92 protein-coding genes and 9 pseudogenes (2 of these 101 cut by a window edge) are annotated in these 115,063 nt (G+C 73.1%); 49 read left to right on the top strand and 52 right to left on the bottom strand.

Going from position 1 to position 115,063, the window contains the following annotated elements; genetic code table 11:
- From BX285_RS17680 to BX285_RS17665, 4 genes are all read right to left on the bottom strand, one after another.
- Positions 1 to 21: the start of an asparaginase gene (locus BX285_RS17680; RefSeq protein ID WP_121175637.1), read on the bottom strand. 996 nt of this gene lie to the left of the window's left edge; the window shows 21 of its 1,017 coding nt (coding positions 1-21); the start codon lies at positions 19 to 21; its stop codon lies beyond the left edge, outside the window.
- Positions 22 to 122: 101 nt separating this feature from the next.
- Positions 123 to 1,562: an amino acid permease gene (locus BX285_RS17675; protein WP_121175636.1), complete on the bottom strand. Its 1,440-nt coding sequence runs from the start codon at positions 1,560 to 1,562 to the stop codon at positions 123 to 125.
- Positions 1,559 to 2,236, bottom strand: a complete 678-nt coding sequence (locus BX285_RS17670) for a FadR/GntR family transcriptional regulator (RefSeq protein ID WP_097238863.1) — start codon at positions 2,234 to 2,236, stop codon at positions 1,559 to 1,561. Before BX285_RS17670 ends, BX285_RS17675 begins: the two co-directional genes overlap by 4 nt.
- An 85-nt stretch (positions 2,237 to 2,321) precedes the next feature.
- Positions 2,322 to 3,116, bottom strand: coding sequence for a gamma-glutamyl-gamma-aminobutyrate hydrolase family protein (locus BX285_RS17665; RefSeq protein WP_121175635.1), 795 nt, complete (start codon positions 3,114 to 3,116; stop codon positions 2,322 to 2,324).
- 258 nt (positions 3,117 to 3,374) lie between these two features.
- On the opposite strand from BX285_RS17665, the gene BX285_RS17660 reads away from it, so the two are divergent.
- Positions 3,375 to 4,283, top strand: coding sequence for a LysR substrate-binding domain-containing protein (locus BX285_RS17660; RefSeq protein WP_179852939.1), 909 nt, complete (start codon positions 3,375 to 3,377; stop codon positions 4,281 to 4,283).
- A gap of 69 nt (positions 4,284 to 4,352) precedes the next feature.
- Here BX285_RS17660 and BX285_RS17655 read toward each other — a convergent pair whose 3' ends face one another.
- The 3 genes from BX285_RS17655 to BX285_RS17645 all read right to left on the bottom strand — a co-directional run bounded on the left by BX285_RS17655 (position 4,353) and on the right by BX285_RS17645 (position 8,630).
- Positions 4,353 to 5,615 carry a hypothetical protein gene (locus BX285_RS17655; protein WP_147465181.1) on the bottom strand — a complete coding sequence of 421 codons (1,263 nt, stop codon included), beginning with the start codon at positions 5,613 to 5,615 and terminating at the stop codon, positions 4,353 to 4,355.
- Between the two features lie 362 nt (positions 5,616 to 5,977).
- The gene (locus tag BX285_RS17650) at positions 5,978 to 7,831 is read right to left on the bottom strand and encodes an RICIN domain-containing protein (protein WP_121175633.1); all 1,854 of its coding nucleotides are present in this window, start codon (positions 7,829 to 7,831) and stop codon (positions 5,978 to 5,980) included.
- A 76-nt stretch (positions 7,832 to 7,907) separates the two neighbouring features.
- Positions 7,908 to 8,630, bottom strand: a complete 723-nt coding sequence (locus tag BX285_RS17645; RefSeq protein WP_097238858.1) for a hypothetical protein — start codon at positions 8,628 to 8,630, stop codon at positions 7,908 to 7,910.
- 294 nt (positions 8,631 to 8,924) lie between these two features.
- Between BX285_RS17645 and BX285_RS17640 the strand changes: the two genes are divergently transcribed.
- Together BX285_RS17640 and BX285_RS17635 are read left to right on the top strand one after the other, a co-directional pair.
- Positions 8,925 to 10,070, top strand: a complete 1,146-nt coding sequence (locus BX285_RS17640) for a hypothetical protein (RefSeq protein WP_121175632.1) — start codon at positions 8,925 to 8,927, stop codon at positions 10,068 to 10,070.
- A 62-nt stretch (positions 10,071 to 10,132) separates the two neighbouring features.
- Complete coding sequence (locus tag BX285_RS17635) at positions 10,133 to 10,699, top strand: hypothetical protein (RefSeq protein ID WP_097238856.1); 567 nt, start codon at positions 10,133 to 10,135, stop codon at positions 10,697 to 10,699.
- A 68-nt stretch (positions 10,700 to 10,767) separates the two neighbouring features.
- Here BX285_RS17635 and BX285_RS17630 read toward each other — a convergent pair whose 3' ends face one another.
- From BX285_RS17630 to BX285_RS17620, 3 genes are all read right to left on the bottom strand, one after another.
- The gene (locus BX285_RS17630; RefSeq protein ID WP_121175631.1) at positions 10,768 to 12,282 is read right to left on the bottom strand and encodes an RICIN domain-containing protein; all 1,515 of its coding nucleotides are present in this window, start codon (positions 12,280 to 12,282) and stop codon (positions 10,768 to 10,770) included.
- A gap of 28 nt (positions 12,283 to 12,310) precedes the next feature.
- Positions 12,311 to 13,849, bottom strand: a complete 1,539-nt coding sequence (locus BX285_RS17625) for an RICIN domain-containing protein (protein ID WP_121177603.1) — start codon at positions 13,847 to 13,849, stop codon at positions 12,311 to 12,313.
- Positions 13,850 to 14,195: 346 nt separating this feature from the next.
- Positions 14,196 to 15,131 carry an alpha/beta hydrolase gene (locus BX285_RS17620; protein ID WP_121175630.1) on the bottom strand — a complete coding sequence of 312 codons (936 nt, stop codon included), beginning with the start codon at positions 15,129 to 15,131 and terminating at the stop codon, positions 14,196 to 14,198.
- A gap of 724 nt (positions 15,132 to 15,855) precedes the next feature.
- Between BX285_RS17620 and BX285_RS17615 the strand changes: the two genes are divergently transcribed.
- On the top strand, positions 15,856 to 16,653 hold the full coding sequence (locus tag BX285_RS17615) for an AAA family ATPase (protein WP_220783914.1): 798 nt from the start codon (positions 15,856 to 15,858) through the stop codon (positions 16,651 to 16,653).
- Positions 16,654 to 16,661: 8 nt separating this feature from the next.
- The gene (locus BX285_RS17610; RefSeq protein ID WP_259470560.1) at positions 16,662 to 19,457 is read left to right on the top strand and encodes a helix-turn-helix transcriptional regulator; all 2,796 of its coding nucleotides are present in this window, start codon (positions 16,662 to 16,664) and stop codon (positions 19,455 to 19,457) included.
- A 9-nt stretch (positions 19,458 to 19,466) separates the two neighbouring features.
- Here BX285_RS17610 and BX285_RS17605 read toward each other — a convergent pair whose 3' ends face one another.
- Positions 19,467 to 20,282, bottom strand: coding sequence for an alpha/beta hydrolase (locus BX285_RS17605; RefSeq protein WP_097238851.1), 816 nt, complete (start codon positions 20,280 to 20,282; stop codon positions 19,467 to 19,469).
- Positions 20,283 to 20,513: 231 nt separating this feature from the next.
- Between BX285_RS17605 and BX285_RS17600 the strand changes: the two genes are divergently transcribed.
- The 3 genes from BX285_RS17600 (at position 20,514) to BX285_RS17590 (ending at position 22,866) form a co-directional block, all read left to right on the top strand.
- Positions 20,514 to 21,581 (top strand): alpha/beta fold hydrolase, encoded by a 1,068-nt coding sequence (locus BX285_RS17600; RefSeq protein ID WP_121175628.1) that lies wholly within the window; start codon positions 20,514 to 20,516, stop codon positions 21,579 to 21,581.
- Between the two features lie 34 nt (positions 21,582 to 21,615).
- Positions 21,616 to 21,816, top strand: a complete 201-nt coding sequence (locus tag BX285_RS17595) for a hypothetical protein (protein ID WP_121175627.1) — start codon at positions 21,616 to 21,618, stop codon at positions 21,814 to 21,816.
- 216 nt (positions 21,817 to 22,032) lie between these two features.
- Complete coding sequence (locus BX285_RS17590; protein ID WP_121175626.1) at positions 22,033 to 22,866, top strand: alpha/beta fold hydrolase; 834 nt, start codon at positions 22,033 to 22,035, stop codon at positions 22,864 to 22,866.
- Positions 22,867 to 22,886: 20 nt separating this feature from the next.
- Here BX285_RS17590 and BX285_RS17585 read toward each other — a convergent pair.
- Positions 22,887 to 23,144 (bottom strand): annotated as a pseudogene (locus BX285_RS17585) (helix-turn-helix transcriptional regulator); the annotation flags it as partial.
- Between the two features lie 114 nt (positions 23,145 to 23,258).
- Here BX285_RS17585 and BX285_RS17580 point away from each other — a divergent pair.
- From BX285_RS17580 to BX285_RS17570, 3 genes and pseudogenes are all read left to right on the top strand, one after another.
- A pseudogene (locus tag BX285_RS17580) lies at positions 23,259 to 23,420 on the top strand (ATP-binding cassette domain-containing protein); the annotation flags it as partial.
- A 302-nt stretch (positions 23,421 to 23,722) separates the two neighbouring features.
- Positions 23,723 to 24,331: a hypothetical protein gene (locus BX285_RS17575; RefSeq protein WP_121175625.1), complete on the top strand. Its 609-nt coding sequence runs from the start codon at positions 23,723 to 23,725 to the stop codon at positions 24,329 to 24,331.
- Positions 24,332 to 24,826: 495 nt separating this feature from the next.
- Entirely contained in the window at positions 24,827 to 26,092 is a 1,266-nt protein-coding gene (locus tag BX285_RS17570; RefSeq protein ID WP_121175624.1) for an FAD-dependent monooxygenase, read from the top strand.
- A gap of 15 nt (positions 26,093 to 26,107) precedes the next feature.
- Here the strand turns inward: BX285_RS17570 and BX285_RS38445 are convergent.
- Positions 26,108 to 26,243, bottom strand: a pseudogene (locus tag BX285_RS38445) (GNAT family N-acetyltransferase); the annotation flags it as partial.
- A gap of 24 nt (positions 26,244 to 26,267) precedes the next feature.
- On the opposite strand from BX285_RS38445, the pseudogene BX285_RS38440 reads away from it, so the two are divergent.
- From BX285_RS38440 to BX285_RS38435, 3 genes and pseudogenes are all read left to right on the top strand, one after another.
- A pseudogene (locus BX285_RS38440) lies at positions 26,268 to 26,384 on the top strand (N-acetyltransferase); the annotation flags it as partial.
- Between the two features lie 99 nt (positions 26,385 to 26,483).
- Positions 26,484 to 26,748, top strand: a pseudogene (locus BX285_RS37355) (VOC family protein); the annotation flags it as partial.
- Between the two features lie 66 nt (positions 26,749 to 26,814).
- A complete protein-coding gene (locus tag BX285_RS38435) occupies positions 26,815 to 28,284 on the top strand; it encodes a serine/threonine-protein kinase (protein WP_259470559.1) in 1,470 nt (489 codons plus the stop codon).
- 60 nt (positions 28,285 to 28,344) lie between these two features.
- On the opposite strand, the pseudogene BX285_RS17545 reads toward BX285_RS38435, so the two are convergent.
- Positions 28,345 to 28,566 (bottom strand): annotated as a pseudogene (locus BX285_RS17545) (MBL fold metallo-hydrolase); the annotation flags it as partial.
- A 389-nt stretch (positions 28,567 to 28,955) separates the two neighbouring features.
- Here BX285_RS17545 and BX285_RS39485 point away from each other — a divergent pair.
- Positions 28,956 to 29,125 (top strand): annotated as a pseudogene (locus tag BX285_RS39485) (response regulator transcription factor); the annotation flags it as partial.
- Between the two features lie 44 nt (positions 29,126 to 29,169).
- Here BX285_RS39485 and BX285_RS17535 read toward each other — a convergent pair.
- A complete protein-coding gene (locus tag BX285_RS17535) occupies positions 29,170 to 31,893 on the bottom strand; it encodes a LuxR family transcriptional regulator (protein WP_121175623.1) in 2,724 nt (907 codons plus the stop codon).
- A 471-nt stretch (positions 31,894 to 32,364) separates the two neighbouring features.
- Between BX285_RS17535 and BX285_RS17530 the strand changes: the two genes are divergently transcribed.
- The 5 genes from BX285_RS17530 to BX285_RS37340 all read left to right on the top strand — a co-directional run bounded on the left by BX285_RS17530 (position 32,365) and on the right by BX285_RS37340 (position 40,287).
- Positions 32,365 to 32,814: a peptidase inhibitor family I36 protein gene (locus BX285_RS17530; RefSeq protein WP_183107089.1), complete on the top strand. Its 450-nt coding sequence runs from the start codon at positions 32,365 to 32,367 to the stop codon at positions 32,812 to 32,814.
- A gap of 132 nt (positions 32,815 to 32,946) precedes the next feature.
- Entirely contained in the window at positions 32,947 to 36,636 is a 3,690-nt protein-coding gene (locus tag BX285_RS17525) for an endonuclease/exonuclease/phosphatase family protein (protein WP_121175621.1), read from the top strand.
- Positions 36,637 to 36,888: 252 nt separating this feature from the next.
- Entirely contained in the window at positions 36,889 to 37,728 is an 840-nt protein-coding gene (locus BX285_RS17520) for an oxidoreductase (RefSeq protein WP_121175620.1), read from the top strand.
- Positions 37,729 to 37,849: 121 nt separating this feature from the next.
- Positions 37,850 to 39,028 carry a hypothetical protein gene (locus BX285_RS37345; protein WP_183107088.1) on the top strand — a complete coding sequence of 393 codons (1,179 nt, stop codon included), beginning with the start codon at positions 37,850 to 37,852 and terminating at the stop codon, positions 39,026 to 39,028.
- Between the two features lie 11 nt (positions 39,029 to 39,039).
- The gene (locus BX285_RS37340; protein ID WP_179852935.1) at positions 39,040 to 40,287 is read left to right on the top strand and encodes an ATP-grasp domain-containing protein; all 1,248 of its coding nucleotides are present in this window, start codon (positions 39,040 to 39,042) and stop codon (positions 40,285 to 40,287) included.
- Positions 40,288 to 40,717: 430 nt separating this feature from the next.
- On the opposite strand, the gene BX285_RS17505 is transcribed toward BX285_RS37340, so the two are convergent.
- Positions 40,718 to 41,464, bottom strand: a complete 747-nt coding sequence (locus tag BX285_RS17505; RefSeq protein WP_097238839.1) for a hypothetical protein — start codon at positions 41,462 to 41,464, stop codon at positions 40,718 to 40,720.
- A 400-nt stretch (positions 41,465 to 41,864) separates the two neighbouring features.
- On the opposite strand from BX285_RS17505, the gene BX285_RS17500 reads away from it, so the two are divergent.
- Positions 41,865 to 42,266: a YccF domain-containing protein gene (locus tag BX285_RS17500; RefSeq protein ID WP_097238838.1), complete on the top strand. Its 402-nt coding sequence runs from the start codon at positions 41,865 to 41,867 to the stop codon at positions 42,264 to 42,266.
- Positions 42,267 to 42,332: 66 nt separating this feature from the next.
- Here the strand turns inward: BX285_RS17500 and BX285_RS17495 are convergent, their stop codons facing one another.
- From BX285_RS17495 to BX285_RS17460, 8 genes are all read right to left on the bottom strand, one after another.
- Entirely contained in the window at positions 42,333 to 43,589 is a 1,257-nt protein-coding gene (locus BX285_RS17495; RefSeq protein WP_218893120.1) for an APC family permease, read from the bottom strand.
- Positions 43,586 to 45,229, bottom strand: coding sequence for an AMP-binding protein (locus BX285_RS17490; protein ID WP_097238836.1), 1,644 nt, complete (start codon positions 45,227 to 45,229; stop codon positions 43,586 to 43,588). Before BX285_RS17490 ends, BX285_RS17495 begins: the two co-directional genes overlap by 4 nt.
- Positions 45,230 to 45,380: 151 nt before the next feature.
- Complete coding sequence (locus BX285_RS17485; RefSeq protein ID WP_097238835.1) at positions 45,381 to 45,620, bottom strand: chaplin; 240 nt, start codon at positions 45,618 to 45,620, stop codon at positions 45,381 to 45,383.
- A gap of 93 nt (positions 45,621 to 45,713) precedes the next feature.
- Entirely contained in the window at positions 45,714 to 46,031 is a 318-nt protein-coding gene (locus BX285_RS17480) for a hypothetical protein (protein ID WP_097238834.1), read from the bottom strand.
- Positions 46,028 to 48,598, bottom strand: a complete 2,571-nt coding sequence (locus BX285_RS17475; RefSeq protein ID WP_097238833.1) for an Hsp70 family protein — start codon at positions 48,596 to 48,598, stop codon at positions 46,028 to 46,030. The genes BX285_RS17480 and BX285_RS17475 overlap by 4 nt, the downstream gene beginning before the upstream one ends.
- Positions 48,599 to 48,629: 31 nt before the next feature.
- Positions 48,630 to 49,343 (bottom strand): nucleotide exchange factor GrpE, encoded by a 714-nt coding sequence (locus tag BX285_RS17470; RefSeq protein WP_097238832.1) that lies wholly within the window; start codon positions 49,341 to 49,343, stop codon positions 48,630 to 48,632.
- Entirely contained in the window at positions 49,340 to 49,765 is a 426-nt protein-coding gene (locus tag BX285_RS17465) for a hypothetical protein (RefSeq protein WP_097238831.1), read from the bottom strand. Before BX285_RS17465 ends, BX285_RS17470 begins: the two co-directional genes overlap by 4 nt.
- A 125-nt stretch (positions 49,766 to 49,890) precedes the next feature.
- Positions 49,891 to 54,141, bottom strand: coding sequence for a hypothetical protein (locus tag BX285_RS17460; RefSeq protein WP_143685833.1), 4,251 nt, complete (start codon positions 54,139 to 54,141; stop codon positions 49,891 to 49,893).
- Between the two features lie 232 nt (positions 54,142 to 54,373).
- On the opposite strand from BX285_RS17460, the gene BX285_RS17455 reads away from it, so the two are divergent.
- Complete coding sequence (locus tag BX285_RS17455; RefSeq protein ID WP_179852934.1) at positions 54,374 to 56,164, top strand: protein kinase domain-containing protein; 1,791 nt, start codon at positions 54,374 to 54,376, stop codon at positions 56,162 to 56,164.
- Between the two features lie 208 nt (positions 56,165 to 56,372).
- Positions 56,373 to 57,536, top strand: a pseudogene (locus BX285_RS17445) (serine hydrolase domain-containing protein).
- Positions 57,537 to 57,696: 160 nt separating this feature from the next.
- On the opposite strand, the gene BX285_RS17440 reads toward BX285_RS17445, so the two are convergent.
- Positions 57,697 to 59,946, bottom strand: a complete 2,250-nt coding sequence (locus tag BX285_RS17440; protein WP_121175615.1) for a cation-translocating P-type ATPase — start codon at positions 59,944 to 59,946, stop codon at positions 57,697 to 57,699.
- A gap of 222 nt (positions 59,947 to 60,168) precedes the next feature.
- Here BX285_RS17440 and BX285_RS17435 point away from each other — a divergent pair, with 222 nt between their 5' ends.
- On the top strand, positions 60,169 to 60,456 hold the full coding sequence (locus tag BX285_RS17435) for a metal-sensitive transcriptional regulator (protein ID WP_097238825.1): 288 nt from the start codon (positions 60,169 to 60,171) through the stop codon (positions 60,454 to 60,456).
- A gap of 46 nt (positions 60,457 to 60,502) precedes the next feature.
- Positions 60,503 to 61,384, top strand: coding sequence for a hypothetical protein (locus BX285_RS17430; protein WP_121175614.1), 882 nt, complete (start codon positions 60,503 to 60,505; stop codon positions 61,382 to 61,384).
- A gap of 56 nt (positions 61,385 to 61,440) precedes the next feature.
- On the opposite strand, the gene BX285_RS17425 is transcribed toward BX285_RS17430, so the two are convergent.
- The 3 genes from BX285_RS17425 to BX285_RS36845 are packed head-to-tail and all read right to left on the bottom strand — an operon-like array spanning position 61,441 to position 62,071.
- The gene (locus BX285_RS17425; RefSeq protein ID WP_147465180.1) at positions 61,441 to 61,644 is read right to left on the bottom strand and encodes a hypothetical protein; all 204 of its coding nucleotides are present in this window, start codon (positions 61,642 to 61,644) and stop codon (positions 61,441 to 61,443) included.
- Entirely contained in the window at positions 61,641 to 61,931 is a 291-nt protein-coding gene (locus BX285_RS17420; RefSeq protein WP_097238822.1) for a hypothetical protein, read from the bottom strand. Before BX285_RS17420 ends, BX285_RS17425 begins: the two co-directional genes overlap by 4 nt.
- Positions 61,928 to 62,071 carry an ATP-binding protein gene (locus BX285_RS36845; protein WP_147465179.1) on the bottom strand — a complete coding sequence of 48 codons (144 nt, stop codon included), beginning with the start codon at positions 62,069 to 62,071 and terminating at the stop codon, positions 61,928 to 61,930. Before BX285_RS36845 ends, BX285_RS17420 begins: the two co-directional genes overlap by 4 nt.
- Positions 62,072 to 62,134: 63 nt before the next feature.
- On the opposite strand from BX285_RS36845, the gene BX285_RS17415 reads away from it, so the two are divergent.
- On the top strand, positions 62,135 to 62,236 hold the full coding sequence (locus tag BX285_RS17415; protein WP_121177598.1) for a DUF397 domain-containing protein: 102 nt from the start codon (positions 62,135 to 62,137) through the stop codon (positions 62,234 to 62,236).
- Between the two features lie 64 nt (positions 62,237 to 62,300).
- Here the strand turns inward: BX285_RS17415 and BX285_RS17410 are convergent, their stop codons facing one another.
- From BX285_RS17410 to BX285_RS17400, 3 genes are all read right to left on the bottom strand, one after another.
- Positions 62,301 to 62,702, bottom strand: coding sequence for a hypothetical protein (locus BX285_RS17410; RefSeq protein ID WP_097238818.1), 402 nt, complete (start codon positions 62,700 to 62,702; stop codon positions 62,301 to 62,303).
- Positions 62,703 to 62,898: 196 nt separating this feature from the next.
- A complete protein-coding gene (locus BX285_RS17405; RefSeq protein WP_121175611.1) occupies positions 62,899 to 63,354 on the bottom strand; it encodes a MarR family winged helix-turn-helix transcriptional regulator in 456 nt (151 codons plus the stop codon).
- Positions 63,351 to 63,845 (bottom strand): MarR family winged helix-turn-helix transcriptional regulator, encoded by a 495-nt coding sequence (locus BX285_RS17400; protein ID WP_097238816.1) that lies wholly within the window; start codon positions 63,843 to 63,845, stop codon positions 63,351 to 63,353. The genes BX285_RS17405 and BX285_RS17400 overlap by 4 nt, the downstream gene beginning before the upstream one ends.
- Before the next feature lie 94 nt (positions 63,846 to 63,939).
- On the opposite strand from BX285_RS17400, the gene BX285_RS17395 reads away from it, so the two are divergent.
- Complete coding sequence (locus tag BX285_RS17395) at positions 63,940 to 64,344, top strand: nuclear transport factor 2 family protein (RefSeq protein WP_097240379.1); 405 nt, start codon at positions 63,940 to 63,942, stop codon at positions 64,342 to 64,344.
- A 64-nt stretch (positions 64,345 to 64,408) separates the two neighbouring features.
- Here BX285_RS17395 and BX285_RS17390 read toward each other — a convergent pair whose 3' ends face one another.
- Positions 64,409 to 64,822 (bottom strand): GNAT family N-acetyltransferase, encoded by a 414-nt coding sequence (locus BX285_RS17390; RefSeq protein ID WP_097238815.1) that lies wholly within the window; start codon positions 64,820 to 64,822, stop codon positions 64,409 to 64,411.
- Positions 64,823 to 65,044: 222 nt separating this feature from the next.
- Here BX285_RS17390 and BX285_RS17385 point away from each other — a divergent pair, with 222 nt between their 5' ends.
- Positions 65,045 to 65,647, top strand: a complete 603-nt coding sequence (locus BX285_RS17385; protein WP_097238814.1) for a hypothetical protein — start codon at positions 65,045 to 65,047, stop codon at positions 65,645 to 65,647.
- Positions 65,648 to 65,672: 25 nt separating this feature from the next.
- Here the strand turns inward: BX285_RS17385 and BX285_RS17380 are convergent, their stop codons facing one another.
- A complete protein-coding gene (locus BX285_RS17380) occupies positions 65,673 to 66,833 on the bottom strand; it encodes a permease (protein WP_121175610.1) in 1,161 nt (386 codons plus the stop codon).
- 219 nt (positions 66,834 to 67,052) lie between these two features.
- On the opposite strand from BX285_RS17380, the gene BX285_RS17375 reads away from it, so the two are divergent.
- Together BX285_RS17375 and BX285_RS17370 are read left to right on the top strand one after the other, a co-directional pair.
- The gene (locus BX285_RS17375) at positions 67,053 to 67,373 is read left to right on the top strand and encodes a heavy-metal-associated domain-containing protein (protein ID WP_121175609.1); all 321 of its coding nucleotides are present in this window, start codon (positions 67,053 to 67,055) and stop codon (positions 67,371 to 67,373) included.
- A 169-nt stretch (positions 67,374 to 67,542) separates the two neighbouring features.
- On the top strand, positions 67,543 to 67,824 hold the full coding sequence (locus BX285_RS17370; protein WP_121175608.1) for a hypothetical protein: 282 nt from the start codon (positions 67,543 to 67,545) through the stop codon (positions 67,822 to 67,824).
- Positions 67,825 to 67,838: 14 nt separating this feature from the next.
- Here the strand turns inward: BX285_RS17370 and BX285_RS17365 are convergent, their stop codons facing one another.
- Positions 67,839 to 68,492, bottom strand: coding sequence for a TetR/AcrR family transcriptional regulator (locus BX285_RS17365; RefSeq protein ID WP_121175607.1), 654 nt, complete (start codon positions 68,490 to 68,492; stop codon positions 67,839 to 67,841).
- A gap of 117 nt (positions 68,493 to 68,609) precedes the next feature.
- On the opposite strand from BX285_RS17365, the gene BX285_RS17360 reads away from it, so the two are divergent.
- Complete coding sequence (locus tag BX285_RS17360) at positions 68,610 to 70,232, top strand: FAD-dependent monooxygenase (protein WP_147465178.1); 1,623 nt, start codon at positions 68,610 to 68,612, stop codon at positions 70,230 to 70,232.
- A gap of 47 nt (positions 70,233 to 70,279) precedes the next feature.
- On the opposite strand, the pseudogene BX285_RS17355 reads toward BX285_RS17360, so the two are convergent.
- A pseudogene (locus BX285_RS17355) lies at positions 70,280 to 70,519 on the bottom strand (DUF4345 family protein); the annotation flags it as partial.
- Between the two features lie 134 nt (positions 70,520 to 70,653).
- Here BX285_RS17355 and BX285_RS17350 point away from each other — a divergent pair.
- Entirely contained in the window at positions 70,654 to 71,892 is a 1,239-nt protein-coding gene (locus BX285_RS17350; protein WP_121175604.1) for a cytochrome P450, read from the top strand.
- A gap of 55 nt (positions 71,893 to 71,947) precedes the next feature.
- Here the strand turns inward: BX285_RS17350 and BX285_RS17345 are convergent, their stop codons facing one another.
- Positions 71,948 to 72,790 (bottom strand): Dyp-type peroxidase, encoded by an 843-nt coding sequence (locus tag BX285_RS17345; protein ID WP_259470558.1) that lies wholly within the window; start codon positions 72,788 to 72,790, stop codon positions 71,948 to 71,950.
- Entirely contained in the window at positions 72,715 to 73,107 is a 393-nt protein-coding gene (locus BX285_RS38430) for a Dyp-type peroxidase (RefSeq protein WP_259470557.1), read from the bottom strand. Before BX285_RS38430 ends, BX285_RS17345 begins: the two co-directional genes overlap by 76 nt.
- A gap of 271 nt (positions 73,108 to 73,378) precedes the next feature.
- Here BX285_RS38430 and BX285_RS17340 point away from each other — a divergent pair, with 271 nt between their 5' ends.
- The 16 genes from BX285_RS17340 to dpgD all read left to right on the top strand — a co-directional run bounded on the left by BX285_RS17340 (position 73,379) and on the right by dpgD (position 92,042).
- On the top strand, positions 73,379 to 74,578 hold the full coding sequence (locus tag BX285_RS17340; protein WP_259470556.1) for a right-handed parallel beta-helix repeat-containing protein: 1,200 nt from the start codon (positions 73,379 to 73,381) through the stop codon (positions 74,576 to 74,578).
- Positions 74,579 to 74,896: 318 nt separating this feature from the next.
- A complete protein-coding gene (locus tag BX285_RS17335; protein WP_121175602.1) occupies positions 74,897 to 76,195 on the top strand; it encodes an MFS transporter in 1,299 nt (432 codons plus the stop codon).
- 64 nt (positions 76,196 to 76,259) lie between these two features.
- Entirely contained in the window at positions 76,260 to 77,039 is a 780-nt protein-coding gene (locus BX285_RS17330) for a maleylpyruvate isomerase family mycothiol-dependent enzyme (RefSeq protein ID WP_121175601.1), read from the top strand.
- A 303-nt stretch (positions 77,040 to 77,342) separates the two neighbouring features.
- Positions 77,343 to 78,035, top strand: coding sequence for a 2OG-Fe dioxygenase family protein (locus BX285_RS17325; RefSeq protein WP_183107087.1), 693 nt, complete (start codon positions 77,343 to 77,345; stop codon positions 78,033 to 78,035).
- 64 nt (positions 78,036 to 78,099) lie between these two features.
- The gene (locus BX285_RS17320) at positions 78,100 to 79,092 is read left to right on the top strand and encodes a diiron oxygenase (RefSeq protein ID WP_121175599.1); all 993 of its coding nucleotides are present in this window, start codon (positions 78,100 to 78,102) and stop codon (positions 79,090 to 79,092) included.
- Positions 79,089 to 80,507 (top strand): FAD-binding oxidoreductase, encoded by a 1,419-nt coding sequence (locus tag BX285_RS17315; protein WP_121175598.1) that lies wholly within the window; start codon positions 79,089 to 79,091, stop codon positions 80,505 to 80,507. The genes BX285_RS17320 and BX285_RS17315 overlap by 4 nt, the downstream gene beginning before the upstream one ends.
- A gap of 10 nt (positions 80,508 to 80,517) precedes the next feature.
- Positions 80,518 to 81,753 carry an ATP-grasp domain-containing protein gene (locus tag BX285_RS17310; protein WP_121175597.1) on the top strand — a complete coding sequence of 412 codons (1,236 nt, stop codon included), beginning with the start codon at positions 80,518 to 80,520 and terminating at the stop codon, positions 81,751 to 81,753.
- Between the two features lie 83 nt (positions 81,754 to 81,836).
- On the top strand, positions 81,837 to 83,171 hold the full coding sequence (locus tag BX285_RS17305; RefSeq protein ID WP_121175596.1) for a peptide ligase PGM1-related protein: 1,335 nt from the start codon (positions 81,837 to 81,839) through the stop codon (positions 83,169 to 83,171).
- 54 nt (positions 83,172 to 83,225) lie between these two features.
- The gene (locus BX285_RS17300) at positions 83,226 to 84,404 is read left to right on the top strand and encodes a glycine amidinotransferase (RefSeq protein WP_121175595.1); all 1,179 of its coding nucleotides are present in this window, start codon (positions 83,226 to 83,228) and stop codon (positions 84,402 to 84,404) included.
- Between the two features lie 5 nt (positions 84,405 to 84,409).
- Positions 84,410 to 85,471: a methyltransferase gene (locus BX285_RS17295; protein ID WP_183107086.1), complete on the top strand. Its 1,062-nt coding sequence runs from the start codon at positions 84,410 to 84,412 to the stop codon at positions 85,469 to 85,471.
- Positions 85,472 to 85,538: 67 nt separating this feature from the next.
- The gene (locus tag BX285_RS17290; RefSeq protein ID WP_121175593.1) at positions 85,539 to 86,450 is read left to right on the top strand and encodes an LLM class flavin-dependent oxidoreductase; all 912 of its coding nucleotides are present in this window, start codon (positions 85,539 to 85,541) and stop codon (positions 86,448 to 86,450) included.
- A 5-nt stretch (positions 86,451 to 86,455) separates the two neighbouring features.
- The gene (locus BX285_RS17285) at positions 86,456 to 87,772 is read left to right on the top strand and encodes a PLP-dependent aminotransferase family protein (RefSeq protein ID WP_398900472.1); all 1,317 of its coding nucleotides are present in this window, start codon (positions 86,456 to 86,458) and stop codon (positions 87,770 to 87,772) included.
- A 70-nt stretch (positions 87,773 to 87,842) separates the two neighbouring features.
- The gene (dpgA, locus tag BX285_RS17280) at positions 87,843 to 89,081 is read left to right on the top strand and encodes a 3,5-dihydroxyphenylacetyl-CoA synthase DpgA (RefSeq protein WP_097238796.1); all 1,239 of its coding nucleotides are present in this window, start codon (positions 87,843 to 87,845) and stop codon (positions 89,079 to 89,081) included.
- Between the two features lie 26 nt (positions 89,082 to 89,107).
- Complete coding sequence (gene dpgB, locus BX285_RS17275; RefSeq protein ID WP_097238795.1) at positions 89,108 to 89,818, top strand: enoyl-CoA-hydratase DpgB; 711 nt, start codon at positions 89,108 to 89,110, stop codon at positions 89,816 to 89,818.
- Between the two features lie 95 nt (positions 89,819 to 89,913).
- Positions 89,914 to 91,227, top strand: a complete 1,314-nt coding sequence (gene dpgC, locus BX285_RS17270; RefSeq protein WP_121177593.1) for a (3,5-dihydroxyphenyl)acetyl-CoA 1,2-dioxygenase DpgC — start codon at positions 89,914 to 89,916, stop codon at positions 91,225 to 91,227.
- Positions 91,224 to 92,042, top strand: coding sequence for an enoyl-CoA-hydratase DpgD (dpgD, locus tag BX285_RS17265; protein WP_097238794.1), 819 nt, complete (start codon positions 91,224 to 91,226; stop codon positions 92,040 to 92,042). Before dpgC ends, dpgD begins: the two co-directional genes overlap by 4 nt.
- A gap of 40 nt (positions 92,043 to 92,082) precedes the next feature.
- Here dpgD and BX285_RS17260 read toward each other — a convergent pair whose 3' ends face one another.
- From BX285_RS17260 to BX285_RS17250, 3 genes are all read right to left on the bottom strand, one after another.
- Positions 92,083 to 93,423, bottom strand: coding sequence for an MFS transporter (locus BX285_RS17260; protein ID WP_183107085.1), 1,341 nt, complete (start codon positions 93,421 to 93,423; stop codon positions 92,083 to 92,085).
- Positions 93,424 to 93,558: 135 nt separating this feature from the next.
- Positions 93,559 to 96,612, bottom strand: a complete 3,054-nt coding sequence (locus BX285_RS17255) for a helix-turn-helix transcriptional regulator (RefSeq protein ID WP_121175591.1) — start codon at positions 96,610 to 96,612, stop codon at positions 93,559 to 93,561.
- Between the two features lie 83 nt (positions 96,613 to 96,695).
- On the bottom strand, positions 96,696 to 97,703 hold the full coding sequence (locus BX285_RS17250; protein ID WP_183107084.1) for a helix-turn-helix transcriptional regulator: 1,008 nt from the start codon (positions 97,701 to 97,703) through the stop codon (positions 96,696 to 96,698).
- A 276-nt stretch (positions 97,704 to 97,979) separates the two neighbouring features.
- On the opposite strand from BX285_RS17250, the gene BX285_RS17245 reads away from it, so the two are divergent.
- Positions 97,980 to 98,366 carry a RidA family protein gene (locus BX285_RS17245; RefSeq protein WP_121175589.1) on the top strand — a complete coding sequence of 129 codons (387 nt, stop codon included), beginning with the start codon at positions 97,980 to 97,982 and terminating at the stop codon, positions 98,364 to 98,366.
- 35 nt (positions 98,367 to 98,401) lie between these two features.
- Here the strand turns inward: BX285_RS17245 and BX285_RS37335 are convergent, their stop codons facing one another.
- The 12 genes from BX285_RS37335 to BX285_RS17185 form a co-directional block, all read right to left on the bottom strand.
- The gene (locus tag BX285_RS37335) at positions 98,402 to 98,587 is read right to left on the bottom strand and encodes a hypothetical protein (RefSeq protein WP_183107083.1); all 186 of its coding nucleotides are present in this window, start codon (positions 98,585 to 98,587) and stop codon (positions 98,402 to 98,404) included.
- A 386-nt stretch (positions 98,588 to 98,973) separates the two neighbouring features.
- On the bottom strand, positions 98,974 to 100,302 hold the full coding sequence (gene ccrA / locus BX285_RS17235) for a crotonyl-CoA carboxylase/reductase (protein WP_097240375.1): 1,329 nt from the start codon (positions 100,300 to 100,302) through the stop codon (positions 98,974 to 98,976).
- Between the two features lie 67 nt (positions 100,303 to 100,369).
- Positions 100,370 to 101,605 (bottom strand): cytochrome P450, encoded by a 1,236-nt coding sequence (locus BX285_RS17230; protein ID WP_121175587.1) that lies wholly within the window; start codon positions 101,603 to 101,605, stop codon positions 100,370 to 100,372.
- On the bottom strand, positions 101,602 to 103,074 hold the full coding sequence (locus BX285_RS17225) for an MFS transporter (protein ID WP_121175586.1): 1,473 nt from the start codon (positions 103,072 to 103,074) through the stop codon (positions 101,602 to 101,604). Before BX285_RS17225 ends, BX285_RS17230 begins: the two co-directional genes overlap by 4 nt.
- Positions 103,075 to 103,110: 36 nt before the next feature.
- A complete protein-coding gene (locus BX285_RS17220; RefSeq protein WP_097238786.1) occupies positions 103,111 to 103,875 on the bottom strand; it encodes a TauD/TfdA family dioxygenase in 765 nt (254 codons plus the stop codon).
- 43 nt (positions 103,876 to 103,918) lie between these two features.
- A complete protein-coding gene (locus BX285_RS17215; protein WP_121177590.1) occupies positions 103,919 to 105,103 on the bottom strand; it encodes an acyl-CoA dehydrogenase family protein in 1,185 nt (394 codons plus the stop codon).
- Between the two features lie 8 nt (positions 105,104 to 105,111).
- Positions 105,112 to 105,405: an acyl carrier protein gene (locus BX285_RS17210; RefSeq protein ID WP_183107082.1), complete on the bottom strand. Its 294-nt coding sequence runs from the start codon at positions 105,403 to 105,405 to the stop codon at positions 105,112 to 105,114.
- A 38-nt stretch (positions 105,406 to 105,443) separates the two neighbouring features.
- On the bottom strand, positions 105,444 to 109,334 hold the full coding sequence (locus BX285_RS17205; protein WP_147465176.1) for a non-ribosomal peptide synthetase: 3,891 nt from the start codon (positions 109,332 to 109,334) through the stop codon (positions 105,444 to 105,446).
- Between the two features lie 37 nt (positions 109,335 to 109,371).
- On the bottom strand, positions 109,372 to 112,473 hold the full coding sequence (locus BX285_RS17200; RefSeq protein ID WP_121175583.1) for an AMP-binding protein: 3,102 nt from the start codon (positions 112,471 to 112,473) through the stop codon (positions 109,372 to 109,374).
- On the bottom strand, positions 112,470 to 113,975 hold the full coding sequence (locus BX285_RS17195) for a class I adenylate-forming enzyme family protein (protein WP_097238782.1): 1,506 nt from the start codon (positions 113,973 to 113,975) through the stop codon (positions 112,470 to 112,472). Before BX285_RS17195 ends, BX285_RS17200 begins: the two co-directional genes overlap by 4 nt.
- Positions 113,972 to 114,754 carry an enoyl-CoA hydratase/isomerase family protein gene (locus tag BX285_RS37330; RefSeq protein WP_179852927.1) on the bottom strand — a complete coding sequence of 261 codons (783 nt, stop codon included), beginning with the start codon at positions 114,752 to 114,754 and terminating at the stop codon, positions 113,972 to 113,974. Before BX285_RS37330 ends, BX285_RS17195 begins: the two co-directional genes overlap by 4 nt.
- Positions 114,755 to 114,771: 17 nt before the next feature.
- Positions 114,772 to 115,063, bottom strand: the final stretch of a protein-coding gene (locus BX285_RS17185; RefSeq protein ID WP_121175582.1) for an asparagine synthase-related protein. The gene runs 1,070 nt beyond the window's last position; only the last 292 of its 1,362 coding nucleotides appear in the window; its start codon lies off the right edge, out of view; it ends in the stop codon at positions 114,772 to 114,774.

Raw genomic sequence — 115,063 nt, 5'->3', positions numbered from 1 at the left:
CGCACGGGGGCTGGTGAACATGACTGCCTCGATCGTGATGACGTGGGGGGTGCGGACCTGCGGGCGGCGGGCGCGGGCGGATGCGCGGGTGTTCCGCGCATCCGCCCGGGCCGTCCGGTGTGTCAGTCGCCGGTTCCGGCGGCGACGCGCGCGATGCGCCCGCGGATCGCGTACCAGCCGGCGACGAGTGCGGCGGCGATGAGCGGTACGCACAGCACGGTGGTGCGTCCGGCGCCGCCGTCGGCGTACATGAGGACCAGGACGGTGGCGAGGAAGCCCAGCGTCAGGATTTCGGTCCAGGGCGAGCCGGGCAACCGGTAGGCGGGGCGGGCCAGTTCGCCGGCCTGGGTCTTCCGCCAGAACAGCAGGTGGCAGACCATGATCATGCCCCAGGTGGCGATGATGCCGATGGCGGCGAGGTTGAGCACGATCTCGAACGCGTCGGCGGGGACGACGAAGTTGAGGACGACACCGAGCACGCACATGCCGCTGGTGAGCAGGATGCCGCCGTAGGGCACCTGGCTGCGGCTCATCCGGGCGGTGAAGGCCGGGGCCGATCCGTTGACGGCCATGGAGCGCAGGATGCGGCCGGTCGAGTAGAGGCCGGAGTTGAGCGAGGACATCGCCGCGGTGAGGACGACCAGGTTCATCACGCTGCCCGCCGCCGGGACGCCGATGTGGGAGAGCACCGTCACGAAGGGGCTCTGGCCGGAGCTGTACGAGCTCCACGGCATCAGCATCGACAGCAGCACGACCGAGCCGACGTAGAACAGGCCCACGCGCCACATGATCGAGTTGATCGCCTTCGGCATGATCTTCTCGGGGTTCTCGGTCTCCCCGGCCGTCACACCGACCAGTTCGACGGAGGCGTAGGCGAAGACGACGCCCTGGATGATCAGCAGCATCGGCAGCAGGCCGTTGGGGAAGATCCCGCCGTTGTCGGTGATCAGGGACGGACCGGGCACGGTGCCGTCGACGGGGTGCTGGGTGACGAGCAGGAAGATCCCGATGCCCATGAAGACGACCAGGGCGCTGACCTTGACGATGGCGAACCAGAACTCCAGTTCGCCGAAGATCCGCACCGAGATGAGGTTCACGGTGAGGACCACGGCCAGGGCTATGAGCGCGATCACCCATTGCGGGACGTCGGAGAACAGGTGCCAGTAGTGGGTGTACGTGGCGACGGCGGTGATGTCGGCGATGCCGGTGGTCGCCCAGTTGAGGAAGTACATCCAGCCGGCGGTGTACGCGCCCTTCTCCCCCAGGAACTCCCGGGCGTACGACACGAAGGCGCCGGAGGACGGGCGGTACAGGACCAGCTCGCCGAGCGCTCGGACGACGAGGAACGCGAAGACGCCGCAGACGGCGTACGCGACGAACAGGGAGGGCCCGGCATCGGCGAGCCGTCCGCCCGCGCCGAGGAACAGCCCGGTCCCGATCGCGCCGCCGATGGCGATCATGTTGACGTGCCGGGGTTTCAGGGACTTGCTGTAGCCGGTGTCTCCGGCGTCGACGTGACGGGTCGTGGGGCGCTTCTCGTCTTTGAGGAACTGCTCGCTCACGCCTCGGCTCTGCCTTCTCTCGGGGTGTCCGCCCGCTGGGGGCGCACGATGTCGGTCAGGGTGGCCTCCACGCGGTGGAGGTGGTGGGACATCGCCTCGACGGCGTCGGACTCGGAACCGTCGATCAGGGCCTCGACGATCGCCCGGTGCTCGCAGTTGGACTGCTCGCGCCGACCGCCGAGTTCGTTGAGGAAGGTCGACTGACGCGCCAGTGCGTCACGGATCTCCTCGATGACCCGGCGGAACACCGGATTGCCGGAGGCCTCGGCCACCGCCAGGTGGAACACGGTGTCCAGCGCGACCCACGCCGTGGTGTCGGTCTCGCGCTCCATCCGGTCGAGCAGGTGGGCCAGGTGGTCCAGGTCCTCCGGGGTCCGGCGCAGCGCCGCGTACCCGGCGACCGGGATCTCGACGTGCCGGCGCACCTCCAGGAGGTCGCTGGCGGCGTAGTCGCCGAAGGTGGGGTCCTCGACGGTGTTCGCCACGACGAAGGTGCCCTTGCCGGTCTTCGAGACCGTCAGACCCATGGCCTGCAGGGCCCGCAGGGCCTCCCGCAGCACGGGCCTGCTGACCTCCAGGATCCGGCACAGCTCCGCCTCGGACGGAAGCTTGTCACCCACGGCGTACTCACCGCGCTCGATGGCGCTGCGCAGGTGGCCGAACACCGCTTCCATCGCGCTGACGCGCCGCGGGACCGATCCACCTGTCTTGCTGTCTGACAGGTTCACGGGCTGATCCTGGGCCCGGAGCTCCGCGGTGTCAAGACACCGCGGTCGTACCGGTGACTTCGGGTGCACTCCGCCGGACCCGGGCCCTCCGCTCTCCGGAGCGGCTCGGAGCGGGAGGCTCAGGCGGAGTCGACCTGGCCGCGGCCACCAGCGCGTGCACCACCGCCGAGTCGAAGGCCATCTCGGGGTGCCACTGCACGCCCACCACGAAGCGGTGCCGAGTGCTCTCGATCGCCTCGATGGTGCCGTCCGCCGTGCGCGCACCCACCGCCAGGCCGGCCCCGAGGGACTCCACCGCCTGGTGGTGGTGCGTGGCGACGTGGCGCGTCCCCGGGAGGAGCGCGGCGATCCGCGTCCCCGGCACCGTGGTGACGGCGTGCGGCGAGAAGTGCCCGCCGTGCAGGTTGTGCCCGTGGTGACCCACCGTTTCGGGCAGGTGCTGGATCAGCGTGCCGCCCGCGTGCACGTTCAGCAGCTGCATTCCGCGGCACACTCCGAGCACCGGCATGTCACGCGCCAGGGCCTCGGACAGCACGGCCCACTCCCACCGGTCGCGCTCGTGCACCGGCGGTCCCGTGCAGGGGTGCGGCTGCGCCCCGTACAGCGCGGGATCCACGTCCTCACCGCTGGTCAGGACGATCCCGTCCAGCCGCGCGACGACATCGGCCGCGGCCTCCGGAACGTCCGGCGGCAGGAGGACCACGCGGCCGCCCGCCGCCTGGACGCAGCTGTTGTACGCCGCGGGCAGCAGCGCGGCGGGCAACTCCCACTCCGCCCACTGGGCGTGGGCGAGGTACGTGGTGAGTCCGATGAGTGGCTTGGGCATACCACTTCCTTCCGGGGGTGGCGGGATTCGACCGTCGACGGCCGTCTCCCCCGCAACCCGACCGACGGAGGCGGTGGCGGGCGGGCTGCGGAGGAGGGGGTGCACGGCCCCGACGGGCGCGCGAACGCGCCCGACGACGGTGGGGGTGACCCGCGGACCCGGGCTTGCGCATCCGGGCCGCGAGCAAGAATCCTGCTGCCGTTCACGCTTAAGCACAAGAAAAGACATCTTCGCGACAGATAAGTGAGCGTTAACTCGGTGCAGAGACTCGACCCCCGGCTGCTCGCCACCCTCGAAGCCGTGGTCCGCCACGGCTCCTTCAACGTCGCCGCGCGCGAACTGGGCTACAGCGCGCCCGCCGTCTCCCAACAGATCGCCGAACTGGAACGCCGGGCCGGCCTCATCCTGATAGAGCGCCGCCCGGTGCGCGCCACCCCGGCCGGCATGGTCCTCCTCGACGCCGAACAGCGCGTCCGGAGCGCCCTGGCGGCGGCCTCCGTGGAACTCGACGCGATGCGCGCGGGCACGGCGGGACGGATCAGGCTCGGCGCCTTCGCCTCCTCCGCCGCCGGCATCGTCCCGCAGGCGCTGGCGGAGCTCCACGCGGCCTACCCCGACGTCCGGGTCAGCCTGTCCCAGGTGGAGCCCGAAGCCGGCTACAGCCGGCTCAAACGGGGCGACATGGACCTGGCCCTCACGTACGACTACGACTTCATCCCGGTGCCGCCGCCCCGGACGCTGCGCCGACTGCTGGTCGCCCGGGACCCGGTGGTGGCGGTCGTCCCGGCCGACCACCCCCTCGCCGACCGGGACGTCATCGCCCTGGCCGACCTCGCCTCGGAGACGTGGATCGCCGCCCCCGAGGCCGCCCTGCGCCTGGAACTGCTCGCCCAGATGGCCAGGACTCCCGGCTTCCAGGCCCGCCTGGACTACGACGGCGACGACTTCAACACCGTGCTCGGCTTCGTGGCCGCCGGCCTGTGCGTCGCCGTCATGCCCAGGCTGGCGCTGCCCCCGGGCAGCGCGCAGGTCGTGGCCCGCCCCCTCGCCGACCCGGAGCTGACGCGTTTCATCTACACCGTCCGCATCGACACCCGGCACGCCCCGTGTGCCCTCCTGGCCCTGGAACGGATGCTCGCCGCGCAGGCGCAGGCCGCCCTCTCCTGAGCGGGGGGCAACGCCGCACGGTTCGGAGCGTTGCCGGCCCGCCTGCGGGCCGGCCCTGCGGGCAGCCCCTCAGGCTTCCGTGTGGACGCTCCGGTCGGCGGTGAGCCGCTCGCGCCACTCGGCCACGGCGCCGGGGGACATCGCCGCGAGACCGGCGATCACCTCGTCGTCCCGCCCGTCGGTCCAGCTGAGGACCCGGGTCAGGACGGTGTTCCGGACCAGGCGGACCTCCTTCAGCAACTCCTCCAGGCGCTTCAGCTCCTCCCCGGTGGCGGCGAGCGTGTCGTCGATCGCCGCCCTTTCCTCGGCCCGCTGTTGCCGCAGGTGGGCCGGCAGGCCGGTGAGGACCACGCCGTCGTCGGCCGCGGCGCTGCGGAACGTCTCGGCGAGATGGTTCAACACGCAGTCGGGGGCGTCGGCGAGGCTCGCTCCCACGACCTTCGCGCCCTCCCAGCTGCTCCGTCCGGCATCGGTGGTCCGCAGCCAGATCCCGGCTTCGACCGGGGTCCGGTCGCCGCAGGCGGCCGCACGGTAGGCGTACAGGGCGGCCCGGTGGCCGTAGAAGGTGTAGCCCTCCTCGATCCGGACGCCCGCCGTAGCGCACATCAGGCCCGGAACGCCGCCGTATCCGGAATCGGCCTGGTAAGCGGCACAGCCGTCGAGCTCGGCGTCCGTGGCTGTCGCCCAGGCCGGGTCGCAGAGCTCGGGGTTGCGGGCGAGGAAGTCCTGCACTTCGATCCGCCATGCGGGAACCGGGCTCATGCGGGGTTCGGACCAGGTCACGGTTCCCGTCGCGTCGAGCGTGAACCGGCAGGCCTGTTCGAGATCGGTCCAGGCCGTGGCGGCTTCGGCGGACCATTCCGGATCCCCGCCCGGGCCCACGCGGTGCAGCGAGCCGATCACCCGCTGGACCAGGGGCAGTAGCCGCCGGACGAGCGCATGGAGTTCCTCGACACCGAAGAAGCGCCAGGTGTCGGCTCCCCGGTCGTCGACGGTCCGGTGGGTGAGCGGGATCACGAACACGGCCGGGGACGGCAGTGCGCCGTCGCCGACCGTGGCCCGGCGATGTCCCGGGAGCGAGTCGGCGACCTCCTCGTCCTGTGTCCGCCAGTCGGTGTCCCCGAACCAGATGGCGCCGGTGGCGACATCGACGGCGATCCACTGCTGGTAGCAGTTGCCCGGCCCGAACCGGTCCCGGCGGTGCTCGGCCTGCCGGTCGTGCCACACGTATTCCGCTGGAGGCGGACTGAACTGGACGGCGACGAAGCCGTCCTGCGGGGTGTATCCGACGACCACGTGTGCCGTTGGTTTGCTGTGCTCGGTCCCGGACATGCGGCTCCCTCCGTGCCGGACCGTGGCGGGTCCACCACTGTGCGGCACCGAGCCTGCCCTGTGAGAGCCGTACGATCAAATCCGATCAGTTGCGGACTTCTCGTCCTGCGACGAGCAGGAATCGGACCTTGACGCCGCGCGGTCGGGCGGCGCATGATCGAGCCGAGAACCTGTCAGACAGCAAGACGGGTAGCTTGGTTCAACGCTCACACCGAAGGAATCGGTTCCGCCCGCACGTGCGCCGACCATGGTTGTCCCCGTAACGGTCCGCGGTGTCGGGCTCGGAGTGACGAAAAGTATCAGACGATCACCCCGCTTTGAGAAGGGTGTAGCCGGATGATCTCCTGATGGCTCGTGGTGGGTCAGCGGGTCCTGAAGCGGCGGTAGAGGTTCCGGGCCACGAACACCCCCGGCCCGCCGAAGCCGACGAGGTCAACGCGCCCCTCACCGGTGATGTCGCCGACGAAGCGGGGGTGCCGGTCGACCCGCCAGGCGCCCGCGTCGTCGCTGTAGCCGAAGCCGCGGCACACCAACTGAGGCTGCCCGAACCGGCCGTCGCCGAGGCCTTGCGACGCCCAGACGCCCTCGTCACCGAAGCCGACGATGTCCGGGGTGCCGTCGCCGGTGACGTCGGCGAGGAACCGCAGGTGCTTCTTGGGCGTCCACCCCTGCGCCGTCCCGAAGTCGTTCAGGACCAGCTTGGCGGGCTCGAAGGTGCCGTCGCCGCGCCCGCGGGACACCGCGACGCCCTGCGGGCCGAACCCGACGATGTCCATGGGGCCGTCGGCGGTGGTCCTGACCAGGAAGCGGGGGTGTTTCGCGACCGACTTCCAGCCCTGGACGGTCCCGAAGTCGCCCAGGACGAGCGAGGGTTCGGTGAACGTGCCGTCGTCGCCCTGGAGGGAGACCCAGACGCCCTCGTCGTGGCAGCCGACGAGGGCGAGGCGGCCGTCGCCGGTGGTGTCGGCGAGGAAGCGGGGGTGCCTGTCGAGGAGCCAGCCGCCCGCCTTCTCGCCGTGGCCGAAGGCCCTGAGGGCCGGCTCACCCGGGAGATCGGCGAACGTGCCGTCGTCGGCCTGGAGGGAGATCCAGACGCCGTCCTCGTGGCAGCCGACGAGGTCGAGGCGGCCGTCGCCGGTGGTGTCGGCGAGGAAGCGGGGGTGCTGGTCGGCGAGCCAGCCACCGGCCTTCGGGTCGCTGCCGAACGCCTTGAGGACCAACTTGCCGGCGGCAGGGGCGAACTTGCCGCCGTCGCCCTGGAGTGACACCCGGACGCCGTCGGCGGCCAGCACCACGACATCGGGCTTGCCGCTGCCCGTGGTGTCGGCGAGGGTCCACAGGTCGGTGGGCGCCAGGGCGGGCGCGGACTTGTACAGGGCCTGCTCGTCGTCGAAGGTGCCGTCGCCCCGACTGGGCGCCGTCACGGCCCCCTTGGCGGGCCGAAGTGCCACGATGTCGTGCCGCCCCGCCCCCGTGCGGTCGGCGAGGAACCGCGCGCCGGCGCCGGCCCACCAACCCGGTTGACCAGGAACGCGGTTGGGCCCCTCGCCGGTCCACTCCCCGGCGGTCTTGTCGCTCCCGAACTGCTCCAGGACGAGCAGCATGTCGCTGAAGGAGGGGGTGGCGCCGGGGACCATCCGCAGCGCGGTCGAGCGGACCAGGGGCCAGGACCGGCGGCCGTTCCAGTGGTCGCGCTGGGCGAAGCGCAGCACCAGGTCGCTGGTGCGGGCGGGTTCGGCGGTGACGAAGCGCCAGCGCTGGCTCTTCGCGGCGTCGTCGTACCTGCGCAGGACGACACGGATCTCGGGCTCATCGGCGTCGTCCTCGTCACGGTCGGGGAGGTCGAGGACGGTGCCGTCGGTCACGCTCTCGATGAAGTAGAGGCCCGCCTCACCCTCGACAGGGACGACGTGCCACTGCTGGTCCTTCTTGCCCGCTGCGGCGGCCGACCGGCGGACGCCGCCGTCCTTGCTGATGGGTTCGAGCGCCTTGTTGTCGGCCGCGTTGCGGATCACATAGCCCTGGTCGTCCTGCTCGAACCCGCCGTTCGCGGTCTGCACGGGGGCGAGCTGCCACTGCTCCGGGCTCGGGCCGTCCCCGGGGAAGCCGCGGACGACCAGTGCCCCGTCCGAGTACGGCGTCGGCGGGGCGCCGAGGGTCTTCCCCGTGGCGGCGTTGACGATCTCCAGCTTCAGTTCTTGCGTGGGCACGGGCATCGTGGCGCCTCTTCCAACTCTTCAAGGCATTAGGGGATTTGGCTAGGGACGGTGGTGACGCGGCGACGGGCTCGGCTCACGTGAAGACGTGGTGGTACGGCACGTTCCACTCGTTGGGCAGCCGCGGGTAGAAGGTGTTGATGATCGTCCCGGTGAAGTCTCCGCCCCAGTTGTAGGTGGTGCGCACCTCGTTGTCGGGCGTCACCGCGTAGTCCTTGAAGCCGAGGATGGCGTCGGGGTGGGTGATCGGCACGAAGGTGATCCCGCCCCACGGTGTCACCGAGACGACGAAGAGCTGGGTGTCCTCGGGGGCGCCGTTCTTGCCGCGCCACTTGTCGCCGACCTTGCTGGGGAGGCCGACCTGCACGGTGTCGGCCGCCGTGGCCTTCGGGGCGTCCTGGTGGACGCTGATGCGGCGCCGCTGCGGCTTCGGGGTGCCGTCGTCGCCGCGCCCGGCGGCGGTGCCGGCCGGATCGATGGGCGCGGGCATCGTCTGGCCGGCGGCGCTCTCCAGGAAGTAGAGCGGTCGCTGCCCGAAGAAGCCGCCGGGCGTGATGTACCAGAGGTGGCCCTTCGCGTCCTTGGTGTCCGGGTCCAGCGTGGTGGCCAGCTTGACGCCCTTGTCGTGGACGGAGTCCTTGAGCTCGACGGGCCGCAAGTAGCCGCCGTTGAAGGCGTGCACGAGCATGACCGGGCGGTTCTCGATCAGCGCCGCCACGATCGCGTTGTCGTAGCTGTTCACCGCCACCGGGCCGCCGACCACCAAATTCGCCATCGCGGTGCGTTCTTGGGTGTACATCGCGGAAACCTCACCTGTTCGGGATGTGGGAGAACAATGCGTCGGACGCTCGGTTCAGGAGTGCATTGCACGGAAACTGCCAGCGGCGCCACGGTTCCATAATCACCAACTGGTGTGTAGAGCACGGAGGTTGCTTCACCCGAACGAGTGTCATGCGGGGACAGGTCGCTTCCGGCGATAAGGCCCGTGCTAGCTTCGGTCGCCGGAACGTGCGCACAATTCTGTTCCTATTTCACCGAGTTCACCGATCGCGGTTCGACCGGATCATTCGAGGACATCATCCGAGGACGGGGAATGCCTTCCAACGCATACAACCTGGATCGGGCCAAGCGCCAGCCGCTGACCAAGAAGAACCTGCGGGAACTGGGCATCGAGCAGACCTGGCAAGCCATCCTGGAGCACCCCAGCCTGGTCTACGTCGACGATTACGGCGTACAGCACAAACCCGTCGGCTTCTCCGTCAACAAGGCGAGCTTCGGCACCTTCCCCGGTACGGCCCACCAACTCGGCTGGCTCGCCTACATGAACCTCGGCGAGCCGCTGATCGAGGAGCGGCGCGACATCCAGCAGCCGCCGCCCGACATGTTCTCCTCGCGCAGCTACGTCAACCGCAGCCTGACGTCCGACATGAGCTTCACCGACACGGTCGACTTCACCGTCTCGAACGCCGTCACCTGGTCACTGCAGGGGTCGTCCCAGCTGACCTTCGGCGGCAACGTCAGCGCGCAACTCCAGCTGCAGTTGCAGAACCAGCTCCAACTGAGCCTCCAGGGACAGCTCCAGGGACAGCTCCAGGGACAGCTCAGCGCCCAGCTGCAGAACGCCATGGCCAACAAGTGCACCGCCACGGTGACCAACAAGAACAGCAAGGACAACGTCGGGTTGGACAACGCGAACGCCACCGAGAACGGCGTGACCAACACGATGTCCACTACGGCGCAGGCCTCCGCCACGGCCACCGCGACATCCTCGATCACGGACTCGGTGGCGTTCACGACCACGGGCAGCGCCACCGGGAGCGCGCAGCTCAACGCCGCGTTGATGCAGGGCATCACGGCCTCCGTCGGTGGCACCCTGACCACCAGCTGGAAGTCCACCTCGCAGATCTCCGGCAAGGTCCCGCCGACCACCCGGATGGCGACCATCGCCAGCCAGCGGCGCACCCGCAAGCAGTACTCCTACGAGATCCCGGTGACCTTCTCCGGGCTGCTCGCCGTGCAGTACGACGTGCCGGTGGCGGTTCTTTCGCCACCGCAGCCCGGGGACTACCCCGGCCTCGCCAAGGTGGTGGCCCGCGACATCGCCGACCTCGACCTGGCGGGCGGCGGCTTCCGGATGAAGGGGCTGGCCGAGGTGGTCTCCGCTCTGGAGGTCCACCACACGATGTTCGACGGCGAGAGCCTGACCGACAGCGAACGAGACCTTTTCAAACTGCCCTGACCGAGCTGTTCCAACAGCCGTGAACGGGCGCGGCGCCGCCACGACGACCAGAGGTGACAACCATGGTGTTCGGCAACATCTTCGAATCCGCGGGCACGGGCGCGGGGCTCTTCTCGGTGATCTCCGACGGCGACAAGCCGGAGCCCGGCGCGGACGTCGACTTCGAGGACTCCGACGACGAGACGTACGACGACACGACCACGAGCCTGTTCACCAGCGGGATCCACGGGGCCAACAACCGGGCAAAGATCGTGCAGGAGCAGTCGCCCGAAGCACGGGCCATCCTGGGTTTCCTCGGCTCCTTCGTCCAGACCACCCAGGCCTCGGCCGGCACGCAGGCGCAGTACGCCAAGGACCCCGGTTCGGTCTCCACGGCCGCGGCCGGCCGCATGCGGGCAGCCAGTCCGACGGTGACCCAGAACGACGATCTCCAGAAGGCCCCGGACTTGGTGAGCAGGCCGAAGAGGGACGACTACAAGAAGCCCCCCAAGCCGGAGAAGCCGACCGTGGAGGCCCCCGAGCCCCCCGCGACGCCCGAGGCCACCAAGCCGACCGCGGAGGCCCCCGAGCCCCCCGCCACGCCCAAGGCCACCAAGCCGACCGCGGCCGACCCGTCGAGCTCCCAGTAGCGGTCGACCGCGAAGGGGGTCAGGGGCGCTGCCGCCCCTGACCCCCTTCGCATGTGTCAGAGCTCGTGTCAGACGGGGAGCAGCTGCCACTGCCGGTTGCGGTGGTCGCCGTCCGCCTCGTACTGCTTGATCGCCGCCGGCCCCGTGGCGTCGACGCGCAGCACCAGACCGCTGTGCCGGTTGGCGATCTCGAACACCCGGGGGCTGTCGCTCGCGGGGCCGATGGGGATCAGCCGCCACTGCTGGTGGTGTGCGTCAGCGCCCTGGTAGGCGCCCTGCGCCGCCACCGCACCGGCGGCCTCCTCCGCTTCGAGGATCTCCAGGACCTTGCCGCTGCGCACGTTCTCGAACCTGTAGAGCACCTCGCCGTCCTGCTGGCCCGCCACCACCAAGCGCCACCGCTGGTGCTCCCGGGGGACGGCGAGGGACTGGTGGATCTCGGCCCCGTCCTCGGTGGACTCGCGCAGCACGCCCATCCGCAGCCTGCTGCGGACGTTGGCCCAGGAGACCACCGTGCCCGACGCGGGCAGACCGGCCATCAACGGCGAGGCGATCTTCCGGATCCGGTGACCGCCGTACTCGGCGATGTAGAGCGTGTCGACGCTGTCCAGGGCGAGCGCGGACGGGAGGCTCACCTGGGCCTTGTCGGCCGGGCCGTTGTCACCGGTGGAGGCGGCGGTGCCGGTGCCGGCGATGGTGGTGATCGTGCCGTCGGCCGCGACCTTCCTGATCCGGTGGTTGGCGTGGTCGGCGATGTAGAGCACGCCGGTGCTGTCCACCACCACCGCCAAAGGGCTGTTCAGTCGGGCCTTGGTGGCCGGGCCGTTGTCACCGGTGGAGCCGGCGGTGCCGGTGCCGGCGATGGTGGTGATCGTGCCGTCGGCCGCGACCTTCCTGATCCGGTGGTTGCTGCCGTCGGCGATGTAGAGGGCGCCCGCGCCGTCCACCGCCAGCCCGCGCGGGTAGTACAGCTGGGCCTTGTTGGCCGGGCCGTTGTCACCGCTGAAGCCCGCGACCCCGGTCCCCGCGACCGTGCTGATCCGGCCGTCCGCGGTGATCCTCCTGACCCGGTGGCCGTTGTAGTCGGAGACGTAGAGGATGCCGGTGCTGTCCACCGTCACCGCCAACGGGTAGTTCAGCTGGGCCTTGTTGGCCGGGCCGTTGTCACCGGTGGAGGCGGCGGAGCCGGTTCCGGCGATGGTGGTGATCGTGCCGTCGGCCGTGATCTTCCGGATCCGCTGGTTGGCGGCGTCGGCGATGTAGAGGGTGCCCGCGCGGTCCGCCGCCAGTCCGCGGGGCTGGTTCAACTGGGCCTTGTTGGCCGGGCCGTTGTCACCGCTGAAGCTCGCGGAAGCGGTGCCGGCGATGGTGCTGATCCGGCCGTCCGTGGTGACCTTCCGGATCCGGTTGTTGCTGTAGTCGGCGATGTAGAGGGTGCCCGTGCTGTCCACCGTCACCCCCAGCGGGTAGTTCAGCTGGGCCGAAGCGGCAGGGCCGCCGTCCCCGGCGAACCCTCCTGTACCCGTCCCCGCGGCCGTGGCGATCGGAGGGACGGACGGGTTGTTGGGAGTGCTCATCGTCATTCCTTCGGTCGTGGTGCCCGACATTCGGTCAGATGGGGAGCAGCTGCCACTGCCGGTTGCGGTGGTCGCCGTCGGCCCCTCGCTGCTGGACGGCCGCGGGGGTGGTGGCGTCGACGCGCAGCAGCAAGCCGCTGTGCCGGTTGGCGATCTCGAACACCCGGGGGCTGTCGGTCGCGGGGCCGATGGGGATCAGCCGCCACTGCTGGTGGTGTGCGTCAGCGCCCTGGTAGGCGCGCTGCGCGACCACCGTCCCGTGCACCTTCAGCCCGTCGGGGACCTCCAGGACCAAGCCGCTGCGCACGTTCTCGAAGGTGTAGAGCACCTCGCCGTCCTGCTGGCCCGCCACCACCAGGCGCCACCGCTGGTGCTCCCGGGGCGCGGCGATGACCTGGTGGATCTCGGCCCCGTCCTTGGTGGACTCGCGCAGGGCGCCCATCCGCAGCCTGCTGCGGACGTTGGCCCAGGAGACCACCGTGCCCGACTCGGGCAGGCCGGCCGTCGCGGGTGAGGTGACCTTCCGGATCCGGTGGCCGCCGTACTCGGAGATGTAGAGGGTGCCGACGCAGTCCAGAGCGAGCCCCAAGGGGTTGTTCAGCTCGGCCTCGTCAGCTGGGCCGCCGTCGCCGGTGGAGTCGGCGGTGCCGGTGCCGGCGATGGTGGTGATCGTGCCCTCGGCCGTGATCTTCCGGACTCGGTGGCTGTTGTATTCGGCGATGTAGAGGACGCCCGTGCTGTCCACCACCAGCCCGGTCGGACAGTTCAGTTGGGCCTCGTCGGCTGGGCCGCCGTCGCCGGTGGAGTCGGCGGTGCCGGTGCCGGCGATGGTGGTGATCGTGCCGTCGGCCGTGATCTTCCTGATGCGGTGGTTGTCGGCATCGGTGAAGTAGAGGGTGCCCGTGCCGTCCATCGCCAGCCCATGCGGGCGGTTCAGTTGGGCCTGGTCCGCAGGCCCGTTGTCGCCGCTGAACCCCGCGGCACCGGTGCCGGTGTCGGTGCCGGCGATGGTCGTGATCGTGCCGTCGGCCGTGATCTTCCTGATGCGGTGGTTGTCGCGGTCGATGAAGTGGAGGGTGCCGGTGCTGTCCACCACCAGCCCGGTCGGACAGTTCAGTTGGGCCTTGGCGGCCGGGCCGTTGTCGCCACTGAAGCCCGCGGTGCCGGTGCCGGCGATGGTGGTGATCGTGCCGTCGGCCGTGATCTTCCTGATGCGATGGTTGTCGCCGTCGGTGAGATAGAGAGTGCCCGCGCCGTCCACCGCCACCCCGCGGGGGTAGCTCAGTTGGGCCCTGGCGGCCGGGCCGTTGTCGCCACTGAAACCCGCGGTGCCGGTGCCCGCGACCGTTCCGATCCTCCCGTCGGTCGTGACCTTCCGAAGCCGGTGGTTGTCGCGGTCGACGAAGTAGAGGGTGCCGGTGCTGTCCACCGCGATCCCGAACGGGCGGTTCAGCTCTGCCCGGACCGCCGACCCGTTGTCCCCCTTGGGGCCCGGGACTCCGGTCCCCGCCACCGTGCTGATCACGGGGGCGGGGCTCTCGCTGCCTGTGGTTGCCTCAGGAGCAGTGCTCATCGTCATCCCTTCACCGTTCACTGGCCGCCTGTTGGTCTTTTGCAGGGGGCTGTCGGGTGATTCCAGAAAGTCATATGGACATGGGGATGGCAATTGCCCGTCCGAGTGCTACCTCGCGCAACAGGTTGACGTGCCTGGTGGATGGTCAACTTGTCGGAAGATCAGTGCATGAGTGAGATCCGGACACAAGGGAGCCGGCAGCGCTGGAGCCACTCGCGCACCAGCTCGACGTCCCGCCGGCCCGAATCAGCGACGCCGGGCACGAACCCTGCCCTCAGCAGCCCGAGGTGGCGCGGGCGCACCTGCGCCGGTCGGACAGGAAGGGCAGGGAGCCAAGGGTCGCGCTTCAGCTGCTCGACCCTCGAGCGTTCAGGTGCGTGGAAAAGAAAGCGGTCAGCTTGTCGACGGCCGCATCGATGTACTCCTTCTTGTCATACAGATCGACGTGACTGGCGCCTTCGATCCAGTACAGCTCGGCCGGGCCGGTGGCACGCTGATGTGCCTGGACGGCCATCCACGAGGTGACGGCACGGTCGCCGACGATCTGCAGCATCGGACGCGGGCCGATCAGCGGGACGGCGAAGAACGGGTCGTAGCCGGCCAGGCGGTCGATGCTTTCCCAGGCCAGGAACTTCGCGGACCGTTCGTGCTCGCCGCGCGTGGTGCAGTAGTACTCGAATCCTTCGACGCCGTGCTCGCCGCCCAGCGCGTGTGCCTGCTCGGCGCTCCGCGGGAACATCGTCATCACACCGGGGTCCTTGCCGCGGGCGGCTGCGGTACGGGCCCGGGCAGCCGCGTCCAGCAGGGACCGGAAGACGGCCGGGTTCTGCCCCCCGTCGGCTCCCAGCCGGAACTGGCGGGAGGGGTCGGCGGTGCACACGGCGGCCACCGCCCGCACCCGGCTGTCACTGCCGGTCGCGGACAAGGAGTACCCTCCGGACGCGCAGATGCCGAGCAGGCCGATTCGGTCCTCTGCGATGTCGTCACGCGCGATGAGGTAGGACACCGCGGCCTTGAAATCCTCCACACGCTGCGCCGGGTCCTCCAGGCCCCGCGGAAGACCGCCGGACTCGCCTTGGTGGGCGGCGTCGAAGGCGAGGGTCACGAACCCGCGCTCGGCGAGCCTTTGCGCGTACGTCCCGGAAGTCTGCTCTTTCACCCCTGTTCCAGGATGGCCTACCACCAGCGCGGAAAGAGGGCCCGCAGTGGGGGTGTCGGGAGTGTACAGGTGCGCGGCGATCTCGATGTCGGCACTGTCGAAACGGATGTCGGACCTGGCCATGCGGGCACTCCTTTGAGTCGGTCGGTTCGTGGGATTTCCGGCAGGTTCCGGACGCGTGAGGATGGGACTGTCCCTCCCGGGCCGGAGGCCCCTGCCCCGGTGCCGCGGGCTGGGCGTGCGGGCCGAGGCAGGAGCGGTGTCAGACCTGGTTCCAGTACTCGTCGAACTTGGTACCGATGACCCTGGTCGAACCACAGAGAAGGGCGAGCAGCGCACGGATCCGGGCGCGGTTGTTGTGGCCGTCCGCAGGAGTGTGTTGCGTCTCCTCCGGCCGCGCGCGGCGGTTGGGCGCGAGACGCCCGCCACACCTGCACGGGACGCGGATCCGATCCTGACGTGTCAGCACGGACCGACGCATCAGTCGTATGACTCAATACGGCCGATTTCGACGTCGAGGCGGATCAGGGTGCCCTCGACGGTGGGGAGTTGGCCCTGGTGGTCGCTCCAGGCGGAGCGTCGCCGGACGCGGGGGTGCAGGCGGTGCCAGGCGCGGACGCGGGCGGTGCTGCGGGAGGCGCAGGCCGTGTGGGAACGGGTCGTGATCGCCCGGGAGACGGTGGGCGAGGTCCTGGCGGAACCTCGCGGACGCGGGGAGGAGCCCACACTGGTCGCCCCCGGCCCGGGTACTGGCCAGGGTTCGACACTGGCTCGACGGGCCCGTGGTCCCGGGATCGTGATCGGTGGACGCCGACCGGCTTCCGTTGCGGCGAAGGAGTTGACGAGGGTGGAGCCTGGCGGCAAGGGCAGGCCGGACGGGACGGGGGATCCGTTGTCGCCGCAACTGCGCGGACGCGCCCGGGAACAGGAAGTACTCGATCGGCTGTTGCTCGACCTGCGCCGCGGACACAGCCGCGTACTGGTCCTGCGCGGGGAGTCCGGCATCGGCAAGACCGCGCTGCTCACCTATCTGGCCGGTCGCGCCCCGGCAGGCCGCGTCGTCCGCACGGTCGGGGTGGAAACCGAGTTCGAGATCGCGTACTCGGCTCTCCAGCAGATGTGCGCTCCGCTGCTGAGCCAGCTGGACCGGTTGCCGGCGGCGCAGCGAGCCGCTCTGGCGACGGCGCTGGGGCTGGAGCTGGGGCTGGGGCTGGAGCGCGGACCGAGCGATGGCGGATCGCCTGGCGGTCTGCTGACCGGACTGGCCGTGCTGGGCCTGTTCGCCGAGGCCGCCGCTGTCGAGCCGCTGGTCTGTGTCGTGGACGACGCGCAGTGGATCGACGGGATCTCCGCGGCCGTCCTCGCGTTCGTCGCCCGGCGGCTGGACGCCGAGTCCGTGGCCCTGGTCTTCGCCGTGTCCACCTCGGCGTCGGTCCGCACGCCGACCAGCGCCGGTCTCCTTGCCGGCCTGCCTGAACTACAGGTCGACGGGCTCCGCGACGACGACGCCCGGGCGTTGCTCGACTCGGTGCTGCCCGGTCCGGTGCACCCCCGCGTACGGGACGCGATCGTCGCCGAAGCACGCGGCAACCCGCTGGCGCTGATGGAGCTGCAGCGCGGTGAGAGCGAAATCAGGAAGAGGTAGGGGGACACATGACCGGGTTGCAGCGATGGGGCGTCACCACGGCGATGGTGGGCCGCGAGGACGAGCAGGCGGAGCTCGTGGCGTTCGTGACGTCCGCCACGGGCCAGGCTCTCGTCCTGCGAGGGGAGACGGGGGTCGGCAAAAGTTCGTTGTTGGGCCACGCCGCCGCGCTGGCGGAGCAGGAGGGCCACGTCGTCCTCCGGGCCGCCGGTGTCGAGGCGGAGTCCGAGCTGCCCTATGCCGGGCTGCACCAGTTCCTCCATCCGCTGCTCGCCGACGTCGCGCGGCTGGACGACGGGACCCGGGCGGTGTTCGACGCTGTGTTCGGCGGAGTGCAGGGCGATCCGCCGTCGGTCATGGCGCTCGGCATCGCCGTGCTCAGCCTGTTGTCGCTCTCCTCCGCACAGCGGCCGCTGTTGTTGGTCCTCGACGACGCGCAGTGGCTGGACGACTCCAGCGCCGACATCTGCGGGTTCGTGGGCCGACGCCTGGCCGGCAGCCCGGCGAGGATGCTGGTCGCGGTCCGCACCGACCTCACGTCCCGCTTCGACACCGCCGCACTGCCCGAACTGCCGATCACCGCCCTCACCGACGAGGACGCGGCCCGCCTGCTGGACCACCGGTACCCGGAGCTGAGCCGACGGGTCCGTCGAATCGTCCTGGAGCAGGCCCAGGGCAACCCCCTGGCCTTGGTGGAGCTGCCCGCCCACTTCGCCGGCCGGTCGAGCGACCTCCCGGTAGAAGATCTGATCGGTCAGCACGGCGTGCCGCTGCCCCGGCGGCTGCAACGGCTGTTCGGCACCCGCATCGCCGCCCTCGACGAGCGGGTGCGGACCCAGCTGCTGATGGGCGCGCTCGACGGCGCCGGGACCCCGAGCGGCACCGACGCCGGCCCCGGCACCCGCTACAGCATGCGCGACGCCGACACGGCGGTGGCCGCTGGTCTGCTGGACATCGACGTGGTCACCGCCGATCTCGTCTTCCGCCACCCGCTCGTGCGGTCCGCCGTCATGCGGATGGCCACTCCCAACCAGCGCCGCGCCGCGCACCTGGCGCTGGCGCAGTTTCATCGGGAGAACCTCGAACGCCGGGCGACGCACCTGGCAGCGGCAACGGTCGATCCGGACGAGGACGTCGCCGGCATTCTGGAGGCGGCGGCCGAGTCGGCGACCCGGCGCGGCGGCGCGCTGGCCGCCGTGACCTGGCTGACCCGGGCCGCCGAGCTCAGCGAGAACCACGCCGACCGGTCCCGGCGACTGACCAACGCGGCCTTCGTCGCCGGTCACGCCGCTCGCCTTGGTCAAGCGCACCGTCTGGTCCAGGCAGATCTCGCACCCGGCTCGACGGACTCGCCGGCCTCGGTGCTGGCGGCCGCCTACCGGGCGCTCTACCAGGACGGGGACGTCCGCTCCACGCACCGCCAGGTCTCGGCCGCGATCGAGAAGCTCCGGGACGCAGGGACAGCCATCGCCGGCGAGGCCGCCGAACCCGACGAGGTCCTCACCCGGCTGGTGATCCTGCTCCTGGCCATCAGTCAGTTCGGCGGGGACCGCGCGGCCTGGGAGAGCACGCGCGAACTCCTCGCCTCCATGGGCGACCTCGTCACCGAACACTCGCGCCTCTACAGCGACACGTGGAGCGATGTGACCAGGCACGGAGCAGGCTGGGCCGGGCCGGTGCGACAGGCCGCCGCGAACCTGTCCGAGCTGGAACCCTGGGCCGTCACGCGGCTCGGCGCGTCCGCGTACCACCTCGACGTCCTGAGCCACTACCGCCCCCACCTCCAGCGCGTCGTGGACCGCGAGCTGGAGACCGGAGCCGTGGCCACCGGCATGGTCATGCTGCACCAGATCATGCTCGACCAGATGACGGCCGGCGAATGGGCCCAGGCCGAGGACACCGGACAGCGCGGCCTGGACCTGGCCACCGAGCACGGCCACCACCTGTTCGCCGCCCAGAGCCGCGCGTACCTGGCCCAGCTGGCGGCGCTGCGCGGTCAGGTCGGGCGGGCGCGGGACCTCCAGGCCGAGGTGGACGCCTGGGCCCGCCCGCGCGGTCTGGGGTTCCTGGCCCAGGTCGCCGACTCCGCCGGCGCGACCGCCGCGCTGAGCTCCGGCGACTACGAGACCGCGTACCTCTACGCCATCGGCATCACACAGCCGGGGACGTTCCGGCCCTACGCGTACCAGGCCTCGCGCACCCTGCTCGATCTCGTCGAGGCCGCCCGGTACACCGGACGCGTCGAGCAGGCCCGGGCGCACGCACTCGCCGCGCGCGACACCGGTCTGCCGAAGGTGTCGCCCCGCCTGGCACTGATCACCTACGGCGCGCTGGCGATGACCGCCGAGGACGAGCGGGAGGCCGCCGAGATGTTCACGCGGGCCGAATCCCACCCGGACGCCGACCGCTTCCCGTTCGAGCTGGCCCGGATCCGGCTGGCGCACGGCATCCGGGTGCGCCACGTCCAGGGTCCGGAGGCGGCACGACAGTACGTGGTCCCGGCGGCCGAGGCGTTCGAGCAGCTGGGTGCGGCCGGCTGGACCGAACGGGCCCGGGCCGAACTGCGCTCCACCGGGGTTGCCCCCCGCGTCTCGACGCTCAACCTGGCCTCGCTGACCTGGCAGGAACGCCGCATCGCCGACCTGGCCGCCAGCGGCCTGACGAACAAGGAGATCGGCCAGCGGATGCACCTGTCGCCACGAACCGTCAGCTCACACCTGTACCGCATCTTCCCCAAGCTGGGCATCACGGCCCGGGCGGCGCTGCGCGACGCACTGAGCCGGACCGACGCGGCGCAGGTCTGATGCCCGCGCTCAGCCCCCCGCGACCACGGCCTCGACGCCGTTGGCGGCCAGCCAGACGAGGACGTGGTCGGCCACCGAACGCCAGCCGCTGTCGAACACCAGGGAGTGCCCTCGATCAGCGAACTGCTTCAGGTCCGTCACGGCGGAGGAGTCGCCGTAGAGCTTGTAGACCGAGCGGGTCACGGCGTCCGGGACGATCCGGTCCTCCTGGCCGGACACGAGCAGGAGCGGTCCGCGTGCCGAGTTGGCCGCGTTCACGACGGTGTCGGCCGGCCCGGCGGCGGTGCGGTCGAGTCCGAGGTCCGCGAGCAGCCGGAGCGGGGCCGGGACGGCGTACCGGTCGAAGAGCTTCTCGGCCTCCTCCTCTCCGACCGCGTTGACGACGAGGTGTCGGAACCGGGCGCGCGGCAGCAGCCCGAAGCCCGGGTTCCGGGTCGTGCCGGCCGACATCGGCGACCACGGCCGGGGCCGGCCGTCGTCCAGCGGCACACCGCCGGGCGGCAACGGAGCGAGGGCGACGGCGGCACGGCCGAGGCCGGCCGCGAGGAGGTGCTGGGCGATGAGGCCGCCGACCGAATGCCCGATGAGGACCGGCGGATTGTCCAAGGTACGCACCACCTCCTCGTAGTGGGCGGTGAGCGCGGCGAGCCCGAGGTCGCGCAGCGGGCCGGGGTCGCGGCGGGCCTGGTCGGCGGTGGGCGCTTCGCCGGGCCAGCCCGGGACGCACACCGCGTAACCGTGCGCGGTGAACCGTTCGGCCCAGCCCTCCCAGGAGGACATGTGGAACCACGCACCGTGGATGAGGACGACGGGGGTTTGCTTCACGGCCAGACCTTCCGATTGCGCACACGACGACCCGCCGGCATCGCGGCGCTCCTTCGAGGATCACCGAGCGCTAGGACGGCGGAAACAGTCGAATGACTGAATCTGGCGGCCCGGCAGACCCTTCGTGCGTCTGTGAGCCTCTTCGTGCGTCTCGACGTCATGTGACCGATGCGTCGGGCCGGTGACCGAAGAACAGTGGAGGCATCAGCAGGTCTCCAGGAAGGATCAGACATGATCAACAGGCGTACCTTCACCAAAGCGGTCGGTCTCGGCGTGGGCGCCACGGCCGTGTCGCTCGGCGCGGCATCGAACGCGCCTGCCGCCTTCGCGGGCGGTGCCGACCGGCCCGGCCGACCGGCCCCGGTCATCCCGGCCGTCGCCCCGGGCACCCACACCACGTTCAAAGACCTGAAGCGCATCCGGGCCGGCGTGCTCGACATCGGCTACGCCGAGGCCGGCCCGAAGCACGGGCCCGTGGTCATCTGCCTGCATGGCTGGCCCTTCGACATCCACAGCTATGTCGACGTGGCGCCGCTGCTGGCGGACGCCGGCTACCGGGTGATCGTGCCGTACCTGCGAGGCCACGGCACCACGAACTTCCTGTCCCCGACCACCGTCCGCACCGGGCAACAGGCCGCGATCGCCCTCGACGTCATCGCCCTGATGGATGCCCTGAAGATCCACAAGGCGGTGCTGGCCGGTTTCGATTGGGGCTCGCGCGCCGCCGGAACCGTCGCGGCGCTGTGGCCGGAGCGGGTCAAGGCCCTGGTGGCGGTGAGTGGTTACCTCATCGTCAACGTCCCGTCGCAGAAGAACCCGTTGCCGGCGAAGGCCGAGCACACCTGGTGGTACCAGTACTACTTCGCTACCGACCGCGGCCGCGTCGCCATGGAGACCAGGCAGAACCGGCACGACCTGTGCCGGCTGGTGTGGGAGGAGACATCCCCGACGTGGAACTTCGACGACGCCACCTTCGAGCGCACGGCCGCGGCGTTCGAGAACCCTGACTACGCCGCCATCGTGATCCACAACTACCGCTGGCGCCTGGGCCTGGCCGACGGCGAGCGCTGCTACGACCGCTACGAGCAGCTGCTCGCGGCCCGACCGCCCGTCACGGTACCGACCATCGCCGTGGACCCTGCCCTCGACCCGTTCCTGCCCACGACCGACGGCAGCGGGTACCGGCAGTTCTTCACCGGCCCCTACGAGCACCGCGTCCTCGCGGGCATCGGCCACAACGCGCCGCAGGAGGCGCCGACGGCGTTCGCCCAGGCCGTGGTGGACGCCGACCATCTGTGACCCACAAGCGTGTCGACCACATGGAGGTACGAACGTGAGTGATCCCAGTCACGGCACGCACGAACAGGCGACGGAAATCCGCAAGGCCCGATTCGGCGCGCTCCCGGAACGCGTCCTCTTCGAGGACATGGTCGAGGAGAAGGCGGTGCTGCCGGCGTATCGGGCGGTGGACGCCCACGACCCCGATGCGCTGGCGGTCAGGTTCTCCTGCCTGGCAGCGGATCCGGGCCTCTGAGCACAGCAGGTCAGGCACGACGCGGCACCGGCGACAAGACGTTCTCCGCCGATGACGGCACATCAGTCACCTGACGCCCGGTCGTCGAGGCCGCTCGGAGGCGCGGAGGGGCCCGGAAGCGTGAAGTCACATGACCGATGCGCCGGGAACGGTCCGAGGGCGACAGTGGGGACCGCCGGATCCACCGCACTGTTCGAAATCCCTTGGAGTGTTTCCATGTTCAGCATCCAGAACGGCCGCACGCGCCGCTTCATCGCCGGCGCCGCCACCCTCGTCGGCGCGTTCGCCGTCGTCGGCACCGCGAATGCCGCGACCCAGGACTCGGCCGCCGACCGGGCCCCGAAGCCGACCGTCGTCCTCGAACACGGCGCGTTCGCCGACGGCTCCAGCTGGGACGGCGTGATCGCCAAGCTGCGCCGTGACGGCTACCCGGTCGTCGCGGCCGCCAACCCGCTTCGCGGCCCGGCCTCCGACGCCGCCGCGCTGCGCAGCCTCGTCGACCACATCAAGGGCCCGGTCGTCCTGGTCGGCCACTCCTACGGCGGTTCGGTCATCAGCGAGGCCGCCGTCGGTGAGCCGCGGGTCAAGGCCCTCGTCTACGTCGCCGCGTTCCTGCCCGCGCCGGGAGAGTCCGCGCTGCAACTGACCGACCAGTTCCCCGGCTCCACCCTGCCCGGCACGCTGGACCCGGTGCCGTTCACCAACGCCGACGGCAGCACCGGCACCGACCTGTACATCCAGCAGGACAAGTTCCGGGCCCAGTTCGCCGCCGACGTCCCGGCCGACCGGGCCGCGCTGGCGGCCGCGTCGCAGCGGCCGATCGCACAGGCCGCACTGACGGAGAAGGCCACCGCAGCCGCCTGGCAGACCGTACCCAGCTGGGACATCGTCACGACCGAGGACCTCAACATCCCGGCCGCCGCGCAGCAGTTCATGGCCGAGCGCGCCCACGCCCACACCACCGAGGTGGCCGCGTCCCACTCCGTCGCGGTGTCCCACCCGGGCCTGGTGACCGGGGTCGTCGAGAAGGCCGCCCGCGCCACCCGCTGAAGGCCCTGCCCGGCGGCCGGCTACTGCCCGGCCAGGGCGCCGTCGAGCTCACGGCGGGAGGAGATCCCCAGCTTGGCGAAGACCTTGCGCAGGTGCCACTCGACCGTGCGGGGGCTGAGGAACAGCCGCGCTCCGATCTCCGCGTTCGGGTGCCCGCCGGCCGCGAGGCGGGCGATCTGCGCCTCCTGCGGAGTCAGGACCGGCGCGCCGGGGGCCCGCTTGCGGACGGTCTCGCCGGTGGCGAGCAGTTCTCGCCGGGCCCGCTCGGCGAACGCCTCCATGCCGAGCGGCTCGCCGAAGGACGCGGCGGCCGCCCGGCCACCGCGCGCGAGGGCCCGGTCGGCGGAGCTCTCCAGCGCGGCCGCCACCTGCTCGTCCGGCCCGACCGCGGCATGGGCCCGGTGCCAGGCCTGCCGGTCAGGGTCGCGCTCGGCGTCGGTGGCCGGCGCGTCCTCGACGGCGTCTGCCTGACCGCCTCCCCCGGCCACCGGATCGGCCTGATCGGGGAGAACGGCGCCGGCAAGTCCACCCTGTTGCGGGTTCTCGCCGGCACTCCACCGTGCTCGACCATGGCGACGGCCTGCAGTGCTTCGCCTTCGGCACCTACGGCACGGCATCAATGCCACTGGTAGAAGGAACCGTCGGCCCGCCGGAACGAACGTGGCGCCGGCGCAGCCCTGTCGGCCGGCGGCGCCCGCCGCGCAGACCCGCCGAAGCCCTGGGTGTGTCCTGCAGTCAAATGACTGATGTGTGCCGGGGACGGGTCGGCGACAGTGGTGCGAGCCGGGGGTGCCCGGCGGCGGGCGCGTCCGGCGTGCCGCGCGCTCGTTGATAGATGAGAACGAGGAGTAACAGAATGACCATCAGTCAGCGGCCTGGCGGGAAGTGGAAGACGGCCGCGGTCGCCGCGGTCGCGGCACTGGCCGTCACCGGCGCCATCGCCGCGCCTGCCAGCGCCGCACCCCAGGTGGTTTCGGCGGCGGACCGCCTGAGCATGGGGACCCAGGACCTGTACGAGGCCGCGCAGTCGGGAGAGCCTGCGAAGCCCCGCGACCACCCGGCCGGGCGCCCGCTGCTCCCGCACCGCTGGGTATCCGTGCTCGGTTACGGCGTCGTGCAGGCCCTGAATCAGAAGACCCACTTCGGCTGGCAGCGCAACTACAAGGACTGGTCGGTCGCCATCGTCGGCAACAACATCCAGGGCAAGGAGGTGACCATCTACACCAAGATCACCAACCTGATCTACGGTGAGGGCGGCGTCATCGGCGCCCGGACGGCTCCGACGGGACAGGTGGCGGTCGCGCACAACACCATCGTGGCTCAGGGGAACGTCAACATCGTGACCGAGATCGTGAACGTCCACCTCATCAGCCCCCAGTTCCAGGACGTCTACAGCGGCCAGTGCTATGCCCAGGAGGACCTCCGAAACAGGATCAAGGCAGAGCTCGCCTGCACGCTGGGCTGAGCCGTAGCCGGGCGGGCCCGAGCGTGTTGCGCTCGGGCCCGCCCGCTCACCGGCCCCGCCAGGTGGAGAGGGACCCGTCAGGGAGCGCCCGGCGCGCATGGATCGGCTCGGCACCGTCCGACACGGTTCGGCCCTGATGCCGTCAGGAACATCTCACCCGAGATCCTTCGACATGCCGCTTCCGTTGGTGACGATGCGTAGTGGACCAGTCGGACAGGAAGGCGGCCGGCCGACAGGCCATACCCGCGCCAAATCCACCGATCGCTGTCGGCGCACGGCTCCGCCGCGCCGGGGGCATTCACCCGTTCGGGTCACAGGTCGACAGGGCGGCCCTTCGATGGACGAGTATCTGACAACGTGTCACTGGCATGCGAGGAAGGGCTACGGCGGCTGTTCCCCAGCAGGCCGCAGCGGCGCAGATACGTTTCTCCCCCACATGGGCCGGACGTCCTGCACCCGTGTCGACCGGAGCGGTGCGAGAAGGAGGAGGGGTTGATGCGGGTCGGGGTCGTCGGGGGCGGGATTGCGGGACTGAGCTGCGCGCTGAGCCTGCACGCGGCCGGGTTCCGCCCGTGGGTGTGCGAGGCGGCGCGGACGATCGAGGCGGTGGGCGTGGGGATCAACCTGCTGCCGCATGCCGTCCGGGAGCTCGCCGAGCTCGGCCTGGCCGACGAACTGGCCGCGATCGCCCTCGCGCCGCAGCGGCTGCGCTACTACGACCGGGCCGGCGCACCCGTGTGGGACGAGCCGCTGGGTACGGCGGCCGGTTACCGGTGGCCGCAGTACTCCGTACACCGCGGCCGCCTGCACACCCTGCTGGCGGCGGCGCGCGAGCGGCTGGGCCCGGACGCCGTGCGCACCGGGCGGCGGCTACAGCACTTCGAGACGGTGCCGGGCGGCGTCCGGGCCCACTTCCTGGACCGGCCGACCGGGGCGACGGTGGTGGAGGAGGCCGAGGTGCTGGTCGGCGCCGACGGCATCAACTCCGCGGTCCGGGCCCGGCTCCACCCGCACGAGAGCGCCGCCCGCCGGCACGGCGTCCTGATGTGGCGCGGCACCGCGCCCCACCCGCGACTGCTCGACGGCCGCTCGCTGGTGGTGGCGGGCGGCACGCCCGGCGCGAAGTTCGTCGCCTACCCGATCGCCCCGGCCGCCGAGCCCGGCGAGGATCTGCTGAACTGGGTGCTGGAGGTACCCGACGAGCCGCCCGCAGCGGCGCCGGGGCACTCCGGTCGTCCCACCACCCCCACCGAGGCCCGCCCGGTCACCGCGGCCGAGGCCCAGGCCCGCCTGCGCGAGTGGCAGCTACCGTGGATCGACCTACCGGCCCTGGTTGGCCGCACCTCCCCCGTCCTCGCGTACCCGATGGCCGACCGCGACCCGCTGCCGTCCTGGAGCGCGGGACGGGTCACCCTGCTCGGGGACGCCGCCCACCCGATGCTCCCGATGGGAATGAACGGCGGCTCGCAGTCCGTGATCGACGCCCGGGTCCTGGCCTGGTGCCTGGCCCGGGAGGCCGACCCGGTGGCCGCCCTGCGGCAGTACGACGATCTGCGCCGCCCGGTCCTGAACGCGCTGGTCCTGGCCAACCGCGCCCTCGGTCCTGAGGAGATCATCGCCCGCGCGGCCGAGCACGGTGGCCCACTGCCCGCCGACCGAGCCGCCGCCGTCTCCGGACGATACAAGGAGCTGTCCCTGGCCACCGTCGCCGACGTCAACGACCGCCCCTCCTGGACCGTCCCGCGGCCCGACGTCCGCTGACACCGCCGCGCCCCCGAGGCTGGCGGTGTTCTCCGGGAAGATGCCGGACTGCACGGTCCGGATTCCCGGCGGCGTCGGTGGAGGCCAGCAGGGCCTGGAGCAGGGCCACCCCGACGCCCCGGCCTTGGGCGTCGGGGTGGACGTGGCTGGAGGGCGCGATCACGGAGGCCGCGAGGCCCTCCACGCCAAGGCAGGCTTCGGTGTGGTCGGCACCCGCGAACGCCTCGGCCGCCACAACGGCCGCTGGCGCGACGTCGTGTTGGTGGAGCGCCGCAGCCCCGTCATCTCCTGACCGGCCTGGCGGCCTGGCGGACGTTCGCCAGGCCGCCAGGGCGAGTCAGAACCGGCCGGCCCCGATCAACTGGCCGGGGCGGCCGTTTGCGGCGGGGGCGAGGTCACCGACGACTACGCCACCGTGCGCTCCGCCCAAGGCGGTCGGCCCCTACCTGGAGTTCGTCCGCACGCCGGACACCGAGAGCGTGTGGAGCCGCGTTCACCTCGACGTCCGCCCGTGCCGCGGTGACGACATGGCGGCGGAGGAGTCCCGACTGCGCGCCCTTGGCGCCCCCGACCCCGGTGTCGGCCGGTCCGCGATCTCCTGGACCGTGCTCGCCGACCCGCAGGAGTACGAGTTCTGCCTCCTCACTCCCTGCTGACCGACTCCGGCCCCTGATCGTTCGTTTCCGTTCGACGGCCGCCGGTGATGCGTTAGGTTCCGTGTCGTGACTGACAACTTCGGGCGCCTGCTGGCCGGGCGGTACCGGCTGCGCGACGTGCTCGGCCGGGGCGGCATGGGGACGGTCTGGCGGGCCCACGACGAGCAACTGGACCGGGAGGTGGCCGTCAAGGAACTGCGGCTGCCCGAGGGCATGGAGCCCGCCGAGCGGGAGTCGTGGATCGGGCGGCTGGACCGCGAGGCCCGTGCCGCCGCGAGGCTCAAGCACCCCGGGGTCATCACCGTCCACGACCGGGTGGCGGGGGAGGACGGGCTGCCGTGGATCGTCATGGAACTGGTCCGCGGGCGCTCGCTGGACGACCTCCTCCAGGAGGAGGGCTCGCTGCCGCCCGAGCGGGTCGCGCGCATCGGTCTGCAGGTCCTTGAGGCACTGCGGGCCGCTCATGCGGCGGGCATCACCCACCGGGACATCAAGCCCTCCAACGTGCTGCTGGAGGGCGGGCGCGTCGTCCTGACCGACTTCGGGATCGCCGCCGTCGAGGGCGACCTGACGCTGACCCGCTCGGGCGCGCTCCTCGGCACGCCGGCCTACATGGCCCCCGAGCAGGTCCGTGGGCTCCCGGCGACGGCCGAGTCCGACCTGTGGGCCCTGGGCGCGACGCTCTACACCGCCCTGGAGGGCCGTCCGCCGTTCGCCGGTGCGGGCGCCGGGGCCGTGTTCCTGGCCATCGTCACGGAGGAGCCGACACCGGCCGCCCACGCCGGGGCGCTCGCACCGCTCCTGACGGGCCTGCTCCGCAAGGCGCCCGCGGACCGCCTGACGGCCGAGGCCGCCCACGAGCTGCTCTCCGGACGCGCCCTCGACACCAAGCGCCTCCCACGGGACTGGGCGCCGCCCGCCGCCTCGCACCCGACGCCGGGCACCATGCGCCTGGCGCCACCGGTGGAACGGCACACGCGAACCCGCCGCGCGCTCCTCGCAGTTGTCCTGGCGGCTGCCGTCGCCGTTGCGACGTGGAAGCTGTGGCCGGAAGCGGCATCCGACGCCGGGAGGACTGCGGCCACCAGTGCGCCCACCACGACCGCCAGCAGTGCCGGCACCAGCTCCAGCACCGCGCCCGCGCCGACTCGGACGCCGACCCCGACCCCGGTGCGCACGCCGACCTACACGCCGAAGCCCGCCGTCCCGACGCTCGACCGTGCGGCCGTCGACCGGGTCTTCCAGGTGTACATGAACGGCCTGGCCAACCACGACATGACGGCCCTGCGCAGCGGGACCTGCCCCCGGCTGCGCTCGACGCTGCTCGGGTTCGCGCTCAACGGCTACTACGTCGCGCGCTGGCAGCTCCAGCCGTACGACATACCCGTCGGGACGGACCAGCTCAGCGTCGAGGCGACGGTCACCCAACAGGACCCGAACACCGGGCGCCTGGCGGGCGACGTCAACTACCAGTGGATCGTCGAGCGGGACGCGGACCAGAACTACTTCGTCTGCGGCTGGCTCAACCAGCGCTGACCGCCGCCCGCGGGCATGTCAGGCCGGCCGCTCGGCAAGCCGCGCACGGCAGCAGTCGGCGAAGCAGTCGGAACTGAAGCAGACCCCGGTGCGGTCGTCGAAGAACCCGACGGTCGCCGGGTTGTCGAACAGTGGCGGCCGGAACGCGGTGAGCGTCCGGTCCCCCACGTCGATGGACTGACCCGGGTTGAGCAGGTGGATCCGGTCCATGGGCAGCGGATGCTCCGTCGATATGATCCCGGCGCCCACGAAGGTGGTGATCACCCGCGCCTGCGGGGCGGCGTCGCAACACGCGCCTCGAACTGGAGCTCAGGGATCCGGTGGCCTCGCCTGGACCGTCAGTCGGTGACGCCGGCCAGATGGCGAGCGAAGTAGGCGGTGAGTTTGCCGACAGCGGGGTCGATGTACTCGGCCTTGTCGTAGAGGTCGACGTGGCCGGGGCTTCAGTCGTATGACTCAAGTCAGCGGATCTCGGTCGGTGCATCCGGACAGCCGCCCGCGCTTGGACGTCCTGAGGCTGAGGAAGCGGCCCTTTCAATGCTTCCTGGACACATGGAGCTGAAGGATCATCAGCCAGTTGTCATCGGATGTCAGGTGACGAGGTGCCGCCGCGCCATCTCGCCGAGTGTGGGGTCTCGGTGTCGCCGCCTGCCGCGCAACGGACGGTCGAGCTGACGGAGCAGGAGAGCCGGATCGCCAGGCACGCACGGGACGGCCGTTCGAACGCGGAGATCGGACCGAGCTCTTCCTCAGTGCGCGGACGGTCGAGTGGCACCTGCGCAAGGTGTTCACCAAACTCGGCATCAGCTCACGGCGGGAGTTGCACACCGTGCTGCCGTAGCCGTTCCACGAGCCCGCCGGGCATCGGCGATCACCGCATGGCGGTCACCGCTCCGTCAAGGCGCCGTCGATCTCTCGACGGGAGGAGATCCCCAGCTTGGCGAAGACCTTGCGCAGGTGCCACTCGACCGTACGAGGGCTGAGGAACAGGTGTGCGCCGATCTCCACGTTCGGGTGCCCTGCGGCCGCGAGGCGGGCGATCTGCGCCTCCTGCGGGGTCAGGACCGGCGCGCCGACGGTCCGCTTGCGCACCGTCTCACCGGTGGCGAGCAGCTCACGCCGGGCCCGCTCGGCGAACGCCTCCATGCCCATGCGCGCGGCCGCCTCGTACGCCGCCCGCAGCTCGGTACGGGCCTGCGCGCGCCGGTTCCGGCGGCGCAGCCACTCCCCGTACAGCAGTCGGGCCCGGGTCTCGAACACGCCGAGCCCGCCGCGGCCGAAGTGGTCGATGGCCTCGCGGTAGCGGTCTTCGGCCCGCTCGGGCGCTCCGGTCAGGGCGTCGGCGACCGCATGCGCGCCCAGGGCCCAGGGCGTGCCGGCCCGGCTCCAGTCGGCGAGCCGCTCGCGCGCCCCGGCCGCCACGGCCGGCTCGCCGGCCCTGGTCGCGGCCTCGACCAGCTCGCTGCACGTCCAGAAGTGCACCACGAGGTCCTTGTGCCCTCCCCCGCGCAGCGCCGCTTCCATGGCGAGCGGATAGTTGCCCAGGCCGTTGTGGAGCACGGCCCTCTCGCACGCGGCTACGCGGATCAGCCGGCCCAGGCCACGCTGCTCGCCGTCCCGTTCCATGGCCCCGAGCAGTTCCAGGGCCTCTCGCTCCCGTCCCCGGTACGCGCCGATCAAGGCCGCCGTGGCCGTGCGCATCGCCACTCCGGTGGCCGTGTCCATGGCTGCGGCCTCGGCCAGCAGGTCTTCGGCTTCGGAGAGACGCCCCGCATGGCCCAGCGCGCCCGCCCGGTAGGGCAACGCCGTCGAGAGGACCGACAGCGTGCCCGTCGTCCGGGCGAAACGGACCGCCCGATCGGTGACGTCCAGCCATGCCTGGAGATCGCCCAGCTCCGCGGCGGCGTTCGTGGCCGCCCACAGGACGGACGGCTCCTCCTCGTCGGCGAGGGAGCGCAGCGCCCGCGCCAGTAGCGGGAAGGCGGCGGCCTGCCCGTCCGTGGTCCATGCGACCAGGGCACGGAGGAAGATTCCGGCCGGCTCGTCGCCGGGTGTCAGGCCACGAGCGACCTCGGCCGCTCGCCGTATTCCGCCTTCGTCGTGCGGCCAGGCCCAGATGGCCGCGTCGAACGCCGCGAGGCAGGTCTCCCGCGCGACGGCCGGGTCGAGGTCCCTGAACTGGCGCGCCGCGTCGAGCAACGGCTGCACCGCACCCTTCCCCGAGTCGGTCATGGACGACGCCTTGGCCCGCAGCCGGCCGGCATGGGCCTGCTGCAACCGGTCCAGCGGCCCCAGCTCCGCGGCGGCGAGCAGGTCGGGCACCCGGGTCGGCAGGCCGGCGGCGACGTTGGCCGCTGCGGCCGCCAGTGCGCGCCGCGCCCGCTCCTTCCGGTCGGGGGTGAGCGCGGCGGCCCGTTCCAGGAAGGAGGCGGCGGCCGCCCGCCCACCGCGCGCCAGGGCCCGATCGGCGGAGCCCTCCAGTGCGGTGGCGACCTGCTCGTCCGGCCCGACCGCGGCATGGGCCCGGTGCCAGGCCCGCCGGTCGGGGTCGCGCTCGGCGTCGGTGGCCTCGGCCAGGGCGCGGTGCGCCTCCCGCAGCTCGGCGGGCTCCGCGCCCCGCCAGACGGCGGAGCGCACCAGCGGGTGCCGGAACCGCACCGAGGCTCCCAGCGTGATCAGGTCCGCGGCCTCGGCTGCCGCCGCTGCCTCCGGACCGACTCCCAGCAGGCGCAGAGCACGCCACAACAGCGACCCGTCGCCGACCGGTTCGACCGCCGCGACCAGCAGCAGGGCCCGGGTGTCGCCCGGCAGCGCGTCCACGCGCCGACGGAAGCCGTCTTCGAGCCGGGTCGCCAACGGGCCGGCGCCGGGCCCGCCGAAGCCGAACGCCAACTCCGCCGGCGACAGGCCCCGGGTCAACTCCAGCAGGGCGAGCGGATTCCCGCCGGTCTCGGCCACGATCCGGTCCCGCACCCGGGCGTCGACCGGCCCCGGCAGCACGCCGTCCAGCAGCGCCCGGGCGTCGGCGTCGGCCAGCCCGCGCAGAGGAAGGTCCAGCAGACCGGAAAGGCCCTCGTCCTCCGCCTTCCCGTCCGTGATCCGCTCGGCGAACACCAACGCCACCGATTCCGCGTCCAGCCGGCGTCCGACGAACGCCAGGATCCGCTGGGACATCAGGTCCAGCCACTGCGCGTCGTCGACCAGGCACACCAGCGGAGACCGGGCCGCCGCCTCGGCGAACAGGCCGAGGACCGCCATCCCGACCAGCAGCATCTCGGGAGGGTTCCCCGCGCTCAGGCCGAACGCGACCCGCAGTGCGTCCTGCTGCACCTCCGGCAGCCTGTCGAGGTGCGACAACAGCGGGGCGCACAGCCGTTGCAGAGCCGAGTACGCGAACTCAGCCTCGGCCTCAACGCCGGCCGCGCGCACGACCTGCCACGGCCCCGCCTGACCGGCCAGATGATCGAGCAGCGCCGACTTGCCGACGCCGGCCTCACCCCGCAGCACCAACACCCGGCTGCGCCCGTCGCCCACCTCGCGCAGCAAGCCGGCCAGCACGTCCAACTCCCGGGCGCGCCCGAGCAGCTGGTGTTTCGCGCGCTGTGCCATGGATCCTCCGGTACGAGTTCCTCCCGGAGGAGCTACACCCATCCTACGAAGAGCGGGGCCGGCTGAGCCGCACGGATCCGGTCGTCCCCGGCCGTCCCCGGGCCGGTGGCGCGGGAGGTACGGACACGGTGTGTCCCTTCGGGGCGGGCGTGCGTTCTCCGTCGTCGGTTCCGCACCACCGTTCGACATCGGCCATTTGACGGTACTTCCGCTCCGTCAAGCCTGAACCAGGCCCGCTCACCCCCCGGCCGTGGCTCACCGCCCGACGTGCAACCGACGCGATCAACCAGTCGGCTCTCGCAGTCAGATGACTGATGTGCCGACGCGCGGCGGTGAAGCACGGTTGGCCAGCGGTTCCGCTCGATGCGTCGTGCCCCCTCTGCCCGACCGTACCCCTCGATGGCCGCGCGCAAGCAATGTCACCCAGCCTGTATCGGTTCTACAGGCCGACCCCCGAAAGCGAGTTCCACCATGGCCCGCACATCCCTCCGGCTGAAGTCCTCCGCCGTCGCGACCGCCCTCGCCGGCGCGGCGCTGATCGCCACGGCGGCTCCGGCGTCCGCGGCGAACCCGCCCTACGACGGCTGCCCCGCGTGGGCGCTCTGCCTCTACCAGCACGAGGGCGGGACGGGTTCGAAGGCGATCGTCACGCCTCCCCCGGCCGGCGGCAACGCGGCGATCGTGCGCCTCACGCAGGTCCACTTCCTGAACGGGGAGATCGCCGACAACCAGGTGTCGTCCTGGATCAACAACTCGCAGTGCTCGGTCAAGTTCATGGACGACCCGTACGGCGAGCTCCACCCCTCCGACCTGGACTACACCGAGACGTGGCACTGGGGTGCGACGGCCGACTACGGCACCGGAAGCTCCAAGTACTACGTCAACGACCGGATCTCCTCCCTCCAGTTCTGGTGCCCATAGCAGCAGAGTCCGGCCCGAGAGCGGTGCCTGACGGATCCGCCCCGCTCGCCACTGCCCCCGGCACCCGCCCCGGAACCATCCGATGACACGGAAGGAACTCCCATCAAACGTCTTCGACCAGCGGCCGCGCTGTTGTCCGGCCTGCTGCTCTCCCTCACCGTCCCCGCGCTCGCCTCGGCTGCGCCCGTCCTCGAAGCGGCAGCCCCCGCCACCACGGTGACGGCCGGCCCCGGGGCCGACGGCCCGGACCTGAGCTTCGCCAACCGCACGTCGCCGCCCCCCGGGATGCCGGACTGGTCCCGTGTGGGCTTCCGGGGCGGCCAGCAGCTGCCCAGTGACGGTGACCTGACCGACGATCCCGGTTGCCGCATCACCCCGGACGTGCTCGCCGCCCGATACGGCGTGCGGGCGAACGACGGCGCCGACGACACCGCCGGGCTGCAGAAGGCCATCGACGAGGTCAAGGCCAACTGCTCGCCGAACGCCAACTTCAACCGGCTCTCGCTCATCTCCCTGCCGGCCGGGCGGATCGACGTGTCCCGGCAGATCTACGTCGACGCCGACTACCTGGTCCTGCGCGGGCAGGGATCCGGCGACGGCGGCACCCGGCTGGTGTTCCGGCCGGACGTCAACACCCGCTACGACACCCAGGTCAACGGCCGCTGGGACCAGGACAGCATGAAGGCCGGCAGCGGCAGCGACGTCGGCACCGGCGGCTGGATCTGGCCCGGCCGCGGCCTGTTCCGGGTGCAGACCCGCGACATCGCCGACCGCTACCAGGACGACTGGGCGGCCGCCCCCACCAACCGCAAGGACATCTTCGAGGGCAGCGTCAACCAGCACTGGGCCTCCGGCATCAAGGTCGCCGCCCCGGCCGCCGACCCCGGCTACGCGGCCCGCCAGGGCCAGAGCACCGTGCAGCTGGACGCCAAGGCGGACATGAAGAAGTTCTCCCCGGGCGGCTACGTCTGGGTCGGAGCGGCCAACAGCGTCAAGTTCTACGAGCAGCAGGGCGTGTCCGACCGCAGCCAGATGGACAACCTGCACATGCGCCAGCAGATGTTCCGGGTCAACTCCCTGGACACGGCGGCCAAGACCGTCACTCTGGACCGCCCGCTGGAGTGGGACCTGCCCGTCGACTCCACCTCCGACGGCTCCCCCGCCCTGGGCGACAAGCCGTACGCCAGCAAGGTCACCCCGCTCAAGGTCGTCCAGGGCGTCGGCTTCGAGGACTTCGCCTTCACCCAGGACATGAACGGCCTGCCCAAGCTCGGCGGCGGCACCTACCAGCTGACCCCCGACCAGGCCGTGCACAACTACGGCAACATGGCCCCCGAGTACGCGATGCACGGCATCGTCTTCAAGTGGGCCGCCAACGACTGGGTACGCGGTCTGAAGGCCGAGATGACCGGCTCGCACCCGATCGTCACCGAGGACGCCCGCAACCTCCAGATCGAGCGCAACAGCTTCGACGGTGCCTGGAACAAGGGCAAGGGCGGCAACGGCTACCTGCGCGGCAGCCGCGTCTGGGACTCGCTGTACGCCTACAACCTCAGCCGCAACCTGCGCCACTTCACCTTCCAGTGGTCGGCCAGCGGCAACGTCGCCTTCCGCAACGACCTCGACTCGGACCTGAACCTGCACGGCGGCTGGGAACACAACAACCTCTTCGAGCAGAACAACCTGAGGGTCCCGTACGAGCACCGCTCGGGCAGCTGCCAGACCAACTGCGGTGGCGAGGGCGGCGAGGTCGACGAAGGCACCTGGTACCCGATCTGGTGGGCGGCCGGCCCCAAGGCGGTCAAGTGGTCCGGTTCCTCGGGCCCGCAGAACGTCTTCCACGACAACACGATGGTCAAGCAGACCACACCGGGCGGGGCGTACGAGCCCTACGCGCCCTACGGCACGCAGTCCGGCACGGCCTTCCAGTTCGGCTCCGCCACCGGCGCCCCCGACCGGTTCCAGCCGCTGAGCCAGGACGGCCAGGCGATCCCGGACTGGGGCGGCCGGGAGACCCTCGACTTCACGAACAAGGGTGTCGTGCCCCTCGACACGGGCAAGCGGCCGTCGCTGTTCCTGGCGGACACCGGCGGACTCGAACCGCGCGACGACAACACGCGCAAGGTCGCCACCTGGAACATGCAGGGGGCGGACACCCCCGACGCCAACGGCAACAAGTACGCCAACGACCTGCCACAGCTGTACGGGCGCGGCTTCGGGCAGGCCGGAGCCGACGTCATCGCCCTGCAGGAGGCCGGCGCTCCGCCCCGCGGCGCCACGTTCCTGGGGGACATCGCGACCGCCAACACCCAGTGGTTCGACAACGGTGGATTCACCGTTCCGGTCCAGGAGTACCGGATCGGAAGCGCGGCCCGGCCCACGGGGTTCCTGTACTGGCTGCACACGGACACCAATCCCAGGCCGGGAACGGTCGGGCGGGTGAACATGGCCGTCTTCAGCCGAACCCGGGTCGACCGCAACGGCGTGTACACCACCCGGGAGGGCAGGATCACCGACGGCACGGACTCCCGGCCCGCGCTCGGCATCAACGTCGGCGGCGTCGTCTACTTCTCGGTGCACGGATCCTCGGGCAGCGGCAGCGACGACCCCCAGCTCCTGCACAACATCCGGGAGCAGTTGAGGGGCACCGACCTGCCCTGGATCGCGATGGGCGACTACAACCGCGCCGTGGACAGCCTGCAGGCCGCGATCGCCCCGGACTTCACCATCCACTCCCAGCAACTGCCCACGCGCCCGACGCCGCTGGTCACCAGCACGGCGCCGTCCTCGACCATCGACTACGCGGTCGTTCCCGCGGTCCAGGCGCAGCCCAGCGTCACCGGAGCCGTGCGGGTCAACCTGACCACGTCGGATCACTACCCCGTCGTCTTCACCCTCGCCAACCTCCCCGACCAGCAGGCGCCGGCGCAGCAGCAGGCCGCGCAGGCCGTGCCCGCCCAGGTCGTGGTGCGCAGCGCCGCCACCACCAACGTGGCCGGCCCCTCCGGCACCAGCCACGTGGTCGCCGATCAGCCGATCGACCAGGCGAACCTCCCGTCGCAGGTGTTCAACCTGACGCCCGACCCCGAGTACCCCGGCTACTACCGCCTGTTCCACGCGAACGTTCCCTTCAGCGGCCGCTACCTGGGGCAGGAGGGCGGCGCCCGAAACGCGCGGACGGTGCTGTGGCCGAACGCGGCACTGGACCAGCTCTGGGCGCCGGTCGACCAGCTCGACGGCACCTGGACCCTGCAGAACTACGTCACCCGGCAGTTCCTCACCGACGTCGGCAGCGGCCAGGCGCTGGCCGGCCGCGACTACGACGGCTCGGCCGCCCAGCGCTGGTTCCTCCAGGACCCCCGCGAGGCCGCGGGCCTCAACGAGATCGTCTCGGGGGACAACGGGTCCCAGCCCTCGGCGCTCACGGTGGACGATCTGGAGACCCCGCCCCACCCGCTGTTCTTCGCCCCGAACGGGCACAACGGCAACCAGCGGTTCGGTACGGTCTCCGCGGGTCGGATCGGCTCGGACGCCTGCTTCTACCTGGTCAACCAGGGGCAGTACGTCAACTCGACGGCGGCCCATCCGGGGCAGCCGCTGGACGGCAGCGCCGTCACCATGGGCGGCTTCCGCCCCAACGACGACGGCTACCTGTGGTGCGCGACACCCGACGGCTCGAACGGGACCCTCCTGACCAACCGCACCACCCCCGTGGAGCAGCTGAACCTCACCCGGAGCGCGTCCTCCGACGTGGCGACGATCAGCAGCCCCGCGTCCACCGCACCCAAGCTCCACTGGAGCTTCCTGCCGGTTACCGGCTGACCCCCGTGGCGCCCGGCCTCCCCCGGGCGCCACAGCATCTCCCCACCTCCGGCCGCTCTCCGCGGCCGGCCCCGAGCGTCCGCCCCGCCGGCTGCAGTCATATGAACACCGCGGTCGGCTGAGCTGCACGGATTCAGTCACGCTCGACCTGGCCGGCATCGCGGACTCAGCGTCATATGACGGATGTGCGACGGATTCACCGCACGGGACAGTGATGACCGATGGTCTCACCACAGACAGAAGGGGCTTGACATGACTCGCACGTGGTTGATCACCGGCGCGTCCCGGGGCTTCGGGCGGCGCCTGACCGAAGCGGTTCTGGAGAGCGGAGAGCAGGTCCTGGCGACGGCTCGGCGACCGGAGCAGCTGGCGGACCAGGTCTCCCGCTACGGGGCGCAGGTCCGCACCGCGGCCTTGGATGTGACCGACGCGGCTGCGGCCCGTGCCGCGGTGGACAGCGCGGTCACGGCGTTCGGGCGGCTGGACGTGGTGGTGAACAACGCCGGATACGCCAACAGCGGCCCGATCGAGGAGATGACGGACCAGGACTTCCGCGAGCAGTTCGAGGCGAACTTCTTCGGGGTCGTCAACGTCACCCGGGCCGCGCTGCCGGTGCTGCGCGAGCAGCGGTCGGGAGTGTTCGTGCAGTTCTCGTCTCTGGGCGGCCGGGTCGGAGGCACCCCGGGCATGGGCGCCTACCAGAGCGCGAAATTCGCCGTCGAGGGCTTCTCCGAGGTACTGGCCGGCGAGGTCGCCCCGTTCGGGGTGAAGGTGGTCATCGTCGAGCCCGGAGCCTTCCGAACGGACTGGCAGGGCTCGTCCATGGAGCTGCACCCGGTGGGGCCCGACTACGAGGAGACCGTCGGCGCCATGAACCGGTACCGGCGGGAGAACACCGGCACGCAGCCCGGCGACCCGGCCCGCGCCGCCCAGGTGATCATCGACGTCGTCGGCCACGACGACCCGCCGCGCCGGCTACTGCTCGGCGCCCAGGCCGTGACCGTCGCCCTGGCCGCCGGTGAGGCGCGCGCGGAGGAGACGCGGAAGTGGGCCGAGGCGAGCGCCGCCGCCGACTTCCCGGCGGGGCAGTGAGCTACCGGTGCCCGCACGGCCTCGGCGCCGCCGGTACGGGCCCCGGCAGACAGCCGGGCCTCCGGGCAACACCGACCCCAGTACCGTCACAGGCCGTCGCGGCGGCCGACCAGGAGCAGACGTGAACAGCAGCCAACTTTTCGACGGTGTCGCACACCACCCCCGGCAGCACACCTCTCCCGCCACCGGTCGCTCGGGCTCACCGCTGCGCGACTACGTCCTGTGCAGCCTTCCCGCCGCCCTCAGCGACCTCTCGGCAGGGCGCCTGACATATGATCAACTCACCGACTCGCACGAGCAGATGCTCCGGAAGGTCACTCCGCAGTGCCTCTCCGAGGACGACGAGCGGAACGCGCGGCTCCTCCAGCTCGATCTGCTCTTCCTGCTCAGCGGCTACGCGCCCGCAGGGCCGCACGCCGCGCCCCGCGCCCTGGCCGAGCTGATATCCGCCCAGTGCGCCAGGTTCCCCGCCCTGGATCCCCATCTGAGCTATGAACTCCTGATCGACGTCAACTGCGAGGAATACCGGCGCAGCGGGGACATCCGGGTGTTCTCCGCAGGCCGGGACGCCGCTCTCGAACGGGACTTCTACCTCGGCCACCACCTCTCCGAACCATGGGCCAAATCGGCCGCCTACGGCCTGCGCTCGCTGGTCCTGCCGGCGGCCGCCGCCCGACCGGCCGCGGTCCTGGACGACGTCGTCGAGTACCTTGCGGAGTTCACGCGGCACATGGCCAGGTACCGCAAGCTGTCGCAGCAGGCCTTCAACCGGTTCCGCCCCTACCACATGGGCCATCCCGGCGGCCCGCGCGGCGCGAGCGGTGCGTTCATGCCCAGTGTCCACCTCCTCGAACTGGCCCTGCTGCCGCCGTCGAAGGAGTACGGCATCTTCCTGGACCAGTCGATGTCCTACTTCCCCTCATGGTCCCGGCCCGTCATCGCGCGGTGGCGGGGGGACTCCATCCGCGGGGCGAACGTGTCCCAGCGGCTGCGGGACGGACGGCTGGTGCTCGACCCCGCGGGCCGCGACCGGTTGGTCAGGGTGATCGACAAGTTCGTGGACTTCCGGATGGCGCACCTGGGCGTCACCCGGCACGCGCTCCCCGAGGCGTTCCGGGAGCGGACCGGGCTGACCCGTCGCGACATCCGCGAGCAGGGCGGCGAACACGACATCCTGGACGGCCGGGACCCCGGCACGTCGGGGTTCAGTGTCCGGAACGTGCTCACCAATGCGGTGTACCGGCTCCTCGCGCTTCGCGCCGATCTCGCCCGCCCCGGCTCCACTCCGGCCAACCAGTAGGCAGGCAACCGATGTCAGCATTCCGTGTCGCGGTCGTCGACGCGTTCGGCACGTCCTTCGGGTTCACCGGCGCGTTCGCCTCGGTGGGCGGCGAGGTGATCCAGGTCCGGAGCTCGCCCGCTCCTCCGGTCGGAGTCGATCCGGTGGACAACCGGGCCTTCGCACATGTGCTGCTCCACGACGGCGAGTTGGACGTCCTGGCCGCGCGGCTGGCCGCGCTGGGGCCGGCCGCGGTCGTGGCCGGTCGCGAGACCGGCGTGGAGCTCGCCGACGCCCTCTCCGAGCGGCTGGGGCTGGCCTCCAACGGCACGGCCCTGAGCAGCGCCCGACGCGACAAGTACGTGCAGATCGAAACGATCAAGGCGCAGGGCGTCCCCGGCATGCGGCAGCTGCGCACCGGCGACGAAGCCGAACTACTGGCCTGGCACGAGAAAGCGGGCGGGACCGTGGTCGTCAAGCCCCTGCGCGGCTACTGGGGTGCCGGCGTGTCGTTCTGCGACCTGCCGCAGGACTCGGTCGCCGCGCTGCGCAGGCTGCGCAGCCGCCGTACGGTGCTGGGCGAGCCGATCACCGAGGTCGTCGCCCAGGAGTACCTGGTGGGCGCCGAGTACATCGTGAACACGGTCAGTTGCGCGGGTGTGCACCAGCTGACCGACGCCTGGCGCACCGAGCGGATCCAGGCCAACGGGGTGCGTGACCTGGTGACCGCGCAGGTGCTGCTGCGCTCCGACGAACAGCCGGTCGGCGAGCTCTTCGGCTACGGCCGCCGGGTGCTGGACGCCCTCGGCATCCGGTACGGCGCGGCGCACCTGGAGATCAAGCTGACTCCGGACGGCCCACGGCTGGTCGAGGTGGGCGCCCGCGTTTCGGGGCTGCCGTACTACACGGCCGACGTCCTGGGCGAGGGCCAGCTGGAGTGGACCGTCGACGCCTACGTCCGGCCCGAGCGGTTCCGCGCCCGGGCGGGCCGGCCCTACCAGCGGCGGCACGCGTTCGCCTGGGCGGCGCTGGTCGCTCCCGCTTCGGGCCGGCTCCGGGGCTACCGCGCGCTGGACCAGCTCAAGCAGCTGGCGAGCTTCCGCTCCCTCACCGTGCTGGTGAAGCCCGACGACGCGATCACCGCGACAACCTACGATCGCGAATACCCGGCTACCCTGACGCTCAGCCACCCGGTGGACGCCGTCCTGCAGCGCGACCTCAACACGGTGCGCTACCTGGACGGCCCCGGGATGTACGAGATCGCCCCGGCGGCCGACTGACAGGTTCGCCGTCCAGATCGCCATCACCCCGACGGCCGGCTCGAAGGCCCGTTCTCCGCGCGGCCGGACAGCACGCCGCTGCGGTCGACCGCGGCGGTAGTTGCACAGGCAGGCACGCAGCACGGTGCGTCAGGGACGGACGAGTTCGGCCAGCAGGCGCGACTCGCGGCGGAACACCTGGTGGATCATCGCCATATCGCGGGTGCAGGTGGACGGTGGCATCGGAGGAGTTGCTCGACGTCATGACACCCAGTCTTCGGAGCCCGGTTGCAGGGCACTTGCACCCGACCTGCCGCGCTGCACCGGTCGCCGCAGACCGCCGCGCTGGTGGCGGGAGCGGCGGTGGGCATCCCCGTCCGGCTGCTACGCGGCCGGTCGATGGGAGTGCGGCGCGGGACGGTCGGGCACCGAGACCCGCGATGCGGGGGGCTCAGGCCGGCGGCAGGGCCCGGGCGAGGTCCTCGGCCTCGCGCAACTGCTCGACGCCCAGCCGCCGGAGGTCCCGGAGCAGCAGGGCGGCGTCGGTGACGGCCTCGCCCGGCGCCGGGGCGGCCGCCGGCAGCGGGAGGCCGAGGACCGCGGCGAGGTCCGCCGCGGGCAGGGCCAGCACGGTGGCGAGGTCGGCGACCAGCTCCGGGGTCAACTCGGCCTCGCCGGACGCGATCCGGCCGTAGGCGGTGGCCATCCGGGAACGGCCGGTCAGTAGCTGGACGACCTTCGCCGCGCCGTTCCAGCCGAGGTTGCGGTTGGCGACCATCCGCATCAGCAGGTTCCCCGGCGTGTGCCGGTCCGGGAGGGCGGCGGGCAGGCCCTCGATCCGCCCGCGGTGCCGTGCGGACGGCAGCTCGGCGACGCCGGCGCGGAGTTCGGCCCGGGACGCGGGCGGCAGCGCGAGGACGAGCCGCACCAAACCGGTGATCGAGGTGGTGGCCATGCCACCGGCCGGGGCGAGGTCCTCCGGCAGCGGGAGGGCGGCGAACTCGAAGAGGTCGGCGGCGTCCAGGCCGAGGGCGGGCGCGAGCCGGCGCAGCAGCGCGGGTCCGGGCGCGGCGCCGGCGAGGACCGCAGCCACCTCGGGCTCGGCGGCCTCCGCCCGCCGGGCCAGGTCGGCGGGCGCCAGGCCCCGGTGGTCCAGCAGACGGGCCAGCAGGACGGCGAAGCCGGGGAGCTCGATCATGGCCCCAGCCTAGGGCGCGGCGGGTCCGGCCGGCGCGGACGGGCGCGGCGGGAGGCGACCGGACGTAACCGGCCGCCGGCCGGGCGTGCCCGCACGGGGGAGGTTCCGGTCGGGTCATTCGGCAGTGCCCCCTCCCTGCGCCCCGTCCGGGCGCAGTACCAGGGCGGGGTCGAGTTCGAGCAGCCGCTGACGATGTTCTTGATGGTTCGTGCTTGCGGCGCGCGGGGTTGCCCGTGCGCACCTGGCCCTCCTTCACGGGCGCTGAAGCCGCAGGAGTCCCTGCCCGAGGCCGCAACCCGCACCGATCCCTGAGGAACAACCCCTAAGGGCGTAGACACGCCGGCTGGCGGGCATGGCACGGTCGTCATCAAATGCCATCGGCCGTGAGAAGGTAGCAAGAATGAGTACAGTGAAATTCATCCTGAATGTCATCTGGTTGATTTTCTGCGGCATTTGGATGGCTCTTGCCTACGCGGTCGCCGGAATCATCTGCTGTCTGCTCATCATCACCATCCCATTCGGCATTGCTTCGTTTCGGATCGCCGGCTTCATCCTCTGGCCGTTCGGACGAGCAGCGGTGGAGCGGCCGGACGCCGGGGCGGCGTCCTGCGTCGGCAACGTGATCTGGCTGGTCTTCGCCGGCTGGTGGCTGGCGCTCGCGCACCTGATCACCAGCGTTCCGCTGTTCCTGTCGATCATCGGGATCCCCTTCGGCTGGGCCAACCTCAAGATGATCCCGGTCTCCCTCACACCGCTGGGCCGCGAGATCGTCTCCACCGACAAGGAATGGGGCACCTTCTAGCCGGCCGCCGCGAGCAACGATGGCCGGCGAGGGCGGGGTCCTCGCCGGCCGTCGGCGTTCGTGCGCTCAGTCCCGGCGGGCGAGGGCCCGGCGGAGGCCGTACGCGGCGGCGCCGAGGGCGAGCACCGTGGCGCCCCACAGGACGGAGGTCGCCGGAAGGGCGAACGCGAGGGCCAGGCAGCCGGCCGTACCGACGATGGGGACGGCCCGCGGCGGGCGCCCCTCGGCGCGGGTGAGGGTCCAGGCGGAGGCGTTGGCGACCGCGTAGTAGGCGAGCACGCCGAAGGAGGAGAAGCCGATCGCGCCGCGCACGTCACCGACGGCCGCGACCGCGGCGACCACCGCGCCGACGGCCAGTTCGGCGCGGTGCGGGACGCCGAAGCGGGGGTGGACGGCGGCGAGCGAGTGCGGCAGGTGCCGGTCGCGGGCCATCGCGAGGGTGGTCCGGGAGACGCCCAGGATCAGCGCGAGCAGCGAGCCGAGGGCGGCCACCGCGGCACCGGCGCGCACCACCGGGACGAGGCCGGCCGCCCCGGCGGCCCGGACGGCGTCGGCGAGCGGAGCCCCGGCGTGGGCGAGGCGTTCGGGGCCGAGGACGGCCAGGGCGGCGAGCGCGACGGCCGTGTAGACGACCAGGGCGATGCCGAGCGCGAGCGGGATCGCCCGGGGGATCGTCCGCCGCGGGTCGCGGACCTCCTCGCCGAGGGTGGCGATCCGGGCGTAGCCGGCGAAGGCGAAGAACAGCAGCCCGGCGGCCTGCAGCACGCCGTGCGGGCCGGCGTCGGTGCCGACCGCCCAGCGGCCGGTGTCGGCGTCGCCGCTGGTCAGACAGGTGACGACCACGGCGGCGAGCACGGCCAGCACGACGGCGACGATCGCCCTGGTCAGCCAGGCGGCCTTCTGTACGCCGGCGTAGTTCACCGCCGTCAGCGCCACGACGGCGGCGACCGCGACGGCGTGGGCCTGAGCCGGCCAGAGGTAGGAGCCGACGGTGAGCGCCATCGCCGCGCAGGAGGCGGTCTTGCCGACGACGAAGCCCCACCCGGCGAGGTAGCCCCAGAAGGCGCCGAGCCGTTCCCGGCCGTAGACGTAGGTGCCGCCGGACTGCGGGTAGCGGGCGGCGAGCCGGGCGGAGGAGGTCGCGTTGCAGTACGCCACCACGCCGGCCAGCGCCAGCCCTGGCAGCAGCCCGGACCCGGCGGCGGCCGCCGCCGGCGCCATCGCGGCGAACACGCCCGCACCGACCATCGAGCCCAGCCCGATCACCACGGCGTCGAACACGCCCAGGTGCCGCCGCAGCTCCCCCGGAGCCGTACTCGTCACTGCAGCCCCAGGATCCGCAGCGCCGCCTCGCGCATCTCGACCTTGCGGATCTTCCCGGTGACCGTCATCGGGAACTCCTCGACCACGTGCACGTAACGCGGGATCTTGAAGTGGGCGAGCCGGCCCGCGCAGTACTCCCGGACGGCCTCGGCGGTCAGTGGCGCGGCGCCCGCCCGCATCCGCACCCAGGCCATCAGCTCCTCCCCGTACTTGGCGTCGGGGACGCCGATGACCTGGACGTCGAGGATGTCCGGGTGGGCGTGCAGGAACTCCTCGATCTCGCGCGGGTAGAGGTTCTCCCCGCCGCGGATGACCATGTCCTTGATCCGGCCCGTGACGGCGAGGTACCCGTCCTCGTCCATCACCGCGAGGTCCCCGGTGTGCATCCAGCGGGCGTTGTCCACGGCTTCGGCGGTGCGCTCGGGGTCGTTCCAGTACCCGAGCATCACGGAGTAGCCGCGGGTGCACAGCTCGCCCGGTTCGCCGCGCGGCACGGTGCGGCCGGTGGCCGGGTCGACGACCTTGACCTCCAGGTGCGGGCCGACCCGGCCGACGGTGGAGACCCGGCGCTCGACCGGGTCGTCCACCCGGGTCTGGGTGGAGACCGGCGAGGTCTCGGTCATGCCGTAGCAGATGGAGACCTCGGCCATGCCCATCCGCTCGATGACCTCCTTCATCACCTCGCTCGGGCAGGGCGAACCGGCCATGATGCCGGTGCGCAGGCTGCCGAGGTCGTGGCGCTCGAAGTCGGGGTCGGCGAGTTCGGCGATGAACATGGTCGGCACGCCGTACAGCGAGGTGCAGCGTTCGGCGGCGACGGCGGCCAGGGTGGCACCGGGGTCGAAGGACGGGGCGGGGATGACCGCGCAGGCGCCGTGGGAGGTGGCGGCGAGATTGCCCATCACCATGCCGAAGCAGTGGTAGAACGGCACCGGGATGCAGATCCGGTCCTGCTCGGTGTAGTTGAGCAGCTCGCCGACGAAGTACCCGTTGTTGAGGATGTTGTGGTGCGACAGGGTCGCGCCCTTGGGGAAACCGGTGGTCCCCGAGGTGTACTGGATGTTGATCGGGTCGTCGGGCGCCAACTCGCCCTGGCGCCGGGCGAATTCCGCGCGCAGCGCCTGGTCGGCACGACGGCCGGCCGCCAGCGCCTCCTCCCAGGCGGGGCTGCCGGTGAGCAGGACGCGCTCCAACTCTGGGCAGCGCGGCCGGACTTCCTCGATCATCGCGGCGTAGTCGGAGGTCTTGAAGCGTTCCGCGGCGACCAGCAGCCGGATCCCGGCCTGGTTCAGCACGTACTCCAGCTCGTGGGCGCGGTAGGCCGGGTTGACGGTGACCAGGATCGCGCCGAGCTTGGCGGTGGCGTACTGGGTGAGGGTCCACTCGGCGCAGTTCGGCGCCCAGATGCCGACCCGGTCGCCCTTGGCGATGCCGAGCTCCAGCAGGCCCAGGGCCAGGGCGTCGACGTCGGCGGCGAGCTCGGCGTACGTCCAGCGGCGGGCGGTGGGACGGTCGACCAGGGCGTCACGGTCGGGGAAGGTGCGGACCGCGCGGTCCAGGTTCTCCCCGATGGTGTCACCGAGCAGCGGGACGCCGGAGGCGCCGGAGGCGTAGCTGCGCGGGGTCGGCGTGGTCGGCACGTTCTGACTCCTGGGTACGGCGGTGCGGGTCGGGGACCATGGTCCCGGTCCCGCGGCCGTACCGCCACCCCCGAACGGGGGTACCGGGGCCAGGCACGAGCACGACACCGGGGCCGCCCGTCGTCTCCGACGGACGGCCCCGGCGCTGGGGTCAGGCGTTGATGCAGGTGTTGCCGAAGGCCGGGTTCAGGATCGAGATGATGCCGATCGAGTTGCCGCAGACGTTGAGCTCGGCGTTGATCGGGATCTGGATCAGGTTGCCGGACAGGACACCCGGCGAGCCGGCGGCAACACCGTTGGCGGTGGCACTGCCGGCGGCGGCGGTACCGGCACCGGCAACGACGCACACCGCGGCGACGGCCGTGGCGGCGAGGTAGGTGCGAATACGCATTTGCGTCACTCCTTGAGAGGGTGGCGGAACTCCGTGTGACGATCACACTCGCACCGATCGAAACCGACCGCAGGCCGGGAGCGTCCGAATTGGTCACTCAGAGGGCGTGTCGCTCTCCCGTCCCGCCGCCGCGACCCCGCCGGAACCGGCCACGCTGAGTGATTCCAGCAGCTCACGCGCCTGGTTCAGGCCCGGCTCGGCCTCCAGCGCCCCGCGCAACCGACACCGCGCGGCGGCCGCGTCCCCGGCCTCCAGGGCGTCCAGCGCCCGGTTGTAGTCGATCCGAGCGGCGTAACGCAGCCGGAACAGCACCGACAGGTCCTCCCGGCAGGAGGGGCAGCACAGGCTCTGGCGGTCCGCCGCGACCCGGCACAGCGGGCAGGAGACCTCCGGCTCGGTCAGGGTGCTCATCGCGGCCCCGCCTCCTCCGGGCGCACCGGGCCGAGCGACTCCGCGGTCGGCTCGCTGCCGAGCTCCCGCTGCGCCTGCGCGTACAGCGCCAGCAGGTTCGACATGTGCCTGTTGACCTCCTCCATGTTGGGCGCCTCCACGGCGGCGTCCAGGCCGCGCAGCTCGGCCATGATCAGCTGCGCCAGGGCGGGCGAGACCATGTTCTGGGTCACGTACACGTTGCACATGGTCAGCATCCGCATGGTGTGCCCGAGCGAGTCGCAGAGCTCGTCCGCCCGCTGGGCGGCGCGCATCGCGCCCTCCCAGTCGGCCGCCTCGCGGCGCAGCCGCAGCTCGGCGGAGACCGAGCGGAGCCGGTCCAGGTCGCTCGGGTCCAGGTGCTTCTCGCAGTAGTGGATGAACAGGCTCAGGTACGCCTCCGAGCCGCGCACCCAGCGCTGAGCCTTGAGCTGCAGCTGGGCCCGCTCCAGCGCCTCGTCCACCGACCGGCCGCGGGTCTGGCCGGCCGCCAGGTCGTCCAGGGTGTCCATCAGGCGCTGGGCCTCGCGCATCTCGGCCTCGGTCAGCTCGCCGCCCCAGCGGTCGGTGAAGGACTCGATCTGTCGCTGCTGCTCCTCCACCTGGACCTTCAGCTCGGGGTCGAGGGTGACCCGCTCCAGCTTGACGGTCTTCTCGGCGCCGCCCTGGATCCGTACGGACAGGGTGATGGTGCGGTCGCGGTCGAGGCCGAAGGAGACCTCCACCGGGGTGCGGCCGCCCAGGCCCTCGGGCAGGCGCAGGGTGAGGTGGCCGATGAGCTCGTTCTGCTGGGCGATCTCGTGCTCTCCCTCGTAGACCGCGATCTCCAGGCGCTGGCGGCCGCTGCCGGAGACCACGAACTCCCGGCTCACCGGCGAACTCGTCGGGTAGCTGGTGTTCTTGGGGATGATGACGGCGAGGCGGCCGTCGTTGAGCTCGATGCCGAGGTTCTTCGGGGTGATGTCGAAGGGGTTGGTGACCTGCATCAGCTCGCCGCAGCCGGTGCAGACCTCGGTGCCGGGCGGGTTGACCACCGCGCAGGAACCGCAGCGCAGACCGACGTCCTCGGCGGCCGTCGAGGACACCCTGGTCCCGCCCGGGGCGGCCGAGTTGAGCGGTTCGCCGCAGAGTTCGCAGGCGGTGACGCCGGGGGCGGCCGGGGTGCCGCAGCGCGGGCAGTTGTCGCTGCGGACCACGGTGGTGGCCTGCGCCTGCTTCGGGACGGTCGGCCCGGAGCCGCCCGAACCGTCCATGGACTGACCGCACTTGGGGCAGTCGGCGGCCTCGGAGTCCACCGGGATGTGGCAGGTCGGGCAGGGGACGCGGTCCCCGCCCAGCAGGGTGGTCGCGCAGTTGGCGCAGTTGGAGGCGGACAGGTCGCCGGGGGCCCGGCACTCGGGGCACTCCACCTCGCCGACCAGCGCGGACTGCACGGCCGCGCCGAGCGCCACGCACTGCATCGGGTTGACCCCGCGCCGGATCCGACGCGGGCCGAACACCTCGCCGAGCCGCCGGGCGACCAGCGGGATCGCGGTGGAGCCGCCGACCAGCACCACCTCGTCGATGTCCCCGACGGTCAGGTTGGCCTGCATGATGGCCTTGTGGGTCAGCTCGATGGTGCGCTCGATCCGGGCCTCGATCAGGTCCTCGAAGCGGGCGCGCTCGAACTCCGTCTCCAGCACCAGCTGTCCGGCGCCCAGGCCGGGCAGGATCACCTCGGAGGCCTCCTGGTTGGAGAGCTCGATCTTGATGGTCTCGGCGGTGGAGGCGATCTTCGGGCGGTCGCGCAGGTCGGGCTGGTAGTCCGAGCCGTACTCCTCGCGGATGTCCTCCAGCAGCGCGGTGGTGATCGCCCGGTCGAAGTCGTCGCCGCCGAGCAGGTTGTCGCCCTCGATGCCGAGCACCGACACCGAACCGGGCACCAGCAGCAGGATGGAGATGTCGAAGGTGCCGCCGCCGAGGTCGTAGACCAGGACGGTGCGGCCCTCGTCGCCCGCCTCGGAGGTGATCCCGTACGCGAGCGCGGCGGCGGTCGGCTCGTTGATGATCCGCAGCACGTGCAGGCCGGCCATCCGGCCCGCCTCCTGGGTCGCCGCGACCTGCCGCTCGCCGAAGTAGGCGGGCACGGTGATCACGGCCCGGTGGAAGGGCTCGCCGAAGCGCTGCTCGGCGTCCTCCTTGAGCCGGTGCAGGATGATCGCGGAGATCTCGATCGGCGTGTAGGAGCGGCCGTTGAACCAGACGTTGACGTCGCCGTCGGTGCCCGCGGTGACCTTGTAGTCGACCTCCTTGAGGGCTGCCTGGACCTGCGGGTCCTTGAACTTGCGGCCCATGAAGCGCTTCACCGAGCGGATCACGTTGGCGCCGTCGATGGCGATCCGGCTGCGCGCGGTGGAGCCCACCAGCAGCTCGCCCTTGCGGCCGCTGCCGACCACGGAGGGCGTGGCCTCCTGGTTCTGCCGGTTGAAGATGATCTCCGGCTCGCCCCGGCGCAGGTGGGCGACCACGGAGTTGGTGGTGCCCAGGTCGATGCCGAGTGTGCGGTACATGTCGTTCCCCTCTTGCCCCTCGTGGTCCTGGCTACTTCTTGCGCTTGGCCCGCTTGCCCGCGGCGCCCTTGCGGCGGGCCCGGGGCGGGGCCGCCTTGGGCCGGGCGCGGGTGACCGGCGCGGCGGCTTCGGCTTCCGCTTCGGCGTCGGCTTCGGGCTCGGGCGTCGGTTCCGGCGTCGCTTCGGGCGTCGACGCGGGCGCCTCGGCCGCGGGCAGCTCCCACGGCTTCTCCGACTCCGGTGCGGCGACGACCACTTGGGCCCGGCGCAGCACCTCGTCCTCCCAGAAGAACCCGGTGAGCACCGTCCGCACCACCGTCTCCGGGGCCACCCCGGGCCGGGCCTCCGTCCCGACGATCTCGGTGAGGTCCGGGTCCGCCGTCATGCCCTCCAGCCGCATCGGGCGGACCTTGGCCTTGGCGAGCTGCCCGAGCAGCCGCCGCCGGGTGGCCTCGATCCCGGCCCCCCGCCCGAGCGCCACCAGCTCGCCGTCCAGCCCGAGGGCGGCGAGCGCGTCGTCCACCTCGACCAGGATGCCCAGCAGTTCGCGCTGCTCGGCCCGGGCGGCCTGCCGCTGCTCGGTCAACTTGCTGCCCAGCAGCGAGGCCCGGAAGAGCAGCTGCCCGAACTTCCGCTCCAGATCGACCTCTTCGACACCCGGCGGGATCTCCAGCCGCCGGTGGCCGTCGAGCAGGGGTGCGGCCGGTTCGGTGGGCGCGGTCGGCGCGGTCGGTGCGTCGGTCATTCGGGAACCTCGATCTGCGGCAGGACGGACAGGTCGGCCGCGTAGCGGGCGTGGACGGGCGGTTCGGGGTCGGCGCCGGACGGGGCCGGATCGGCGTAGTCGGCGGCGAGTTCGGCGCGGTGCAGGGCCGGCAGGGCGGAGGCGGGCGGCAGTGGCGGGCGCTCGATCACCAGCAGCGGTTCGGCGAGGGCGGGGGCGAGCAGGTCGGCGGCCTGGTCGACCGGCTCCGGCGGGAGGGGCTGTTGGAGGTCGGCCTCCAGCCGCCGGTCCGGGTTGCGCAGCAGTGCGGCGGCCTCCTGGACCTGCTGGCGGGTGTAGCGGCCCGCCCTCGTCGCCGTTCCGACGGCGAGGTTGATCTCGCGCACACCGGCCGTGAGCGGGATGCCCAGGACCTCGTACGGCGACGGTTCGTGCAGTGGCATGGCGGGCGGCCCCTCTCCTCACGGCGACTGGAACGGCGGTACTGCGGTATGGCGGTGCGGCTGAGCGGCGCGGCGATGACAGGTCCTACGGCTGAAGGACGATGCCGACTGCCGTGCGGTTGCCGTCAGTAGAGCCCGTTGATACGCCGCTGCATGGCGCGCAGCTCGGCGTCCTCCGGGCTGTGCTCGACGGCCTGGCGGGCCAGCTCGCGGGCCTCCCGCAGTCGGCGGGCGTTGGCGCTCTGGACGGCGTACGAGCCGTAGACGATGCCGAGTTCGCGGTGCAGCTTGGCGACGTCCTCCGGTGTGCGGGAGAGGCCGAGCGCCTCCTCCAGCAGTCGGATCGCCTGCACGTAGCTGCGGGCCTCGTAGTGGCCGATGGCCTCGCCGCGCCAGACGCTGACCATCAGTCGGCGGATGTCGTCGGAGTCGTCGTAGGACTTGGCCTTCTGCAGCAGGGCGGCCTGGGTGGTGAACGGCTTGTCCTGCAGGGCGTCCACGACGTGGTTGGCGAGCATCACCGCGACCCGGCGCGGGGCCTCGCGGCGGGCGTCGCCCTCCCATTCCGGGTCGGCGTCCAGGGCTTCGGCCATCCGCTCCACGGCGCGGACGCGGTCGTCGGCGAAGGCGGCGGAGCGGGCGAGGTGGCGCAGGACGAAGGCGAGGCCGAGCCTGTTGTCGGGGTCGGGTTTGAGCGCGATCAGGGCCCGCCAGGCGTCGGCGGCCTCTTCCAGTTCGGCGTCGGTGGCTTCGGGGTGGCTGAGCTGTCCGGCCCGGTTGCCGAGGGCGGCTTCGAGGAAGTGCCGGGCGGTCGGGTCGCCGGGGACGAGGTCGAGGCTCTTCTGCAGCAGGTCGAGGGCCCGGGTGTAGTCCTTGTCCTCGTTGTTGATCTTGCGGGCCCACTGGGCGTAGGTGGCGCCGAGGTCGCCCCGGACCTCGGGGTCGTCGGGGGCCAACGCCAGGGCCTTCTCCAGGAGTTCGGCCGCTCCGGGCTGGTCGTCCAGGCTGTTCTTGAGCAGGGCGCGCGCTGCCCGGACGCCGGACTCGGCGGCGATGGCGGCGGCGTCGGCGGGCAGCACGGCGCCGGGGACGGCCCGGGCGCGGGTGAGGCAGTCCAGGGCCTCGCGCCAGTCCTGGTTGCGGTGGTGCTCGCGGGCCTGGGCGACCAGGGAGTCGCGGAGCAGGGCCTGCCATGCCTCGCCGCGCTCGTTCTCGGCCACCGCGTCCAGGGCGGCGACGGCGGCGGCCTGACGGCCCTGGAGCTGCAGGTAGTACTGCGGGCCGAGGGCGCCGAAGAGGCTGAGGGCCCGGGTGAGCGGTGCTGCGCCGGGGCCGGGGGCGCTCTGCCGCCAGGGCCGTACGGCCCGGTCGAAGGCCTCGGCCCACCCGGTGGGGCCGGATTCGGCTGCGCCTGGCTCGGCCTGTCCGGACTCGGCCGCGCCGGGTCGGGCGCGGAGCAGCCGGTCGAGGGTGGGGCCGGCGGTCAGCCGGCGGGCGGGGCGGCCGGGAAGGGTGATCCGGACGTCCTCTTGGGCGAAGGCGTCGGCGCCGTGGGCCTCCATGCCGAGGCGCAGCGTCCAGGCGGTGATCTCGTCGCCACCGCGCCCGGCCGCCCGGTCGAGGGCGCGCAGGTCGTCGCGGAGGCGGTCGATCAGCCCGGCCCGGGCGGCGGCCAGCCGCTGCGGTTCGGCGGTGCGGCCGGTGGTCCGGGCGGTTTCGGCCCACAGCTCGGGCTGGTACAGGGCGGCGACGAGGCAGCCGAGCGTCCAGGCCCAGACCTCCTCGTCCGCCGTGCCGGGCCCGTCGGGTGCGCCTGCGGCGGCCGCGAGGCGGTAGCCCGCCAGGCCGAGGGCGTGCAGCAGCCGGGGGTGGGCCGGGTCCTGGCGCAGCAGTGTGCGGTAGGCCTCCCAGGCCTCGCGGTGGCGGCCGTCGAGGGCGTGCTGGTGGGCCTCGTGCTCGGCGAGCAGCACCAGGGCGCCGGCCGCCTGCGGGTGGTCCGGGGTGAGGGCGAGGGCCTGGCGCAGGTCGACGGCGGCCTGGCCGGGCCGGTCGGCGGCGAGGGCGGCGCCGGCCCGGCGGACCAGGACGGCGGCGCGCAGGGCGGTGGCGTCCGGCGGGAGGTCGGCCAGTGCCTCGTCGTGGCGGCCGAGTTCGGCGCGCAGCAGGGCGAGGTCGAGGCGGACGGGCGCGGCAGCGGTGCCGTCGCCGTCGCCGTCGCCGAGGACAGTGGCCCAGGCGGCGAGGACGGGCTCGGCCTGGTCGGGGGTGCCCGCGCGGCGGGCGCAGTCCAGGACGGCGCGCAGCGCGGGGCCGGCGCAGCGGATGCAGCGGGGTGAGGCGGTGCCTTCGGGGGCGTACAGGTGGTCGGTGCAGGCCTCGCGGCCGCAGCCGCCGCAGGCGCCGGTGGCGGGGCGGTCGCAGCCGGTGCAGTCGCCGAAGGCGGGCGGGGCGTCGTCCCGGGGGGCCGTACCGGCGGACAGGAAGTGTCGGTACCAGTCCAGGGCGACGGCCCAGTTGCCGGCCCGTTCGGCGAGCAGGGCGCGCAGTCGGGCGGTCGCCGGGTCGCCGGCCGGGTCGGGCGGGCCGAGCAGGGCGATCGTCTGGGCCGGGCGGCCGGCCAGCAGGGCGACGGCGGCCAGGTGGTAGCGGTCGCGCAGGCCGCCGGTGGCATCCAGCAGGGTGCTGACGGGTTCGGTCGTACCGTCGGCCAGGGCCAGGGCTGCGCGCAGCCGGGCCTGACGGTGGGTGAGGGCGCCGGGCAGGGTGTCGGCGAGGGCGAGCGCGGCGGTGGCGCCGTGGCGCTGCTCGGGGCGGTCGCGGCCGGTGACCAGCAGGTGGGCGGCCTCGCGCAGGGCGGCCTCGCGCAGCGCGGCGCGGTAGCCGGGGGCGGCCGGGTGTTCGGCGGCGGCCTGCTGCCAGAGTTCGCGGGCGGCGGCGGGGTCGGTGGCCAGGCGGGTGCGGGCGAGCCGGTCGCGGGCCAGGGCCCGGCGTTCGCGCAGGTCGGCGTCGTCCAGCGGCTCCCAGCGGGCGAGGGCGCCGGCCGGGTCGTCGGTGCGGGCCAGGGCGAGGCCGTGGTGGAAGGCGGCGATCGTGGTCCAGCGGGTGCCCGGTTCGGTGTCGGCTTCGGCGCGCAGGACCGGCTCGGCCTCGGCGGGCCGGCCGGCGGCGAGCAGGGCGGCGCCGAGCCGGATGCGGGCGGGGCGCCAGTGGGGGGCCTGGTCGAGGCCGGTGCGGTAGTCGGCGGCGGCCTCGGCGGGGCGGTCGGCGCGCTCGTGCACCAGGGCGAGGCCGAACCGGGCCGGGGCGAAGGAGGGTTGGACGGTCAGGGCGGCGGTGAACTGGTCCCGGGCCTGGTCGTCGGCGCCGAGCAGCAGGGCGAGCCGGCCGAGGGCGTAGCGGGGGCGGGGGTCGGTGGGGGTCTCCACGGCGGCGGCGGCGAGGTCGCCCCAGGCCGCCTCGGTGGCGCCGAGCCGCTGGCGGGCGAGGCCGCGGAAGAGCAGGGTGTCGGTGCGCAGCGCCGGGCCGCGGCCCCACGGGGAGGGTTCGCCGGGGCCGCGGCGCAGGGCCTCGTCGAAGGCGGTGACGGCGGGTTCGTCCCGGTGCAGGGTGTACAGCTGGGCGCCCCAGCGGAACCAGAGTTCGCCGCTGCCGCCGGGGGCGGTGGCGGCGAGCAGGGCCTCGGCTTCGGCGGCCCGGTCGGTGTCGCGCAGCAGGGCGGCGCGGGCGAGGACCGGCCAGTCGCGGCCGGGCAGGGCGGCGAGGGCGCGGGCGGTGGTCTCCTCGCGCTGCGCGGGGGTGCCTTCGCGGCAGCGGCGCTGCAGCCAGTCCAGGGTGCGGGCGGCGGTGTCGGCTTCCTCGCCGGGTTCGGCGCCGGCGGCGGTGGCCTGGAGGAAGGCGAGCGGTGCGGCGAGGGCGAGCGGGTCTGTGGGGGTGCGCGGTGCGGCGGGGTCGAGCGGTGTGGCGGGGTCGGGCGACGGCGCGAGGTCGCCGTCCGCGGTCCGTATCCGTTCCTCGGCGAGCTGGCGCAGGCTCCACCGGGGCAGTTGGCGGGCCGGGTCGGCGAGCAGCGGGAAGGCCTCGCGGTGCAGGGCGAGGGTGGCCTGCCGGTCGCCGGTGGGGATGGTGGCCTCGGCCTGGCCGAGCAGGGCCAGGCCGCGTTGCGGGCGCAGTTCCGCGGGCCCGGTGGCGAGTTGTCGGGCCAGTCGCGCGTAGCGGCGGCGGGCCTGGGCGGCCTTGCCGGCGGCAAGCCGTTCGGCGGCCGTGGCCAGGGCTTTCGCCACCGCCTCGGCGTCCGGGGAGGTTCTGCGGCGGACCAGTACGACGGTGGCCGCACCGGCCAGTGCCACCACGATCAGCAGCACCGCTAGTAGCGCCATGCACCGTCCCCCTGTGGTCGGATTCCGCCACTCCATGATCAAAAACCGTCGGGCAATCATGAGTTGACGTCGTGTCGTGATGTTGCTCGGGCGCCATCAGAATAGGCCCTCGCCCGGACAGACGAACAGGAAAGAGCACTATCCTGGGCGGCGCACCACCTGTCCATTCACCTGTCCAATCACCTGTCCGTGCACAAGGGCGTCAACAGCGGTCAGAACCGTCGGGGGTCGTGTGTCCGAGTCGCGTTGGGTGCCCGGGCTCCGGTTCGGGCCGGAGTTCGACCCCGAGCAGTACGAACTCCTGGAGTTCCACCACCGGGGCGGCGAGGCCGAGGTGTGGCGGGCGGTGCGCACCGGCCACAACGGGCGCAAGGAGCTGGTCGCCGCCAAGATCATGCTGGAGCGCGACCCGTCCGAGGTGCGGCGCTGGCTCGGCCGCTGGGACGACGTCTCGCACAACGCGCACCGACTGGGCGTCACCGACCTGGTCGTGCCCAGCTTCCTGCTCGGCCCCTCCCCGCACCGGCCCGGCACGGTGCCCTCCGGCGGGCTGCTGGGCTACCAGATCTCGCCCTGGGTCGAGGGCGTGCCGCTGCACACCTGGGCCCGCACCCAGCGCGGCGGGCCGCCGGCGGTGGCCGAGGTGCTGACCCGGCTCTGCCGGATCGTCGACGAGCTGCACCGCAAGCGCTGGGTGCACCGCGACATCTCCCCCGCCAACGTCCTGGTGGACGGCCAGGGGCAGGTCAAACTGATCGACCTGACCTTCCTCGCCCCGCTCGACCACACCCTGACCGTCGCGGTGTTCACCCCCGGACACGTACCGCCGGAGGCCGAGCAGGTCGGCGGGTTCCCCACTACCGCCAAGGACCTGTTCGCAGTCGGCACCCTCGCCCGCACCCTGCTGCTGCCCGACCACGGCCGGCTCGACCACCGGCTCGCCGCCGAACAGGCCCGCGCCGAACTCCTCGCGGCGGGCTACGGCGAGGAGTTGACGCGCTGGGCCTGCGAACCGCTGGCCCGCGACCCGGACCGCCGCCCCGCCCCGCTCGGCCCCTGGGTCGGCCGCGGCCGCGAACTGCTGCGCGCCCACCGGCCGGTGGCCCGCACCGCGGGCCTGACCGTGCTGCCCGACCGGGCCGGGCGCCCGCTGCTCGTCACCGGCGGCGCCGACGGCACCGCCCTGGCCGGCCCCGGCGGCACCGGCCGGCGCCTGCCCACCGGCCAGGGGCCTGGCGCCGTACGGGAGTTGACGGCCGGCTGGGCCGGGCGCCAGGACGAGCTGGTGGTCTGCGTCGAAGACCGCGGCGGCTCCCTCTGGGTCGGCACCGCGGGCGGTTGGTGGGAGGCGGCGCGCGGGGTCAGCGGCCTGGCGGGAGCGGTCAGCCCGGCCGGGGAGATGACGGTCTGGACGGCCGCCGGCGGGGCACTGCGCTCCTACCGCTGGGCGCCCGGCCTCACCCTCACCGGCCAGGAACTGCCCGGCTGCCCCGCCGACCGCGTCCTCGCGGCCGTCGAGGAACGCCCCGGCAGCTGGCTGCTCCTGGTCGAGCACCGCGAACGGGTGCTCAGCTGGCGGCCCGGCGCCACCGAACCGCCGCTCCCGCTCGGCCCGGCCGGCCCGCTGCGCGCCGGGGCCCTGGCCCGCACCTCCGCCGGACCGCAGGCCGCCACCCTGCGCCCGGACGGCTCCGTCCAGCTGCACACCCTCGGAACCGCCGGGCCCGGCACCGAGATCGGTGACGGCGAACCCTCCCTCGACATCGCCATGGTGGGCCACCGCGGCGGCCCGACCGTCGCCCTGGCCGGCGCGGGCGGCGTCCGGCTGCGGCTGCCGGCCGGCGGCGCCTCCCGCCGCCCGCGCTGGTGGCGCCCCACCCTGCGCCCGGCCACCCGGGTCGCGCTCGCGATGGGCGACGACTGGCGGCTCTGCCTGGCCGCGGTGGTGGAGGGCGAGCTGCAGGTCTGGCAGGAGGACGCGGCGTACCGCTGGCAGGCGGTGGAGCTGCCGGAGGAGGCGTGAGGCCTGGGGTTCGCTGCGGGGTTCACCTCGGGGGTTCGCTGCGGGGTTCACCTCGGGGGTTCACCGCGGGGTTCGCTGCGGGGTTCACCGCGGGGTTCGCGCCGGGGTTCGCACGGCACGGGCGGGGCGGGATCCTTTCGGCCGCCGAGCGAGTTGGTACCCCCGATCGGGCCCGCACGGGGCCCCGACGGAGGGGGCGTGAAGCCGGATGGAAAGCGGGACGGGACGCGGGACGGGACGCGGGAGGGCGCCGGACAACCCGGCGCAGCGGCAGGTCGAGGCGATCCTGGCTGAGGTCACCGGCTCCGGGGCGGAGCTCGGCGTACAGGTCGCCGCGTGGCTGGACGGCGAGTTGGTGGTGGACGCCTGGGCGGGCGTGGCCGATACCGCCTCGGGCTGCCCGATGGGGCCGGACACACTGGTCCCGGCCTGGTCCACCGGGAAGGGCGTGGCGGCCGCCCTGGTCGCGGTCCTGGTGGACCGGGGCGTGCTGGCGTACGAGGAACCGGTGGCCCGGTACTGGCCGGAGTTCGGCGCGGCCGGCAAGGAGCGGATCACGCTCGGGTAGGTGCTCTCCCACACGGCCGGACTGCCGCAGTTGCCGGCCGACATCACCCCCGAGCGACTGCTGGACCTCCCGGCCACGGCCGACTGGCTGGCCCGGCAGCAGCCGCTGTGGGAGCCCGGCAGCGCGGTCGGGTACCACGCCTGGACGTACGGGGTGCTGGTCGCCGAGATCCTGCGCCGCGCCACCGGCCGGAGCTGCGCGGAGCTGCTGCGGGAGGAGCTGGCCGGGCCGCTGGGGATCGCCGACGACCTGCTCTTCCACGTCCCCGAGCACCTGTCGGCGCGGGTGGCCACCTGCTACGACGGCGGCTGGGCGGCCCGGCTGGAGGGGATCCCGGCCGGGGCGCCGTTCTTCGTCTGCGCCCCGCCCGCCGTGCTCCCGGTGGCCGGGCTGGCCAACCGCGCCGACTTCCGGCGCACCGCGCTACCGGCCAACGGCGTGATGACCGCGCGTGCGGTGGCCCGGCTGTACGCGGCACTGGCCTGCGGCGGCGAGCCGGCGGGGGTGCAGTTGCTCTCCCCGGCGACCCTGAAGGCGGCGACCACCGGCCGGGCCGGCGGCGTGGACCGGATGCTGGGCATCCCCTGGACGATGGGCCTCGGCTTCGTGGTCGGGGACGACTCCGGGGCGCCGGTGCGCCCGGCGGACGGCTTCGGCACCAGCGGGTCGGGCGGCAGCACGGCCTTCGCCGACCCGACGCACCGGTTCTCCTTCGCGCTCGTCAAGAACCGGATGACCGTCGGCGGGCTCGACGCCCGGCTGGTCGGCGGGATCCGGACGGCGCTGGGCATCGCGGACGGCTGAGCGGGCGCTCTGCCGGCGGCGTCGCGGGCGGTCTCGCGTCAGGCCTCGCGTCCGGTCGGGGAGCGGCAGTCCGCCGGACACACCGCGGGCCCCGGCCACCGCTGGGTAGCGGTGGCCGGGGCCCTGGGGGCCTGCGATGGGGGGCCTGCGCCTGGGAGGCTCAGCGGAAGCGGCGCAACCGGAGGCTGTTGCCGACCACGAAGACCGAGGAGAAGGCCATCGCCGCTCCCGCGATCATCGGGTTGAGGAGGCCGGCGGCGGCCAGCGGCAGGGCGGCGACGTTGTAGCCGAAGGCCCAGAACAGGTTGCTCTTGATGGTGCCGAGGGTGCGGCGGGAGAGCCGGATGGCGTCCGCCGCGGCCAGCAGGTCGCCGCGGACCAGGGTGAGGTCACCGGCCTCGATGGCGGCGTCGGTGCCGGTGCCCATGGCCAGGCCCAGGTCGGCCTGGGCGAGCGCGGCCGCGTCGTTGACGCCGTCGCCGACCATCGCCACGACCCGGCCCTCGGCCTGCAGCCGCTTGACGGTGTCGACCTTGTCCTGCGGCATGACCTCGGCGATCACGTGCTCCGGCGCGATGCCGACCTCGGCCGCCACCGCCTCGGCGACCAGCCGGTTGTCCCCGGTCAACAGCACCGGGGTCAGGCCCAGTTCGCGCAGCCGGGCGATCGCCTCGGCGCTGGTCGGCTTGACCGCGTCGGCCACCTCCAGGACGGCCCGCGCCTCGCCGTCCCAGCCGACCGCGATCACCGTACGGCCGGCCGCCTCGGCGTTGAGCTTGATCTCGGCCAGGCCCTCCGACAGGTACTGCGACCACTGGTTCAGCAGCGCCTCCCGGCCGGCCACCACGGCGTGACCGTCGACCACGCCCTGGACGCCCAGGCCCGGGACGTTCTCGAAGCCCTCGACGGCGGGCAGTTCACCGGCCCTGGCGGCGGCGTCGGCGATCGCCCGGGCGATCGGGTGCTCGGAGGCGTGCTCCAGGGCGCCGGCCAGACGCAGCACCTCGGCCTCGGTGGTGCCGGCGGCGGTGTGGACGGCGAGCAGGGTCATCCGGCCGGTGGTGACGGTGCCGGTCTTGTCGAGCACGATGGTGTCGACCTTGCGGGTGGACTCCAGCACCTCCGGGCCCTTGATCAGGACGCCCAGCTGGGCGCCGCGGCCGGTGCCGACCATGAGGGCGGTCGGGGTGGCCAGGCCCAGGGCGCACGGGCAGGCGATGATCAGCACGGCCACGGCTGCCGTGAAGGCGGCGGTCCAGCCCTCGCCGGTGCCCAGCCAGTAGCCGAGGGTGGCCACCGCGAGGGTGATCACGATCGGGACGAAGACGGCGGAGATGCGGTCCGCGAGCCGCTGAGCGGCGGCCTTGCCGTTCTGCGCGTCCTCCACCAGCTTGGCCATCCGGGCGAGTTGGGTGTCGGCGCCGACCCGGGTGGCCTCGACCACCAGCCGTCCTCCCGCGTTGACGGTCGCACCGGTGACACTGTCGCCGACCCCGACCTCGACCGGGACGGACTCGCCGGTCAGCATCGAGGCGTCCACCGCCGAGGCGCCGTCGACCACCGTGCCGTCGGTGGCGATCTTCTCCCCGGGCCGGACCACGAAGCGGTCGCCGACGGCGAGTTCGGCGACCGGGATGCGCACCTCGGCCCCGCCGCGCAGCACCGTCACGTCCTTGGCGCCCAGCTCCAGCAGCGCCTTGAGCGCAGCACCGGCGGTGCGCTTGGAGCGGGCCTCGAAGTAGCGGCCGGCCAGGATGAAGGCAGTGACGCCGGCCGCCGCCTCCAGGTAGATGTTGGAGGCGCCGTCGCTGCGGGCGATGGTGAACTCGAAGCCGTGCCGCATGCCCGGCATCCCGGCGTCGCCGAAGAACAGTGCCCACAGCGACCACAGGAACGCGGCTCCCGTACCGAGCGAGACCAGGGTGTCCATCGTCGCGGCGCCGTGCCGGGCGTTGGTCCAGGCGGCCTTGTGGAACGGCCAGGCGGCGTAGGTGACGACCGGGGCGGCCAGGGTCAGGGACAGCCACTGCCAGTTGTCGAACTGCAGCGCGGGCACCATCGCCATCGCGATCACCGGCACGGCGAGCGCCAGCGCGGTGAACAGCCGCTGCCTCAGCGGGGCCAGTACGTCGGCCGGCTCGGCCGGCTCCTGGCCCTGCCCCCGGCCCTGCTCGGCCGGGGACCTGGGCACGGCGGCGGTGTAGCCGGTGGCCTCGACGGTGGCGATCAGGTCGGCGACCTCGACGCCGTCCTCGAAGGCGACCTTCGCCTTCTCGGTGGCGTAGTTGACGCTGGCGGTGACCCCGTCCATCCGGTTGAGCTTCTTCTCGATGCGGGCCGCGCACGAGGCGCACGTCATTCCGCCGATGGAGAGTTCCACCTCCGCGGAGGCGGGTGCCTGCGTAGTCATCGTTGCTCCTCGTGACGTTCCGGGGCCGGTACCGGGGTGGGGTATCGGGGGGTGTTGCCGGTGGTGCCGAGGTCCATTTATACCCCCGAGGGGTATCTGCAGCAAGCCCCTGACCGATACCCCAGGGTGGTATTTTCCCCGGCCCGATCGGGCTTGACCTGATACCCCCATGGGGTATTCACTCAAGGCATCCCGCCGACGCCGGAACCCGAGGAGGCACGCATGACCGGCTACCGCACCGAGAAGGACCAGCTCCTGCGCAGACTGCGCCGCGTCGAGGGCCAGATCCGCGGCCTCCAGCGCATGGTCGACACCGACACCTACTGCATCGACGTCCTCACCCAGGTCTCGGCCGCCACCAAGGCCCTCCAGTCCGTCGCCCTGCACCTGCTCGACGGCCACCTCGCGCACTGCGTCCAGGACGCCATCGCGGGCGGCGCCGGCAACGACGAGGCCGACACCAAGATCACCGAGGCCACCCAGGCCATCGCCCGGCTCATGCGCACCTGAGCCGGCATCCGTGACGCCCCCTTTACGCCCCGAGGAGCACCCCGCCATGAACACCGCGCTGCGCGTCACCGCCTTCACCGCCGGCCTCGCCGCCGCCTTCGGCCTCGCCCTCGGCGTCGGCCACGCCACCGGCACCGGCCCCTCCGCCGGGCCTGCCCCTGCCACCCACGCCACCGGCCACGCTGCGCACGCCGAACACTCCGAGGACGGCCCCGCCGCCGACCACCTCCCCGGCGGGCTGCAGGTCTCCGAACGCGGCTACACCCTCAGCCTGGACAGCCCCTTCGTCACCGCCGGCTCCCCCACCGACCTGCGGTTCCGCATCCTCGACACGGACGGCAAACCGGTCACCGCGTACCAGCAGCAGCACGAGAAGGAGCTGCACCTGATCGTCGCCCCGCGCGACCTGTCCACCTTCCAGCACCTGCACCCCACCCTCGCCGCCGACGGCACCTGGAGCGCCCCGACCGCCGTACCCGCCGCCGGCGAGTACCGGGTCTTCGCCGACTTCACCCCGGCCGGCGCCACCGAAGGCCTCACCCTCGGCGCCGACCTCCACGCCGCCGGCGACCTCCGCCCCGCGCCCCTACCGCAGACCGGCCGCACTGCCACCGTCGACGGCTACACCGTCACCCTCACCGGCGACCTCACCCCCGGCCGCAGCAGCCGACTCACCCTGAACGTCAGCCGGGACGGCAAGCCCGTCACCGACCTCCAGCCCTACCTGGGTGCGTACGGCCACCTGGTCGCACTGCGCGCCGGCGACCTCGCCTACCTCCACGTCCACCCGGACACCAGCACCCCCGGCCCCGAGATCGCCTTCACCACCACCGCCCCGAGCGCGGGCAGCTACCGCCTCTTCCTGGACTTCCAGCACGGGGACACCGTCCACACGGCGGCGTTCACCGTGACCACCGGGCAGGCGTAGCCGGAAGGTGCCGGGCGGTCCCTGCGGGGGTCCGCCCGGCACCTTCCGTTGTCCGTTCACGCGAGCGGGTTGCGGGCGGCGGCCTGCCGGAGCACGGTGCGAAGGAGGGCTTCGGCGTTGCCCGGGGTGGCCGCCCAGCGCTGCATCTCGGTGTGGGCGGCATGGCGGCGGGGGCTGATGGCGCGGATCGGGCGGGAGAACTGGGCCTTGAGGCACCACCACATCTCGATCCGCGTCCAGCTGAGTCGCCGCCCGGTCACGCGGGCGCCGCCGCACACAGGTAGATCGGATGGATCGATTCGATGCCGATGTAGGCGATCGCGCACACCACGCCGAACTCGACCAACCGGTGGGCGATCCGGGCGGCAGAGGCCTCGCCGAAGAGGTCGGCGAGGTAGGCGGACTGATCGTCGTCCAGCGGGAGCCGGGCGAGGCTGGCACGGATGGCAGCCAGGGCGTCGGAGAGCTCGGTGAAGGTGGCGACCTCGGTGACGCCCTTGATCTCCACGGTGACAGGGAACGGGAGTTCGGGGAGTTCGACGTTCACTCCGTACCCCCGTCGATCAGCGCCCACATCACCTTGCCGATGCCACCCACCCGCGGGCAGCAGCCCCAGCCGGCAGCGAGCTGGGAGACGAACCAGAGCCCCCGCCCCGTCTCGTCCTCCTCGGAGACGGGACGCGGCACCGAGGGTCGGTTGGAGTCCGCGTCGTGCACCTCGATGCGGAGGGCGTCCGGGCGTAACTCGAACTGGACTCGAAGGACCCCAACGGCCCCGCGCTCGTCTTCCCCACCGACGCGTGGACGGCCTTCGTCGCCGCCATCAAGGCCGGCGAACTCCCCACCGCCTGAACCATCGTGTGCGCGAGAAGTCGGCCCGGCCGACTTCTCGCGCACACTTCTCCACTTCGAGCGACTAATCAAAATCCGCTTCGAACCGGGCCAGGGCAGTCCAGTCCAGCGATCGCACGATCTCGGCCAACCGGCCGAAGGGGTCATCGCCGGCCCGCTGGAACCACACCACGGACAGTTCGCTGTGACCGGGGTCGGTCACCCCGTCGGGGCACCAGGGCGCGCTCAGCCGGGCGTGCACCCTGATCCGTGGCAGCCAGGTGTCCACCCGCGCCGCGGCGTCGGCCCGGATGCCGTCCAGGTCGTGCACGTACATGCCCGGCGTCTTTGCGAGCTGCTTCTCCAACTGCATGACCCTGAACCGGCGGTGCAGGTACGGCGTGCCCTCGATCATCCCTTCGAGGTCGTCCGACATGTTCAGCCCGCGCAACTCGGCGTGCATCTCGCCCACCTGAAACGTACGCAACTCAAGATTCCCGGTCACGACCTCAGCCTAGGCCGTGCGTCAAACGTGGATCCTGACGCGTGAATCAGTGGGCGACACTGGAGGGGCTGTGACCACGCTCGAACTTGAGCAGAGGGCGGACGGGCCGGACGAGGCATCACCCCACCCGGCCCGTCCGCGCTTTCAGCACGGTCGCAACAGACCCTGGTCGGCTCGGTCAGGCGGTCAGCGCAGCAAGCTCCGCGTTGGCTCGCTCGGTGACCAGGGCGAGGACGCGGCCGGAGGCGGCCAGGTCCTCGGCGGGTATCCCGCCCCAGATGCGTGCGGTGATCGGGGCGGTCTCCGCGCCGACGGCGGCGATCAGCTCGCGCCCGGCGTCCGTGGGACGAAGGTGCGCGCCGTCCGCGACGAGCAGCTGCTTGGCCAGCAGTTCGTCGAGAGTGGCGTGGATGTCGGCCGGATCGGCCTTGAGGGAGCCCCGGACCTGGGTAACGAGATCGTCCGGCGTCTGCGGGGCATCGACGGTGATCGCGGCGCGCAGCGCGATCTGCTGCGGGAACGTGATGCCGTGCCGGGTCAGAACGTGCTCCAGGACACCGCGGGCGGCGTAGTGGGCCAGGCCGAGGGCGCGGCCGTCGGCGACGGATGCGGTGGTGAAGTCGGTGGTGGTCATGATGTTGTCCCCTGAGTGGTCTCGTCGTTCGGTACGGATGGTGCGAGAGGCGCGTCGAGCAGAGTCGTCAGCTCGTCGGTGAACGCGCGCGTCCGTGGGGCGTCGAGGCCGCCGAGCGGTTCCAGCAACTGCTGGAGCAGGTCCTGCACCACCGCGATGGCCCGCCGCGTGACGGCCTGGCCCTGCTCGGTGAGGGCGAGCTGTACGGCGCGCGGGTCGCGGGGATCGCGGGCACGCTCGATCAGGCCGGCCGACTCCAAGGTGCGCGCCAGCTTCGAGACGTACAGCGCCTCCAGGCCGGTGCGGTCGGCGAGTTGGCGCTGACTGGGCCGCTCGCCGGCGCGCTGCATGCCGTACAGCGACGCGACCAGTGCGTACTGCGCGTGCGTGAGGCCCAGCGGAGCCACCGCGCGATCGACTGCGACGCGCCACTTGTTGGCGAGCCGCCATACCAGGAAGCCGGGCGTGGGACCCAGTGAACCCTTGCTCATGTCGAATAGAGTACATGGATGCTATGTCCATGGCTACTATTTTCTGGCGGACGCGACGGCACCCCTCGCGCGCAACGGCTGGTATTACTGGGGCATGCAGGAAGAGACGGCACGCTCCGCGATCGACACGTTCATCTCCGCGTTCAACGCCTCGGACGACAGCTATGTGACTGCCCTGCTCTCCCAGGCCCTGACCTCGGACGTGGTCTTCTGGGGGCCGTTGGGCCGCAGCGAAGGACTCGCGGCGGTCGAACGGTTCGTGCTGGACATCCGGCGCCACCCGGCGGGGACCGGCACGATGGCGCGCTGCTCGGCGGTGGACATGCCTGACGAGTGGGCCCGGTACCGGTGGGTCTTCACCACACCGGACGGAGGCCCCCGCCTGGCGGGAACGGACGTCGTCCATCTGCGGCGGAACCTCATCGACCAGATCATCGTCTTCGCGGGGGAGATGGAGCCGTCCGCCTCCGGGCCGTCCGCCTCCGAGTCGCCCTCCTGAGTCGTCCTTCTGGCGCTGTCCTCCTCGTGAGGTCGTCCCTGTCGGTCACCGCACCGGCGGCTACTCAGAGCCGCATGAGCCCGGCGGCGGTCGGCCGGAATCCGCACTGGCCGTAGAAGGACTCCAGATGCGGCTCGTAGTCGACGTGCAGCCACTCGGCGCCGCGTGCCCGCGCCTCCTCGGCAGCCGCACGCACCAGCCGCATCCCGAGCCCCTGCCGGCGCTCGTCCGGGTGCACCGTCGTGTCCAGGACGAAGGCGTGCGCACCGCCGTCGCCGACGACGTTGACGAAACCGACCAGCCGACCGCCCCGACGCGCCGCGATCCAGGCCAGACTGCGGGCCAGCACCGGCACGAAGGACGTCGACCGGTGGTCCGGCCACGACGCGCCGAACAACTCGTTGAGCTCGGCATCCGTCAGCTCGGGGCACACCACCAACACCTCGTCACCAACCTGCGACGCATCACTGATCACCATGCGGAGCAGCCTGCCATGCGTCCGGGGCCGTGATCACCCCTCCTCGATCGGTGCGCGGGAAGTCGGCCGGGGCGGCCTCGATCGTCGCCGACGGTGCTCTGGTGTCGCTGGGGTAACTCTGACACCATTCTCAGCTGAGGTGAACGAACTGTTCGCAGGGGTTCACTTCAGCTCAATCAATCCCCCGTGCGCGTAGCGCGTCGAGAAGAAGCGAGACAGGCCTTGAAGACCTTACGGAACCACTTCCCGAAGCTGCTGACGGTCGTGTTGATGCTGCTGGGCACGGTGACCGTCGCGACCGCGCAGGCTCAGGCGGCGCCGCAGCGGGTCACCGGCAGCATGACCGTCTGCTCCAACTCGCCCATTCCGGCGGGGTGGGTCATCACGAACTCCTACAGCAGCTTCAACTGTCCCGGCACCGGTGTCTCGTACACCATCACCGATTCGAACGGGCAGACCAGTCTGGGCGTGTGTTCCTTCTCGCCCATCCCGGCGGGCTGGGTCGTCACCAGCTCCTACGGCGGTGCGGTCAACTGCGCGGGCAGCGGCGTGAATTACTCCATCATGAACTCCGCCAACCAGACCAACCTGGGCGTCTGCTCCTTCTCGCCCATCCCGGCGGGCTGGGTCGTCACCACCTCCTACGGCGGCGCCAACAACTGCGCGGGCAGCGGCGTCGCGTACACCATCCTCAACGCCGCCAACCAGACCTATCTGGCCGTGTGCTCCTTCTCGCCGATTCCGACCGGATGGGTCGTCACCAGCTACTACAGCACCACCACCTGCGCCGGGAGTGGCGTCGCCTACTCCATTCGCAAGGCCTGACGGGCCGCAGCGGCCACCGGACGCGTCAGTGGTGGTCGTGCGCATGGTGGGCGGACTCCGGCGAGCCGCCCATCATGCGCAGCATGGCCGCGCCGCCCGTGCGGAAGAAGCGGACCAGCAGGGCGGCGGCGAGCAGGAGGAAGGCGATGTTGAGCCAGGTGGTGTAGTTCCACTCGACGCCTGACATGGGGACTTCGGCCGTCCGCTGGTCGGGGATCAGCCCGAGCCCGCCGAAGAGGAGTTCGACGGCGTACCCGGCCAGGACCATCGCCGTGTAGAAGGTGCCGAGGAGGAAGAGGGCCGTCCGGCGGCCGTAGTACTTCCGGTAGATGGTGAGGATCGGCAGGATCAGCAGGTCGGCGAAGATGAACGCGACCACACCGCCGAAGCTGATGCCGCCATTCCAGAGGACCACGGCCAGCGGCACGTTGCCGATCGAGCAGACGAAGGACGCGATCGCGACCAGCGGACCGATCAGTGGACCCCAGAGTTTGCCGGCGAGGGGGTGGTCGGCGAAGAAGAAGGCCTGCCAGAAGGAGTCGGGCACCCAGGCGGCGATGGCGCCGGCGATGAGCAGGCCGAGGACGAGGTCGCGCAGGATCGCCGCCCACTCCATGACGAAGACGTGCGCGACGGACGTGACGCCCTGGCGGGACAGCAGCCGGCGCACGAAGGAGCCCTCCCCGGCGACCGACATGTCCATCGCCGCGTGGCCCTCCATCGCGCCCGCCCGGCCGAACTCGGCCTCGTGGCGGGCCTGGCGGACCAGGGAGTCGCGCAGCAGGAGCCGGAAGAGGACGGCGAGCACCAGGATCATCACCGGTCCGCCGACGAACTCGGCCGCGGTGAACTGCCAGCCGAGCAACAGGGCCAGGATGACGCCGAGTTCGACGACCAGGTTGGTGGAGGCGATCTCGAAGGCCATCGCGGCGGTGAAGTTCGCTCCCTTGCGGAACAGCGAGCGCGCCAGGGCGACGGCCGCGTACGAGCAGGAGGAGGACGCCGCTCCGAGGGCGGCGGCGACGGCGAGGGTGCGCGGGCGGTCGTCGGCGAGCAGGCGGACGACGGTGGACTTGTGGACCACGGCCTGGACGACGGCGGAGAGCAGGAAGCCGAGGATCAGGGCCCAGGTGATCTGCCAGGTCATCGCTCCGGCGATGGACAGTGCGTGCAGGATCGCGTACATGGCGGTCCGCCTTCCCCGCGGCGTGGTGGGACTCGATCGGCGCGGCCACACCATATACCCATGCGGGGTATCCAAGCCCATGGCGCGCCGCGAGGCATTCAGGGGCCATCAGAAACTCGTGGATACCCTAGGGGGGTATGGTATGTTCAGAAGCGAAGCAGCCGCCGGGGCCTACTCCCCGTGCGGCGCCGAGCACTTGACGACAGAGGGAGCACACCCATGAGCGAGACCACCGCCACCGTCCAGCCGGCCACCGTCGAGGCCTCCTCCTGCTGCGGCTCGTGCAGCACCGGCGCCGCCGAGGCCCCCGCCGCGCCGTCCGCCCTGAGCTCGGCCTTCCAGGTCAAGGGCATGACCTGCGGACACTGCGTCAGCTCCGTCACCGCCGAGCTGAAGAAGCTCGACGGTGTCACCGACGTCGCTGTGGACCTCGCCACCGGCAAGGTCACCGTCGGCAGCACCCGGCCGCTCGCCGACGCCGACGTGGCCGCCGCCGTCGACGAGGCCGGCTACGACCTGATCGGCCGCCTGGACGGCTGATCGCCCAGTCGTCGGCCCGGGCGACCCCCACACCCGTCCGGGCCGACTGCCCTTCCCATACACGCCGGTAGGGTGGAGAACCGCCTCACCGCACAGGAACCGGTCCGATCCGGCCGCTTTCGGGTACGGGGTGGGGGTATCGGGGGTATCCAAGGGAGGGCGGCCCACAGTGCCGGGAATCGAGTTCGTTCGCCGCCTGGACGGCCTGGTCTACCACTTCGTCCCGGACGGCACCTTCAACGGCCGGCCGTCGTTCAAGCGCACCGACCTGGACGTCTGGTGCCGCTGGCTCCCCGAACGCGGCTGGTGCACCGTCGGCGCCGACGGGGTGCCCAACTCCGCGCCACTGCCGGGCGGAACGGCCGGGGAGCCGTTCCCGCCGCTCTGCCCGTGGCGCAGCTGGAAGGCCGGCAAGTCGTACCTCTACGACCTGCGGCACGTCGTCGCATAGGAATTGACGAGACGTCAACTCTCTGACGGTGCCCGCAGCAGCGGCATGACGACCTCGTCCAGGACCCCCGCCACCACCCGGTCGGACGGCACGGTGCCGCCCGTCAGGAACGCGTCCCGCAGCAGGTCGAGCGGGAGCGAGACGACCCGCGGGGTGACCCGGGCGGGGTTGATCTCGCCCCGGTCGGCGGCGCGGCGCATCATCGCGCCCAGGCTGTCGACCGGCCCTCGGGCGGTCAGCCCGTGGGTGAATCCGGCCCGTAGTTCGGGGTCGCGCAGCAGGTCGACCAGGAAGCCGTGGACGGCGTGGGCCGGCAGGTCGTCGAAGCGGTGCAGCAGGCTGCCCAGGAAGAGCGCCAGGTCCGCCCGCAACTCGCCGGTGTCCGGCGGCTCCTGGTAGTCGGGGGCGTTGCGGCCGAGGGCAGCGATGACGAGCGCGGCCCGGTTGGGCCAGCGGCGGTAGAGCACCGGTTTGCTGGTGCGGGCGCGGGCGGCGACGCCTTCCATGGTGAGCCGGTCGTAGCCGTGATCGGCGAGTTCGGCCCAGACGGCGTCCAGGATCGCCCGCTCCAGTTCGTCACCGCGCCGCCGCGAGGCGCCCGATGCGCCCGAGGGGCCCGAGGTGCCCGAGGTGCCTGATGCCTCCGAGGTGCCCACCCGCTCGTTCATCCCGACCCTCCCGCGCCGACTCTCGTAGATACGTTGCGTTTCTTACCGGGCCGAGTCTACAGTCGAAGACAAGAAACGCGCCGTATCTTATGACCGAATGGCCAGGGGGAGTCCGCCTTGCAAACCGCCTTGCACACCGCCATGCACACCCACGATCAGACGAACGCCATCGACGTCCTGGTGGTCGGCGCCGGCCCGGTGGGCCTCGCGCTCGCCCTCGGGCTGGCCCGCGCCGGGGTGGGCTGCCGCGTGATCGAGCGGGAGCCGCGCTTTCGCGACCGCGGCGTCCGCGGCAAGGGCGTCAACCCGCGCACGCTGGAGGTCTTCGACGATCTCGGCGTCGTGGACGCGATCCTCGACCGCGGCGCGCTCGACCTCAAGGTCCGGACGTACGAGGGGAGTCGCCTCCTCGGCGAGGTCGACCCGGCGGCCGGCAACCGCCCGGCCCCCGACCGCCCGTACCCCGGCATGCTGCTGCTCGGCCAGCACCACACCGAGGAGGTGCTGCGCGAACGGCTCGCCGGGTACGGCGTCACCGTCGAGACGGGCACCGAGCTGATCGACTACACCCAGGACGCGGACGGCGTGCTCGCCACCGTCCACCGCGCCGCCGGCCGCGACACCGACGGCCGCGACACCGCCGGCCGGACCGAGCAGCTGGCCGCCCGTTACCTGGTCGGCTGCGACGGCGGGCGCAGCACCGTCCGCAAGCTGGCCGGCATCCCCTTCCTCGGCGAGACCTGGGAGGAGGAACGGTTCCTCATGGCCTCCATGGACGTCGACGGCCTGGACACCGACGCCATGCACATCTGGAACGACCCCCGGCTCGGCGTCGGCGCGCTGGCGATGATCCCGATGCGGGCGGACGCCAACTGGGCCGTCCACCTCTCCGTCGCCCCGGACGAGCACGGCGCGATCCCGGCCCCGACCGGGGACACCTTCCGTCGGCTCTTCGCCGAACGGGCCGGCCTGCCCGGGATCACGCTGCACGAGCCGGTCTGGTCCACCGTCTGGCGGCCCACGGTCCGGATGGTCGAGCGCTACCGCGACGGCCGGGTGCTGCTCGCCGGGGACGCCGCGCACTGCCACTCCGCGGCCGGCGGCCAGGGCATGAACACCGGCATCCAGGACGCGCACAACCTGAGCTGGAAGCTCGCCGCCGTGCTGCGCGGGGCCGCGGACAGGCTGCTCGACAGCTACCAGGCCGAACGGCTGCCCGTCGCCCGGGCCGTCCTCGCCGCCACCTCCGCCCAGCACCGGGCGCTGTTCGGCGCCGACGGCGCCCGCGCGCTGACCGAGCAGTTCGTCCACCTGGCCGCCGCCGGGAACGACTTCACCGGGCTCTCCGTCGGCTATCGGGGCGGGCCGCTCGGCCGCGATCTCGACGACACCACCGGCATCCGGGCCGGCGACCGCGCCCCCGACGCCCCCTGCACCACCGCCGACGGCACCCCGACCCGACTGTTCGACCTCTTCCGCGGCCCGCACTTCACCCTGCTGACCGTCGGCGCCCACCCGGCGCCGGAGACCTCCGCCCCGCTGCCCGTCGCCACGCCGCTGCGGCGGGCCGCGGTGCTGGACCCCGGGGGCCACGTGGCCCGGGCGTACGGGCTGCGCGGCCCCGCCGTCGTCCTGGTCCGGCCGGACGGCTACGTCGCGCTCACCGGCGCCACCGCCGATCCGGGCACCCTCGCCGAGCAGCTGCTGAGCTACGGCGCGCGCTACGCCCCGGTGGCGTGAGCCGGGGCGGCAGCCCGCGCCCGCTCGTCGGCGCCGGAGAGCCGGAATTACACCGGGGCGAGCCCGAGTTCGATCCCCATGAGCACCAGCTGGAACGCGTGCGGCCGGCCGTCCACCGCGAGGGACAGCACCCGCCCGAGGCCGCCGAGCAGCAACACCGCCGCCAGCCACCGCACCGCCCGGGCGGGCACCGGCGTCTGCCGGGCGACCGCGATCCAGGCCGCGCCGTACCCGGCGAAGACCGCCCCCATGAAGCGGCCGAAGCTGCCGACCGTCGGGCCGGCGTCCGGGGTGTGAAGACACGCCCCGGGGCTGTGACGCTTAGCATCGGTCCGTAACGGGAAATACCGCCTGAAGCCTCCAACTGCGGTTGAAAATATGACAGTTGAAGGCGAAGGCCGCACCTCACCCGAAGGGCCCCATGGACTCCGCCGCAGCCGACACCCGGACCACCCTCCCGCCGCTCCACCGGCTCCCCGTCTCCCCCGCCCGGCCACCCCACCCGACCACCCTCCCCGACGGCACCCCCGCCTGGCTGGTCACCCGCTACCACGACGTCCGGCAGGTCCTCGGCGACCCCCGGATCACCCGGGCCGACCTGCACGACGTCGGCACCGCCGGCACCACCGCCGACGTGGCCGCCAACCCGGCGTCCCTGTTCAACCAGGACGGCCCCGCCCACCGTCGCCTGCGCGGCACCGTCCAACGCGCCTTCACCCCGCGCGCCATCGCCGGCTGGCAGCCCTGGGTCGCGGCCGCCGTCCAGCAGTCCGTGGACGCGCTGGTCGCCGCCGGACCGCCCGCCGACCTGGTCACCGCCTTCACCCGGCCGGTGCCCTTCGCCGTCACCACCCGGCTGATGGGGCTCGACGGCGACGGGCCCGACCGCCTGGACGAGGCCCGGCTGCAGCGCTGGACCCTCGCGCTGCTCGCCCAAGGTGACGGCGAGAACCAGGGCAGCAGCGCCGCCGACCACGCCGAAGCCCTCGCCGAGTACGGCGAGTTCACCACCGAGCTGATCCGACGCCGCCGCCGCGAACCCGGCGACGACCTGGTCAGCCGGCTCGTCCAGGCCGCCGACCAGGCCGGTGGCCACGACGACAGCCAGGACGGCGGGATCCCCGAGGAATCACTCGTCTACCTCACCGCCGGACTCACCGCCAGCGGCAACGAGAGCGTCGCCGGCGCCCTCGGCAACGCCCTCCTCTACCTCCTCGGCGAACGCCCCGACCACTGGCCCCGCCTCGCCGACCCGGACACCGCCGAGCGCACCGCCGAACGGCTGCTGCACTTCATCCCGCTCGGCGACGACGAGGCCACCATCCGCCGCGCCACCGCACCCGTCGAACTCGGCGGCACCACCATCCCGGCCGGCTCCGTCGTCGCCATCAGCCTCGGCAGCGCCAACCGCGACCCCGCCGTCCACCCCGAAGGCCTGGACGCCGACCTCGACCTCCCGCTCGCCGCCCCCACCCTCGCCTTCAGCGCCGGGCCGCACTACTGCATCGGCGCCTGGCGGGTCCGGCTCGAAATGCGCGAATCCCTCCACCGCCTCGCCACCGCCCTGCCCGGCCTGCGGCTCACCACCCCGGTCGCGGACATCGCGTGGCAGCTCGGCGGCACCACCCGGAGCCCGGCCCGGATCCCCGTCGACTGGTGACGCCGCCGGGCCGTGCCGCCGGGTCAGAACAGCCACGGCGGCACGGCCCGGACGCTCAACCGAACAGCCCCTCCCCCAGCACCCGCCCCTCCGGCGCCCCCGGCAGGACGTACGCCACCGCCGACGCCGTGTGCTCCAGGAACGGGTTCAGCGCGTCCCGCGCCGCAAGCCGGGTCTGCACCCGGGTGAACTGGGCCGGATCCCGGACGAAAGCGCAGAACAGCAGGCCCCGGTCGCCCGGCCCGTCGTCGTAGCTGTAGCCGCGCCGCAGCATCCGGGCGCCGCCGTCCAGCCGGGGGCTGGAGAGCCGGACGTGCGCGGAGGCGGGGATGACGTACGAGCCGTCCGGGTTCTTCGCGTAGATGTCCGGCTCGTCGTGCTCCGCCGTCCCGGTGAGCGGCGCGCCGTCGCCCGACCGGCGGCCCATCGCCAGGACCTGCCGGTCCGCGGGCAGGGCCGCGAAGGCGCCGGTGTCCATCCGGATCCGCCGGTAGACCAGCACCGTGCCGTGCTCGTACGGCCCCGGCGGGCCCCAGACCCACTGCCGGGCGGCCTCCTCGTCCGGGTTCGCCGTACCGTCCTTGAAGCCGAACAGGTTCCTGGGCGTCGCGCCGCCGGCCGTGCGGGGCAGGAAGCCGGACTGCGTCCACCGCATGGAGGCCCCCGCCGCCGTGGCCGCCGCGGCAAGCTGCTCGGCGACGACGGACAGCGGCCACCGGTCCGCCGCGCACAGCTGGACCAGCAGATCGCCGCCGCCGCGCGCCGGGTCCAGCCGGTCCCCGGGGAAGGCGGGCAGCTCGGTGAGGACCGGCGCCGGAACGTTCAGTCCCAGCCGGGCGGCGAGCCCCGGGCCGACGCCCACCAGGCCGGTGAGCCGGGCCGGCTCCCCGCCCCGCAACCGCTGGTCCGCCGAGGTCCCCCGGCCGCCTCGGCGAGCACCCGGGTCACCTCTGCCAGCAGACCCCGCAGGGCGGTTCGGCCGTCCGAGGTCGCGGCGGGGGCCAGGTCGAAGGCGAACAGCTGAGTGGCCGGCTGCTGCGGGGCCGTCACCCCGGCCTGCCGTTCGCCGTGGAAGGGGACGGCCGGCTCGGGCGGCGGCGCCGCGGCCGGTGCACCGTCGCCGCCGCGGGCCAGCGCCGCGACCCCGGCCCCCACCCCCGCGCCGACCCCGGCGGCCAGCACCGCCCCGCCCGCGAGCAGGGCCCTGCGGTCCACGCCGCCTCCGACAGTTCGTGGCCGGTCCTGCGCCTTTCCGGTTTCGGCATGCATGGGCGACATTGGAGACGATAGAACACGCATTATGCAACTTTTGACCACACGTCACTTTCCTCGCCCCACAACACCCGCACCCAGGCGGGGAGTCCGGGCACTGATTCCCGCTCTGCTCACCTCCGCCGCCCTCGTCATCTCGACCGCCGTCTCCGGCTGCTCGTCGGCCGGTTCGACCTCGTCCGACGCAAAACATCCCGAAGGCACGGTCGTTCGCGTGCCGCAGCACTTCCCGACCATCCAGCAGGCCGTGGACGTCGCCCGCGAGGGGGACACCGTGCTGGTCGACCCGGGCACCTACCGCGAGAGCGTCCGGATCACCAAGCCCCGGATCGTGCTGCGCGGCAGCGACCGCAACGCCGTGGTCCTGGACGGCGGCGTGCGCCTGGTCAACGGCGTCACCGTCACCGGGCCCGGGTCGGTGGTCGAGAACCTCACCGTCCACGGCTACCTGGCCAACGGCGTCCTGTTCACCGGCGTCACCGACGAGAAGCTGCAGCAGCGCGGCGCCGGCGGCTCCGCCTACGACCCGCTGGACACCGCCCGCTTCCCCGTCGTCCAGGGCTTCCGCGCGACGCGCGTCACCGCCTACGACAACGGCCTGTACGGCATCTACGCCTTCGACGCGCGCGGCGGCGTCATCGAGGAGTCGTACGCCTCCGGCCAGGCCGACTCCGGCATCTACGTCGGCCAGTGCAGGCCCTGCGACACCCTGGTGCGCGGCAACACCGTCGAGCGCAACGCCGTCGGCATCGAACTCACCAACGCCTCCGACGGATTGACGATCCTCGGCAACCGCGTCACCGGCAACCGGGTCGGTGTCACCGTCAACTCCAACGACCTCGAAGCCCTCGCCCCGCAGCACGGCGCGGTCATCGCGGGCAACGTCGTCGCCGACAACAACGCCGCCGACACCCCCGAACAGGCCGACGGCGGCTTCGGCATCGGCATCGGCATCGGCGGCGGCACGGCCAACCGGGTGCAGCGCAACCTCGTCCAGGGCAACCGCGCAGTCGGCATCATCGTCACCGACCCGCCCGGCCACCCGGCGAGCGGCAACCGCATCGAGGGCAACCGCGCCACCGGCAACGGCACCGACCTCACCCTGGCCTCCGTCGACCCGGGCAACTGCTTCACCGGCAACCTGCCCGCCGTCCAGAGCCCGGAGAACCTGGAGACCCTGGCGGCCTGCGGGGTCCAGGGCGGAGTCCAGGGCCGCGGGCCCGTGCCGGCCGGCCACACCAGCCCGGTCCAGGCGCCCCCCGGCATCCCCTTCAGCCAGGTGCCCGCCCCACCCGCCCAGCCGTCCCTGCCCGACCCGGCCGCCCCGGGCCGCCCCGCCACCGACCTCCCGGGCCCGGTCGACCCCGACGCCTACCCCCTCCCGACGAGCACCGACACCGTCCCGACACCCTGACCGCCCCCGCGTCCACAACCGCCGGGGCCCGTCTCCGGACCCCCGTCGTCCACCGGGGGTCCGGAGACGGGCCCCGGCCGCAGGAGTGCCACGCTCGTCAAGGGCGCCTCGGGGCTCGGACAGCCGGAGGCCCCGCCCGCACGGCCGCGAAGCCCCCGCCCGGACGGCCGTGAAGCCCCCAAGAGTTCGCAAACCCGCAGGACAGTCCGGGCGCCCCGGGGCGACCCGGACTTCCTTGCCGGCACGGGCAGTTCGGGACAGCCCGGGCACTTCGGAATCCATCCCGACCGCCCTCCGCGGACATGACATACTGCCTCGGTGACCGCAGCAGACCTGGCCGAGAAGCCACCCAAAAGCCGTCCGCAACTGGGCCGGAAATTCACCCTGCTGTGGTCGGCCTCGGCGATCTCCTCGGTCGGCGACGGCATGCGGGACTCGGCCCTGCCGCTGCTCGCGGTGGCGGTGTCGGACTCGCCCAGCGCGGTCTCGGTGGTCTCCGTCGCCGGGTCGCTGCCCTTCCTGGTGATGTCCCTCTACGGCGGGGTGCTCGCCGACCGGAGCGACCGCCGCCGGCTGATGTGGACGATCGACGCCCTGCGCGCCGCCGTCGTCCTCGGCTTCGCCTGCTGGGTCTTCCTCGCCGACCCGCCGCTGATCACGCTCGCCGCCCTGGCCTTCCTGCTCGGCTGCGGCGAGACGGTCTTCTCCAACGCCGCCACCTCCGCCGTCCCGGAGGTCGTCCGCCCCGACCAGCTCGACGCCGCCAACGGCCGGATGCAGGCCAACATGCTGGTCGGCGGCAACCTGATCGGCCCGCTGCTGGGCTCCGCACTGTTCGCCGTCGCCGCCGGCTACCCCTTCACGGTGGACGGCATCTCCTTCGCCCTCGCCGCCGCCCTGGTCGCCGCCACCGGCCGCTCCACCGCCACCCGCGCCCGGACCGGCCGCCCCGTCCTCACCGAGATCCGCGAGGGCGTCAGCTGGCTGGCCCGCCACCGCGAGGTGCGGATGCTCGCCGTCCTCTCCACCCTCGGCGCGCTGACCTGCTTCATGGGCACCACCATGATGGTCCTGATGGTCACCAGGGTCATCCACGCCCCCGCCGCCTCCTACGGCATCGTCCTCGCCGCCGGCGCGATCGGCGGCACGGCCGCGAGCACCCTGGCCGGCCGGATCAGCCGCGTGCTCAGCCGCGGCACCCGGATCGCCCTCTCCTTCTTGCTGATGGGCGTCTCACTGATCCTGATGGCGTTCAGCACCTCGGTGTTCGAGGTCGCCGCCCTGTACGGCGTGATCGGCTTCGGCATCGTCACCTGGAACATCCAGGCCATCTCGCTGCGCCAGCAGGCCGTCCCGAAGGAACTCCTCGGCCGGGTCAACAGCTGCTACATGCTGCTGTCCCGACTCGGCATCATGACCGGCGCCGCCCTCAGCGGCTGGATCGCCTCCACCACCAGCATCCGCGCGCCCCTGCTGCTCGGCGGCGGCCTGCTGCTCGCCCTCCTGGTCGCCGTGCTGCTCCTGCTCCCCCGGATGACCGCCATGGAGTCCCCGGCCCAGACCGCCGAACAGGCCGCCGACCGGGCCGCCGGCCGGGCCGCCGCCGAGGACGTTTAGGACCAGCCCGAGGGCCCTGATAAATCGCTACCAGGCGGGCGGGGCGCGGTGATAGACATCCGGGGTGCACAAAACCCTGAACTTCGCTGACCACCTGCGGCTGATCGACGAGCGGTCGACCGTCTTCCGTGCTGCCCTCGCCGCCGCACCCGACCTGGACGCGCAGGTGCCCTCCTGCCCCGACTGGACGCTGTTCGACCTGGCGCAGCACATGGGCCAGAGCCGCCGGCGCTGGGCCGCCACCGTCGCCGCCGGGCCCGCCGACACCCCGCCGGCCGGGTTCGAGCCGGGGCGCGGCCCGGTCGCGCCGCGCGGCCGGGAGGAACTGCTCGCCTGGTCGGCCGAGTCGACGGAGCTGATGCTGGAGGCACTGCGGGAGGCCGGGCCGGATCGCGGCTGCTGGACGTGGTGGGGCAAATCGCTGTCGCCGCAGACCTCCGGTGCCGTCGCCCGGCACCAGTTGCTGGAGATCTCGGTGCACACCTACGACGCGCAGCTCACCCTGGGCGCCCCGCAGCCGCTGCCGGACGCCGTGGCGCTCGACGGGGTCGAGGATTTCCTGCACACCTGCAACGCGACCACGTCCCCGTGGCCGCACGAGCCGGCCGTCCTGGACTACCACATCGCCGGGGGCCGTTCCTGGCGCCTGCGGTTCGACGCCCAGGGCGCACGGCCGATCCTGCTGCCCGCGGCGGGCGAGGCCCCGGAGGCGGCCGACCTCTCGGCCCGCGGCACGGCCGACGAGCTGGTCATGACCATGTACGGCCGGGCCCCCTTGGAGTCCCTGAAGCTGGACGGCGACCGGCGGGTCCTGGACCGGCTGGTGGAGTGGGTGCCGGAGTGAGTCGACCCTGATCGACCATGATTGCCTGCGATCGAACGGGGGCGGAACCGACCGGTTCCGCCCCCTTCGCGTTCCCCGTTCAGCATTCGCAGCCCGAGAACCGTCGTATCCGACCTGTCCGGATCACGTCATGCCGGTTCCGGAAGCGCGGATCCCTTGAACGCCGTGGTCATGCCGAATGACGATGGTCGTCGCAGGAGCGACCCTCCGGCCGCGCCGAAAGGCCCGGGACCGGTACCTCCTGCCCTCCCCACGTGGTCTCCCTCACGTCGTCTGACACCCCACAGAACGGCTGGCTTCCGCATGGCGCTCGACGAACGGCACTACCGGTTCTTCCCCGTCCCGAAACTCGACGATTCCGTCCTCCGCGAATTCCCGACCCTGCCCGTGGACCGGTACTGCGACGGCAAGTTCCGCCACCGCCGGTTCTCCCAGTACCGGATCGCCCACTCCGCCACCGCCGGCTGGCAGTTGGAACTGCTGCCGCACCGCCCGTTCTGCCAGGCGACCAAGTTCAACGGTGTGACGGGCGGCCGGCTGCGCGACTTCGACCCGCTGCGGATCGACCCCGGCCCGCTGGTGCGGGCGGGCGCGGAGGAGGTGCCACTGGACACCGCCACCGACTGGCAGGTCGACGTGCACCAGTGGCGGATCGTCTCGGACGACAGCACCCGCGGCGTCTCGGTGCCGGAGGGGCCGCACCAGGACGGGCACACGTTCAGCGTGATCGCGGTCATCGACCGGGTCAACATCACCGGCGGCGAGACCCAGTTGCTGCCGATGGACAGCGACGAACCCTTCGTGCGGACGGTCCTCCGGCCCGGGCAGGCCGTCGTGCTGGACGACCGGAAGATGCGGCACTACGCGACCGACATCGCCGCGCCGCCCGGCGAGCACGGGCACCGCGACATCTTCCTGCTCGCCTACAACACCTGGCCGGAGCGGCGCTACGGGGAGGCGTACGAGAAGGCCGTGCTGGCCGGAACCTGGTGCTAGGGCGTGCCTGACGACCCCTAGGGTCCGGTCCGCCGCAGGACAGCTTCCCGAGAGGACGCACGCCATGGCCCACCCCCCGTCCCCGCACCCTTCGCCGGCCCCGCAGCTGCCGGAGCACGACCCGGACGACCCCGTCGAGAACGCCGTCATCGCCCGGCTGGCCGGCAACTGGGCCCGGCGGGCCTCGGTGAAGCGGGCCGAGCCGGACCTGGACGACCTGTTCGAGCCCGACCGCCCGGACTACCCGGAGCACCTGCTCCCCTTCCACGACCACCCCGCCTACCTCGCCCTCGACGGCGGGCAGCGGGCCCGGCTGCTCGCCTGGGCCTGGGTGGCGTTCAACAAGAACGTGATGGACAACGAGCAGCGGGTGGTGAACCCGGGCTTCGAGCTGATCGCCCGGGACGCCTTCGGCACCGGCCTGTCCGAGACCTCCGTCCTGGCCGCGACCCAGGCCATGGTGGACGAGCAGTACCACACCCTGATGCACCTCAACGCCAGTGCGGTGACCCGGCGTCGGCGCGGCTGGCAGCTGCCGGAGAGCGCGCTGCCGGTGGCCCGCAAGGCCCGCCGGCACGCCGAGCGGCTGGCCGAGGCCGGGCAGCCGTGGCAGCGGGAGCTGACCACGCTGGCCTTCGCCACGGTGTCGGAGCTGTCCATCAACGCCTACCTGAACCTGATCGCCGAGGACCCGGAGGTCCAGCCGGTGAACCGGGCCACCGCGACCATGCACAACCGCGACGAGTACTGCCACTCCGCGATCTCCAAGGAGGTCGCCAAGGAGGTCTGCGCCGGCCTGGACGCCGAGCGCCGGGCGTACTTCCTGGACGCCGTGGGCGACGGCATGCGGGCGTTCGGCGCCAACGACTTCACCACCTGGCGCCGGGTGGTCCGGCTGGTCGGGGTGGCGGACGGCGAGCGGATGATGCGCGACGTCGAGCAGGACCAGGGGCGCACCATGCTCGTCCAGGACTACAGCGCGCTGTACGCGCTCTGCACCGAGCTGGGGGCACTGGAGGAGATCGACTTCGACTGGGGCGGAGTGACACTGCGATGACCGTCAACTCCGGTCGTACCAGGGTGAGTCAGCCCACCGTCCCGGTCCTGGACGGCACCTGGCTGCGCCCCGGCGATCCCGGCTACGACCGGGCCCGCCGGGTCTGGAACGGCATGCACGACCGCCGGCCCGCCCACATCGTCCGCTGCGCCAGCGTGGCGGACGTCCGCCGGGCGCTGCGTTTCGCCGCCGGGGCGGGGTACGAGGTGACGGTGCGCGGCGGCGGGCACAACGTGGCGGGGACGGCGGTGGCCGACGGCACCCTGATGGTCGACCTGTCGCTGCTGCGCGGTGTCGAGGTGGACCCGGCGGCCCGGACGGCGCGGGCGCAGGGCGGCTGCCTGCTCGGCGACCTGGACGCGGCGACCGAGCCGCACGGGCTGGTCTGCCCGACCGGGATCATCTCCCGCACCGGCCTGGCCGGGCTCGCCCTCGGCGGCGGGTACGGCTGGCTGAGCCGCCGCTGGGGCCTGACCTGCGACCACGTGCTTTCCGCCCAGGTGGTCCTGGCGGACGGCTCGGTGGTCGAGGCGACCGAGCGGGACCACCACGAGCTGCTGTGGGCGCTGCGCGGCGGCGGCGGGAACTTCGGGATCGTCACCCGGTTCACGCTGCGGCTGCGGCCGGCCGTCCCGGTGCACCGCCGCACCGGCGTGTACGAACTCGCCTCGGCCGAACAGGCGTTGGCGAACTACCGGGCGTTCGCAGGCGAGCTGTCGGCGGACCTGCACGTGGCCGGCGCGCTCAAGGTCGCGGGCCAGTACGGCGGTTACGAGACCTGGCTGCCCGAACGGCTGCGCGGCCGCCCCGCGCTCTACCTGACGGCGGTGTGGTTCGGCGCGCCCGAGCGGGCCGAGGCCGCCTCCGAGCCGCTGTTCGCCGCCCTGCCGCCGGCCGCCGCGAGCAGCGGGCCGATCGGCTACCGGCAGCTGCAGAGCGGCGGCGACCACGAACGCCCGGACGGCAACCGCTACTACACCAAGACCCGCTACCTGGCCGACGTCCCGGCGCCGGCCGCCGCCGAGATGGTCGACTCGCTGGCCGCGATGCCCTCCCCGCTGTCCTCGATCAACTTCGAGTACCTGCGCGGCGCGATCGCCGACGTCCCCGACCAGGACAGCGCCTTCCCCGGCCGGGACGCGCCGTTCATCCACACCGTCTCCGCGCAGTGGAGCAGGCGGGCGCAGGACCTGGAGAACATCGCCTGGACCCGGCGCTCCGTCGAACGGCTCGACCCGTGGAGCCACACCGGCGCGTACGTCAACTACCTGGTGGACGAGCGCCCCGACCGGGTCCGGGAGGTGTACGGGGACGCGCGCTACCGGCGGCTGGCCGCCGTCAAGGCGGCGTACGACCCGGGCAACGCCCTGCACCACAACCAGAACATCCGCCCCGGCCAGGGGAACCCCGAGTGAGGAGCCTCGCATGCGCATCGCGGTAGTGGACGGCTTCTCGACCTCCCGGATCCTGGTCGGACAGCTCGCCGAGCACGCGGTGGAGTGCGTCCACCTGCGCACCCAGCCGGCCTTCCGCGAGTCCTACACCCGCGGCTTCGACCCGGACGCCTACGCCGTCGACCTCGGCCACCTGCCGGAGGACGAGGCGGTCACCGCCCTGCGCCGGCTGGGGGTGGACCGGGTGATCGCGGGCGGCGAGTCCGGGGTGCTGCTCGCCGACGCCCTGGCGCACCGGCTCGGCCTGCCCGGCAACGACGTGCGCACCGCACCCGCCCGCCGGGACAAGGCCCGGATGGCGGAGCTGCTGCGCGCGGCCGGGCTGGCGGCGCCCTCCGGCACGCTCGCCGCCGACGCCGGGCAGGCCACGGCCTGGTTCACCGCGAACGGCGGCACCACCGTCGTGGTCAAGCCGCTCGCCAGCGCCGCGACCGACGGCGTCCGGGTCTGCACCACCGCCGCGCAGGTGCGCGAGGCCGCCGAGGACGTCCTCGGCCGGCCGAACTTCATCGGCGCCGCCAACCGGGCGGTGCTCGTCCAGGATTACCTGGAGGGCGACGAGTACATCGTCAACACCGTCTCCCGGGACGGTGTTCACAAGGTCGCCGAGATCCTCAAGTGCACCAAGAACAAGGGCCCTCACGGCTCGCCGGTGTACGACTACCACGAGCCGGTGCAGCGCTCCGACCCGCGCGGCGAGCAGGTGGTGGCGTACACCAAGGAGGCCGTCACGGCGCTCGGCATCGCGCACGGCGCGGCGCACAGCGAGGTGATGCTCACCCCTGCCGGGCCGGTGCTGATCGAGACCGGCGCACGGCTGATGGGATCCATCCACCCCTGGGTGCACGAGAAGTACCTCGGCACCTCGCACGTCCACCTGTACGCCCTGGCCCTGACCGACCCGGAGGCCTTCAAGGCCTTCCCGGACGAGGACCTGCGCTGGTCGCAGGAGCTGCGCCAGGTCTACCTGTCCAACCACCGGGCCGGGGTGGCCGGTTCGGACGCCTGGCAGGAGCGCTACCGCGCGCTGGAGTCCTTCGTGGAGCTGAGCGCGCCGCTCTCCCCCGGGCAGCCGGTGCCGCGGACCGTCGACCTGGCCACCGTCCCGGGCTACGTCTACCTCGCCGCGCCCTCGCTCGCGACGGTCGACCGCGACCGCGCCCGGATCCGGGCGTACGAGGACCAGGGCGTCTACGTCCTGCCGTGAAAGCGTCACCCCGTCCCTGCCCCACCCCGCCCTCGCCCCGCCCCGCAGACGCCTCCCGCACGCCCCCTCCGAAGGGAACCGCCATGCCCAGGCTGCTGATCGGCAACTGCTTCACCGACGAACTCGCCGGCGACCCGGCGCTGCTGCCGCAGGCGCACCTGCAGACGGCCGCCGCCTCCGCCCAGCTGCTCATCTGGTTCGCCCGCCCGGACGACATCGTCGTCCTGCCGCAGGAGCCCGAGGAGGAGCTGGTCGACTACATCACCGCCCTGACCGGCACCCCGCGCTCCTCCTTCCAGGTGCTGGTGCCCCCGCCCGGCGTGGTGGGCACCGACCTGCTCACCGCCGACCGGCTGGCCGACCCGGAGTTCCGCGGCGACCTCGCCAAGGCCATCGCCGACCGGCCCGTCGAGGACGTGATCCCGCTGACGCCGGAGGCCTCGGTGGTCGAACTGGGCCGCGCGCTCGGCTTCCTGGAGGCCGTCCCCGGCCACGCCTTCGTCGGCCAGGGCGGCGGGATGCTGCTCAACAGCAAGGCGGTCTTCCGCGCGGTGGCGGCCGGCTCCGGCGTGCCGCTGCCGGAGGGCGGGGTGTGCACCAGCAAGGTCGACGCCGAGGAGGTCATCGCCGGCCTCTTCGCCAAGGGCTACCCGGTGATGGTCAAGCGCGACTACTCCTGCGGCGGGCTGGGCAACGAGATCGTCAGCCCGGTCGACGGCTACCGCCCGGTCGGCGCCGAGCGGGTGCTCGTCCTGCCCGACCGCGCCGCGATCCGGGCCTACCTGGACGAGCGGTGGGAGTGGGCCACCAACGGCAGCCGCTACCCGGCCGTGGTCGAGCGCTACGTCCCCGACAGCCGGGGCATCTTCGTGGAGTTCGTCATCACCGACGACGGCCCGGTCTTCTCCGAGCACGGCGAGATGCTCTCCGCGCCGGTCGCCAACGCCCAGGTGATCCCCTCCCCCGGGCTGCCGCCCCGCGCGCTGCCCGAACTGGTCGCCGCCGGCGGCCGGTTGTGCGAGACGCTGCGGATGATGGGCTTCCGCGGGCAGTTCTGCGCCGACGCCATCGTGACCGGCACCGGCGAGGTGATGTTCACCGAGTACAACGGGCGGATCACCGGTTCCACCCACATCTACACCGTCATCGGCCGGCAGCTGGTGGGGCCGGACTACGCCGACAGCCGGGTGCTCGTGGAGTACTGCAAGTGGCCGGTGCCCTCGTTCACGGCCGCCGCCGAGAAGCTCGCCGCGGCCGGCCTCGCCTACGACCGGGCCAGTCGCACCGGCGTCGTCCTGGTGAAGGCGTTCAGCCACGCCGACGGCACCGTGCGGTTCTGCGTGATCGCCGAGGACTTCGAGGCCGCCGAGGTGGTCCGCGAGCGGGTCGAGTCCCTGTTCCTGCCCACCCCGGCCTGACCGCGAGCCCGCACCCGCGCCCACGGCGCGTACCGACCTGATGAAGGATCAACCATGGCACTGCTGAACAGCTACGACGAGTGGTCGAGGCTGCGCGAGGTGGTCGTCGGCTCCGCCGAGAACTACACCTCGCACGAGCGCGAGCTCTCCTTCGACCTCTTCCACCACGACAACCTGATCCGCTCCGAGTGGTACTACCCCCGGCTGACCGCCCCTGGCTCCACCTCCGGCGCCGACGGCGGGGCGAACGGTGGCCAGGGCCCGGGCCGCCGGAGCGGCCAGTCGCCGATCAAGCAGCGCTACGTCGACGAGCTCACCGAGGACATCGAGGGCATCGCCGCCACCCTCCGCTCGCTCGGCGTGAAGGTGCTGCGCCCGCTCCCCCTCGACAAGGCCACCGTCGAAGTGCGCACCCCCGCCTGGTCGGCCGCCGTCGTACCGCCGCTCAACCTGCGGGACAACACCCTCGTCCTCGGCGACGAGATCGTCGAGACGCCGCCGATGATCCGCTCCCGCTACTTCGAGACCCAGCTGCTCACCCCGGTCTTCGCCGGGTACTTCGCCTCCGGCGCCCGCTGGACGGTCATGCCGCGCCCGCTGATGACGGACGCCTCCTTCGACCCGTCCTACGCCAACAGCACCATCGGCGGCCCCACCGAGCCGGTCCGCGACCCGCAGCCCTCCCCGTACGACGTCGGCTTCGAGATGATGTTCGACGGCGCGCAGTGCCTGCGGCTCGGCCGCGACGTCGTGGTCAACATCTCCACCGCCAACCACGCCCTCGCCGTCGACTGGCTGGAGCGCCACTTCGAGGGCCGGTTCCGCTTCCACCGGGTGCACCGGCTCAGCGACAGCCACATCGACAGCATGGTGCTCGCGCTGCGCCCGGGCACGCTGCTGGTGCGCTCCGAGAAGGTCGCCGAGCTGCTGCCCGAGCCGCTGCGCACCTGGGACCTGATCGTCCCGCCGGTGCCGGAAGTGAACAACTTCCCGCAGTACGAGGACGACGACCTCATCCTCACCAGCAAGTACATCGACCTCAACGTGCTCTCGGTGGACGAGGAGACCGTCCTGGTCAACGCCGCCTGCCCGGAGCTGATCCGCACCCTGGAGCAGGCCCGCTTCACCGTCGTCCCGGTGGTGCACCGCCACCGCCGGCTGTTCGGCGGCGGGTTCCACTGCTTCACCCTGGACACCGTGCGCGACGGCGGACCGGAGGACTACCTCGCATGAGCGCGATGCGCGAGACCCCAGAGGCCCACGAGGCCTACGACCACGACCGGGTGCTGGAGCGCTTCCACCTGATCGCCAACGGCCCCGCCCTGTTCAACGCGGTGGTGGCCGGCGCCGAACTGGGCGTCTTCGACCACCTGTCGCGGCACCCGAAGTCCTCCTTCGAGGAGATCCGCGCCGCCCTCGGCCTGCCCGCGCACCAGCTGCGCGTGCTGCTGTTCGCGCTGTGCACCACCGAACTGATCCGGCGCGACGGCGGCGCGTACCTGAACACCCCGGTCGCCGAGGACTTCTTCGCGGGCGAGGGCGAGGACGGCTGGCAGGACATCCTGCTCGGCTGGCAGCGGATCTACTACCCGGCCTTCGCCCACCTCACCGAGGCGCTGCGCACCGGCCGGAACACCGCCCTCGCCGCCTACCCCGGCAGCGAACCCACCCTCTACCAGCGGCTGGAGCACCGCCCCGAGCTGCAGGACGTGCTGCACCGCTCGATGACGGCGTTCACCCTGCGGTCGATGAGCGGCATCGTCGACCACCTGGACCTGGCCGGCGTGGACCACGTCCTGGACGTCGGCGGCGGCGACGGCACCACCGCCAAGGCGCTGGCCGCGGCCCACCCCGGCGTGCGGTTCACCGTCTTCGACATGCCGGGCGTCGCCGAGATCGGCACCCGCCGGATGGCCGCCCCGCTCGCCGACCGGGTCGCCCTGCAGCCCGGTGACATCTTCCACGACCCGTTCCCGCGCGACGCGCAGTGCGTGCTGTTCAGCCACTGCCTGGAGGTCTTCGACGCCGACCAGATCCTGGCCCTGCTGGCCAAGGCCCACGACGCCCTGCCGCCCGGCGGGAGGGTCGCGGTGTACGGGTACCATGCGGCGCAGGACGAGCAGCGCGGCCTCTACGGCGCCCGGCTCTCGCTCTACCTCAACGTGCTGGCCACCGGCCAGGGGATGTCCTACCCGGCGGCCGACTACGAACGCTGGCTCGCCGAGGCCGGGTTCGTGGACATCGGCACCGTGCCGGACCTGCCGTACGAGCACGGGCTCGTCACCGGCGTCCGGCGGTGAGGTGTGCTGCGGTGAGGCGGCCGGCGGTGAGGCGGCCTTCTGCGGGGACGTCACAGGAGGGGCGGCCGTGCGCTTCGGCATCGTGATCCTCCCCGAGCACCGCTGGCCCGAGGCCCGCGAACGGTGGCTGCGGGCCGAGGAGTTCGGCTTCGACCACGCCTGGACGCACGACCACCTGAGCTGGCGGTGGCTGCGCGACGAGCCCTGGTTCGGCTGCCTGCCGACCCTGGCCGCCGCGGCCGCCGTCACCTCGCGGATCGGGCTGGGCACGCTGGTCGCCACCCCGGAGTTCCGCCACCCCGTCCCGTTCGCCAAGGAGGTCATGACGATCGACGACGTCTCCGGCGGCCGGATGATCTGCGGGCTCGGCGCGGGCGCGGGCGGCTTCGACGGGACGGTGCTGACCGGCCGGGAGCGACCGCCGGCCGAACGGGCCGACCGCTTCGCGGAGTTCCTGCACCTCACCGACCTGCTGCTGCGGCAGCCGGTCACCGACCACACCGGCCACCACTACGGCGCGCACGGCGCCCGGATGATCCCCGGGTGCGTCCGGCGGCCCCGCGTCCCGCTCGCGGTGGCCGCCGGGGGACGGCGCGCGCTGCGGCTGACCGCCGAGTACGCCGACCTCTGGATCACCAACGGCACCCCCGGCCGGTTCGACGCGCTCCCCTATCGCGAGGCCCTGCCGCTGCTCGCCCGGCAGCAGGCCGCGCTGGACGAGGCCTGCGCGGAGGTGGGACGCGATCCGGCGACCCTGCGCCGGCTGCTGCACACCGGCGCGACCGTCGGCGGCGTCCTCGACTCCCCGGCGGCCTTCGAGGACGCGGCCGGGAGCCTCGCCGAGCTCGGGTTCACCGACCTGGTGGTCAACTGGCCCCGGGCGCAGCACCCGTACGCCGGGTCCACCGCCGTACTGGAGAAGATCGCCGCCGAGCTGGCGCGGATCGCCACCGCCCTGCCGACCGACCCGCCGAGGTGACGCCCGTGTTGAGCATCGACGACCTGCACGCCAGCGTGTCGGACCCGCTCCTGGACACGATGAACTTCCTCAACGAGATCACCACCCGCTACCCGCAGGCGATCTCCTTCGCCCCCGGGCGGCCGTACGACGGTTTCTTCGATGTCGAGCAGGTCTTCACCCACCTGCGCCGCTACCTGCGCCACCTGGAGGAGACCGGCTGCTCCCCCGGGCAGGTGCGCGACGCGCTGTTCCAGTACGGCCCGACCGCCGGGCGGATCCGGGAACTGATCGCCGACTCGCTGCGCAAGGACGAGGGGATCGACGTCCCGCCGGAGGCCGTGGTGGTCACGGTCGGCTGCCAGGAGGCGATGCTGCTCGCGGTGCGCGCGCTGCACGCCCGCCCGCAGGACGTCCTGCTGGTGGTCGACCCGTGCTACGTGGGCATCGCCGGGGCCGCGCGGGTCCTCGGCGTCGAGACCGCGCCCGTCCCCGAGCGCGACGGCGGCTTCCACTGCGACGAACTGCGGGCCGCGGTGCTCGCCGCACGGGCCCGCGGGCTCCGGCCCCGCGCCTGCTACCTCGTCCCGGACCACGCCAATCCGCGCGGCACCACCGTCCCGCTCGCCACCCGGCGCGAACTGCTGGACCTGGCTGCCGAGTTCGACCTGCTGATCCTGGAGGACAGCCCCTACCGGATGGTCAGCCCCGGGCCGCGGATCCCCACCCTCAAGGCGCTGGACCGCGACCGGCGGGTGGTCCACCTCGGCTCCTACGCCAAGACGCTGTTCCCCGGCGCCCGGGTCGGCTACGCCGTCGCCGACCAGCCGGTGGCCGACCGGGCCGGGCGCACCGGGCTGCTGGCCGCCGAACTCACCAAGATCAAGAGCATGGTCACGGTGAACACCTCCCCGCTCAGCCAGGCCGTGGTCGCCGGGATGCTGCTCGCCGCCGACGGCCGCACCGCCGAGCTCAACACCAAGACCTCGGCGTACTACGGCGACACCTTGCGGGCCACCCTGCGCCGCCTGGACGCGTGCTTCCCGCCCGAGCGCCGCGACGCCCTCGGAGTGCGCTGGACCCGGCCCGAGGGCGGGTTCTTCCTGGCCCTGGACGTGCCCTTCGTCGCGGACAACGCGGCCCTGACCCGCTCGGCCCGGCAGTTCGGCGTGATCTGGACGCCGTTGTCCTACTTCCACCCGCACGGCGGCGGCACCCACGGCATCCGCCTGTCCACCAGCTACCTCACCGAACACGACATCGCCGAGGGCATCTCGCGCCTGGCCCGCTTCGTCGAGGCGGAGGCGGCGGAGGCGTCCGGTGAAGGAAGGCCTCTTCGTTGACCCCGGCACCCCGTATCCGCAGCCCCCGTACACCGCGCGGCACCCGCCGCCAGTGGGGATGGACCCTCCGATGACCCTCAGCACCGTCGATGCCGCCATCGATGACCCTGCCGACGTCCGCGACGACACGGCGGGCTCCACGGCCGTGCCGCCCCCTGCCGTCGCCGTGCGCCGCCACAGCCGGCCCTCGGTGCTGGCCGGGCCCGGCCGGCCGGGCCGCGCCCCGGCCGCGCCGCGCATCGCCGGGGTCGGCACGGCGGTGACGGCAGACTCGTACAGCCAGCGCGAACTGCTCGACATCTTCCGGATCGAGGACCCCAAGGTCCGCTCGGTCTTCCTGAACAGCGCCATCGAACGCCGCTACCTGACCATCCCGCCCCGGGACGAGGACGGCCGCTGCCAGCCCGAGTCCCAGGGCGAACTGCTCGCCAAGCACCGCCGGCTGGCCGTCGACATGGGCTCGCGGGCCCTGCTCGACTGCCTCGCCGACGCCGGACTCGGCCTCGCCGACATCGACTACCTGTGCTGCGTGACCACCACCGGCTACCTCACCCCCGGCCTGACCGCCCTGCTGATCCGCGAACTCGGGATCGCCCCGGACTGCCACCGGGTGGACGTCGTCGGCATGGGCTGCAACGCCGGGCTCAACGCCCTCAACGCGGTCTCCGCCTGGGCCGCCGCCCACCCCGGGCAGGTCGCCGTGATGGTCTGCGCCGAGGCCTGCTCGGCCGCGTACGCCTTCGACGACACCATGCGCACCGCCGTCGTGAACAGCCTGTTCGGCGACGGTGCGGCGGCGATCGCCGTGGTCGCGGGCGAGGAGGCCACCCCGGCCGGGGATCCCGCAGCGGAGCCGGTCCGGGCGCCGGGCCCGCGGATCCTCTCCTTCGCCAGCCACATCATCACCGACGCCCTCGGCGCGATGCGCTACGACTGGGACGACGAGCAGATCCGGTTCAGCTTCTTCCTCGACCCGGAGATCCCGTACGTGGTCGGCGCCAACGCCGAGCGGGTGGTGGACGGCCTGCTCTCCGGCGCGGGCCTGCGGCGCAGCGACGTCGCCCAGTGGCTGGTCCACTCCGGCGGCAAGAAGGTCATCGACGCCGTCCGGCTCAACCTCGGCCTCACCCGGTACGACGTCCGCCACACCACGGGCGTCCTGCGGGACTACGGCAACCTCTCCAGCGGCTCCTTCCTGTTCTCGTACCAGCGGCTGCTGCGCGAGCGGGTCGTGCAGCCCGGGGAGTACGGCGTGCTGATGACGATGGGCCCGGGCTCGACGATCGAGACGGCGCTGGTGCAGTGGTGACCGACGGAACGGGAAGGGCGACGGAGATGGACGACGCGACCGCAACGGACGTGGTGACCCTCGCGATCGACGGCACGCAGCCGCTGTCGGCGGCCTCGGTGGCCGCCGTGGCGCAGGCCTGCGACCGGGTCCAGCACGGCCCCGGCGCCCGGCTGGTGCTGCGCGTCGCGGGCACGCCGGGCCCCGGCTGGACGGACGGCCTGACGGTCGGCCTGGTGAGCAAGTGGGAGCGCGGACTGCGGCTGCTGGAGCGCCTGCCCGCGCTCACCGTGGCCGTGGCGGACGGCGACTGCGGCGGCACCGCCCTGGACGCCCTGCTCGCCGCCGACTACCGGATCGCCACCACCACCGCCCGGCTGGTCATGCCGGTGACCACCGGCGGCGCGAGCGGCACCTGGCCGGGCATGGCCCTGTACCGGCTCGCCCGGCAGGGCGCGGGCGTGGCGACCGTCCGCCGGGCGCTGCTGTTCGGCGAGCCGATCGACGCCTTCCGGGCCCGGTCGGTGCAGCTGGTGGACGAGGTCTCCGACGACGTGCCCGGCGCGCTGTCGGCCGCTCTGGGACGGCTCGGCGCATCGACCGGGACGCCGGCCGGCAGGCTCTGCGGGGCCGAACTCGCCATCCGGCGCCAGCTGATGTTCGACGCGGGCACCGTCTCCTTCGAGGAGGCGCTGGGCGTGCACCTGGCCGCCTGCGACCGGGTGCTGCGCCGGACCGCGGACGGGGGAACGGCGTGACCGACGTGACCGACGTGCGTGACGTACCCGACGCGGCCGGCTTCGCCGCGGAGCTCGCCGCCGTCCGGGGTGAACTCCCCGCCGCCCGCAAGGCGTTGGCCCTCGCCGCCGAACGCTGCGAGGCCCGCCTCGCCGTCCTGCCCCCGCCCGGCCGCCGCTCGGACGCCGACCGCGCCGCCGCGGCCGAGGCCCACGACGAGGCCCGCACCCTGCGCCACGCCTTCCTGACCGCCCACGTCGACGCCGTCCACGACGAACTGACCGCCGGCCGCACCGCACACCTGCGGATCGGCGAACTCGCCGCCGCGGCGGCCCTCGCCTTCCCCGGGCTGGTGCCCGGCGCCGACGCCCTCACCGCCGAACACGCCCTCCCGCAGGCCGAGAAGGAGGGCCGGGAGATCGACCAGGGCCTGTTCTTCCGGCACGTCCTGGCCTCGCCCACGGCCGGCCCCCACCTGCTGGACGCGATGCTGCGCCCCACCGACCGCGCCCTGGCCCTGCTGCCGGAGTTCACCGCCACCGGCCGCGCGGACCTCGGCTCCGTCCGGATCGAGCGCACCGACGGCGCCGCCCGGCTCACCATGGTGCGGGAGGACTGCCTCAACGCCGAGGACCCGCGCCAGGTCGAGGACATGGAGACCGCCGTCGACCTCGCCCTGCTCGACCCGGGCACCGAGGTCGGCCTGCTGCGCGGCGGCGTGATGAGCCACCCCCGGTACGCGGGCCGGCGGGTGTTCAGCGCGGGCATCAACCTCAAGGCCCTGCACGGCGGCGGCATCCCGCTGGTCGACTTCCTGCTGCGGCGCGAACTCGGCTACATCCACAAGCTGATCCGCGGCATCCTCCCCGCCGACGGCCCCGACGACGGCCCCGCAGGCCGCCCGCGCTGGGACCGCCGGACGGTGGAGAAGCCGTGGGTCGCCGCCGTGGACACCTTCGCGATCGGCGGCGGGGCACAGCTGCTGCTGGTCTTCGACCACGTGATCGCCGCCGCCGACGCCTTCTTCAGCGTGCCCGCCGCTCAGGAGGGCATCGTCCCGGGGGCGGCCAACTTCCGCCTCGGCCGGGCGATGGGCGCCCGGCAGTCCCGCTCGCTGGTGCTCGGCGGCCGCCGCATCCGGGCCGCCGAGCCGGACGCCCGGCTGTTCGCCGACGAGGTGGTCGAGCCCGCCGAGGTGGGCGCGGCGGTGGAGCGGGCCCTGCGGGCGCTGCGCGGCCCGGCGGTGCTCACCAACCGGCGGATGCTCAACCTGGCGGAGGAGCCGCAGGACGCGTTCCGCCTCTACATGGCGGAGTTCGCCCTCCAGCAGGCGCTGCGGCTGTTCGGCGAGGACGTCCTGGCGAAGGTCGGCCGCTTCTCGGCGCGCTCCGCCCCGCAGCCGTCGAACCCGGAGACGGCGGCGCCGTGACCGAACCCCCGCGCGTGCTCTACGCCAAGGACGGGCACGTCGCCCGGGTCACCGTCAACCGGCCGGAGGTCCTGAACGCGATGGACCTGCGCACCCACGCCGAGCTGGCCGAGGTGTGGGACGACGTCCAGGCCGACGACCGGATCCGGGTGGCCGTGCTGACCGGCGCGGGCGACCGCGCCTTCTCGGTCGGCCAGGACCTGCGCGAACGCGCCCGGCTCGACGCCGAGGGCACGCCGCGCAGCTCCTTCGGCAGCCGCGGCCTGCCCGGCCACCCGCGGCTGACCGAGCGCTTCGGACTGGTCAAACCGGTGATCGCCCGGGTGGACGGCTACGCGCTCGGCGGCGGCTTCGAACTCGCCCTCGCCTGCGACCTGGTGATCGCCTCCGACCGCGCCGTCTTCGCGCTGCCGGAGGCCGGTCTGGGCCTGATGCCGGGCGCGGGCGGCGTGTTCCGGCTGGTCCGCCAACTGCCCCTGAAGGCCGCGATGGGCCACCTGCTGACCGGCCGCCGGCTGGACGCCGCCACCGCGCTGCGCTTCGGCCTGGTGAACGAGGTCGCGCCGCCAGGGGAGCTCGACGCCCGGACCGAGGCCTGGGTGCAGGACGTGCTGCGCGGCGCGCCGCTGTCGCTCTACGCCATCAAGGAGGCGGCGCTGGCCTCCCTGGACATGCCGCTCCCGGAGGCCTTCGGCACCCGCTTCACCTGGGAGGAACGGCGCCGCCACAGCCGGGACGCCATCGAGGGGCCCCGCGCCTTCGCCGAGAGGCGCGAACCCCACTGGACCGGGCTGCCCGCCGACAGCCCGGAGTAGGAAGCCGACTTCCGGCACCTTCGGGCGTCTTCGGGCGCCTTCAGTCGTCGGCGAGCGCCGGTGCCTGGGCGGAATCCGGTGCGGCCGCGCCCTGCTCGGAGGCCGTGCCCTGCTCGGAGGCCGCGCCCTGCCCTCCCGTGCCCTGCTCGGCGGGCTTCGGCTCGGCCATCCGGTAGCGGGTGAACTCGGGTGCCGCCTTGGCCAGCGCCAGCGCCCCGAGCACGCAGGCCACCCCGCCGGAGACCGCCGCGACCGCGGGCCCGACGGCCGCCGACACCAGGCCCGCCCGGACGTCGCCGAGCCGGGGGCCGCCGGCACCGACCACGGTGAGCACCCCGGAGGTCCGGCCGCGCAGCTCGTCGGGCGTCTCGTGCTGCAGGATCGAGGACCGCTCGACCGCGCTCACCGTGTCGGCGTAGCCGGCGACCGCCAGCAGCAGCATCGCCGTCCACAGTGAGCCGGCCAGCCCGAGCGCCCCGAGCGAGAGGCCCCAGGCGAACACGGCCAGCAGCGCGGCCCGTCCGAGCCGGCGGACCTTGGGCATCCAGCCGCCGAACATCGAGCCCAGGAAGGCGCCGGCGGCCAGCGCCGCCGAGAGGTAGCCGGCCAGTTCGGGGCCGCCGTGGAAGCGCTCCACCGCGAGGATCGGGAACAGCGCCGTGGGCATCGCGAGGACCGTCGAGTTGAGGTCCAGGACGTAGCACATCCACAGCACCGGGCGGGACTTGAGGTACCGGATGCCCTCGACCACCGAGGACAGGTCGGCGCGGCGTCCGCCGCCCTCGGGCAGCACCGACGGCAGCCCGGAGATGAAGGTGATGGCGAGCAGGAAGCACACCACGTCCACCGCGTACGCGGCGCCGTACCCGCCGAGCGAGACGGCCGCGCTGGCCGCCAGCGGGCCGCCGACGATGCCGACGGTGAAGACCAGCAGCAGCAGGGCGTTGGCGGCGGGCAGGTCCTCCGGTGCGACGAGCCGGGGCAGCAGCGCCCGCCGGGTGGGCAGGTCGATCGCGAAGAACGCGGCCTGGACGGTGACGCAGGCGTACAGCACCCAGAGGCTGTCGGTGTGCACGAGCGCCTGGACGGTCAGGGCCACGCTCACCGCCGCCGAGCCGGTGGAGGTGATCAGGATCAGCCGGCGCCGGTCCATCGAGTCGGCGATCGCCCCGCCGTAGATGCCGAAGACGACGATCGGCAGCAGGGCGGCGAGGCCGACCAGGCCGAGCGCGACCGAGGAGTGGGAGGCCGAGTAGACCTGCCAGGGCACCGCCACCTGGGTCACCTGGCTGCCCACCATGGTCAGGCACTGGCCGACGAACAGTCTCCGGAACGCCGGGGACCGCCGCAGCGGTGTGACGTCGGCGAGCAGTTCCTTCATCGGTGCTTCCCCCTGTGCAGAGCGAGCGCGGGCGCGGACCAGTCTTCGGCCGTACGGCGGCCGGCACATCGGGAGATCACGTCGTGTCGGGCGGGCGCCGGTGGGGCGGGGTAAGGGGCGGGTAAGGGCGTGCGCTCAGGGCTGCGGGGGCGGGCCGAGCAGGCGGCGGCGGTGGGCGGCGTCGACCGCCTCGGTCCGGCTGCCGGCGTCGAGCTTGGCCATCACCCGGGTCAGGTGGACGCTGACGGTCTTCTCGCTGATGAACAGCCGCTCGCCGACCTCCCGGTTGGTGAGGCCCTGGGCCACCAGGGCGAGCACCGACCGTTCCCGGCCGGTGAGCGGGCCGTCCGCTGCCTGCGGCGCCGCCGGCGACCGGACGCCGATCCGGCCGGCCAGGTCCTCGACGGCGGCCAGCAGCGGCGCCGCACCGAGGCGACGGGCGATCCGGCCGGCCTGGTCCAGGTCGGCGCCGGACTGCGCCCGCAGCGCCTGGCCCGCCCGGCGGCCGGCGCCCGCCGAGCGGGTGCGGACCAGCACCTCCGCCCGCCGCCAGAGCGCCTGCGCCCGGCGGTAGCGGTCGCCGCCACCGATCCCCTCCGGGGCGGGGAAGGCCGCGGGCGCGAAGGCCGCCGCGACCTCGGCCCACTGCTCGGCCGTGGCCTCGCCGAGCGCCGTCCGGTGCTCGGCGTCGATCCAGGCCAGCCAGCCCCGGGAGGGCGCGTCCCCGGCGCGCGAGCGGGCCCGCCGCGCCAGCGCGGCCACCCCGTCGGCGTCGCCGAGCCGGCCGTGGGCGGTCGCGCCCAGCGCGCACAGCGGCAGTTCCTCGGCCCGTCGGGCCGCCGAGTCCTCGCCGCAGTCGCGGTCGAGCGCCCGGCGGACCAGGTCGGCGGCCGCCTCCGGCCGGCCCTGCCAGAGCGCCGCCTCGGCCCGCGCCTGGGCGGCGAGCAGCGCGAGGTGCGGGGGCAGCGCCCCGTCGCCGAGCCCGGCCACCTCCTCACCCCTCGCTGCTGCCAGCACCGTTGCGGCAGCGTCCAGTTGACGAGTGATCAGCTCCGACCCCGGGACGTGCTCGGGTCGCAGTGCCCGGTCGGCCCCGGCCCAGTCGCCGGCCCGGAACAGCGCGAGCGCGCGGGCCGTCCGCAGCCGCAGCCCGTACTCGCTCCAGGTCGTCCCGGTCCGGTCGGCCCGCTCCTCGCCGGCCGCGAACTCGGCCACCGCCCCGGCCGGGTCGCCGGCCAGCAGCCTGGTCAGCCCCAGGCCGTAGTGGGCGCGCAGCTCGACCCCGAAGTGCCCGGACACACCGCCGTGTTGGCGCATGTCGGCCAGGACGGCGGCGGCACCGGGGCGGCCCAGCCCGGCGAAGGCCAGCGTGATGCGCGCGTCGGCCTCCGCGCCCAGGGCGTCGCACTCCGGCCCGTACGGGTCCGTGCCGGGCGCGAACGCCTCCTGCGCACCCGCCGCCAGGGCGTCCCGGACGGCGCTCGCGGCCTGTTCGGCCGCCTCCTCGGCCCGGCCCAGCCGGTGCAGTGCGCGAGCGAGCAGCGCATGGCTCCAGGCCCGGTCGGCGGACGGCGGTGCGGGGGCCAGCAGGCGCAGCGCGATCTCGGCCTGGCGGGCGGCCCGTTCGGCCCGGCCGGGGAACTCCAGCAGGCGCAGACCGTACCGCAGCCGGGTCGCGGCCGCGACCGCCGGATCGCCGTCCGCCTCGGCGAGTTCGACGGCCTTCTCCTGGAGCGCCAGGGCCCGTTCGGGTTCGCCGCTGTCGCCCGCGCCCATCGCGGCGAGCCTGGTCAGGCCGACGGCGCTCGCCCCGGTGACGGCGGCCGCATCGGGCACGGCCGGCCAGAGCTCCAGGGCGCGTTCGCCGTGCGCCAGGACCTCGCCGAAGGCGCCCCGGTGCGCGGCGTCCCGGGCGGCGCGCACGCTGGCATCGAGCGCCAGCGGGAGGTCGTGCGCGGCCAGCGCGTGGAAGGCCGTGTCCGCCGCGCTGCCGCCGGCCTGCTCCAGCAGGGCGGCGCACCGGGCGTGCAGGCGGGCGCGCGGGCCGGGGAGCAGCCGGTCGTACACCGCTTCGCGCAGCAGGGCGTGGCGGAAGCCGAAGTGCCGGACGGCGGCGGTGCGGGCCGCCGGGGCGGTCGTGGGGGGTGACTCCGGGATCAGCACGCCGTGGTCCAGGGCCTGTTGGAGTGCGTCGTCCAGGTTCGCGCCGTCCAGTTCGGCGAGCGCCCCCAGGGTGCCGGCGGGTGTCGGGTGGCCGATCACGGCGGCGGCCCGGAGCAGGAGCCGGGTCGGGTCCGCGAGGTGGTCGACCCGGGCGGCCAGCACCTCGGACAGGCCGCCGGTCAGAGCGCTCGTCCCGGCCGTGACCAACTCCTCGGCGAAGAACGGGTTTCCGTCGCAGCGCCGGGCGATCAGTTCGAGCTCGGCGGCGCTCAGCGGTGGCCGTCCGGTCTCCGGGGCCGCCAGGGCGCGGACCAGGTCGAGGGTCTTCTCCCCGGTCAGCGGGGCGAGTCGGAGCCGGTGCACGCGCGGGAGCCGGTAGAGCTCGGCCAGCACCCGGCGCAGCGGGTGGTGCGGGCCCAGGTCGTCGCTGCGGTGGCTCACGACGGTCAGTACCGGCCCGATGCCCGGCCGGGAGAGCAGGTAGGACAGCAGGTCGAGGCTGGAGCGGTCGGCCCAGTGCAGGTCCTCGACCACCAGCACCACCGGGGTCTCCCGCGCCAGCTCCCGGACGGCCGCCTGCACCGCCGAGAACATCCGCACCCGGCCGGTGCCCGAGCGCTCGTCCTCGGGCGTCGGCCCGGCGGTCAACAGCCTGAGCGCGCCGCGCCGTTCGGGAAGTTCAGGCAGTTCGGAAAGTTCGGAAGGTTCGGGCAGCCGGCCGGCCGCCGCGGCCTGCTGCACCAGCTCGGCGAACGGCAGGTACGGCAGGGCCGAGCGGGTGTCCACGCAGCGTCCGGTCAGGACCAGCGCGCCTTCACGCCCGGCGGCGGCCGCGAACTCCGTGATGAGCCGGGTCTTGCCGATGCCCGCCTCACCGGACACCAGGACCGCCCCGGGCTCTCCGGCCCTGGCACGGGCCAACGCGCCGAGCAGGTCGCGGAGTTCGCCGTCCCGCCCGACGAGTTCGGTCCCGGTCCGGCGTCGCAGCACGGCGTCGAGCATGGCACGGGCGCCGGAGGTGATCAACGAACCGCGCCCCTCACCGACCCGCTCCTTTCTGCTCCGACCCGCCCGTCACCGGTCCGACCCGCTCGTCACCGACCTGCCCGTCACGGGTCCAGCCAGCCCTCCCGCGAGGCCAGCGCCCCCGCCTGGAACCGGCTCCGGGCGCCGAGTTGGGTCATCAGCTTGCCCGCGATCCGGCCGACCGTGCGGCTGGAGATGCCCAGTTTGCGACCGGCCTGCTCGTCCGTGTAGCCCTCCTGCAGCAGTTGCAGCACGGCCCTGGTGTCCCCGGCCAGTTCGACCCGGGTGTCGCCGGCCTCCCGCTCCCGGGCCGGTGCCCCGAACGGCGCGGCCTGCTGCCAGGACTGGTCGAACAGCGAGGCCAGCGCCACGATCGCGGCCGTTCCCGGGCCGGAGAGCAGGATCGCGGCCTTGCCCTGCGCGTCGTCCGGGTCCACCGAGAGGAGTGCTTGCTCCTGGTCGAAGAGGATCATCCACGGCGGCAGCAGCGCGGTCGTCCGGACCTCGACCCCGCGTTCCTGGAGCCAGCGCAGATGGGCACGGGTGGCCGGGTCGTTGCAGGCGGTGTTCAGGTAGATGGACCGGGCCTCGACCCCGCGCGAGCGGAGGTCCTGGTGGGCGGCCCGACTGGTCACCAGCGCCTCCGGGGGCTGCGGCCCGCCCGGCACGAAGGCCAGGATCTCGTGCCGGGCCTCGCGGGAGAGCCGCCGCACCTGGTCGCAGACGGTGTCGGTGCCGGTGAACTCCTCCACGTCCATCGTCGTCAGCCGCCGGTCGGCGAACTCGCTGCGGAGCACCTGGAGCGCCGCGTTGCCCTCCTCGATCCGACTGCGGCTGCGCGCCAGCTCGACCCGCTGCCGGGTCAACAGGTCCTGCAGGCCCACCTCCGGGCTGACCGCGTAGAGCGTGTCCGGGGCGTCGTACGAGGGCCGCAGCAGGCCCAGGCCGGCGAGCTTGGCGATCTCGGCCGCCGTCCGGTTCTGGTCCCACCCGAGGCTGCCCGCGATCCGCGCGATGTCCGTGGCGGGATTGCGGAGCATCGTCAGGTAGAGGTTTTCGCTTTCCGGCCCGAGGCCGAACGGTTCAAGCATCAGGAAACCCCCGTGACACATCCCTGATAAACCCGATCTTCTCTATGCCTAACATCGGAGTCGAGACCTCCGCAATACCCGCACCTTGATCGTCGAATTCCGGGCTCGGTGTCCCGCCCGTCGACCGATCCGTCCGGATCCGGGCGCTATTCCCGTAACAACCCGATAATCATCCATTCGCACACCGGACTTGAGGTGTCTGCAACAAGCCATGTCCGGATCCGGAAGCCCCCGCTTCCTTGCCGCCACCCCGACTCCACGGCTACAAACGGCTATATGTCCAGAATTGCCGTCCAGACCCCCTCCGCCCCCACCCCGGTCGGCAGCTACTCCCAGGGCGCCCGCCGCGGCACCCTCCTCCAGGTCGCCGGCCAGGGCGGCACCGACCCGGCGACCGGAAAACTCGTCCCCGGCGGAGTCGCCGAACAGACCACTCGTACACTGCGCAACATCGAGGCCATTCTCCGCTCCGAGGGCGCGAGCTTCGCCGACGTCATCATGGTCCGCGTCCATATCGCACACGCGGACGATTTCCCCGCCATGGACGCCGCCTACGCCGCATTCCTCGGCCAGCCCTTTCCGGCCCGCACCACCGTGATCGTCGGCCTCCTCTCCGGAATGCTCGTGGAGATCGACGCCCTCGCCGCCCTCCCCGACCACTGACCCGGCGTGGATCCGTATGTCCGCCAGGACAGGCCCTAAGGGAGCTGGACCGGCGGGAAGGCGCCGGGCGGGGTGTCGGCGAGGGCGCCGTCGAGGGCGTCGCGCCGGACGGGCCCGGCGAGGGTGCCGCCGAAGGCCTGGGGGACGATCGTTCCGCCGATGCGCCGGCCGTCCAGGGGCTTCGGGTTGTCGGTGTCGCTGACGACGGTCGCGCCGGCCATCTCGGGGGTGTAGCGCCGCGCGGCCGACCGTCTGCCGCTGCGCCTCCGCGACCTTCTGCGGATCGTCCCCCGCCTCGTCGACGAACACGTTCTTCACGTACTGGCGGGCAGGGCGATGCCCGCCGCCACCACACCGGCGATCACGCTGATGCCGATCAGCCGCGCCCCGTGCCCGGTCTTCCGTACGCCCGTTCCCACCCGCTTCTCTGCCACGGGCCGGACCGTACGGGCACGCCATGAGGAAGTCGTAGGGATTCGACGCCGCATGGTCACGGCCGGGGCGACAGTCGGTTCCCGGCCGTCGCCCCGGCCGTCACCGCCGTTCGCGGGTGGTCAGGATCCTGTTGCCGCGCGCGGCTTGACGGCCGCCGCGCAGCGGTCGTCGATCACCGGGTGCCCGCCATCAACGGCGTCACCCGCTCCTCGCCGATCCGCGCCCGCAGCCCGCCGTCCGTCACGCCGAGGCCCGCCTCCGGGGCCAGGCAGAGGATGCCGACCTTGCCGGTGTGCCGGTTCTGCTGGATTGCGCGGGCGGCCTCGCCGACCGCCTCCAGCGGGTACGCCCCGGAGATGATCGGGAAGATCCGGCCCTGCTGGATCAGCCGGTTGGTCTGCCACTGCTCGTGCAGGTTGGCGCCGTGGCTGCCGACGATCTTCTTCAGCCGCATCCACAGGTAGCGGTTGTCGAAGGTGTGCTGGTAGCCGGTGCTGGACCCGCAGGTCACGATGGTGCCGCCGCGCCGGGCCACGAACACCGAGACGCCGAAGGTGTCCCGGCCGACGTGCTCGAAGACGATGTTGGGGTCCTCGCCGATCTTCTCCCGGATGATCCGCCCCAGGCGCTTGCCCGCCTTCAGGGTGACTTCCGGGTCGGCGGAGAGCTCCCCGATCTCGCGCCGGTCGATCACCAGCTCGCAGCCCAGGCGCTTCGCGATGTCGGCCTTCTCGTCCGAGCTGACGATCCCGACCGGGATGCCGCCCCCGTTGCGCACGAACTGGGCGGCGTACCCGCCGAGTCCGCCGGCCGCGCCCCAGATCAGCACGACGTCGCCCTGCCGCATGTTGGCGCCGCGCTCGCTGACCAGCATCCGGTAGGCCGTGCCGGCGCACAGCGGGTTGACGGCCGCCTCCTCCCAGCTCAGGTGGGCGGCCTTGGGCAGCAGCTGGCTGGCCCGCGCCACCGCGTAGTGGGCGAGGCCGCCGAAGTTGGTCTCGAACCCCCAGGCCCGCTGCTCCGCGCCGAGCATGCCGTCGGCGTGGGTGACCGGGTCCTGGTCGTCGACGTGCGCGGTCGCCACCACCACGTGGTCGCCGATCTTCACGTTGCGCACGCCGCTGCCGGCCCGCACGACCACGCCGGCCGCGTCCGAGCCGATCACGTGGTACGGCTGGTCGTGCCGCGCCGCCCAACCGCCCTGCTTGCCGTAGTACTGCAGGAAGTTGAAGCTGGGCAGCGGCTCGAAGGTCGCCGACCAGATGGTGTTGTAGTTCAGCGCGGAGGCCATCACCGCGATGAGCACCTCGTCGGGGGCGAGCTCCGGCATCGGGACCGGGCCCAGCCGGATCGACTGGCGGACGTCCTTGTCCTCCTGGCCGGAGAACAGGCCGACGTCCTCGATTCTCAGGTGGGCGGCCAGGTACTCGGCGGGGAGCGGCGTGCGCTCGATGACCTCGGGAGAGGCTCCTGTCACCACGGCGCGGGCGAGTTCGTCCATCATGTCCGTCCTGTCGTTGCGGTGTCTGTGGTGTGTGCGGGCTTTCACGCGGTTCGCTGTACCGGGTTCACGCGGTGCCCAGCCGGACCGGCAGGGACACCAGCGAGCGGGCGATCAGGCTCGGCTGCCAGCGCAGTTCACCGGCGGGCACGGCGAGCGAGAGGTCGGGGAAGCGGTTCAGCAGGGCGGAGAGCCCGATCCGGGTGTCCACCCGGGCCAGGGCGGCGCCGGGGCAGCGGTGGATGCCGTGGCCGAAGGCGAGGTGCCGGTTGTCCGCGCGGTGCGGGTCCAGCTCGTGGGGCCGGTCGAACTGCCGGGGGTCGCGGTTGGCGGAGGCCACGGCGACCAGGAGGATCTGCCCGCCCTCGATGGTCCGCCCGCCGATCCGGACGGGTGCGGTCGTGAAGCGGTAGCTGGAGATGTTCCCCGAGCTCTCGTACCGCAGCACCTCCTCCAGGAAGGCCGGCGTCAGGCCCGGCTCCCGCAGCAGCTGCGCGCGCAGCTCGGGGCGGTCCTGCAGCATCAGGACCGCGTTGCCGATCAGACCGGAGGTGGTCTCCTGGCTGCCGAGCAGGATGACGTTCACCATGGCGACGAGTTCGCGCCGGTCGAGCCGGTCGCCGTCGTCGGCCGGGGCCAGCAGCTCCGACATCAGGTCGTTGCCGCCCGTGCGCTCCCGGGCGTCGATGAGGCGGTTCACGTAGTTCCCGAAGGCGGCGGCCGCGGCGTGCCGTTCGGCCGCGTCCGCGGTGGACACCTGCGTGGTCAGGGACTTCTCGAACTCGCCGCGGTCGGCGGCGTCGATGCCGATCAGCTCGCAGATCACGGTGCAGGAGAACGGGTACGCGTACTCCGCCAGCAGGTCGACGGTCTCCTTGCCCTCGATGCCGTCGAGCAGTTCCTGCGCGATCCGCTCGATCCTGGGGGTGAAGTCGTGCACCACCCGGCTGGACAGCGCCTTCATGGCGGTCTTCCGCAGCCGGGCGTGGCGCGGCGGGTCGGAGTAGAGCATGTGGTCGTTGACCGGCGGGTCGAGCCGCAGCACGGCGTTGCCGTTGGCCTGCGCGAGCTCGCCGGCCGGGCCGTAGAGCTCCTTGCTGACGGTGGGGTCCGTCAGGGCCTGCTTGGCTTCCTCGTAGCCGGTGACGAGCCAGGCGCGCACGCCGCTGGGGAACTCCACCCGGTGGACCGGGCCGAGTTCGTTCAGCCGCCGGTACTCGGCGTGCGGGTCCTGGAAGAAGTCCTCCGTCAGCCGGTGCACGGAGTCCGCGGGTACGGAGTCCGCGGGTACGGTGCTGCTCATCGGTCTCCCGTCTTCGAAGAGTCGGTTGCTTCCGCAGTTGCCGTCGCAGTCGCCTTCGCGGAACGGAAGGCGAAGGTCCCCAGGAACGCCAGCGCGGCCATCACGGCGGCGGCGGCGAACGCCGCGGTGATGCCGCTGACCATGGCGTCCTTCGGGGTCCTGGTCGCGTCCCGGGAGTACGCCCCGAACACCGTGGTCAGGATGGCCACGCCGAGGGTGACCCCGGTCTGCTGGATGGTCTGCATCGCGCCGCCGGCGGACCCGGCCGCACTGGACGGCACCTTCGCCATGATGATCACGGCCAGCGGCATCAGCCCCAGGCCGGTGCCGCAGCCCATCAGCACGGTCGCCACGAACACCAGCGGGAAGTAGCCGGTGTCGACGGTCAGTCGGGTCAGCAGGAGCAGCCCGGCGAGCAGCAGCACGGTGCCGGTCATGGTCACCGGCTTCGGTCCGAAGCGCCGCAGCAGTGTGGGCGCCAGCCGGATCATCGCGAACATCAGCACGGCCGTCGGGAGGAACGCGAACCCGGTCGCCAGCGGGCCCGCGTCCCGTACGTCCTGCATGAACAGGGAGAGCACGAAGAACATCGACATGCTCGCCATGTAGCCGACGAACACGTTGGCGTAGGCGGTGGCGCGGTCGCGGTCGGCGAACAGCACCAGCGGCAGCAGGGGTTGGGCCGCCCGCTGCTCCACCAGGACGAAGGCCACGAGCAGGGTCGCGCCCGTGAGCAGCGAGAGGTCGATGCCCAGCCCGCCCCAGCCGTGCGTCGCGGCCTGGATGAAGCCGTAGACCAGGGCGGCGACCCCGCCCGTCGCGGTCAGCGCGCCCAGCAGGTCCAGCCGGCCCTCCCGCCGCGGCACGACCGGCAGGTACCGCCAGGCCAGCAGGACCGCCGGGACGCCCAGCGGGACGTTGATGAACAGCACCGCCCGCCAGCCGAGCCACTGGGCCAGCAGTCCGCCGAGGATCAGTCCGACGGCGAAGCCGGCACTGGCCATCCCCGAGTACAGCGCCAGGGCGCGCATCCGCGCCTTCGGCTCGGTGAAGACCGTGTTCAGCAGGGCCAGCGCGTTCGGCCCGGCCATGGCGGCGCCCACGCCCTGGGCGACCCGGGCGCCCAGCAGCCAGCCCGGCGACTGTGCCAGGCCGCCGGCCAGCGAGGCGGCGGTGAACAGGGCGACACCCGTGATGAACAGCCGCCGCCGGCCGAAGAGGTCGCCCGCCCGGCCGCTGACCAGCAACAGCCCGCCGAAGGCCAGGGTGTAGGCGTCGAGGACCCAGGGCAGCGTGGTGGCACCGAAGTGCAGGTCGGCGCGGATGCGGGGCAGCACCACGTTCATGACCGTGACGTCGAGGACGATCAGCAACTGGCAGCTGAGCAGGGTGGCCAGCACGATGCCGGGGCGGAGCGGGCGGACGTCCCGGCCGGTTCCGGTGGCCGGGAGCGCTGCGACATCAGACATGGGGAGACTCCGAGAGGGGGGCGGTACCAGCGGGCGTCAACCGACCGAGATGCGGCGCAGCTTTCTCGGCGAGTCCGCGGGGTAGGCCGCGCGCGCGTGCACGACCCGCCGGTTGTCCATGACCAGCACCTGGCCGGCCTGCCACCGGTGCGGGTACATCACCTCGGGGGCGGTCAGCCAGCGGTCCAGCACCTCGAACAACGCGGTGCTCTGCTCCGGGGTGTAACCGCGCACGGCCGCACCGAAGTTGCGTTCCGGGTCCGGCGGGTAGTCCAGTCCGACCCACAGGGCGTCCCCGCCGGTGACCGGGTCCACCTGGACCGGCGCCACGACCGGGTTGCCGTCGGGCCGCTCCACGTAGAAGCCCGAGACCCGGGACCAGTACTCGATCTCCAGGCCGCGCAGGGTCTCCACCAGGTCGGCGGGGGCGGCGGCGAAGAACGCGGCGCTGCCGGCGACCAGCGTCTCGCCGCCCTCGTACGGGGCTTCCAGGCACTCCAGCCCGATGTAGCTGACCTTGTTGGCGTTCAGGTGCCCGTCGACGTGCATCGGGATGGCGCCGGTGCGGAACTGGGAGTTGTCCGTGCCGGGCCGCTGCTCCTGGATGAGCTGGCTGCCGAAGCCGTACGCCGCCCCCTCGCCGAGCGGCGCCATGATGTCCTCCAGGGACATCTGGTCCGGGCCCTCGGGTTCCAGGACGACGAAGCCGTGGCGTTGCAGCTTCTCCAGGTACGGCGAGGGCGCCGCCCGGCCGCAGCGGGCGTCGGCGGCGGCGAGCCGCATGTCGGTGGTGGGGTCCATGGTGTCCCTTCTTCGCGGATCGGTGACGGTCGGTGACGGTGCGTCAGGCCTTCGGCGTCCGGCCGCCGGTGAGCTCCGTCCGGGCGTAGCCGGCCGCGGCCGGGCCGAACTGGAGCGTCGCGTGGGAGCCCGCGGTGTGGATGTCGCGCCACAGCCGCTGCAGGACGGACCCGGTGCTGTGGCCGGCGGCGCCGGAGGCCCGCATCAGCCGGTCCACCGCGCCGACCAGCAGTTCGGCCGCGAAGGCGCAGTCCCGCTGGTTGCGCGCCACCTGGGCGCGGGTGACGGCCGGCGCAGTGTCGATCAGCTGCGCGATGCGGTCCAGCAGCAGGTCGGCTGCGTCGATCTCGGCGGAGCTGCGCGCGAGCACGTCCGCGAGGTGGGCGACCACCGGGTCGTAACCGGCCGGGCGGGCCTGCAGCTTGGCCGAGGTGAGCTCCTGCCAGTGCCGCAGTGCGCCGCGGGCGGCGCCGAGCATCGGCAGGCAGAACAGGAAGGTGTTCACGGCTTGCAGCGGCACCGCACGGCCGTCCGGGCCCGGCTGCGGGGCGTCCAGGTCGGCGAGGACGGCGACCGGGAAGGTCAGCTCCTCCGGGACGAAGACCTCCTCGACGACCACCGTGTGGCTGCCGGTCGCCTGCATCCCGACGTCGTCCCAGGTCCGCTCGATGCGGACCTCGGCGCGCGGCACCAGGCACACCAGCGGCCCGGCGGCGGCCCCGCCCGCGGTGGCTCCCTCCCCTGCGGCGGCGCTGTCGTTCCCCGCGAGGGCGAACAGCAGGATCCAGTCGGCCCGTTCCGAGGAGGAGACCAGCGGCCAGGCGCCCGACAGCAGCCGGCCGCCCGCCACCGGGACGGCGCTGCCCCGGGGCGTCACCCCGCCCGCGATCAGGGTGTCCGGCCCGTCCGCCCAGAGCCGCTGCTGCCCGGCGGGCGGCAGGTGGGCCGCGGTGCGGGTCATCAGCCCGGCCACGACCGTGCACCAGGCGGTCGCCGGGCAGGACGCGCCGAGGACGACGGCCGCCTGCTTCAGCTCCGCGAAGGTCCCGCCGGAGCCGCCGAAGGAGGCCGGTACGAAGTGGCGGGCGGCCCCGGCCGCGACGAGCGCGGTGACGACGTCGAGGTCCGGGGTGCGGGCGGCCTCGGCCTTCTCGGCCTGACGGCCGGCCAACTCGGCGATCTCTGCCGCTCGTTCGACCAGCGGCCGCAGGGGGCGGATGGCGGTCACCGCGGCGCTCACCTGCGCACCGCCCGCTGCGCGTCGGTCTGCGCGTCGGTCTGCGCGTCGGCCTCCGCGTCGATCGGCTCGCCGATCTGCGCGTGGATCTCCGCGGCGAGGCGGACGACGGTCACCGGCTCGCGGAAGAGCTCGGCGACGGCGAACTCGACGTCGAACTCCTCCTCCAGGACGGACAGCAGCCGGACCAGGTTCACCGAGTTGACCCCGGCGCCGACCAGGTCCGCCTCGTACTCCTCGGGAGCGATCCGGTAGCCCTGCCGCGCCAGTTGGTCCACGATCGTGCCGGTCACGTTCGGCTCGTTCGCTTCGTTCGCTTCGTTCACTGCCGTCACTGCCATCCGCCTTCGATCTCGTCCTGGACCCGCCGTACGTTCTCCGGCTCGAACACGTCGAAGTGCCCGCCCGTCAGCGCGACGGTGCGCACCGTCGGCGCCCACTCCCGCCAGGCCTGCGGGTCCGGCTCGGCCGGCCGTTCGGCGGCCCGGAACTGGACGAGCGGGACCGGCACCCGGCCCGGCTGCCAGTCGCGCAGCAGCAGCATGTTCTGCCGGTACACCTCGAACCTGCGGTGCAGCGCCGGGTCGCCGGCCACGTCGCCTTCCGACGCCACCACGCCGCCCGCCCGCCGGATGTCCTCCACGAACTCGGCCACCATCGCCGGGTCCGAGTCCGCGCAGCGGCGCGCCGCCGCCGACACCGGGGTGTCGAGCACGACGACCCGGGTGACCGGGTACGAGGAGGCCCGCGCGGCCTCGGCGGCGAGCGCACCGCCGAAGGACCAGCCGACCAACACGCACGGCACCTCCGGGTCCTCGATCCGGGCCTCCAGGTGCCGCAGGCACTGCTGGGCGGCCGCCGCCAGCGTCGGGGCCGCGTCGGGATCGAAGGGCCGGTCGAAGCCGAGCAGGTGGACGTCGAGGTCGCCCGGCAGGCTGCGGACCAGTCCGGCGTAGCAGGCGACGCCCCCGCCGACCGGCGGGAAGACGAGCACCCGGCCGCGCGGCTCGGCCACCGGGCGCGGGGTGAAGCTCCACACCGCCTCGCTCGCCGAGCCGCGCCCGGTCCGGCACAGCCGCGCCAGTCCGGTCACCGTCGGGTCGGCGAGGAAGCGCCCGAAGGCGATGTCGTACCCGAACCTGCCGCGCAGCATCGACAGCAGCCGGATCGCGTCGAGCGAGGAGCCGCCGGACTCGAAGAACCCCTCCGTGCCGGGCGGGCGGCCCAGCAGTTCGGTCCAGCAGGCCGCCACCTCCTGGGCGTGCGGGCCCCGGTCGAGCGGCGCGGCGGCCGCGGCCGGCGCGGCGGGCGGCGGGGCCGCGGAGCGCAGCCGGCGGTGGTCGACCTTGCCGTTGGCGGTCAGCGGGATCTCGTCCAGGTCGACGAGTGCGAACGGCACCATGTAGGACGGCAGTTGGTCGCGCAGCGCGGCGAGGCTGCGCTCGCGCCAGTCGGCGGGGGCGTCGGCGGCGAGCGTGACGTAGGCGAGCACGCCGCCGCCGTCCGGCGGGACGCAGACGGCGCTGCGGCCCACGTGTTCCATGGCGTTGAGCTGCGCCTCGATCTCGCCCAGCTCGACCCGGTAGCCGTTGACCTTGACCTGGGTGTCGGCCCGGCCGAGGAACTCCACCACGCCGTCCGGGCCGCGGCGGCCGCGGTCGCCGGTGCGGTAGATCCACCCGTGCTGCGGGTCGTCGAGGAAGGCCTCCGCGGTGCGCTCCGGGTCGTTCAGGTACCCGTCGGCGACGCCGTCGCCCGCGATGTGGATCTCGCCGATGTGCCAGTCCGGGCAGACCCCGCGCCGGGGGTCCAGCACCAGGATGTCCTGGCCGGCCAGCGGCTTCCCGTACGGGATCGACCGGCCGGTGCAGTCGGCGGGCGTGATCCGGTGGTGGATCGACCAGATCGAGCCCTCGGTCGCACCGCCCAGGCTGGTCACCTCCGCCCCGGGGGACAGCCGCTCCAGCCCGGCGGGGAGGTTCAGCGGGATCCAGTCGCCGCTCAGCAGGTAGGAGCGGATCGACGGCAGTGCGGCGCCCTCCTCGGCGAGCAGGGCGGCCAGCGCCGGGGCCGAGTTCCAGACCGTCACCGCGTGCTCCGTGACGGTCCTGGTCCAGGCCGACGGGGTGCGCGCGGTGTCCTCCGGCAGCATGACCACCGCGCCGCCGACGAGCAGCGGACCGAAGACGTCCCACACCGACAGGTCGAAGCCGATCGAGGACACCGAGAGCACGCTGTCGGACGGCCCGAGCTTGACCAGGTCGTTGACGGCGTCGACGGTGTTCAGCACCGCGTGGTGGCGGATGACCACGCCCTTCGGCTCCCCGGTCGAGCCGGAGGTGAAGATCACGTAGGCGACGTCCGGCGCACCGCGCTCCGGCAGCCGGCGCCCGCCGCGGGCCGCGGCCTCCGCCTGGGTGGGCACGGCGATCGGCTCGACGCCGCGCTGCTGCCAGCCCTCGGCGGTCTTCCGTTCGCCGGCGGTCTTCGGTTCGTCGGCGGTCTTCGGTTCGCCGGCGGTCTTCGGTTCGCCGGCGGTCACGGCGAAGCGCAGCCGGGCCTGGCGGGTGATCCGGTCGAGCCGGCCCGGGGGCAGGCTCCAGTCCAGCGGGACGTACACGCAGCCGGCGAGCAGGGCGCCGAGGATCCCCACCACCTGGCCGCGGCCGCGCGGCAGGTGGATCGCGACGTGGTCGCCGACGACGGCGCCCGCGGCCGTCAGCCGCTGCGCCACCTCGGCGGCGGCGTCGGCCAGTTCGGCGTAGGTCAGCACGCCGTCGGCGTCCCGGACGGCCGGCGCGTCGGGGGTCCGGTCGATGGTCGCCAGCACGCGCTGCTGCAGCGTCGCGTCGCGGTGCAGAGCGGGGCGGGGGCGCTCGGGGCGGACGGCCGCCGGGAGGGCGGGCTCCTCCGGGACGGTCCAGTCGGCCCCGTCGGCCGCCAGCCGCTCGACGGCCCGGGCGTACTGGTCCACGAAGTCGTCGAGGAAGCCCTCGTCGAAGGCGTCGGTGCGCCAGTCGAAGCCGAGCCGGATGGTGCCGTCCCGGTCCACGCCGACCTGGTGGTCCACCAGGACCTGCGGCACCCGCAGTTGCAGGGTGTCCCAGTCCCGTTGCAGGCCGAGCGCGGCCTCGCCCGGCGTGTCCAGTTCGGTCGCGGTGAACGCGAACGGGTACAGCAGCCGACGCCGGTCGCCGGCCGGGTCGGCCAGCCGGGCGATCTCGGGGCCGCTGAGCGAGGAGTGCAGCGACTGCTCCAGGACGCGGCCCTGCACCTCCCGTGCGAGCGAGACGAAGTCGCGTCCCTCCAGCGCCGGTACCGCCACCGGGAGGGGGGTTCCGTGGTTGCCGAGCCGCCCGTCGCCCGCGGCCGGGTCCTGCTGGGAGCGCACCAGGGTGACGGTGTGCGGCCGGCCGCCGCCGACGCTGCCGAGCAGCGCCCCGTACACCGTGAGGAGCACCATCGGCACGGTCAGGCCGTGCTGCTGGGCCCGCCGGGTGACGGCCTCGGCGGTGGGGCGGTCGAGGTGCAGCATCCGGTGGGTCACGGCCCGGCCGACGTGCCGCCAGTCGGGGCGCAGCGGTGCCTCGACGGTCTCCGGCAGCGTCGGCGCCACGGCGCGCCAGTACCGTTCGTCCCGCTCCCGCCGCCGCCGGCCGACCGGCTGGGCGGCTCCGGCCTCGGCGTCGGCCGGTACGGAGTCGGACGGTACGGAGTCGGCCGGCTCGCCGTCGATGCCTTCGCCGGCCAGCGCCCGCAGGAAGCGGGCGAGGGAGGCGGCGTCCATCAGCCACAGCGCGTAGACGAGGTGGAGCCGGGCCCGCCCTCCGGAGCGCACCGCGGTGACCTTCAGCTGGGGCCAGGCGTCGAACTCCAGGGTGTCCGAGCGGAATTCGTCCCGGACCGCGCCGTCGACGGTGTCGAAGGCGTCCTCCGTCGCGTCCAGCACGGTGACCGGGACGACGGGCTCCTCGGTGACCGGCGTCCGAGTCAGGTCGGCCCCGACCCGGGTGCGCAGGATCGGGTTCTCCCGCACCAGCCGGTCCAGGCGCTGCTGGAGGGAGTCCACGGCGGACACCGGCAGCTCGCAGGCGAGGTAGTACCGGGCCGGGCCGCGCAGTTCGAGCCCGTCCTGGTCGCCGACCAGGTAGGCGCGCTGGAGCGGGCCGAGCCCGTGGTCCGCCGCCGCCGTCCCGGCCGGCAGCTCGGCGTGTTCGGACACGGCGTTTTCCGGCACGGCGTGTTCAGGCACGGCGTGTTCAGGCACCGGTCGCCTCCTCGCCGGAGCGGATCGCCCGCAGCAGTGCGCGGTGCACCCGCCCGATCTCGTCGGCGCCGGAGATCCCCTTGCGGTAGTAGTACGTCATGACCATCTCGGGCCCGGACATCTGAAGTTCCCCCTGCAGCTGGTAGCGCAGTGCACGGCCGAGTGCCCGCGGGCTCCACGCCCCCAGGTCGCGGGCCCGCAGGTCCCGCGGCATCGGCCGCTGGTTGAACAGGACCGTGGACAGCGGGAAGCGGCTCGTCGCGGCCAGTCCCGGGTCGGCGATGCGCTGGTCGAACTCCCAGTCGCCGTACCGCGTCCCGTCGGCGAGCTGGCTCGCCATGGCGCCGATGTTCTCCCGCAGCGAGGCCGCGCCCGGTCCGCGCACGATCAGGCTGGTGGTGAAGTTGCCGACCACGGCGGCGTCGCTGTCGCCGCGGTTCTGGCTCACCACGATGACGGCGGGGCGGTCGAGGCCGAAGGTGTCGGCGACGGCCCGCTCGAAGGCGGCCAGCGCGACGGTGAAGGCGGAGACGCCCGACTCCTGCGCGATCGTGTGGATCCGGCGGGTGCACACGGCGCCCAGCGGGAGGGAGAGCAGTTCGCCCTGTTCCGTTCCGGGGCCGGTGGCCTCGGGCAGCTCGACCTGGGTGGCGCCGGCCAGCAGGCTGCGCCAGTACGCGGCCGCCGGGCCCGGCTCGGTCTCCCGGGCCGTCGCCAGGCAGAACGCCCGGTAGCCGCCGCCGTCCCGGTCCCCACCGGAGTCCACACCGGAGTCCTCGCCACCGTCGAGGCTGCCGACCTCCGGCCCGCCGGACAGCGCGGCCCGCAGCTCGCCGGCCAGCACGTCCAGCCCCAGCCCGTCCACGAACAGGTGGTGCGCCACCAGGACGACCGAACTGCCGGTGCTCCCCCGGACGAGCGCCGCCCGGATCGCGGGCGCGGCCTCGGGGTCGATCGGCTCGGCGACCAGCGCGGTCCGAGTGGCCTGCACGCAGTCGCGGAAGGCCGGGGTGTCCGTCGCGGCGTCGGTGTCCACGACGCTGACGGCGCAGGACAGTTCCTCCGGCGCCGTCCAGGTCTGCTCCTGCCAGCCGGGGGCGAGCGCCAGCCCCAGCGCGTCGTGCCGGGCGAGCAGCCGCCCGATCGCCTCGCCGAGCTCCGACTCGGAGGGCCGGTGCGGGAGGGGGATCTCTCGGGAGATGTTGCACCAGTTCGCGTTGCCGCCCGCCATGCAGACCCACATGTAGGCCAGTTGACGGGAGGACAGCGGGTAGCGCTCGGGCGCCGCCGCTGTCGCGGCCGGGAGGGAGACCCGGTCGGTGCCGACGGCGCCGCCGCGCGGCCGCCGGCGGCGGTCGATCTCGCGGGCCAGCGCGGGAACGTCGCGCAGCCCGAAGGACTCCGCGACGGTCAGGCGCACCCCGTAGACCCGGTGGACACTCGACACCGCCGCCAGCATGTCCAGCGAGGAGACCCCGGCGTCGACCAGGCTGAGGGTGCCCTCGTCGGTGCCCAGCAGGGCGTGCAGGTGCTGCTCGACCTCGTGCCCCTCGGCCGCGGCGGTCTCCTCGGCCGGCCCGGCGGCGAGCCGGTCCAGGGAGGCCAGCAGGGCCCGCCGGTCGATCTTGCCGCTGCGCAGCATCGGCAGGTCCGCCCGCAGCCGCAGGGTGAACCGCGGCAGCCGCCGGCCGCGGCCGAGCCCGTGGACGGTAGCGGCCAGCAGGTCCTCGGCGGGTGCCGCGCCCGGCACGGTGGTGACGAAGAGCTGCGGGCCCCCGTGGTCGACGACCACGCACTGCCGCACGCCGGGCAGCGCCTCGATGTCGTCGATCAGCGGCTGGAAGGAGACCCTGCGGCCGCCGAACTTGAGGTCGTTGCCGGCCCGGCCGACGATCACCAGGGCGCCGTCCTCGCTCCGGCGGCCGAGGTCGCCGGTGGGCAGCGGGACGGGGAACGGCGTCAGCTCGTGCCGGTCGCCGGTGGCGGCGCCCAGCAGGCCGAGCGCGGGCGCCGGTGAGGTGAGGAGCACTTCGCCGACCCCGGTGTCGTCGGGGTCGCGCAGGTCCACCCGGACGCCGGGGCGCGGCACCCCGACGGGGATCGACCGCGCGTCGCCGTGGTCGAGGTCCTGGACGTCGCGCCGGTACAGCTGGGCGAGCGTGGCCTCGGTCTGGCCGTACAGGTTGACGATCTCGGCGCCGGGCGCGATGGCGGCCCACTGCTCCACCACCCGCCGGCCCAGGACCTCGCCGGCGAAGAAGAGCAGCCGCAGCCGGGGCAGTGCGGCCGGCCCGAGCCGCGGTTCCTCGGCCAGCCGGGTCGCGATGGACGGCACCAGGAAGGCCACCGTCGGGTCGCTGTCGACCAGGTGGTCGGCGAGCGCCGGCAGGTCGAGCTGGGCGTCGACGGGCGGCAGCGACAGCACGCCGCCCGCGCCGAGGACGCCGAACAGCTCCCGCAGCGAGGGGTCGAAGTTGACCCGGGTGACGGCGGCGCAGCGGTCCGTGTCGGTGAGCGCGAACTCCTCGCGGAACCAGTCGAGGAAGAGGTCCAGGCCGTGCCGGCTGCCGACGATGGCCTTGGGTTCGCCGGTCGAACCGGAGGTGGGGATGACGTAGCCGGCGTCCGGGTCCGGGAACCGCCGGGTCGGCCGGGCCGGCCGTTCGGTGGGCGGGGCGGTTTCGAGGAGGACGGCCCCGGTGGCGGAGTCGAGGACGAGCTCGGTCACTCCCCCGCTCGCCCCCCGGTACTGGTCGGCCGGGGTGGCGTCGTGGCTGACCACGGCGGCGGGGCAGGTGCGCTGTTCGAGCCAGCCGTACTGCTGCGCGGTCAGTCCGGCGTCCACCGGGACGGGCACCGCGCCGGCCCGCCAGGCGGCCTGCAGCCCGACCAGGTAGGCGGGCGACAGCGGGCCCATGACCAGGACGCTCGCGCCCGCCGCGCCCGCTGCCGCCAGCCGCTCGGCCAGGGCGGCGACGGCGGCCTCCAGCTGCCCGTACGTCATCGACCGGCCGCACCACTGCACGGCGGTCCGCGCCGCCCGTTCGCTGCCGGGGGCCGGACATCGCAGGCCCGCGGCTTCCACGGTGGTCATACCGTGAGCACCCCTTCCTCCTGGAGGGCGCGCTTGACCGCCGCGTAGTCGGTCTTCCCGACCGGGGTCCGCGGCAGCGCGGCCGCGAAGCCGTACCGCTGGGGCAGCTGGTACGGGAGCAGGTGCGCGCCGGCCTGCCGGCGGACCGACTCCGGGTCGCACCCGGGCTCGGCCACGACCAGCGCGGCGACCTGTTCGCCGCCCTCCCCGTCGGGCAGCCCGACGACCCCGCAGTCGATGACGCCCTCGCACCTGCGCAGGGCCGTCTCGACCTCGATCGGCGCGACCTTGTTGCCGGTGACGTTGATGAAGGTGGACTTGCGCCCGCGGATGTACCAGCCCTCCGGCCGTGCCACCACGAGGTCGTGGGTGCGCAGCCAGCCGTCCACGAACATCGCCGACTCCGCCACCGGGTCGCGGTAGTACCCGCGGGCCATGGCCGGTCCACGCACCAGGAGTTCGCAGACCTGCTCCTCGCCGTCGGAGCCGTCGGAACCGTCGAGGCCGCCGCTGCCGTCGACCGGCTCCAGCTGCCACTCGATCCCCGGCAGCGGCAGCCCGATCGTGCCCGGTCCCGCGTTGTCGGCGTCGTAGGTGATGGTGCCGATCTCGCCCAGCCCGTAGCCCTGGCGCAGCGGCAGGCCGAAGCGCTCGCCGAAGCGCGCCTGGGTGTCGGCGGCGATGGGGGCGCTGCCGGTGAGGGCGAGCCGCAGCGAGCGCAGCATCGCCGGGTCGACCCCGTCGGCGGCGACCAGCATCTGGTACATCACCGGCAGGCCGCTGACGAGGGTGACCTCGTGGTCGGCGATGGCGCGGGCCAGGCCGCGGCCGGTCAGGTGCGAGCCGCGGGTGAAGACGACCTTGGCCCCGCTGAGCAGGCTGGGCAGCGTCAGCACGTCGATGCCGTGGCCGTGCCAGAGCGGCAGCGCGCACAGCACCACGTCCGAGGGCCCCAGGGCGCCCTTGCCGGCCCAGGAGCGGACCCGCTCCAGGACGGCCGCCTGGCTCATCACGATGCCCTTGGGCTCGCCGGTCGAGCCCGAGGTGCAGTGCACGACGAAGTCGGCGGGCAGGTAGGCGTGCGGCAGCCGCGCCGTGGGGTCCGTGTCGCGGCCCGGGGCGGTCGGCTCCGCCGTGACGGAGCCGATGCCGTCGGGGCCGTCGCGCAGCACCGCGTCCAGGTCGAACTTGGCCGCGAGGCGGGCCGTCTCCTCGGGTGCCGCCCGGCCGTCCAGCAGCACGATGACCGACTCCGCCTTGGCGGCGGCGAAGTAGGCGGCGACGAAGGTCACCGGGTCGTCCAGTGCCAGGCCGAGGACGGAGCCGAGCCGGCCGGCGGCGAGCCGGTCGTAGCCGAGCCCGTCGGCGTCCAGCTGCTCGGCGATGGCGTCGGCGTGCTCCACGAGGCGTCCGTAGGAGACCTCGGTGCCGTCGTAGGACACCACGGCCGTCGCCCCGGGCCGGCGCCGGGCGACGCCGAGCAGTTCCTGATACAGCGTCATGAGGCGGCACTCGCCCCGTTCTTGGCCTCCGTGCCCAGCACGTTGTGGAAGTGCCCGTGCATCGCCTTCGCCGCGAAGGTCCGGCGGTGCACGGCCTTGGAGTCCTCGCGGCTCTGTTCCAGGGCGGCCCGCATCCGGCCGGTGAGCACGTGCTTGGTGGCCGAGAAGGCGACCTCGGGGTAGCGCGCCATCCGCCGGGCCCGTTGGAGGGCCCGGTCGAGCAGGAACTCCGGCTCGCAGGCCTCGTCGGCCATGCCCCAGCGCAGGGCGGTGTCGGCGGGGATCGGGCGGCAGCCCATGATGACGTGCCGGGCGATGTCGTACCCGGTGCTGGTGGAGAGGATGGTGGCGGCCATGGAGGCCCCGATGCCGTGCTCCAGCTCCGGCATCAGCAGGTTCGCCCGGGTGGACATGATCTTCCAGTCGAACATCATGGCCAGTTGGAAGCCCAGGCCGACGGCGTAGCGGTCGATCGCCGCGATCGTCGGCTTGTGGGTGTCCAGGACCGACAGGTAGAGGTCGGTGCACCAGTCGATGGTCTCGTTGACGGCGTCGTCCGTCCCCAGCTGCAGGGCCTCGTTGAAGTTCCCGCCGGCACTGAAGCTGCGGTCGTGGCCGCCGTGGACGACGATCGCGCCCACGGTGTCGTCCCCGTCCGCCTCGCGGACGGCGGCCATGAAGGCCTCGGCCATCTCCTTGCCGAACGGATTCGTCGGCTTCTCGTGGGCCAGGGTCAGGACCCGGACTCCTTCGACGTCCTCGATGTCGATCAATCCCACGACGTTCTCCCCCGTTCTCAGTGGTACTCGCGGACGTAGGCGGCCACTGCCGCCTCCAGGCACTTGTCCGAGTCGATCGGCTCGTGCGGTGAGTCGACGAGCGCGCCGGCCTGTTCGGTGGCGACGAGCTCGTAGAAGCGCTCCACGTCGACCTCGGCCCGGCCGATCAGCCGGGCCACCGCGCCGTCCAGGTTGGCCTGGACGCCGCTGCCGTGGTGCAGGGCCTGCTTGGGCCGCCAGGCGATCTGCGGCGGCAGCAGCGCCTCCGCGGCGACCCGCATGTGGCCCTTCTCCCGGTCGCGGTGGCGC

This window comes from Streptomyces sp. 1114.5 (assembly GCF_003635085.1).
In the GTDB taxonomy this organism is placed as follows: Bacteria; Actinomycetota; Actinomycetes; order Streptomycetales; family Streptomycetaceae; genus Kitasatospora.
Note: the sequence above shows the minus strand (reverse complement) of the source record. Positions and strands in the feature narration are given on the sequence as shown.

What these genes read in the sequence shown, in the direction of transcription:
- BX285_RS37335 (WP_183107083.1), bottom strand. Translation starts at nt 98,587, where the DNA reads ATGGCCGGCGCGACCGTCGTCAGCGACACCGACAACCCGAAGCCCCTG.
- BX285_RS17505 (WP_097238839.1), bottom strand. Translation starts at nt 41,464, where the DNA reads ATGATCGAGCTCCCCGGCTTCGCCGTCCTGCTGGCCCGTCTGCTGGAC.
- BX285_RS17435 (WP_097238825.1), top strand. Translation starts at nt 60,169, where the DNA reads ATGACCGGCTACCGCACCGAGAAGGACCAGCTCCTGCGCAGACTGCGC.
- BX285_RS17650 (WP_121175633.1), bottom strand. Translation starts at nt 7,831, where the DNA reads ATGCCCGTGCCCACGCAAGAACTGAAGCTGGAGATCGTCAACGCCGCC.
- BX285_RS17260 (WP_183107085.1), bottom strand. Translation starts at nt 93,423, where the DNA reads ATGAAGGAACTGCTCGCCGACGTCACACCGCTGCGGCGGTCCCCGGCG.
- BX285_RS17630 (WP_121175631.1), bottom strand. Translation starts at nt 12,282, where the DNA reads ATGACGATGAGCACTCCCAACAACCCGTCCGTCCCTCCGATCGCCACG.
- BX285_RS17470 (WP_097238832.1), bottom strand. Translation starts at nt 49,343, where the DNA reads ATGACCGACGCACCGACCGCGCCGACCGCGCCCACCGAACCGGCCGCA.
- BX285_RS17390 (WP_097238815.1), bottom strand. Translation starts at nt 64,822, where the DNA reads ATGGTGATCAGTGATGCGTCGCAGGTTGGTGACGAGGTGTTGGTGGTG.
- BX285_RS17440 (WP_121175615.1), bottom strand. Translation starts at nt 59,946, where the DNA reads ATGACTACGCAGGCACCCGCCTCCGCGGAGGTGGAACTCTCCATCGGC.
- BX285_RS17500 (WP_097238838.1), top strand. Translation starts at nt 41,865, where the DNA reads ATGAGTACAGTGAAATTCATCCTGAATGTCATCTGGTTGATTTTCTGC.
- BX285_RS17625 (WP_121177603.1), bottom strand. Translation starts at nt 13,849, where the DNA reads ATGAGCACTGCTCCTGAGGCAACCACAGGCAGCGAGAGCCCCGCCCCC.
- BX285_RS17635 (WP_097238856.1), top strand. Translation starts at nt 10,133, where the DNA reads ATGGTGTTCGGCAACATCTTCGAATCCGCGGGCACGGGCGCGGGGCTC.
- BX285_RS17350 (WP_121175604.1), top strand. Translation starts at nt 70,654, where the DNA reads ATGGACTCCGCCGCAGCCGACACCCGGACCACCCTCCCGCCGCTCCAC.
- BX285_RS37340 (WP_179852935.1), top strand. Translation starts at nt 39,040, where the DNA reads ATGTCAGCATTCCGTGTCGCGGTCGTCGACGCGTTCGGCACGTCCTTC.
- BX285_RS17535 (WP_121175623.1), bottom strand. Translation starts at nt 31,893, where the DNA reads ATGGCACAGCGCGCGAAACACCAGCTGCTCGGGCGCGCCCGGGAGTTG.
- BX285_RS17570 (WP_121175624.1), top strand. Translation starts at nt 24,827, where the DNA reads ATGCGGGTCGGGGTCGTCGGGGGCGGGATTGCGGGACTGAGCTGCGCG.
- BX285_RS17645 (WP_097238858.1), bottom strand. Translation starts at nt 8,630, where the DNA reads ATGTACACCCAAGAACGCACCGCGATGGCGAATTTGGTGGTCGGCGGC.
- BX285_RS17590 (WP_121175626.1), top strand. Translation starts at nt 22,033, where the DNA reads ATGTTCAGCATCCAGAACGGCCGCACGCGCCGCTTCATCGCCGGCGCC.
- BX285_RS17520 (WP_121175620.1), top strand. Translation starts at nt 36,889, where the DNA reads ATGACTCGCACGTGGTTGATCACCGGCGCGTCCCGGGGCTTCGGGCGG.
- BX285_RS17395 (WP_097240379.1), top strand. Translation starts at nt 63,940, where the DNA reads ATGCAGGAAGAGACGGCACGCTCCGCGATCGACACGTTCATCTCCGCG.
- dpgA (WP_097238796.1), top strand. Translation starts at nt 87,843, where the DNA reads ATGACCCTCAGCACCGTCGATGCCGCCATCGATGACCCTGCCGACGTC.
- BX285_RS17225 (WP_121175586.1), bottom strand. Translation starts at nt 103,074, where the DNA reads ATGTCTGATGTCGCAGCGCTCCCGGCCACCGGAACCGGCCGGGACGTC.
- BX285_RS17430 (WP_121175614.1), top strand. Translation starts at nt 60,503, where the DNA reads ATGAACACCGCGCTGCGCGTCACCGCCTTCACCGCCGGCCTCGCCGCC.
- BX285_RS17640 (WP_121175632.1), top strand. Translation starts at nt 8,925, where the DNA reads ATGCCTTCCAACGCATACAACCTGGATCGGGCCAAGCGCCAGCCGCTG.
- BX285_RS17195 (WP_097238782.1), bottom strand. Translation starts at nt 113,975, where the DNA reads ATGACGCTGTATCAGGAACTGCTCGGCGTCGCCCGGCGCCGGCCCGGG.
- BX285_RS17310 (WP_121175597.1), top strand. Translation starts at nt 80,518, where the DNA reads ATGCGCATCGCGGTAGTGGACGGCTTCTCGACCTCCCGGATCCTGGTC.
- BX285_RS17475 (WP_097238833.1), bottom strand. Translation starts at nt 48,598, where the DNA reads ATGTACCGCACACTCGGCATCGACCTGGGCACCACCAACTCCGTGGTC.
- BX285_RS17245 (WP_121175589.1), top strand. Translation starts at nt 97,980, where the DNA reads ATGTCCAGAATTGCCGTCCAGACCCCCTCCGCCCCCACCCCGGTCGGC.
- BX285_RS17305 (WP_121175596.1), top strand. Translation starts at nt 81,837, where the DNA reads ATGCCCAGGCTGCTGATCGGCAACTGCTTCACCGACGAACTCGCCGGC.
- dpgB (WP_097238795.1), top strand. Translation starts at nt 89,108, where the DNA reads ATGGACGACGCGACCGCAACGGACGTGGTGACCCTCGCGATCGACGGC.
- BX285_RS17200 (WP_121175583.1), bottom strand. Translation starts at nt 112,473, where the DNA reads ATGACCACCGTGGAAGCCGCGGGCCTGCGATGTCCGGCCCCCGGCAGC.
- BX285_RS17620 (WP_121175630.1), bottom strand. Translation starts at nt 15,131, where the DNA reads ATGGCCAGGTCCGACATCCGTTTCGACAGTGCCGACATCGAGATCGCC.
- BX285_RS17295 (WP_183107086.1), top strand. Translation starts at nt 84,410, where the DNA reads ATGCGCGAGACCCCAGAGGCCCACGAGGCCTACGACCACGACCGGGTG.
- BX285_RS17400 (WP_097238816.1), bottom strand. Translation starts at nt 63,845, where the DNA reads ATGAGCAAGGGTTCACTGGGTCCCACGCCCGGCTTCCTGGTATGGCGG.
- BX285_RS17250 (WP_183107084.1), bottom strand. Translation starts at nt 97,703, where the DNA reads ATGCTTGAACCGTTCGGCCTCGGGCCGGAAAGCGAAAACCTCTACCTG.
- BX285_RS17480 (WP_097238834.1), bottom strand. Translation starts at nt 46,031, where the DNA reads ATGAGCACCCTGACCGAGCCGGAGGTCTCCTGCCCGCTGTGCCGGGTC.
- BX285_RS17530 (WP_183107089.1), top strand. Translation starts at nt 32,365, where the DNA reads ATGGCCCGCACATCCCTCCGGCTGAAGTCCTCCGCCGTCGCGACCGCC.
- BX285_RS17365 (WP_121175607.1), bottom strand. Translation starts at nt 68,492, where the DNA reads ATGAACGAGCGGGTGGGCACCTCGGAGGCATCAGGCACCTCGGGCACC.
- BX285_RS17485 (WP_097238835.1), bottom strand. Translation starts at nt 45,620, where the DNA reads ATGCGTATTCGCACCTACCTCGCCGCCACGGCCGTCGCCGCGGTGTGC.
- BX285_RS17325 (WP_183107087.1), top strand. Translation starts at nt 77,343, where the DNA reads ATGGCGCTCGACGAACGGCACTACCGGTTCTTCCCCGTCCCGAAACTC.
- BX285_RS17600 (WP_121175628.1), top strand. Translation starts at nt 20,514, where the DNA reads ATGATCAACAGGCGTACCTTCACCAAAGCGGTCGGTCTCGGCGTGGGC.
- ccrA (WP_097240375.1), bottom strand. Translation starts at nt 100,302, where the DNA reads ATGGACGAACTCGCCCGCGCCGTGGTGACAGGAGCCTCTCCCGAGGTC.
- BX285_RS17375 (WP_121175609.1), top strand. Translation starts at nt 67,053, where the DNA reads ATGAGCGAGACCACCGCCACCGTCCAGCCGGCCACCGTCGAGGCCTCC.
- BX285_RS17670 (WP_097238863.1), bottom strand. Translation starts at nt 2,236, where the DNA reads ATGGAAGCGGTGTTCGGCCACCTGCGCAGCGCCATCGAGCGCGGTGAG.
- BX285_RS17405 (WP_121175611.1), bottom strand. Translation starts at nt 63,354, where the DNA reads ATGACCACCACCGACTTCACCACCGCATCCGTCGCCGACGGCCGCGCC.
- BX285_RS17230 (WP_121175587.1), bottom strand. Translation starts at nt 101,605, where the DNA reads ATGAGCAGCACCGTACCCGCGGACTCCGTACCCGCGGACTCCGTGCAC.
- BX285_RS17665 (WP_121175635.1), bottom strand. Translation starts at nt 3,116, where the DNA reads ATGCCCAAGCCACTCATCGGACTCACCACGTACCTCGCCCACGCCCAG.
- BX285_RS17320 (WP_121175599.1), top strand. Translation starts at nt 78,100, where the DNA reads ATGGCCCACCCCCCGTCCCCGCACCCTTCGCCGGCCCCGCAGCTGCCG.
- BX285_RS17380 (WP_121175610.1), bottom strand. Translation starts at nt 66,833, where the DNA reads ATGTACGCGATCCTGCACGCACTGTCCATCGCCGGAGCGATGACCTGG.
- BX285_RS17655 (WP_147465181.1), bottom strand. Translation starts at nt 5,615, where the DNA reads ATGTCCGGGACCGAGCACAGCAAACCAACGGCACACGTGGTCGTCGGA.
- BX285_RS17465 (WP_097238831.1), bottom strand. Translation starts at nt 49,765, where the DNA reads ATGCCACTGCACGAACCGTCGCCGTACGAGGTCCTGGGCATCCCGCTC.
- BX285_RS17315 (WP_121175598.1), top strand. Translation starts at nt 79,089, where the DNA reads ATGACCGTCAACTCCGGTCGTACCAGGGTGAGTCAGCCCACCGTCCCG.
- BX285_RS17220 (WP_097238786.1), bottom strand. Translation starts at nt 103,875, where the DNA reads ATGGACCCCACCACCGACATGCGGCTCGCCGCCGCCGACGCCCGCTGC.
- BX285_RS17300 (WP_121175595.1), top strand. Translation starts at nt 83,226, where the DNA reads ATGGCACTGCTGAACAGCTACGACGAGTGGTCGAGGCTGCGCGAGGTG.
- BX285_RS17575 (WP_121175625.1), top strand. Translation starts at nt 23,723, where the DNA reads ATGACCATCAGTCAGCGGCCTGGCGGGAAGTGGAAGACGGCCGCGGTC.
- BX285_RS17460 (WP_143685833.1), bottom strand. Translation starts at nt 54,141, where the DNA reads ATGGCGCTACTAGCGGTGCTGCTGATCGTGGTGGCACTGGCCGGTGCG.
- BX285_RS17610 (WP_259470560.1), top strand. Translation starts at nt 16,662, where the DNA reads ATGACCGGGTTGCAGCGATGGGGCGTCACCACGGCGATGGTGGGCCGC.